The sequence below is a fragment of the Methylobacterium sp. Leaf113 genome (assembly GCF_001423325.1).
In the GTDB taxonomy this organism is placed as follows: Bacteria; Pseudomonadota; Alphaproteobacteria; order Rhizobiales; family Beijerinckiaceae; genus Methylobacterium.
Genome location: NZ_LMNJ01000005.1, coordinates 1 through 111,849, shown reverse-complemented (window position 1 = coordinate 111,849; position 111,849 = coordinate 1). Strand labels below are relative to the sequence as shown.

Sequence of the window (111,849 nt, the reverse complement as noted above, 5' to 3'; positions counted from 1 at the left end):
TTGCGGATCGATCTTGAGGAAGGCCTCGATTGTGTACCCGTTGGGGAACGTCATGGCGTTGATGGGCGCGTTGGTGGCCGTCTTGAAGTAGCTCAGGCTGCGCCCGTTATTCCCACCATCGAAGAAGCGGACGCTCCCGGGTGCAGAGGAGAGAAGGTGCCGATCGCTCGACCAGACCAGATCGGGCAACTGCGTTGCATCGTCGACTGCGGCACGAGACATCGGGTTTTTGCCCGCGACATCGGCCAGAAGGCCCGCAGCCGGAACGACGGTTCCGGTGGTCACAGGGTCGGTGACGCGCCAATGGGCGACCGTCTCAGCGACCTTCGGATAATCGTCGGCATCCTTGGGCAATGTATTGCTGGGCGGTGTCGGCTCCGCGTAATTCGCGAAGAGGTCTTGCTTGAGCCGTGGCAGGATTTGTATACCCGCTGTTGCAAGAGTCGGCGCGAAATTCAGGAAGCGCGCAAAGCGCGTCTTGAAGTTCATCGGGATGGAGAACTGTTGGTTGTCCTCGGTCAACCAAGCGCGATCGAAGTGATTTAGCTTATCTCTTGGTTTTTGGACAACCCAAGGCGAGAAAGAAACAACGTCGATCTTATTTGAAGTAAAATCGAATTCGTAGAGGCGCATCAAAGCGTTGCCACCCTGATAGGCCATCTGGTAATCGACCACCATCTCTTCGACCGGGTTTCCGAAATCATTGATTTTTTGAAGATGCGCGGCGCCATGATAGTGGCCGTTTAGGGTCATGAAGATCTGATCGTTGTCGTGGATCAGCTTGTTCCACAGCATCAATCCATAGGGAACTTCGAGCGGACTGACGCCATCCTTGTCGATGTTGAGAAGCTGGTGATTGACGAGGATCACCGGCAGGGTCGGATTCTGTTCGATCATCCAGCGCGCCCAGCCGATCGCGTCGTCGGAGACGCGCCACGACAGGGACAGAACCATGAAGCGGACACCGAAGACGGTAAAGGCATGAGCTTCGTGCCAGCCGCTCCAATGACGCCCGAGGAAGGTCGATTGACGTGCCGCGCGGCTGGTCGGAAACCATTTCAAGTATGGCTCATTCCAGTTCTGGCGCTGAGCGTCGGTGCCCCACCACTGGTCGTTCGGGCCGTTGAACTCGGAACTCGAAAGCACATCGTGATTGCCGGCGCAGAGCGAATACGGGATGCGCGCATTTTCGAGCCGCTGCATCGCCAGATCGGCGACGTACCATTGTTCCCACTTCGAAGATTGATCAACGATATCGCCAAGATGGATGACGAAGGGGATGTTGTATCGTGATGCATTGTCGACGATGAATTGGGTCTGTGCCGGATAGGGCGTACTGCCGTACATCTTCTGAAATTCGTTGCCCCCGGCATCGGTCGCATAACGCGAATAGAACTGAGTATCGGGTAGGACAGCCAGTGCAAAGCTCGTCTTTGCCGACGAAACACGACGCTCATACGCATCTGCAGGTGTGCCACCGAGAAGGCCAGCACCCAGGGAAAGTGCCGACATACCTGCTGCGTTCCGCAGGATGGATCGGCGCGTCAAGATCGCATTCGTCTCGGTGTTCGAAGGATCGGCTGACGGCGACTCCTCCAGATCCTCCGACGCCCCCGGTGCGGTTCCGTGATCTCTGGTCGACATAGTCTTCTCGCCTCGCGATGGGTCGGCACTTCCGGCTTCCCAGAGCAAGGGCGATAGTCTGCGAACATGTCATTTTCGATACAGTTCCAGATCGAGCCTATTAATATTCTATAAACGCCAATTATTCAATATATCCTGTTGGCGGCAAACTATATTGTCATATATATATCGAGTGTATACAATGGAGCTCCTCCCCGGGAACCCTACGTGAAGGCCGAGCTTTCGCCACCGCCATGGCCACCGTCCGGAACTTGAATCGGGCATCGGGTGCGATTCCTCTGTTGTCGAGAAGTTTGAGGCTAAGGATTTCGACCTTTCTATTGTCGTTATGCGGACCGACTGCGCTCGCGCCGAACTTCAATCCCCGGAGCCGTTCAGTTGAACCGCGACGTTACGGCCGGACGAAAGCCGAACATTTCAATCGCCACGGGAAGTCGCAGGCGTGCCGATCAGGGCGCGGGCGCGATCCATACCGACCAGAAGGCGGCCGCCAGAAAGGGCCCGAAGGGCAGGCGTCGTCTCCAGGCCTCTCCGCCCGAGCGACCTTGTCCCTGGATCAACGGCTGAAGGATGCCGAAGGCGGATCCACCAAGAGCCGCGAGCACGATCACATCAAGTAGGCGCTCGGGCGAGAGCCACGCCGCCAGCGCGACTACCAGCTTCACGTCGCCGAGCCCAAGCCCGTCCCGGCCGCAGAGGGCGCGACAGCCCCAGCGCAGGCCGAGGAAGATCCCTCCGGCCAGCACCATCGCGGTGACGGCGACATCGGCATCACCGCGCAACAGGGCCGCCATCAGGCCGATCGCACCGAGGGGAACCGTGAGTCGATCCGGCAGGCGAAACCAACGAAGATCAATCAAAGCCGCCAGCACCAGAATCAGGCCGAGCGTGCAATTGATCCCCAAGCCTTGGCGGTTCGCGGAGAGCGCAGCGGTGAACAGGGTGGCGCCCAATGCGATCAGGGCTGCATCTGCGTAGAGGCCGGGTGCCCGAACGGCGCCGCGATTGTGCCTGCGCCCGGGGGGCGGGCCGTCGATTCGCGGTCCAATCCTGCGCACTGCGACACGGCTCAACCAAGCCCAGATGGCCCGCACCAGACTTCGGCGCAGCCACAGCCGGACGGACCGGATCAGCGGGAGGACGAACCCGGAGGCCAGGAGGGTCATGGCGAGCGCGCAGGCGATCAACCACGCGCGCAACTCCTCGTCGGGTCGGAGCCATGCCGTCATCGGGCCATCTGTCATCCGAAGTCCTGTGCCTCAGAACGAGCCGTTGCTTGAGACGGCTTGCGCGTGTGACGCTCTGACGAACTCCGGGTCCGCTCCGATGAGCATCGCTCGGCTCTCGTTGCGCGATCGTCCCTCGGCACGATCCCGAACGGTCGATTGCCGTCCGGGATCGATGGAGGCTGCTGCACAGCGCAGGATCGAGCCTCCAATCACGGCCGCTCAATTCCCGCCCCGTTCCGGTCCACGCCGCTTCAGGGCGAGTTTCAGAACCCGGTCGTCCTGGACAAAGACGACCGTGTGCGCGCTGATTTCCTGGAGCGTCCACCCCTCCAGGGTCCCGCCCTCTTCGAGCGCGACATTCTTGCCGGTGGAGGTGAGTTTCAGCGTCGCCATCCTAATCGATGGCCCAAGGATGATGCCCGTCACCACCGCGCCCGGGGGTGGCCGGGCGACGATCGGTACGGTGATCGGTGGCGCCGCGCTGAGCTGGGTCGGCGGGCGCGGCGGATGACGTCCCGGTACGAAGAGAGGTCTGTCCCGGGTCGCGATCATCGCGTCGAGGTCGAGCGGTGCGGGAATGGGGGCCGGAAATCGATCCCGCGATGCGGGCTCCTCGACAGCCATCACCGGTGTGACGCCCAGGGCGAGCGCCAGCACGATGGATGAGGGCGCGCGGCGATGACCGTTGCCGAGGCGATCCATCGGAAAGAGAATGCAAGGCCGCGCCATCGTCAGTTCCGACAGAAGCCGAATAGCGCGAGCACGACATGCAGCACGGGGTCGTCCTCCGATGGGTTTCTAGCCCCAATCGGCCGAAGGGGTCGGATCTGCAGTTCGGCGACGAACAGCGCGGGAGATTGGGTTTCCAGTTGGAACAGGATCCTCTGGAGATCTGTGATTCGGGCGTCGAAAGTCACCTCCAGGTTAATTCGTCGGCCTGCTTCGGCTTCGGTCGATGCGTCGGGACCCCGTTCCGTCGGAGCGGACGGGTGAACGCGCGTCGACTGGATGACGGCGGCATTGGCTTCGAGAATCGCCAGGACGTGAGTCTGAAGCGCGGCCGCCGCAATCGTGTCGGTCTCCCCGGAGAGATAGAGCTTCGGCCGGGGAGAGGCGGCATCGGGTGAAGCGGCCTCCGGCAGAAGCCGCTCCGTCGATCGCTTCAGTCCTGCGTTGAGAACCTCCCGCTCGGCGATCTGCGCACGGGTCTCCTGAATTCCGGTCCAGAATGACCATTGCGCGATGCCGCCGCCGCCGAGGAGGGCGAGCAGAAGCAGGAGGTCGGAGATCCTGCGCCAGCCGGCGCCGATCCGGCTGCCGACGAACAACCCTGCCTTCATGGGGCTCCGGCCCCCGATGCCGGGAGATCGGCACGTGAACGGATGCGCATCTCGATGAAGAAGCGATCGCCATCCTGCCCCGGCAGCCGCGTGGTGGGAGCGAAGAAGGAGACTTCGGTGAAGCTCCCGGAGCGCTCGATCGTCGGGATAAGACCCGCCACGTCCCGCGAGATTCCAGCGATGCGGATATGGTCCGCCTCCTGATGCAGTTCGGTGAGATAAGCATGGTCCGGCAGGAGAGCGGACAGCGTCTCGATCCGCGCGACCACGGGTGTGCCGGCAGCCCTCAGCGCCTCCGGCCCGTTCGCGAACGTGCGGGTCAGTCCCCGGCGCGCTGAGACGGCATTGAGGAAGGCGCGCTGCTCGGCGATGATGCCGTCGAGCTCGTTGCGCTGCCCTTCGAGCGCGGACCGGTACCAGCTCGCGGCTCCCACGCCGGCGACGAGGGCGACGATGAGTATGCCGATGGTAACGCCCACCAAGGTCTCGATCCGGACGCGCCGCCGTTGCGCCCCACCTTTCGCTAGCGACACGTCGATCGACACGTCATTCTTCGTCGCTTCTCCATGCGTCACCAGTGTCAGGCGGCCCGGATGGCAGGCTTCGATGGCCGCGACGACCGTCTCCACCAAGTTCCGGGGAGTGACCGCGAGGGACACCGATATCCTCTCCGGATCACCGGCGACCGGATTCGCAAAAGCGGCGTGGTGGGTGTCGGCGGCGCGCCACGGCGTCACCCGTTCGATATGGTGCCGGACGAAGGCCTCGAGATAGGCCGCGGTCTGTTTCGGCACCGGATCGAGCGTCCGACGCAGAACCCAGTCCGAGGGAATTTCGATGCGGATCTCCGCGCCCTTCAGGACGCGGTGCATCGCCTCCAGCGCCACCGTATCGGTGACCGGCAATACGCCAACTGGGTCCATCGGCCCTTCGGAGTGGCGGTCGCCGGAATCGCTGGCCGACAGTATCCAGTCGCGGTCTGCATTTTGCCGGACGCCGAACCGCGCCGGGGGCCTCATCCGATCAATGGCGCGGATCAGTGTCTCCGCCAAGCCGGAGACCCAGGAGCGGGCGAAGCGATCAAACCATCCGAGCATGGCACCCTCCGGATCGGCTCGCCTGCGACCGGTGCGTACCCGGCGGCTGTGCACCAGCGGCAGGCGGCGAGGTCATCATCACCTCCTACAGCGCACGCCAGGAGCGCAGGTGGATCGTCCCGCCACTGCCACCCTCCGGACAGGCCGAGACGTCGTACCGACGCTCCAGAGGGCCAGCCCGCGCGACGATGCGGAGGCGCACCCCGCGGCCCGGATCGCTGTCGGGTGCGAGCATCGGTCGGATCGAATCCGGGAACGGCGCCAGGACATCCGCCCGCCGGCTCGCGTCGCCTCGCCGTCCCCCTTGGTACTGTCGCGGATCGCGATAGGATTGGGCCTTGTGTGCGTCGCCACCGAACAAGGCCCGCAGCATGGCTTCATCGGCGATGACGGGATCGATTTTCGCTTGGCCCGAGCAGACTGTGACGAGTGGCAACAATCCGGCAAGGATCTCGGGCGTCATATCGAGCACCTCGGCAATTTCGACCGTATCGGAGAAGGGACGTTGCGCCGGTACGGAGCGGCCGCGGTCGCGATACGCCTCATCGGGCGCCACATTCGAGCGCTTGCCGGCCTGCGGCTCGCGCCAATCGGCGATTTCGGAACCCAGGCGCTGCGCCGACTCGTGGTCGAGGCCGATTCCGATCAACAGCGCCGCCAGCACCTGCGGCGAAGCGCTGTTCACGTCGGCTCTGGCGGTTTCGGAGGTGAACTCGACGCTGATCGCGCCAGTCTCGAGAGTCACGGCAAAGCGTCCGCTGAGCCGGTCCTGCGGATCGAGGCGAGTCAAATTGGCGAGCGCGAGATCGATCCCGGAGCGTCCGAGTTCCTCGACCTGAACCTCGTTCCGAACGATCGCGGCGGCCCGAAGGGAGGCGGAGAAACCCCGCATGGCGGTGAGCGCCACGCTCGTCAGCAACGCCCCCATGACGAGCACAAGCAGAAGGGCCGACCCCCGCTGGCGATCGGCAGCGCCGGCTGGCCCGGGCGGACGAAGCTGCATCGCCCTAACGGAGCCCAACGCGCAAGACGCACCGGCTTGCGCCGACCGGCACAGGCAACGGTCGGGAAACGGGCCTGCTCACTTGCGCGGCCCACCCAATGTCCGGGGACTGACGCCCGGAAGCATCGCGGTCATCCGCGCGCGAAACTCCTCCGAAACTGCCTGGGCGTCGGCCTGATCTCGCATAATCTTCGGCTTGATGAAGATGATGAGTTCGCTGCGGCTAGCGTTCTTGTTCGTGTGGCCCACGAGCGAATCGAGCCACTTCCAAGTGGTGAGCCCCGGCAGGCCGTTATGAGCATGACCACTCTGCTCACTGATCATCCCGGCGAGCAGAACGGTTTGGCCGCTCGATACGACGATGGAGCTCTTGACCCGCCGCTGCGAGATGGTCGGCGTCAGTCCGTCGACGCCACCGCTGTTGTCGACGACGTTGGAGATCTCCTGCTCCACCTCGAGGTTGACGATACCGTTGGCATGAACGTGGGGCTGCACTCTCAGGATGATGCCGGTGTCCTTGTACATGATGCTGTTGATCACGGGTGCCAGGACATTCTCGGTCGATTGAGACGACTGCGTCTTGATGGCGACCTGATTGCCGACTTGGAGAACCGCGGGCTGGTTGTCGAGCACGACCATGGAGGGCGAGGACAGGACCTTCACGGCTGTCATGGCGTGCAGGGCGCTTAGAATGATGCGGGGCGAACTCGCCGGCCCGAGGATCAGGTTGCCTCCGGGAACTGCCGCGCGGATGGCGGCGGTGGCTACGGCCGAGGTCAGGCCGAGCGTGCCCTGGTCCTTCGCGGTGAGACCCACGTCATTGCTGTGCAGGAACGACTGGACGCCGAACTGGAGTTGATCCGTGAGCGTGACCTCGGCGATCGTCGCCTCGATGGCAACCTGTACGGGCGGCCGGTCGAGCTGAAGGAGGGCCGCCTCGACGATCTTGTAATCCGCTGGGCTGGCGATGATCAGCAGCGAATTGTTGATGACGTCCGCCGTGACGCGAACCTTCGACAAGGAGCCCTGGGCCGGACCTGAATTCGCATCGGCCTGCGAATCCGGCGAGCCGGTATTCCCCGAACTTCCGTCGCCGAAGCCGCTTGCCTTCGGTGGGCCGCCCATTGGCGAGCCGCCCGGCGCATTGCCGAAGGCTGATCCGTTGGGACCCCCAGGTCGCGGCGCCCCGGCGGAACTTTGGACGAAGGTCCCTGACGCGTTCGAGGAGGATGGCTGCAGGGCATCACGATCCTGCTGTCCGGCGCCGGCCTGTCGTCCCGAGAGAATGTCGTTCAGCATCGCCGCGACGGTCTTGGCCTTGGCGTATTTAAGCCGGTAGACCTTGACCCCGACGGCCCCGGGATCACTGTGATCCAGGCGTCGGACCCACTGCTTGACCTGAGCCAGCACGTCCGCGCGCCTGGCGACCACCAGGACCGCGTTCATGCGCGTCATCGGCTGGAACTTGACCAGGTTCTGGCTGACGCCGCCTTCGCCTGCGTCGAGCAGCTTGTTGAGTTCGGCGATCACGGGTTCCGGTGGTGCGTTAAGAAGCGGAAAGACGCCGACCGACTGGGACCGCATCACATCGGTATCGACCACATTCGCCGCATCCATGGCGGCATGGCGCTCCTGCGCCGTGCCCTGGATGAGAATCAGGTTGCTGGCGATATCCGCTTTGATCGCGCCCGGGCGAACGGCAAAATTCTCCATGATCCGGGCCACGGTTGCCACTGACATGTGCCTGGGAGAGATAACGGTGGTCCCGTAGCCGTCGGAGGCTGTGCCGAACTCTGTCGGACCGGCACCGATACCCTCGGCAGAGGGCGCCACGCGCAGGGTCGCGCCTTCCCGGATGATGACGACATTCACCGCCTTGAAGGCCGTCTCCAGAATCCGGATCAGGCTCGCCTTGGGGACCGGGCGCGCCGATGACAGGTTGACCTGACCCATCACGCGCGGATCGACTGTGTAGGTCTGCTGGAGGACATCGCCGAAGACGATCCGACAAATCGCGGCCACATCGGCGTTCTCGAAGTTCAGCTGGTAGCCGTCACCTGTCGGGACCAGCCCTGCCGCCGCCGGAACCGCGGATTCCGGGGCTGCCCCATCGTCTCCGCGGTAGATCCGGCTCCCGGAGCGCGCGGAACTCGCTGCGTTGCCGAAGGGCTCAGGGTCGCCGTTGCGGCGCGCGCCGAGATCTTTCCCGGCGAAGCTTGAGAAGAAGTCGGGCTGGACGCCGGCATCCGCTGTCGGCTGGTTCTCGGACACACAGCCTGCCAACAGGGCACCTATGGTCGTTGCGATCAGGATCCCGACGCGCCACTTGGGCAGGGAAAACGGACTGCGATGGCGATCGGCGGATCCGCAACGGATCGCCACGACACGGCCGGCAAGCCCGGTACGGCCGGCCTCACGAAGATCAGGCACGCGGGTCGTCACTCGTTCATCCTCAATCTCGGCGCGCCGAGAACGCAATTGAACAGAATCCACCATGATCATAGGACGATGGCAATTATTATGGTTTTGCGACAGCCCGATAGATTCGAAAATTGTCTTGTGCGAAGCACAGATAGGTACTTACGTGCTAACGAGATTGAGGTGCTGATTTAAAAAATTAATAATCAATTCGCAATAACATAATTTTGTAATATATATAGGCTATTATGGTTCCCAATGACTCTGAAGACGACGCGAAAATTGCGAATATCGAGTGAGATTGATGATAATAAATGCTCTTGAGAAAGGGCTATTGCTCGCGAGACTGAGGTCGGAAGGAGCGTTTCGCGAGCATGATAGGGCGGACGCACCCGATAAAGCGGCAGATTTCGCGGGCCGAACCTATCGTCAGATACTGGACGCCAGCGATATCGGTGCCGCGCGGTTTGCCGATATCGTCAGCGATCTCCACGGGTTGCCGCGTGCAAAGCTCGAAGATCTCATGGCGGGGGGCAGTCTGGCGGAGCGTTTTTCGCCGACCTTCCTCGCGGAGGCCGGCCTCTACCCCTATGCCGCCGAGGGCGGAATTCGTCTGGCCGTGGCGGACCCCTCGGCGGGAGACCTGATCCGAACGCTGATCCTCAGTCTGGGCGACACCGTCGCCCTCGAGGTCGCGTCGTTCGAGGACGTGGAGATCGCCCTGAACCGGACCGTCACGTCGGAGACGGTCGCGACCCCACCGGAGGGGGCGTCCGACGGGGACGATGTCGACGGGCTTAGGGACCTTGCCAGCGGCGCCCCCGTGGTCCGCGCCCTTGACGAGATCTTCGAGCGCGCCGTGGCGATGCGGGCAACCGACATCCACATCGAACCGGCGCGGGCCCAGTTCCAAGTCCGCGTCCGAGTCGATGGTGTCATGCAGGTCATTCCGCCACCGCCCGGAATCGCGACGCGCGCGCTGGTCTCCCGCATCAAGATCGTGTCCGGCCTCAACATCGCCGAGCGACGTCTGCCGCAGGACGGGCGGGCTCGCATCCGAGTGCGCTCGCGCGAATTCGACGTTCGCGTCGCCACCATGCCGACGACCCACGGGGAGGCCGCGATCCTCCGTCTGCTCGATCGCGCAGGCCGCCTGACGGAGTTCGATCAGCTCGGCCTCTCGCCGCGCGACACCGCCGTCCTGCGACGCAACCTCGCGATGCCCCACGGGCTGATCGTCGTCACGGGTCCGACCGGGAGCGGCAAGACGACGACCCTCGCCTCGGCCCTGACCATTCTCAACGATTCCAGCTCCAAGATCCTGACGATTGAGGATCCGGTGGAATACGAAGTTCCGGGTGTCAGCCAGAGTCAGGTCCGCGTTGCGGTCGGCCTCACCTTCGCGACCGCACTGCGCGCCTTTCTACGCCAGGATCCCGACGTGATCATGGTCGGCGAAATGCGCGACACGGAGACGGCGCGAATCTGTATTCAGGCGTCGCTGACCGGTCACCTCGTGCTGTCGACGCTGCATACCAATTCGGCCGCTTCCGCCATCATCCGCCTCGTCGATATGGGAGTCGAGCCGTTCCTGGTGGCATCGGCTCTGCGGACGATCGTGGCACAGCGCTTGGTTCGCGTGCTGTGTGGCGATTGCCGGCGGCAGGTCAGCCTCGCGCCGAGCGATCTGGAGCGCAATCCGCGCTACGCGGCGCTCGGCTTGGCGCCCGGCGCCCGGGTGTTCGAAGCCGGAGGATGCGATCGCTGCGGGGGGACCGGCTATCGCGGCCGCAGGGCGATCTTCGAGGTGATCGAGGTCACCGAACCCCTTCGCCGCCTCATCCTCGCCAACGCCTCGGATGCAGACATCGAGGCCTCCGCCTGCAGCTCAGGCATGACCAGTATGATCGAAGACGGTGTCGCCAAGGCGTTGGAGGGCCTGACCACCATCGACGAAGTCTTCCGTGTGGCGGCCCTGCGTTAGCGAGCCGCCGACATGACGCGCTTCCACTATCTCGCACTCACCTTCGACGGGCGCGAAACCTCCGGCGAAGCCGAATTTCGCTCCGCCGATGGTCTGGCGGCGGATCTGGGCGCGCGCGGGCTGATCCTGATCGAGGCCAAGCCCCTGCGATCCGGCGACGGGTGGCGGGGGTTGATCGCGCTCCCGATCAATCCGCGCGAGGTTACGAATTTTCTCTCTGAACTGTCCCTGATGCTGCAGAGTGGCCAAGCCGTGGACGAGGCTCTGGCTCTTCTCGGCGATGGCATGCCGGGGAGCTTGGGCCGGGTGGTCCGGGCAATCCGAACCGATCTGCTCCGGGGCAGGAGCTTCGTGGAAGCCCTGGCGCGGCATGGGGATGTCTTCCCGGCGGACGTAATCGCTCTGGCGCGGGTCTCGGAATCGACCGGACGTCTCGATCGGGCGATTGATGCCGCCACCCGGCAACGCGTCCGCACCCATGTTCTGACCGAGAAGCTGGCCGGGGCGCTGCATTACCCCGCCTTTCTGCTCGTCACGGCGAGCATCGTGCTGGTTTTCTTCCTGATCTACGTGATCCCTCAGTTCGCCGACGTCATCCGGGATTCCGGCAGCCAGATGGATGGGACGATCGCGGGCATCTTCGCAGCCTCGGATCTTCTGCGAGACCACCTCGATCTGTTCATCGCCGGATCAGCGGCCCTGCTCGTCGGCGCGCTGGCTGCTGCCCAATCCAGAGCCCTCCGGACCGCCGTGACGAAGCGCCTGTCGCGTCTCCCGATCATTCGCGGCACCGGCGAACTGCGCCGGTCGGCGCTGTTCTGCATGAATCTCGGCACCCTGCTGGGGGAAGGGGTTCCAGTGCCGGAAGCGCTGAAAGTGTTGGAAAACGTCATCGGCGGGGAGGCGGCGGAAACCCTCGCGCGAATCGGTGATTCCGTCCGGCGCGGCGGTAGCCTCGCCGAGGCGTTGGAAACCCATGCCTTCGTGCCCAAGATCGCACGCCGGATGCTCAGGATCGGCGAAGAATCAGGGGAACTGGCGGAAGTCTCGGCTCGGGCTGGAATCCTCTACGAAAAGAAACTCGAGCAACGTCTCAGTCAGATCGCCGCCTTCATCGGTCCAGCGGCGATCATGCTCATTTCGAGCCTGATCGGAGGGCTGATGCTGACCATCATGTCAGCGCTCTTCAGCATCAATCAACTCGTTCTCTGAGGAGGTCTTCGTGTGTTCCGGAAGCTCTGACAGGAATTCCGTGCTCGATCACCCTGCGGGGCGGGCGCCATCGACATGCCGTTCGATCCCCTGGCGAGGCCTTGATCGGCGGCTCGCCCGCTCGGGCGGAGCGAGCCACCGCACCACGGCGGAGGACGGTTTCACCCTGGTCGAGATGTTGGTGGTCCTCGTGATCATGGGTCTTCTGGTCGGCCTCGTCGGACCCAAGGTCTTCAATCAATTGTCCGATGCCAAGGCCAAGACGGCGAAGATCCAGATCAAGAGCTTCGCCAACGGCCTGGACTTGTTCTTCCTCGACAATGGCCGGAATCCGACGGCCGCCGAGGGATTGGCGGCGCTCTACGTGAAGCCGCCCGGCTCAACCAACTGGAACGGCCCGTACCTGCGCGGCAACGGCGTGCCCAAGGATCCATGGAACGCGGCCTACATCTATCGATCGCCGGGCCAGGGGCGTCCGTATGAGATCATCTCGCTTGGCTCAGATGGTCGCGAAGGAGGAACCGGCAGTGCCGCCGATATCGTCAGCTGGGAGCAATGATCGGGCCGACGCCACTGAGGGCTTCGTGCTGATCGACGTCCTGGCGACGCTCGTCATTGTGGGGCTGGCCCTGGGGTTGGCCTTCGCCGCCGTCCCGCGCGGCACCACGTCTCCGCGCCTGAGGGCGATCGCCGAGGAAATCGCGACTGCTCTGAGGACCGCGCGGACCGATGCGCTCGTCGGTGGCCGCGAGACCCTGACGATCGTCGACAGCGACCGCCGGATGATACGGGCGGGCGATCAGCGCCTCCAGTTGCCGCCTGATATCACCCTGTCGGTGCTGTACGCCGAGACCTGCCGCCGAGCCGGCGCGTCCGTGGGGGTGGTGTTCCGGCCGGACGGCAGCAGTTGCGGCGCGGTCATCCGGATTGCCCGAGGCAGCCGCGGATTTCGCGTTCGGGTCAACTGGTATACCGGGCATGTCGAAATCCTGGCCGCATGATGGGACGCGTGTTCGATCCGGCACGGAAGCGGAAGGGCTCCGAGGGCTTTACGCTTCTGGAAGCCCTGGTGGCGCTCGCGCTGGCGACCCTCTTCATCGCCGTCCTGATCCGCGCCTTCGGGTTTGGCTTGTTCCACGGCTCACTTCCCGGAGAACGGCTCGCCGCCACGACGCTGGCGCGAGCCCTGCTGGCCGATGTGCGCACGATGGCACTGGGACCCGACGTAACCCGCGACGGCATCACCGAGGGGTATCGTTGGCGCATCGAAACCCGGGCCGTGCCTCTCCCACCCCGGGCCTCCGGTGCCCGCAATCCCCCTCGGGCGACCGCTCCGGCCAAACCTCCCTCCGCCACGACGCCAGCAGTGGACCCACCCCGGAGCGGCGGAGAGACGACAGCCACCGCAGGACGAACCGATGCGCAACCCAACCTCACCCCTTCCCAGATCCTGGACCTTCTGCACGTCATGGTGGAGGTGGTCACGCCCTCAGGGCGGCGCGATCGCCTGGAAGGCCTCATCGCCCAAAGCGCCGTACCGGCGGCACTGGAGCGGTGAAGCAGGAACATCCCTGATCGAAGTCCTGGCGGCCCTGGTGATCACCGGTCTGTTGGTGGGCCTGTTCCTGCCCTTCGTCGCCCAGACATTGACCCGTTGGACGGCCGGCGTGGAGCGGAGCGAACGCAGCGATCAGGTGTTGCGGGCCGCGATCCGGTTGCAAGGCGATTTCTCTGCGGCCGCCTCCCTTGATGTGGCGCCGCGCGGAGCGCAGCAGGCATCTCTGGCGTTTGGCGGGAATTCGCAATCCTGCTGGTTCGTGCGCGCGGTTCCGGAGGGGCTCGGCGTCGTCCTGCAGAGCATCACCTTGAGCCTCGACGAGAGCGCGAAGGGGGCCGCCTTGATCCGGAGGTCCGCGCTCTTTGACCCTGACCGATTCGGTCGCGATCCGCGTGCCCTGGAAGCAGCCGTCGCCGTCATCTCCGGCGGCTACCGGATGCACTTCAACTATGTTTCGCGCGACGGAACCCGAACCGACATCTGGACAGAGGCGGCGGAGCTTCCGGCGCGCGTGGAGCTGTCCATCCGCTCGCTCGATGGTCGCGATCCGATCCCGGCGCCCCTCAGCTTGATCTTCTTCAATCCGCCGCAGCGCCGGCATCTTTGACGGGAACTTGCGGCCGTTTTGGACGGTGCCGGCGAACGCTTCCGTGGGGTCGTGTGCCTTGGCGCGGTGTAGCTCGCTGAGGGCCAGCACGATCGCAGGTTTTGGCCGGGAGGATCAGCCGGTCTTGTCTCACGTTAAAGGTCGCTTGGCGCATCAACAGCCTGGGCGTGATCGAGGCTCCGGCCGACGCGATGTGCCTCTACGGCATCCCTGAGCACATCCGCTGCGACAGCAAGCCGGAGATGATCTCAAAGCCGCTCCGCAATTGGCTCGCCGAGCCAGGTACTAAATTCCAGTAAGTAATATGATAAAATGAATAAACTAATGAGCGTACTTAGATTTTATATATTTAAATTGATAATATTTTTTTTGCTATATAATATTTTCTATTCGAAAGATGATGAAAAAACCCTGTTGCTGGGCTGGTCGTCGCCTAGGCTTGCATCATGCAAAAATATTAATAGTACAGATGGGAATATACAATTGCAATCTCAGGAGTTTCGGTTTAGAATATCACATTATGGCTGCGATGTAGTGGCATTTTAACTGAATCGGTCAAGACTATCGCTCAGGTCCAATGTTCGGCGCCATTTCAGGGCTGCCCGGGTGAACACCCTTGGGAGACACGATGCTCGACCGCCTTCGCCACCCCTCGTTGTCCCTTGGCGCGCGCGCCAGCCTGATCGGCACGGTCTTGATCGTGCTAGCCTGCGCCAGCGCCCTCGGGCTGACGGTGCTCGACTTGCGCTCGGACATGCTGAGCCGCGCCGGGACTGCTCTCGACCGCAACCTCAAGCTCCTGCGCACCACGCTCGCCGACGAGGGCGGCCACTCCACATTCAATCTCAAGGACGGACGCTTGACTGTTGGAACCCACGTCATCGACGAGGCCGAGCCAGCCGTCGACCGCGTCAAGGACATCCTGGGCGGCACCGCCACCGTCTTCCTTGGCGATACGCGCGTGGCCACCAACGTGATCAATGCCCAGGGGCAGCGCGCCGTCGGCACCAAGCTCGCCGCAGGACCGGTCCGCGATACCGTGCTGGTCCGGCGCGAGACCTATCGTGGCGAGGCCGACATCCTCGGGACCGCCTATTTGACGGCCTACGAACCCATCCTCGACGCCAAGGGCGAACCGCTCGGCATCCTCTTCGTCGGCGTGCGCAAGGCCGATTACCTCGCAAGTCTCGACGAGACCGCCCTGCGCGCGGCGGGTGTCGGCGGCCTGCTCTGCCTGATCGGCAGCGGCGTCCTGTGGTTCGCCCTCCGGCGCGCCACGGCGCCCCTGCGCGGCCTGGAGACCACGATGCGCCGGATGGCCGAGGGCGACACGGCGGCTGCGGTGCCCGGGATGGAGCGCCGCGACGAGGTCGGCGCCATGGCCCGTGCCGTCGACGTGTTCCGCGTCGGTCTCGCCCGCACCCGGGCGTTGGAAGCCGAGACCGCCCAGGTTCGAACCGACGGCGAGGTCCAGCGTCGGGCCGCCCTCCAGGCGATGGCGCGGGACTTCGAGAGCGCGGTCGGCGGAGTCATGGCTGGCGTCACCGTAGCCGCGACCCAGCTTCAGGTGACGTCACACGGCATGGCCGGGACCGCGACGGAGACGGCGACCCAGGCGACCAACGTTGCCGCAGCAGCCGAGCAGGCGGCCGTCAACGTCGCCATCGTCGCTGCGGCGGCCGAGGAGCTCGGGACCTCCGTGGAGGAGATCGGCCGGCAGGTCTTGGGTGCCGCCGGCCTAGCCCATGCCGCAGTCGGCGAGGCGGACGCGACGGGAGGGCACGTGCGGGCGCTCAACGAGGCGGCTGGCCGCATCGGCGACATGGTGCAGGTCATAGCCGGCATCGCTTCCCAGACCAACCTTCTTGCCCTTAACGCCACCATCGAAGCCGCGCGCGCCGGGGAAGCCGGAAAGGGCTTTGAGGTTGTAGCCGCCGAGGTCAAGACCCTGGCAGGCCAGACGGCGAAGGCAACGAGCGAGATCGGGCTGCAGATCGGCCAGATCCAGGCTGCGACGACGCAAGCCGTGGATGCGATCGGGGATATCGCCGGACGCATCGGTGAACTGGATTCCGTCTGCACCTCCATCGCTACCGCCGTGGAGAAGCAGGGTGCTGCGACCCGGGAAATCGTACGGAACGTTGCGCAGGCCGCCGTCGGCACCGGCGAGGTCACCTCCAACATCGCGGGCGTGGCGCAGGCATCGGATGAGACCGGGGCCGCCGCCAACCAGGTCCTGGCCTCATCCTCTAACCTCTCGGTCCAAGCCGAGCGCCTCGGCAGCGAGATGCAGCGGTTCCTGGCAACCGTCCGGGCCGCCTGAATGAGGGGCGCCAGCGTCGTAAACGGCGCCGGCCAGTTGCTCGCTCCATCCACTCAGAGAAGGCTCTGAGGCATTCGCCGCCGGTGCAGGCCCGATCGGCTGTTCTGAGACCAGGCGGCCGGATCGCTTTCGGTCGAGCTTGCGTTACCGTCGGTCGAGAAAGGCAAGCTGCACCTCCCAAAGGGTGCGGAGGCCGGAACCTGGGAAGAGAGAACTGTTCATGGGAACGATAGCGGGAACGCTGGCGACGATCGCTGCATCAACCTATTCCGATACCCTCGCCGGACTTCCCGCAGGCTTCGTGCCTCTCTCGGGCGCCGGACTCACGAACGGCACCTACGCCAATCAGAACGCCTACGGCGCAGCCGTGACGGGGACCTTCGGCAATCAGTCCGTCGTCGTCCTGAGCTTCCGCGGCAGTGACGACCGCCAGGATTGGCTCAACAATTTGCGCAACATCAACGCCGATTATGACAAGCTCACGCCGCTCGTTTCGGCCGTCGACAGTTACGCCGCGCAGAACGATGCAACGGTGATCGTTACGGGCCACAGCCTCGGCGGCGCCCTCACTCAGGTCTTCATGGCCAACCACCCGGACACCGGCGACGTCCTCTATCAGGCGGCCACGTTCGGGTCGCCGGGTGCGCTGATCTCTTCGGCTGTCGATAATCGCATCATCAACTACGAAATCGCCGACGACCCGGTGCCCTATCTGGGGATGTACAGGGCGCAGATCGGCCAGACCGCGAGTTCCGATCCGATCTACGCCGCCACGGTGTCTGTTGGGCTCTCCACCGCCATCGGAGACGGTGTCACGGCTCAGGATGTGGCAGCCTCCATCCCGAGCCTGACGGCCGACTACGTCAACCGTGGCGCGATCGACTATCTGCCCGGCCTTGATGGGACAGAAGCCACCCTGACGCCGTCCCAATTCCTCGATGCCGGAAGGTTTGTCGACACCTTCGTGCGGTACGGTGCTGAGCACGACGTGTCCGTCTATGCGGCTCGCGGAAGTAGTTCGACGGTTGCGGATCCTGTGATCCGGAGTTCCGGCGTGGACCAGCCGGATCCGGTGTTTCGCTTCTTCGACACCAAGACCGGCGATCACTTTTATACGACGAGTGCAGGGGAAAAGGCACAAATTCAGTCAACGATACCGAACTTTACCTATGAAGGCTCGCCCTGGTCGACACCGGACGAGAGCATCAACACCCATGATGTCTTCCGATTCTTCGATACGAAGACAGGCACGCACTTTTATACCGACAGCGTCAATGAGCGCGACGGCATCATCGCGAACCTCGCCAACTACAAGTTCGAAGGCGTTGCCTTCGAGGCGTACAACGAGGCGGCGGGCGTGGGGCATATTACGCTCGAGCGCTTCTTCAATACGCAGACGGGCCAGCACCATTTCGCCGCGAATGCCGAGGAAGCGGCCAGCATCAACATGGGCCAGCAGGGGGCCGGCTGGGTTGATGAGGGCAAGGCTTTCACAGTGCACGTATCGACCGATGGCCTATTGAACGCCTGAGGGGCGCGTGTTTTTAGTGCCCACCTGAGCCAATTTCTGGGGCCTGAAAGCCTGCTTCAGGCTTTCAGGCCCTCATCCGCATCTGCCTCGTCTATACATAGGAAGATGGCCGACCCTACGAGGGCGAATTCACCCCGTTCGACCTCGCGCCGAGTTCTGTCACGCACGAGCTGCGAACAAAGACCGGTTCCTTCACCGCGCAGGACCGGAAGCTTTCCTCTGGGTCTTCGACTTTCCGAGAGCGTGTTCTGGCCGAACAGTCCCCGATCTCCGGAATGCGATCGGGGTCCCGTTCTGGCGCTTCACGTCAGTCGAGTTCCGACGTTGCTTCGCTGTCGCTCGGTCAGGTTCCTTCGATCCGACCTGATCGGATGCCGCTTTAGAAATCCCGCTGGACTCGGGCCCTCACGTGAACCGTGTCCTCGCTGGTCTTCGTCCGGATCGCATTGACCGGATTGTTGACGAAGGCCGCGTTCTGGGACGGGAAACGGCTCAGGTCGAGGACGCGTCCGGACGTGACACCGTACTGGGTGTACATCGTCTCGATACCGATATCGAGGTCACGGATGGGCGACCAGATCAGGCTTCCGCCGACGACGAACCGGTAATTGTCCCGGAGCACCTGACTGACATTGAAGAATCGCGTGCCCGGAACGCCCGGCCCGGCCGCCGTGATGCCGTAATAGGCGCCCTGCCGCGCGCGTGAGCCGCTGGCGAAGTTCAACTCGCCGTAGGAACCGAACACGGCCGAGCGGACTTCGGGTGTCCAGTAATGCAGCAACGAGGCGACCGCCGTGAACGTCGTTGAGAGTTCGAGGCGGTTCGAGAACGGGTTCACAACGGCATCATTGAAGTATTGGTTGAAAGCCGATCCCTGGATCGAAGTGGTGTTGCCGGCATAGGACCCAGTATAGGACGAGAACCCGGTATACATCCCCGCACCCTCGCCGTAGGCGGCCTGGAGGTAGAGCATGTCGCCGGGCGCGATGAAGGGCATGTTGATCTTCACGCCGCCCTGCACGGCCCAGCCATAGGCCGTGGCGAGGCCGGGGCCTGCGACGCTGTTGGCCGCTGTCACGGCGCTGCCGAGGTTGGTCCCGGCGAAGGCCCCGGCGATCGGGTTGCCGTAGTTCAGTTCGTGGACGGCGGCCGAGAGCTGGGCCGAGCCCCAGGTCGAGTCGTAACGCAGGGCACCGACGAAGTCGGGCATGCGGTTGCGCTGGACGACATCGACGAAGCCGACCCCCGTCGGCGTGCCGTTGGCCGCAAAACCGATGAAGAGCGGGCTGCCGGCCAGGGTTGTGCCCGGCGCGTTCGCTGCCGTGAAGAGCGGGGTGCGCCGGAAGGACGGGTCTTCCATCGAAACGGTGGCGGAGAAGCCGGAACCGCCGAGCTTCGTGGTGTAAGCCGCGAGATTCGTCGAGCTGACGTCCGAACCCATCGTGGCTGCGATGAACTCAAAGTCATGGGCGTAGAAATCGTAGAAGGACGAGGCTCGGCCGGCCGTAAACCCGGCGAACTGGATGAAGGCCTTGTCGGTGTTCATGAATTGCTGGACGCGGCCCGCCTGGTCCTGCCCGGTGGCGCCGAATGCAAAGCCGATGCGCTCCACGGTGCCGGAGCGGATCGTGGGGGTGCCGGTGCGGCTTGCCGCCTCAAGGCGAAGGAAAGCCCGCAGGGTGCCGTAGCTGGTCTTCGTGCGCGCATCGACGTTGATGCGGGCGAGGCCGCGATACCCAGCGAGATCGCCGGAGGTCGAGGTGCCGCTCCCGCTTCTGCTGTAGGAGGTTTGGTACCCGGTCTCGAAGCGCGCCCGTCCGGAGAGCCGGATACAGGTGTCGGTACCGGGGATGTAGAAGAAGCCGTTGCCGTAGGCGTTGCAGACGCGAACGAACTCGATCGGTGCAGACGCCTTGGTCGGAAGGTCGGCTGCTGCCGCTGATGAGCAGACAACGAGAGTTGCTGCAGACGTCATCAGAATTCGATTGAGATTTTCCACGATTCTACCCCCAAAGACCAGAAATGCCGTTTCGGCATGAGCTCGCATTGCGTGCTGAGCTGACGGTCAGCACGGATGGGTATTTTTATTAAGCCGGCAAAGACTAACCCAAATTTATGTTTTGACTAGATTGATTATAGCCAAGCTTGCATTGCCTTTATCAATATAGACGGATGATAGTCCAGATCGATAAACTCCAAATTTCTATAATGTTCTAAAAATACAACAGTCAAGGGAGGCGTGTTGTACCCAGGTACGGTGCGCCCATCTGTATCGGCGGTGCCGGCGTGACCATCGAGGGGCAGGGCGGTCGCGCGCCGGCGTTTCCGGAGCCTCAGCGGGCAGTTGCAGAAGCTTCGGTGGGGAGATCCGGAAGACGATTTCCTTTGTCTCTGACAAGACCGAGGAAGATCGAGGCCGGCCGATGCGCGGGCGGGAGGAAGGGGGAAACCTGATCGGCTCCGTTCATCGCGAGGAACCGTGCCGGCCGGCCACCGGCTGCGGCCGATTCGGACGCTGATGGACGAGGGGGCTGGACAAGGTCGATATTTCCGCCCTCGTACGCGACACCGCCGCCGACTTCGTGAGCCTAGCGCTGAAGCGGGGCATCGAATTGTCCTTCGAGGCGCGAACCCAGCCGTTCCTTACCCTCGAACCGATTCTGCTCGCGGAGATCCTGCGAAACCTCATCGATAATGCTGTGCGCTACACCGAGCCCGGCGGTCAGGTGGCCGTCACCATCTCCACGGCGGGTGAGGGGCCCGGTGCCGACGTCCAGATCGCAGTCGTGGATAACGGCCCCGGTATTCCGGAGGCGGATCGCGAACGGGTGTTAGAGCGTTTCCACCGCCTTGATGCCGGACGCGATACGGAGGCCAGTGGGCTGGGCCTCGCCATCGTTCGCGCCTTCGCCAAGCAGCTTCGTGCCACGGTGACGCTCGCCAGCGGCGAGAACGGGCACGGCCCGCGGGCTGAGATCCACCTCCGTGCAGACCAGGACGATATCGTGGGAGCCTGAAGAGACTCGATCGAAATCGTGGTACGGAGCGGCGGCGCTGTTCCACTCCGTCTCGCCTTGGCGGGCGCTCTACCGCGAACAGGCCCTGGATAAAGCGAAATCAGCGATTGCGAGTTGGTTGGAGCGGGCGATCGGGATCGAACCGACGACATTCAGCTTGGGAAGCTGACGTTCTACCACTGAACTACGCCCGCGCGACGACGCCCGAGGGCGGCGGCGGTGGTCTGTGCGGCCACGAGCGGAACCTTACCAGACGCGCCGCGGATGTCCACGGGCTCCGCGCTGTCGGTTCGCGCGGGGGACCATGCGCGTTCACAAGCCCGGGGCTTTCGATTAGGGTCCCGGCCGTCCGTCCGGCGCAGGCCGCCTCGCGCGAATGCCGTTGACGCCCCGTGCGATCCGGCGTGCGCGACGGGGCGTCCGCCGGATCGGTTTTGCCCCCTGAAGGATGCCACCCCGCGCATGACGGCTCGTACGTGACGACCCCTGACGACATCCCCGCCGCGGGCCGGAGCGCCCGCCTCATCCTGGCCTCGGCCTCGCCCCGGCGTCTCGCCCTCCTGCAGCAGGTGGGCATTGAGCCGGACGCGCTGCTGCCGGCAGATATCGATGAGACGCCTCGCAAGTCGGAGACGCCGCGAGAGTTGGCCCGGCGCCTGGCGCGAGAGAAGCTCGCCGTGGCCGGCGCGGCCGCACGCCGGCGCGATGACATGCGGGAGGCTTACGTGATCGCCGCCGACACCGTGGTGGCGGTCGGGCGGCGCGTCCTGCCCAAGGCCGAGCTGCCCGACGAGGCGGCCGATTGCCTGCGGCTCCTGTCCGGTCGGCAGCATCGGGTTTACACGGCCGTGTGCCTCCTTTCGCCACGGGATGTGCGCCGGGAGCGGGTGGTCGAGACCCGGGTCCGCTTCAAGCGCCTGTCGTCGCGGGAGATCGAGGCCTACCTGGCGTCCGGCGAATGGCGCGGAAAGGCCGGTGGCTACGCCATTCAGGGGTTGGCCGGCGCTTTCGTGGTCAAGCTGGTGGGATCGCACAGCGCGGTCGTCGGGTTACCCCTCTATGAAACCCTCAGTTTACTCGACGGCGAGGGATTTCCGGTTCGCAGCACCTGGGGAGGGCTTGCATGAACGATCCGTCGTCCGGCCGGGCGCGCGCAAAACCGGCTCAACCCGATCCCTGCCCCATCTGCCGCAAGCCGTCCGAGCCCGCTTTCGTGCCGTTCTGCTCGGCCCGCTGCGCCGATGTCGACCTGGGGCGTTGGCTGACGGACCGCTACGCCATCCCCACTGCGGACGACGAGGACGAAGATGCGGAGGGCACCGGCGGCGTCTCGCGGCCTCGGGATTGAGGCCACCGGGCGCGCCGTGATTTTCTCTTTCGAACGAGGCTGGACAGTCCGCAATCGACCCCCTATACCCCCGCTCCAGCCGGTGCCGCTCACGCGAACCGGCGGAGGCCCAGGTAGCTCAGTTGGTAGAGCATGCGACTGAAAATCGCAGTGTCGGCGGTTCGATTCCGTCCCTGGGCACCATCTGTTTTCCGATCGATGATCGTGATCTGACGCTGTCCCTCGGCGCTTCTGCGAGAGGGCGGAGGAATGCTTGTCGGCGGGCCGGCGCCCGGTGTTTCACGATCCTGACGATCCGCCTCCTGCCCTGTACATCCTGAAACGCCTTCGGGTACATCGGAGCCATGGCGCCTTCACGCTCCCTCATGCCGAGCGCTGCGGTGCCCGACCTTGCCGCGCGCATGCGAACCTTCCGCAGCCTCGGCGGCAATTGCGAGTTCGGCTTCGTCCAGCGCTATTGCGGCGTCGAGCCATCCGGCCTTCTGCGCTTTGCCTACACGCCGATCGACGCTCTGGTGCGCGGCCTCGGATGCGCGTTCGAGGGGTTCGGTGTCCCCGGCGATCTGTGCATCGAAGAAACCGATACGGGCGCCTTCTATTGCCGCAGCGAGCGCTACAACATCTGGTGGAACACCATGCAGCTCGTCGGCTCCGTCGCACCGGAGGTGCTGCTGGAGCGGGAATATGGCCGGGCCGCCCATCTCCGGGCCAGCTTCCTGGCCGAGTTGGCGGCTGGGTCCCACATCCTGGTTCGGACGGAAAGCCAGGGCGAGACGGATGCGGATTTCGCGCGGCTGTCTGCGGCCCTGCACGCTCACGGGGCTGCCCCGCTGCTGCGGGTGAAGGCCGTCGGCGCAGCGTGGAAGCCGGAGCCCGTCCGCCAGGTGGGGCCCCATCGCTTCGAGGGCTCCGTCCGACGCTTCGCCATCGAGGAGGCTTGGGCTGTCGATTTCGAGCCCTGGGTTCACCTCTGCGATGCAGCCTATGCCGCGCGGCACGATTTGCCCGCTTCGGCCTTGGCGGCGGCGCCGGTTCCCAGCCCCATCACGTTCCGGACTCGGCTCCGGTACCATGTCGGGAAGTCTAGCGCCGGGGGTTCCACCCCCGGGCCGCCGACGCAGGACAGCCATACGTCCTTCATGAAGGCTGTCGATCCGGCAGCGTTCGAGCCGGCGCGGGTCTATGTCTTCAGCGCCTGGGTCTGGATTCCGGTCGATTGCACGGCCACCCGGATTTTTGCCGCCTGTGGGCTTCGCAGGCTGGCCTGGCGCGACGCGGATCTCACCGTCCGCGAGCGTTGGCAGAGAGTTTGGGCGGCGGGCCGCTTCGAGCCCGGGGAGGCACCCGGCGCCCCGGTCGGCCTCGGCATGATCGGAGGCCGGCAAGGGGGATTCTGGTCCTGCCGGTCTGTCTGTCACGAAGGCGCCCTGCCGCGCCCCGTCGAGCCACCGCGGATTCGTCCACAGCCTGCGCCGGCCCGCTGGATCACGCGCTGGTTCGATCGTGAGCAGACGCCGAGAACAGCCTCGTCGGCATCAGGGGACGTCGCCCAGCCTTAGGCGCTTCGGCCGGGAGACTCGCTGTCGGGGAATGTCCGCTGTCAGGGAAGGTCCGCCGTCAGGGGAGGCATCCGGTGCAGATACCCCCGGTAAGGGGTACGCCGCCATCCTTGCCCAGCCTCAGAAGGCTGCGCGCCTTCTGCGTCCGCGCCATGGCCCTGCGCATCCGGACCGCTTCCCGTTCAGGCGGCTCCGTACCCTTGAGAGACGGCTTGGGTTCGGGATCGCGGCGGCGGCGTTGTGCCCCTTGAACCTCGCGCAGAAGGGCCCGGGCCTCCTTGCCCGCATCGACGATCCTGCGATCGTCTGCGGACCCTGTCTCGGCGAAAGCCGCCGTATCCGGTCCGATCAGGATCAGCCACGTGCCGAGGAGGAGGCGCAGGCGGCCGTCGCGCCATCCTTCCGGCCGGCGGCGTTCCGCGAACGGCGTGTCACGCATGGGAACGTCTCATGACCCTGATCTCCGGATGACCCATTTGAAAACGCGCTCCGCCGTGAGACGTCCCATCCGTGTTGCAGTGAGGCACTGCCGCACGGACCGCAGGCGGTCGTGTCGCACCTGCCGGTCGGCGGACGGCATCGGCCGAAAAGTCGGGTCGGTGAAATGACACCACCGATCTTGTCCATCGCCAGCGATGTCCGTTGAAGAAAATGCGTAAATTTCTCGGAAAAAATTAGCGTATTCCGCAGGTTTTCGAAGGCATGCGGTTGGGGTCATGTCAACGTTGTCTTCTGAACGGGACCGGAATCGATGGTTTCGATCATGGAAATCTTGATTGAGGTGGCGCAAAGCCTCGGCAACGGTTCCGTTCCCTGCGGCGTTGATGAGGCTGGTCCTGACGGTTACGTGCATCATCGTCCATTGAGGGGCTTCCCGTGACGATCGACATTTGTAGTACGAAAGCTAGTCATTCGGAGCGTCGCGTGGGTGCTATCAGGCGGTGTCTCAAGCTCCTGACATCGTGGCCTGTGCTCCGCCGGATGCCCGGCTCGCTCCTGATCGGCCTCGGTCTGGGAGCAACCCTGGCCTGGACTGTCCTCTTGTGCTGGATTGCCTATACTTTCGCGAGCCTCTTGCTGGGATGACCGCTGCACTGCAGCATGTCTGCCGCGCAGCACAATTTTGCCTTGTATTTAAACTTGTAAACCACGACAACTTAGGTAGTCTCCGGGGTGATCACGACGGTGTCACCATGCTTTTGATGTGTTTTATGTCTCTCGGCGCCGCAGCCAGCCGCGCTGTCAAATTGCCGGGGTTGCTCCTCATCGTGTCGCTGCTCGCGATCGCTATCGGTCTCGAGGGCGCGATGAGTCATCGTACCGCGACGACTGTTCTGGTCGACGCCGTCCTGATGCTGTTCGTAGTTGAATCGGCCTATGTCGCCGCGTCCGTGCTGTGGTTCCGCGCCGCTCAAGTGGGCCAACACCGCAAACTCTGACACGAAGGCGCCCGCTTCCCCGTGAAAGGTCCGGGCGGCCGATCCGCTCGCCATCTCCCCGCATACGATCTTGGCTGTCCTGCGACGCATTCCGGTCGAACGGGATGCGCCGTGGTCGCGTTGACCGCGTGATGGACGAGGGAGAGCAAGATGGATGGCGGGCTTATCTGGTTGAGCATTATCGGGGGCGCGCTGCTGCTGAGCGCGGCGGGCTACCTGTTCGCCTCTTGGGCCAAGGCGAGGCGGGGCGGCTGAAGCCGTACCGGTCGATGGCCACAACTGCCGCGTCCCGCAGGGTCGTCTTCAGGACCCACAATCGCTGGCGGAGCCGCGGTCCTGCGGCGGCCGGAATCTTCTGAGAACCATCGGGACCGATGACGACCATTCTGTACGCCCGGGTCTCGACCAGCGACCAGTCGAGCGACCATCAGTACGCGCAGGCGGTGGCGGCCGGCTTCACAATCGACACGGTGGTGGCGGACGATGCGGTGTCCGGCCTCACGACGTGTCTCCGCGACCGGCCGCAAGGGCGCCGCCTGTTCGATCTCCTGCGCCGGGACGACACCCTCGTGGTGCGCTGGGTCGATCGCCTGGGGCGCAACTACGTCGACGTCTGCGACACCTTGCGCGAGATGATGCGGCGCGGCGTCGTCGTCCGCACGGTCATCCACCGACTGACCTTCGACGGGGCCACGCAGGACCCGATGCAGCAGGCCGTGCGCGATGCCCTGATCGGATTCATGGCGGCGACCGCGCAGGCACAGGCCGAGGTCACCCGCGAGGCGCAGAAGGCCGGCATCGCCCAGGCCCGCGCGCGCTGCGATGCCTATCGCGGACGCAAGCCGAGCTTCAGCCGGGCGCAGTTCGAGGCGGTTCGCAATGCGTTGAGCCAGGGGACCGGGATCTCGGTCATCGCCGCCGCCACCGGCCTGAGCCGGCAGACGGTCTATCGCATCCGGGACAAGGCCGGGGATGCTGAGGCCGCCCTCGCGCGCTGGGCGTAAGCGCCGCAGCCCAGGCTCCCTTGGGCCGCTGCTTCGTATCGTCGCCTCGCGCGGAGGAGCGCGTGCGCTACCCTGGCACCCTGACGCAGCAGGGTGACTATGGGCGCGATGTCTCTTCTCGGCCTCACCACATTGGCGTTTCTCGCGCCGCTTCCGCCGCAACGGTTCGAGCCGCCGGTTCCGCCGCCGCGCGGGGTCGGCTTGACGATCTGCGCTGTGGCAGCCCTTCTCCTGGTGGTCACGGTGGTGCCGCTCAGCCTCGCCTTGGCCGACAAGTGGGCCATGGACGCCGACGCTGAGGCTTGTCGCGCCGAGGGCGGGCGCTTCGTTCCGGTCGTCTCGGCTGGCGGCCGACACTACCGTTGCGAGCGTCCGCGATCGTAGGAAGCGCGCAGGCGCCCGCTTCAGAAATCCGCGTGGATGCGTGTCCCGAAGAAATTCGCCGGGCCGCGATCCCGGTTGTAGGCCGGGTTCTGAACATGCTGGTAATTTAGCGACAGGGTCAGGGTCCTGTTGAGGCTGAAAGCGTAATAGACCTCCACGGCGCGCTCGGGGGCGTAGTTGAGGCGTCCGTCGCCGATCAGCAGGCCAAGGCCGCCATTGGCGAAGAAGGCGCGATGGCTCGGCGAGATCCCGTTCATCGAAGTGCCGAGGCCCACGGTGTCGGCGGGGCGGCCCCAGGCGGTGCCCTTCAGCGAGACGCCGCCCGACACCGACCGGTCGATATCGGTGAAGGACAGGCTCTCGGTGCGGCCGTCATTGGCGCTGAACCGGGCGAACACCCCGAGGTCGGGTGTCACCGCCTGCTCCAAGTTGAGGTAGAAGCCGGTCTTGCGCCGGGCGGCGCGGGTGGCGGCCGCTGCGTCGTTGATGTCGCCGAACACGCCCGCCTGGGTCAGCGCCACCACATCGCGAAAGTCGGCGGTGTTACCCACGTTGGTGAAGAACCCGATCCGCAATTTGCCGGGCTGGTCGAGCCCCGGCAGCACGTGGCGTTCCTCGAACTCGATGGTGGTCCCGGAGCGCCGGAAGACACGCGGGTCGAGGACGTCGCTCGACGGTTCCTTCGGCACTTGCGTGTAGGCTGCGCGGATCGCGAATGCGGCGCGGTTGTACTCGACCATCACACCCTGCGTGAAACCCGGCAGGTTGGCGGGAAAGTCGTAGGCGCCCGAGGCCCAGATGCCCCAGTTCATGAAGTCCACCCGTGGATCGTGGGCGTAAACGTTGCCGTCGAAGTAATCCCCCAGGGCGAACTTGCCCGCCACCACGGTGATCCGCTCGATGTCGCGCCGGGTCGCCACCTGATTCGGACCGTCCGGCACGTCCTCGGTCTCGCCGCCGAGGCCGAAAGTCTGGCGCACGAAGTAGCGGTTGGAGCGCAGCTTCGGGAACGGTGCGCCGGCCTTCTGCGCCTCGCCGTTGACGAAGCCCGCCACCCCGAGGGTCCGGCTCAGGCCGAAGCCCTGCGAGAATTCCGGGTTGTAGTAGAGTTCCGTGCCCTCCAGGAGCTTGAGGCCCACAAAGGCGGTGGCGGTGGTGGTCGCCTGGACCTGATTCCCGATCAGGCTCGCCGGACCCGTATAGGGCGCCCGGAAGCCGGGTACGCCCTGCGCGACCAGCGTCGTCTGGCCGTGAAGCGAGAAGCGGTCGCCGGAGCCGTCGCCGGGATCGTGCGGGGCGACCTCATCGACCTCCGGCGGCAGCACGAAGCCGCCCGGATGCCAGGACAGGCGCGCCATCATCTGGTGCGCGGTGTTCGCCGCCACGGTGGAGACCGGGCCGCCGGCGAGGCCCGGAACGACGCCGAGATGGAAGCGGCCGCTGCTGCCGAGGTCGAGATAGCGGTAGTCGATGCCGAGGGCGAGGTGGTCGGTCACGGCGAACTGCACCCCGGCCCCGAGGGCGAAGCCGAGGCCGGAGCGGTCTGCCCGCGCCATCGGCGCGAGGCCGCCGTCGGGACCGGGATAGCTCGCCAGGACGCGGGTGCTCGCGCCGGCAAGGCCGAAGCTCGCATAGACCAGAGCGCGCTCGAAGGCGTAGCCGAGGCGGCCCCGCACGGTGCCGTAGAGATCGGTCTTTGCCCGGATCAGGCCGGCGGCGGGGTCGCCGTCCGCTGTGACGCCGAGGGCCGGCAGCAGGACGGAGCGTTTCAGGTTGGCGCCCGCAACGTCGGCCTCGACGCCGTGGACCCAGGGACCGGTCTGCCAATTGTAGCCGGCGAACACGCCGCCGACCACCGTGGTGGCGTTCCGGCCGAGGTCGGACCGTCCGGTGCTGTCGCCCGTCTTGAAGGCCGGAACTGGCCGCCCACCGATGGTCGTGCCGCGAAAATTGGTGGCGCCGTAGGAATTGCCGGCGCTGCCCTCGACCCCGAGATAGGGACCCGACCAGTCGACGAAGGCCGGATTGGCCGGCGCGGGGCGTGGCGCGCCGAGATCGGCCGCCAGGGCGCCGGATGCGACTGCCAGCGTGAGCAGCGCCAGGCCCACGGGCGCTCGCTGGTTCGGGCCTGCGCTGCCGAAGCGATTCGATCTCAGCATATCGCCCCCCAGCGTTCAGGTCCGCGACGGGTATAGGCGATGCTATAACTGTGACAATGATGTTTAACGGGCACGCTGCAGGATCGACCGCGCTGTTGCCGAAACGCCGCAAAACGGGTCGTATCACCCTCCGTTCGCTCGTTTCGACCCCTATAAAGACAATCGGAACCGACGCTCTAAGCGCCGCGTGCGAAGCCCGGATGACGCCACGCCCGCGTCGTCTGTCCGTGTCCAACTGCCGGACCCGCCCCCTGTGTGACGACGCGTACGGGCATTATCCCGAACCGACGCCCCTCCGGTTTCGGTCCCGTCGAGCGCCGCCCCCCATTTGGGGGATGCCGGCGACCGGAACCGCCTCTAGCCTGGACATCTCCAAGGCTCAGGACCGTCTCGACCCGCAGGGGTTTACCCCTGCGGGTCCTTTTCCCGGTCTCCGGCGGGTTCGGCCGCCGAGTCTCCCGTCCGTTGCCGACGACCGATGTCAGGCGTCGCCGCCGTCGATCCGTGCGATGAGGGCGGTCAATTCGCCGATGCGCAGGCGCAATCCCTCCCGCGTGCTCTCGTCGGTGTCGCGCAAGGCGTAGCCGTCGACGAACTGGCGCTTCTCCGTGTGTGCCTCCTGACCCATCGCCTCAAGTTCTGCGATCAGGCGTTCGCGCTCGGCCAGATACTGCGTCTTCCGGTCATCCATGGCAGGCATGATCATCCCTCCGGTGGCAGGCTTTCACGAGAAGAGGCGCCGCCTCGATCGCCTGGCCCGATCGCCGGCGGGCCTGGCACCTGAAACGCCAGACCTGACCCGCCGGTTCATGCGCCGGGCAGCCTCCATCGTGGCCCGTGCTGTGACGACATTGTGCAAAGCATCCGCCGGTACCGGAACCATAAAGCCTTCTGACTGTTTGTTCGACGACCCAAGCTCGAAGACCCTTTCCCCGCCCGGCTCACGCCGAGGCGGGTTTTTTTTCGGATCGACGAAGCCTGACCAACCACTTTTCGAATGACCCCGCCTCGAATTGCCGTGGCTGGAACCGCTTCCGAGGGCAGAATCGCTATCATTTGATAGAAATCACGTCTTCGTCAAACAGTCACACAAGGAGAAGCATTGTGCGATCTGAAGCAAATATAATGCATCTTCTTGGGTTACGGTAGAAATTCTAGGCAAAGGTAGGCTATTAACAGCCCCTTAAGTTCCGTCTAGCTACCGTCGTGCCGGTCAGAGTTCGGAGATCTCTCGTGGCATTGCTCGCGCGATTCAGCATCATCACCAAACTGATCGCCGTGGTGGGGCTGATCGGGCTCATTGTCAGCGGTTGCCTCTGGTACGCGACCACTCAGATGTCGGTCATCGACAGTGCCTACACCCGCTTCGTCGCCCAGGATACGAAGGCCATCGCCGATCTGAGGACTGTAAACCGACTGATCTTCACCTTGAGCTACTTCAACTTCCGCAACATCGCGGAGGTGAGCCCCGAGGAAATGCTCCGGACGGATAAGGGATTCGACGAGGCGACCGAGCGCCTGAACCGGGTGCTGGTCGAATTGCGCGACGAGGCACCGAGCTTCGCACCGAGAATCGATACCCTCAAACAGAAGATCAACCGCTTCGTCGCCGACAGCTCCGAGGCCAGGACCCTGGCGAGCAGCGGCCTGAAGACCGAGGCCGTCGCCCTGCTGCACCAAGCCGTCGACCCGACCTTCGACGCCATGGTGGCGGAGGGGGCGACCCTCGGGCGGGACATGCGAACCTTCGTCGATGACGGTGCGCGTGATCTCACGGCGATGACGGAGCAGACGCGGACGAACACCCTGTTGCTCGGCGGATTCGGGCTTCTCGCCGGCGTGCTGGCAGCCGGTTTCGTCGCCGTGTTCGGCATAACCCGGCCGATCCGCCGGCTGGTCGAGGCGTTGCGGCGGATGGCGGCCGGCGACAGCGAGGCCGTCATCCTTGGTCGCGATCGGCGTGACGAGGTCGGCGCCGTGGGCCGCGCGGTCGAAGACATCCGCGCCCTCGTCGCCCGAAAGGCCGCCGAGGAGACGGAGCGCCAGCAGATTGCCGATGCGGCGGCGGCGGCCGAGCGCCAGCGCACCATGCACGAATTGGCCGATGGCTTCGAGGCGGCCGTGGGCTCGATCATCGGGACGGTCTCGGCCTCGGCCGGCGCCCTGCAGGAGACCGCCGAGACGATGAGCGCGAACGCGGCCCGTACGACGGACCAGTCCGTGGCCGTGGCGGCCGCGGCCGAGGAAGCGGCCTCGAACGTCGGTACGGTGGCGGCGGCGGCCGAGGAACTCGGCTCCTCCGTTCAGGAGATCGGCCGTCAGGTCGACGGCTCCGCAAACCTGGCGCTGCGGGCCGTCGAGGAGGCGGCGCAGACCGCCGGTCTGGTCCAGGACCTCAGTACCGCCGCCGCCCGGATCGGTGACGTGGTGGCCCTTATCACCAGCATCGCGGGCCAGACCAATCTGCTGGCGCTCAACGCCACCATCGAGGCGGCCCGTGCCGGGGAGGCCGGGCGCGGCTTCGCCGTGGTCGCCGCAGAGGTCAAGGAGTTGGCCAACCAGACCACCCGCGCCACCCACGAGATCGAGGAGCAGATCGGCCGCATCCAGTCCTCGACCGAGCACGCGGTCGGGGCGATTCGCACCATTTCGGGGCGGATCGGGGAGATCAGCCACATGACGACGACGATCGCGGCGGCGGTGGAGGAGCAGGGCTCGGCGACACAGGAGATCGTCCGCAACGTCGCTCAGGCGGCCGCCGGCACCGGCGAGGTCACCGAGAACATCGCGGGCGTCGCTCACGCGGCCGATCAGACCGGGGTCGCGGCGCGGCGCGTTCTGCATTCGGCCTCCGACCTGACCGTCCAGTCGGAGCAACTCTCGCGGCAGGTCAGTCGCTTCCTGGAGACGGTCCGGGCGGCGTGAGGTCGCTATTGGATTCTACGGGCGCCCGGGGCGTCGCGAAGCGCGAGGGCGGACGGCTGACGAAACGGGAGCCGGCGAACAGGAAGCGCCACGGCGTTTCCACCGCGCGGGAGATTCCGATCCGGCGATCGGCGATCCAGTCCGGTACCCCGTGCGCGGCGGAGAGCCGAAAGGGCGGCTCTTCGAGGGACAGGCCGTCGAGAGCGGGGGTGACGCCGAGCGCCTGACACAGGCGCCCCGGCCCGGCACAGAGCAGGCGCGGCGGGGTGAGTCCGCGCCGTTCGGCCATGGCGGCGAGCCCATGGCGCGGCTCCAGTGCGCGGATCAACACGGCACTGCCCGGTTCGCAGACCAGGTTGAGGCACCAGTGCATGCCGTAGGAACGGTAGACGTAGGCGTGCCCCGCCGGCCCGAACATGCTCGCGTTGCGCCGGGTCGGGCCGTTGACGCTGTGCGAGGCCGGGTCGCTGGAATCATAGGCCTCGGTCTCGACGATGGTTCCGCCGATGCCGTCCACCTGCAGGTCGCAGCCGATCAGGGCGGCGGCCACCTGCGGCGCCGGTCGCGCGAAGAAGCCGGCCGGGAGGGGCCGTCCCAGGGTGTCATCCGCCAGCATCACGCGCCGGGTCCGGCACCCTTGGCCGGACCCAGGCTCGCGCGGGTCCGCTCCAGTCCCTCCGGGCCGAGGTCGAGGGCCAGGCGCACCGCCCGCTCCACATAGGCCTGCGGCGTCAGTCCGGAGGCCTTCGCCGCGCGGGAGACTTCCAGGCCGAGGCCGAGATCGAGGGGAATCGCGCTGGTTCGCGACGGGGGCGCCTCGGACGCAGCGACGGGAGCCATGGGCGCCTTTGCCAGGGCGGCCGGGGAAGCGGCGGCCCGCAGGGCGGCGGTGCCGGTGAGGAGCGGTGCCGCTGGGCTTTCCGAACGCGCCGATGGCAGGCCGAGCGCCTCGCGCCGGCCCTGCGCCGCCAGCCGGTCGGCGCGCTCGTTGCCGACCTCGCCAGTATGGCCCCGGACCCAGGTCCAGCGGACGTCGCGCCGCGCCGCGAGGGCATCGAGTTCCTGCATCAGCTCGACGTTCTTCACCGGCCCCGTCGCCGTGCGCCAGCCCTTGGCCTTCCAGCCCCGCATCCATTCGGTCACCGATTTGATGACGTACTGGCTGTCGCAGCGCATCTCGATCTGCGCGCCCTCGGGAAAGTAGCGCAGGGCATTGATCGCCGCCGTCAACTCCATGCGGTTGTTGGTGGTGGCGCGGTCGCCGCCGCAGAGCTCGACCCGTCCGGTCTCAGCTTCGATCACCACGCCCCAGCCGCCGGGGCCGGGATTGGGATCGCATCCGCCGTCCGCATAGGCGATGGTTCGCATGGGTTCGCTTCGACCTGTTCACGATGGGCCCGCCCTGGGATCGGGCGGCGCCGGGGCTTCCGGGCGCCGCCCATAACACGGGGACGTGCTCCGACGGCAGCCGTTTCAGGTGCGGGCGGGGTCGATGCGGTAGCGGATCGGCTTGAAGCTGTTGTTGTTGGATTGTAGCGCCGAGCAGGCGGTGAGACCGATGACGAGGTCGCATTCCGCCTCGAAGGTCACGTGATCACCGGCCCGGCTCAAGGGAGGCTCGACCTTCAGTTCGCCGGTGCTGCCGTCGACGGTGACGTTCATGAACACGTTGAAGGCGACCGGAATCCGGTCCGGCACGATGCCGTAGGGAGCGAGCGCCGCCGCGAGGTTGCCGAAACAGCCGCGATGCGGGTGGGCATCGCCATAGATGATCCGGAAGGTGTCGGCCGAGCACGGCGTGAGCAGGAAATCGTGCCGCCCCACCGTATCCTCGACGATGCGCAGGAGCACGTTCGAGCGGTTCGAGTAGATTGGATCGCCGGAGGTCAGATAGATCCGGCTGGCATAGTCGAGCGTCCGGCCCGACGAGATGACCTCGTCGAGGTCGCCGCGCACGAAGGCCAGAAGGTCGGCCACCTGTTCGCCCTGCGGGTCGATCACCGTCAGACGCTCGCCCTTGTCGAGGGTGAAGGCCACGCCGGAGCGCGGTGCGATCTCGTGGGTTTGCGCCTCAGGCGGCATCGCGGCTCTCCCGGGGTCCGTCCTGCTTCGTTCCGCCCGGAGCCGTGCCCGATGCCTTGCGACCCTGAAAGGGGCAGACCCAGTCGGCTCCGACGACCCGGCCGCTGTACTGGCGCGCTTCCGAGGCGTCGCCGTGGCGCACCAGCATCGGGTTGATCGATCCGGCGAGTGCCTCGTCGCGGGACAGGATGGCAGCCCGCAGTTTCTCGTAACGGCCTTCGGCCCGCAACTGCTCGAATTGAGCCCGCAGGTTGAACACGAGCACCGGGTGCGTGAAGCGCCGGGCCGGCCGGCTCGCGCCCGGATGCATGCCGACCACGAAGAAGGCTTCGCCCCCGAACGAGAGCGAGAAGTGCGGATCGTCCGGGTCGGCCTCCACGCGGCTGTCGTAGCGCTGTCCCAGGAAGGCGTCCTTGTCCGAGAGCGACTGGACCCTGTCCCAGAGATGCCGCTCGAACGCTTCCTCGTCGATCGCGTTCGGTCCCTCGAACACCACGGCGAAGCTCTGGAACAGGTCCGGCTTGTCGCGATAGCGGCAGATGAAGGCAAGCAGCGCCGGATAGAGACGCGGATCGTCCCAGCCCGAAGCGATGTTGCGGGCCACCACGATCTTCATCTGGCCCTTCGACAGGGCGGACTTGGCACCGACACAGGGGAACGGCTGGCTTCGGATGAAGTCCTGGAACGCAACGGCCAGGGGATGGTCATTGTCGTCGGAGGGAAGCTCCAGGGGCAGGCGAATGGCCGGCAGCTGACCGAAGGGAAGAGGATCGGCGAAGGCGTGGTCCATCGGGGGCAGATGCATAAGAACTCGACGCTCGAGAAACGCGGACAATCCACCCGCAGCGGCCGATCCCGGATCGAAAAATCCGGGTCGATCCCTGTGGGGGGTGCTGGCGTGAACCGGAGGCGGGGAGGGGAGTTCCGCGAACGCGACCGGATGGCACGCGGTGTCCACAGGGTCGGTGTCGCGGCATCAGCCCACCGCTGAGGCAACAAACCGCCCTTGAGACAAGAAACCACGGACGATGCCGAAAACCGGGGGTCGAGAGGTGTGCGGGCAAACGAACCTTCTCCGGCATCAGGCATTGAACCCGCGATGCTGCCAGGCGGGCCCTGAACCCAGTGATATCGTACCGATGAACACCCCGTCCGGAACCCGCGTCCCAGATCCTTCGGAACAGGGGCCTTCCGAACAAGGTCTCCCCGAAAAAAAGCCTTCGGCGAAAGGTCGGCTGGCGAAAGGCACCCTGCGGGCGCTGCGCCTGCTGGCCAAACCCGTTCGCCGGTCCCAGGGCAAGGCCGGGACTGTGATCGAGACCTATCGGGGCTACGGCTCACGCGAACAGGTCTTCCTGATCGGCCGTGTGTTTCGCCAGTCGCAGCGCGCCGGCGACGCCCCGAATGTGGGCTGGGCCGCCGAACTGCGTGACATCCGGCGCCGGATCACACGCCGGAAGGTCGCCGGCGCGGTCCTGACGGCACGGTTCTTCGGCTGCGAGGAGCAGGTGGTTACCGATCGCGACGGCTATTTCCGCATCCATCTGCATCCGCGCCTGCCGGCTCCGCCAGAGGCATCCTGGCACCCGATGGACCTCGATCTTGCCGGCCCGGTCCCGGTGCGCGCGAAAGGCCAGATCTTCATCCCGTCCGCCGAGTGCCGGCGGGTGGTGATCAGCGATATCGACGACACGATCATGCGAACCGGCGTCGCCAACAAGGCCAAGATGCTGTGGCGCCTGTTCGTCGAGGATGCTGAGAACCGGGTCGCCTTCCCGGGCGCCGCCGCCCTCTATCGCGCGCTGTATACAGGACCGTCGGGCGCCGAGGGCAATCCGATGCTGTACGTTTCGAGGGCGCCCTGGGGCATCTACGACATGCTCAGCGAGTTCTTCGCCATGCACCGGATTCCCGTCGGACCAGTGCTGTTCCTGCGCGAATGGGGGCTGTCCTGGACGAGCCCGCTGCCGCGCCGGGCGGAGGACCACAAGCGCGATCTGATCGAGCGCATGCTGGCGCTCTACCATGACCTGCCCTTCGTGCTGATCGGCGATAGCGGCCAGCACGATCCCGAGGTCTACGCCCAGATCGTGGCGGCTCATCCCGGCCGGGTGGCGGCGGTCTATATCCGCAACGTCTCGCGGGATGCCGGGCGCCTTGAGGAAATCGCCCGGCTGGCCGAGGTGGTCGAGGCGGCCGGCAGCAGCCTTGTGCTAGCCGCCGACAGCTTCGCAATGGCCGAGCACGCCGCCGAGCGCGGGCTGATCGGCCGAGACGCCGTCGATGAAGTCCTGCGCGAATGGAGCGCCGACGGGACGGTCCCGCAGACGCGCCGACATGCCGGCCGCCTGCGCGCCCGCGCGCTCCGAAAGATTCTCGGCGGGGCCGGAGCGACGCCCCCGAACCTCGTCGTCGAGCCCGGCCGGTCCGATCCGCCGAACTGAGAGCGGGGCGTTCTCGGCCATTGTGCAGAGGTTCCAAGCGGGACCATCATCACCGCCCCGGACCACCGCTCTCGACGTTCTCGATCATCCGGTAGGAACGGTCGGCGCCATGTCGCTCGATCGCCATCCAGCACATTCACGCCTCGGCGGCGGATCACGGCATAACGATCAACCCGTTCATTGCCATGTCGGTGATCTCCGACAGGAGTGAGCCCAAAACCGAAAGCCGCCGGATGACCCCGCCCGCGCCCATCGTCACGCTCTCAGCCAACCTTCTGGCCGACCTGCCCGATGCTCGGTCGGGCGAGGTCTTCACCGAATTCCTCGCGCGTCCCGGATTCCGGATCGAGCGGATCGTCTCCCACGGCCAGGTCACGCCGCAGGATCAGCCCTATCGGCAGGACCATGACGAGTGGGTGCTGCTCCTGGCGGGCGCGGCACGGGTGGCCATCGGGGACGCGGAGATCGTACTGGTGCCCGGCGATCCCCTGTTCATCCCGGCCGGTACCACCCATCGTGTTACCTTCACCGATCCGGACCGGCCCACCATCTGGCTCGCGATCCATCTCGGCGAAACGGGGATGCCGACCGGGACCTGAGCCGGGCCGGCCGAGGTCTCAGATCGCCGCCGCCGGATCGCCGCCGAGGGGATTGCCGGCATCCTCGTTGCGCGTATCCCCGTCACGCATATCCGCGGCGTGCCGATCCCGGCGCGTGCGGCTGCCGCGATCGAGCAGCGAGCGGCCCAGTGCCCGGAAGGGCGCGGTAAGGCGGCGCGCATCGTCGGCTCGCTCCATGAAACGCTCGCCGTTGCGGATTTCCTTGTCGAGGCGCGCCATGGTGCGGGCCAGCGCCGGATCCTCGTCGTCGAGCCAGACCTCCACCGTGCGGGCGAAGGCGATGACCACGCCCTGGAGCTTGAGGCGGCCGAGTGGCCCCTCGGTGTTGATGCCCGCGGCGGCCAGCATGAAGCGGTGCGAGTTCAGCGCGACCCCGTTCAGGGCCAGCATGGAGAGCGGGTCGCCACGCAGGGCGTAGGAGATTCGGCGCAGGGCCTCCTTGTAGGGCGTCATCGCGTCGAGACGGCGCATCAGCACATCGAACAGGCGCTCGCGGGTCGGTTCGTCGGCGAGATCGCTCGTGTCGCCCTCGAGCACCTTGCGGTCGATGATGCGGGACAGGCCCCCGAGTACCGCGCCCTTGGAGGGGAACAGATCGCGGAACTCGGCCAAGCTCAGGCCAGCCTCCCGGGCGATGTCGCCGACCTCGATGTCGTTCCAGGGCTGCTCGGCCGCGAGCTGCATCAGCGCCTCGACGGCGGCCTCGCGCGGTGGACGTTTCGGCTCGGCTGGCGCCGCCGCGTCGGTGGACCGGGTCTCGGTCTCGGGTATCTCGGTCTCGGGCATCTCGGTATCGGGCTTGGGAGAGCCGGGGCGTTTAGCCATGGTCGTACGATCCTCGTCCAATCAGACCCTGATGTAGGGTGGCGGAGCCGGATCGTCAGGTCCGCCTCAGCCAGCGAGGGCACCGGCGCGGCGCCGCGCCGCGTCCACCGCCTCGCGCATCAGGTCCGGCAGGCCACCGGGACGCATCAGCACGGCCAACGCCTCGGCGGTGGTCCCGCCCGGCGAGGTCACGTCCTGGCGCAGGGCGCCGGCCTCGCGGGGATTGGACTCGAGCAGAGCCCCGGCCCCCGAGACGGTGGACCTGGCGAGCCGCGCGGCCATGTCGGCCGGCAGGCCGGCGGCCACGCCCGCCTGCGCCATGACCTCGGCCAGGAGGAAGACGTAGGCAGGTCCTGAGCCCGACACGGCTGTCAACGCGTCGATGAGGGCCTCGTCGTCGAGCCATTCCACCAGGCCGACGCTGGCGAGAAGTGCCTGCGCCTGCGCCCGCTGCTGCGCGCTGACGGCGGTGCTGGCCACGGCGCCGGTCGCGCCTCGGCCGATGCTGGCCGGCAGGTTCGGCATCGCCCGTACAATGGCGCGGGCGCCGGGCAGGCGGTCGCGCAGGTTGGTAAGGGTCTTACCCGCCAGGATCGACACCACCAGGGTGTCCGGCCCGATCAGCGGCGCGAGACCGGCGGCTGCGCCCTCCAGGCCCTGCGGCTTCATGGCGAGCACCAGCGCCTCGGAGACCGGCGGCTCGGCCGGATTCAGACTCAGCCCCCGCGCGGCGCAGAGCACTCGAATCTCCGGCGGGGCCTGCGGATCGATGATCGTGGTTCGACGCGGGTCGAGGCCGCCCGCGAGCCAGCCGGCCAGCATGGCGCCCCCCATCTTCCCGGCCCCCACGAGGGTGAGCGACCGGGGCAGTGCGGCGTCAGGCGCAGCGGTGTCGGGACGGGAATTTGCGCTCACGCCTCGCCTTCGGTCTCGAACAGCACCGCATCGAGGGCCTCGCGGGCCGACTTGCCGGCCCAGAGCACGAACTGGAAGGCTTGGTAGTAGCGCTCACAGGCGTCGACAGCGGATTTCAGCATCATGGTGCACTGACCCTGCGTGGGGGCGGCGCCCCCGGTGAGGAGCAGCGAGTGGCGGAACATCACCACGTTGTCCGTCGACCACAGGTCGAAATGCCCGACCCACAATTGCTCGTTGACCAGGGAGACCAGGGTCAGGATCTCGGTGCGGCGGCGCTCCGGGACCTTCAGGTCGAAGGCGGAGGCGACGTGCAGCGCCTCCACGTCTTCGATCCAGGTGAACGCCACATGGTAGTCGGCCCAGCGCCCGGCGACGGAAACAGACATCTCGTCGGTCTCGGCCCGGTCGAAGATCCAGTCGCGCAGCGACGCGAGGCGCTCGACGATGTCGAGGGGATGCTCGTGCCGATCGTGATCTTCGATGTGGAGTTGGGTCATGGCGGTCCAATATGTCGATCTGGGCGAAGATCGGCGAAGTCGTTGTGAAACTCACGCCAGAGGCCGGCACCGCCCGGATCCCGATTTGCACCTGACACACCCGGTCGGGGTGCGGCAGGCGCGGATTCTGTTCGGTTCAGGGTGGTTCGAGTCGGGAGCGAATCAGGTCATGACCCACTATAGACCGGGCTGGACTCGCGTTTCAAAGCGGCCCGGGAAGCCGGTGAACAGGAAAGCGACCGTCCACCGTTCCTTCCTGTGTACAAGCGTGACGGCGACCGAAGGGGCGCGAATCAACCTGGAATCAGATGGCCTCGCTGGCTCCGGCCACCGGCGCGGCGCCGACCTTTGCCTCCAGGGCGGTGATCCGGGCGGCCAGGGCGTCGTTCTGGCTGCGCAGTGCCGAGACGAGGTCGCGCAGGACGTCGAGTTCCTCTCGCGACGCGATGTCCATGTCGCGGATCAGGCGCTCGACCTGGGCCTTGAACACCGTCTCCGCCTCGCGGCGCACGCCCTGGGCGGCTCCGGCGGCGTCGGTCATCAGGCGGGCGAAATCGTCGAACAGCCGGTTCGAGCCTTGCATCGTCGTCTCCCGAAGCTTTGAGGTCACCATCCGTCCGTGACGGCCACGAGACCGGCGCCTGTGGGCACCGACATAAGAATCGGCGGGTCTCCCGGCAATGAGTTTCCCGGCACTGCCGGTTCGGGCCCTGACGAGTCCTGACGCCCGGTTTGGGCGGACGGGCGCTCCGAAACAGCCATTTACAAATCCCCACCGCGCCGGGCCTTCGGGGACGGTGCGCGGCGGTGCATACTCTCGAGCCGACAAATCCGCCCGGGTGCGGAGACAGCCGCGACGCTCGGGACCCTGACGCCGATGACCACGACCCAGCCGCATATCCTCCTCGTGGAGGATGACCGCGAGATCAGCGCCCTGGTGGCGCGCTACCTGCGGGCCAACGAGTGCCGGGTCAGTCTCGCGGGCGACGGGGCCGCCATGGACAAGGTGCTGGCCGATGCTCGCGTCGACCTCGTCGTGCTCGACCTGATGCTCCCCGGCGAGGACGGCCTGAGCCTGTGCCGCCGCCTGCGGGCCGCCTCCGGCATTCCGATTCTGATGCTCACCGCCAAGGCCGAGGAGATCGATCGGATCATCGGGCTCGAGATCGGCGCCGACGACTATCTCGGCAAGCCGTTCAATCCGCGCGAACTCCTGGCGCGCATCCGCGCCATCCTGCGGCGCGGCTCCGCGGCGGAGGCGGAAACCGAGGAGGGCGTGCGGCGCCTGCACTTCCTCGGCTGGACCCTCGACATCTCCCTGCGCCAACTCCTCAGCCCCGAGGAGGCCCGCATCGCCATCACGGGCGCGGAGTTCGACCTGCTTCACGCCCTCTGTCTGCGCCCCGGCCGGGTGCTGTCCCGCGACCAGCTTCTCGACCTGACGCAGGGTCGCGCGGCCGGCCCCTTCGAGCGCAGCATCGACGTCCTGATCAGCCGCATCCGTCAGAAGATCGAGCCGGATCCGCGCAACCCGGAGATCATCCGCACCATCCGCTCCGGCGGCTACCTCTTCACGCCCGAGGTGACGCGCACATGAGGGCGCCCTGGACCCGCCTGCGCACTTTGGTGCCGTCGAGCGTCGCCGGACAGATCGCCCTGCTCATCGTCGCCGCCGTGGTTCTGGCGCACGCGATGGCGACGCTGGCGTTCTTCACCCTGCGCGAGCCCTGGCGGCCCGACGATCATCCCGGCGTGGCCGCAACCCGCCTCGCGACGGTCGCCCGTCTCCTCGACGGCGCCGCCCCTGCCGACCGCCCGGCGCTGCTGGCCAACGCGGCCCGGATGTTGCCGACCCTCCGTATCGAGCCCTGGGATGGCACCGGCCCGGAGACCGGTCGTTCCGAAGCGACGGGCGGCGACCGTCTTGGTGACCGTCTTGGTGACCGGCCTGGCGACCGGCTCGGCGACCATTCCATGGTCCAGCGCCTGCGCGACGGCTTCGGCCGCCCCCTCGGCATCACCGACCTGTGGGCGGATCGGCGTCCGGCCGATACGCCGGCGGGCGTCCGCGTCGGCCTCGTCACGCCCGCCGGTGCCCGCCTCTCCGCCCTGGTGCCGGACGACGACCGGCCGCCGATGCGGCAGGGGGCCATCATCTTCACCTTCGTGTTCCTGGCCGTCGCCGTCTCGCTGATCTCGCTGTGGGCGACGCGGGCACTCACGGCTCCCCTGGCCCGCCTCGCCGAGGCGGCGGACGCTTTCGGCACCCGCATGAACTTTGTGGACCTGCCCGAGAACGGCCCGCGCGAGGTCGTCACGCTGTCCCGTGCCCTCGATCGGATGCGGGCGCGCGTGCGCCGCCTCGTCGACGACCGGACCCAGATGCTCGCCGCCATCAGCCACGATCTCCGCACGCCGATCACCCGCCTGCGCCTGCGTGCCGAGTTCATCGAGGACGACCACGCCCGGAGCATGACCCTGCGCGACCTCGACCAGATGAACGGGCTGGTGGAGGCGGCCCTCTCCTTCGTGCGCGACGGACAGAGCCCCGGCGGAGGCGCGCGCATCCTGGTCGACCTCGCCTCCATCGTGCAGACCGTCGCCGACGAGTTCGCGGATATCGGCGCCGATGTCCGGGTCGACGAGACCCGTCACGTGCTGGTCCAGGGGCGCCCGGACGAGCTTCAGCGCGCGATCGTGAACCTCGTGGACAACGCCGTGAAGTATGGCGGCGCGGCGCGGCTCACGGTGACGCAGACCGAGCGGGGCATTGCCGTCGACATCAGCGACGACGGTCCGGGCATCCCGGAATCCGAGCGGGACGCCATGCTCCAGCCCTTCGTCCGCGGCGACCGGGCCCGCAACCTCGACACCGCCAGCGGCTTCGGCCTCGGGCTGTCGATCGTTCTCGCCATCGTGGATTCGCACGAAGGGCGCTTCACCCTGCGCAACCGGACCCCGCGCGGCCTGACCGCCCGGATCGAGCTGCCGCGCGCCGCCGCGGCCTCCCCGTCGAACTCCCCGGCAGAGGCCACCCACCGCGCCGCCGCCGAATGAGTACCGCCCGCCGGCCGTGAGGGCGCGAAAAAGGCCCGAACCACGCGGGCCGGGCCTTCGAATAGGATTCTTCGGAACGTCGGGCGCTCGCGCGCTCGATCATGCCAAGTCGTCAGGCAATCAGCAGCGCGGGCCGCCGGAGGTCTGGCCGTATTGCTGGACCGGGAAGTTCTGCTGGTTGGCGTTGCCTTCGGCGGCCGAGCTCTCGGCGCAGCGGCCGGTCGCCGGGACATTGTAGGAGCGGATGGAGCCCGTCGTGATGTCGTCGTAGCGCGACGCGGGCACCTCGCCATAGGCCGGGGCGGCGCGGTCGAACGCGAAGCTTCCGGTCGCCGGAGCCGCGATGGCAAGAACCGAAGCGACAACGAGGGCGGAAAGACGGGTTTTCATCTGGCTAGATAACTCCTGCGTGAGGCGAAGACTTTAGTTGTTTTCGTCTCGACTGAGACGGGAGTGATATAGGGGTCGTCTTGGCAGGTTGACGTGTCGCTTCGCACGTGGCGCCCGCGGGGGTCGCACGGTCCATCTCGGCGCGCGAGCGGGTTCGTGCAGGCGCCCTCAGAACTCCATGTCGAGTTCCTCGATCTCGTCGGGCTCGCGCGCCGCCGCCTCGGCCCATTCCTCCATCAGGAGCCAAGCGAGGATGGTGTCGCGATAGGCGGCGGTCCGGCCCGAGAGGGGGACGTCGTAAGTGCGGAAGCGCGTGCAGACGGGGGCGAACATCGCGTCGGCGAGGCTGGGGGTCGCCCCGAACAGGAACGGGCCCTCGTAGCGGTCGAGGCACTCGTCCACGATGGTGATGACGCGCTCGATATCGCCCCGGGCGCCATTGAAGATCCTGAAGTTGGGATGGCGGCCCTTCAGGTTCATCGGAAGCGCCGAGCGCAGGTTGATGAAGCCGCCATGCATCTCGCCCGAGATCGAGCGGCAATGGGCCCGCGCCACGTCGTTCCTTGGCAGGAACCCGGCCTCGGGCCGGATCTCGTTGAGATACTGCGCGATCGCGAGGGTATCCCAGACGATGATTTCGCCATGGACGAGGCGGGGAACCAGGAAGGAGGGCGACAGGTGCAGAAGCTCGGCGCGGGTCGAGGCGTCGTTTCCGGAAAGCAACTCCGTCTCGAAGTCGATCCCGGCCATCCGGCAGACCAGCCAGCCGCGCAGCGACCACGACGAATAATTCCGGCTCGAAATGGTCAGCGTGGCCGCAGGCATCGTCGTGTCCCCCCTGATGTTTCCTCGCCGACACGTGATCCAAGACTCGTGCCGCCGCGATCCACCGACAGGCACGATGGTTCCGGTCGTGCCGCGGTGTCGCTGGCCGTCAGCGGAGCCTTTTCCCAACGTGTAGGTTGTCCTTTCACAGTCACGGCCGGCGGCGACCTCATGTTCACCTGTTATTCCGAAGCGACGCGCGACACTTCTCCGGTGATGCATACGCACAACAACCGCAGGATATCACACGTTAAGGCCGTTGCGTCCGGGGCCGGGGTGCCGCAGCCTAGCGCCCCATCGTCGGCGGCTCTGCCGCCGCGCCCGCTTGCCGCGGACGTTCTGCGATTCGACCGTTCGCGTAGGAGTTCGGGCTGCATGCTGTATCGTGCCTTTGATGCCCAGTCGGATCTGGCTGAGCAGACGCGCGCCTGGGGACGTCTTGTCCACGACGCCGTCTCGCCCTGGACCGCCGCCGGCTACAAGGAGCCGCTGACCTGGTGGTCGGCCGGTGCCCGGATGATGATGCGGGCCGGCCTCACCTTCGCGCGACCCGCCTACGGGATTGACAGCGTGACAGTAGGCAACCGTGAGGTGCCGGTGACCGAAGAGGTCGCGTTCGCCACCCCGTTCGGAACCCTGCTGCGCTTCAAGAAGGACGTGGAAACCGAGCAGCCGCGCGTGCTCGTGGTGGCGCCCCTGTCCGGGCATTTCGCGACGCTGCTGCGCGGGACGGTCCGCACCCTGCTGCCCGATCACGACGTCTACATCACCGACTGGCACAACGCCCGCGACGTGCCGCTCTCCGCCGGTGCCTTCGGGTTCGACGATTACGTCGACCATCTGGTGCAGTTCCTCGGGGCGATCGGTGAGGGGGCCCACCTCGTCGCCGTGTGCCAGCCGGCGGTGCAGGCGCTGGCCGCCGCTGCGGTGATGGCCCACACGAAGGACGTGGCGCAGCCGCGCAGCATGACGCTGATGGCCGGCCCAGTCGATTGTCGGATCTCGCCGACCTCGGTGAACCACCTCGCGACCTCGAAGCCGATCGCGTGGTTCGAGAAGAACCTGATCGCCACGGTTCCCGATCGGCACAAGGGCGCCGGACGGCGGGTCTATCCCGGCTTCATGCAGGTCTCGGCCTTCGTGTCGATGAACGCCAAGCGCCACATGCAGGGGCACGCGGACCTGTTCTGGCACCTCGCCAACGGGGAAACCGAAAAGGCGCGCCAGATCGAGGGCTTCTACGACGAATATTTCGCCGTGCTCGATCTCGCGGCCGAGTTCTACATCGAGACGGTCAAGACCGTGTTCCAGGATTACACCCTGGCCAAGAACGAGCTGACCTATCGGGGTAATCCGATCGACATGGGCGCCATCCGCAGAACCGCGCTGATGACGGTCGAGGGCGAGCGCGACGACATCTGCGCAGTGGGCCAGACCATGGCGGCGCACGACCTGTGCACCAGCCTGCCGCACCACATGAAGAGCCACCATCTCCAGGCCGGCGTCGGACATTACGGTGTCTTCTCGGGCCGCAAGTGGGAGAGCCAGACCTACCCGCTGGTGCGCAACTTCATCCAGTCGCACAACTAACTGAGACCCGACCATCCCGGATCGCGCCGGGATCTATCCGGCAGACGTGCTGGTTCGCGGTCTCCAGCATGCGCGCCGGACCGCAGCCGTAGCGCGCGGGATGAGCCGATCGACCGACCTGTCCCGGGGCGTTTCATCGATTCTTCTCCGTGATCGGAGGTTAGTGCCGGCACATCGCCCGAACACAATGTATCGGAAGACGATGGCAAGTTTCCTCCCTTATCAGCGGAGTTCTGGTCGTCGCATCGGTGGGACCGGTTTCCGGATGAGACGCGCCCATGCTGACTCGAATGTTGACGTTTGCTCTGCTGGCCTCGTTCACCCTGCCGGCAGAGGCCAAGACTTACGCGCTTCCTGCCAAAAGCCCGGCCATAACGCTGACGATTCCTGATAATTGGAACGTCACTGCAGAGCAAAACGAGATCAATTCTGTCGCCTCGGACGGCTACTTGGTCTTCAACGTGGCTTATGGCGACCGATCGGATCTTGAAAACCTGATCAAGGAAACCAGGGCCTACCTGAAGAAGGGCAAGGTCGACGTGAGCGTCAAGCCGGTTGCGGTCACCCTGGATATCGGCGGCACCCCGGCCCAGGTCCAGCGCTACACCACCACCGCCGGTTCCGAGAAAACCATCGTGGATTTCGTCACTGTCGATGCGAGCCGCGACCGCGTCGTGCTGATCACCATCTGGGGCACGAAGGACGAGCGGACGGCGAATGAGGCCACTCTGTCGGCGGTCATGAACAGCATCAAGCTCCCGGCCGATTCCGGTTCAGCCCCATCGAGCTTCTGGTCGGGCGGCGCCGCGCCGGTGGCCGAGGCCCCGAGGACGGTCGACCATTCAACGAATACTGCGAGTGAGGTTTTGTGCGTCGCGCCGAAGGCCCCGACACCCCTGCGCGTGCCCCGGAACCTGTTCGTCACCGAGACTGCGCCGGGCTTCGGATCGTACACCTCTCGGACCTCGAACACGTTCCGGAAGGACGAGCGGATCTTCACCTATCTCGAGGCCACCGGCGCGACGTTGGTACCCGTCGAGGGGGACAAGCGGCGCTTCGGCTACATCGTCGACGTCGATGTCCGGAACCCGGAGGGCGATATCCTCTGGGGCAAGAAGGGCGCTATCGACAAGGATCTGGTGGTCGACGCGCGTGACCTCCTCAACGGCCAACCGAAGTTCTTCATCAACTACGATCTGGCGATCTCGGGTCTTCCGCCGGGCGCCTACATCCTCGGCTTCAGCGCCCGGGACAAGCGTTCCGACCGTTCCGTGTCCACCGAGCAGAGTTTCGTCGTGGCACCTTAAGCCGGCCGAACGGGGAAGCCGGCGGTGGGCGATCCCGTTCAGGCAAGAGCGAGCACTTGGCGGCTCGCCGGAGGGTCAGGCGGCGGCCAGCGCCATGGACATCGATTCCTTCTTCATCAGCTCGCGGTAGAACCCGTCGAGATGAGTCAGCTTGTCCGGCGAGCCGTCCTGGATGATGCGGCCACCCTCGAGCACCACGATCCGGTCGAAGTCCTTCAGGGTCGAGAGCCGGTGCGCGATGGCGATCACGGTGCGGCCGTGCATCAGGTTGGCGAGGGCGTGGCGGATCGCTTCCTCGGACTCGGCGTCGAGGGCCGAAGTCGCCTCGTCGAGGAGCAGGATCGGCGAGTCCTTGAGGATGGCGCGCGCGATGGCGATGCGCTGGCGCTGGCCGCCGGAGAGCTTCACGCCGCGGTCGCCCACGATGGTGTCGAACCCTTCGGGCAGGGCCTCGATGAAGTCGGTGCAATGGGCCGCGGCAGCGGCCTTCCACACATCCTCGTCGGAGGCGTCAGGCCGGCCGTAGCGGATGTTCTCGCGCAGGGTCCGGTGGAACATCGACACGTCCTGCGGCACCACCGTGATGGCCTCGCGCAGGGATTCCTGGGTCACCCGCTGGATGTCCTGGCCGTTGATCAGGATGCGACCGCCCTGCGCGTCGTAGAAGCGCTGCAGGAGGGAGAACAGGGTCGACTTGCCGCCGCCGGACTTGCCCACCAGGCCGACCCGCTGACCGGGTTGGATGATGAGGTCGAAGTCGGTGAAGACGCCGCGGCCGTCCGGATAGGAGAAGGCGACGTGGTCGAACGTGATCTCGGCCCCATGGGTGCCGGAGAGCGGCTCCGCCTCCGGATGGTCGATCAGGTCGTGCGGCTGCAGCAGCGTGTGGAGCGCCTCCGACAGGCGCGCGGTGTGCTGGGTCGCGTCCACCAGGGCCACCGCGAGATCGCGGGTGGCGGCCAGGATGCGGATGCCCAGGGTGCAGACGAGGACGACCTGACCGTTGGTGGCCTGGCCGGCTTCCCACATGTTGATGGCCCAGTAGAGCAGGCCGAGCACCGCCAGCACCGTGAGGATCGCGTGCACGATCCGCAGCTTCTCCAGGTAGAGCAGCGAGGAGCGGCGCGAACGCATCTCCTGCCCGATGGTGCCGTCGAAGCGGGTGTATTCGCGCTTAAAGGCCGAGAAGGCCCGCACCAGAGGCATGTTGCCGACGAGATCGACCATCTCGCCGTCGACCGAGGCTGCCTTCGCGGCGAAGTCGTGGTGGAGCGGCTTGCCGGCTGCCGCCATCTTGAACATCAGCACCACCACGGCGGCGAAGATGCCGGCGAGCACCAGGGCCATCGTGAGGTTGACGGTGCCGATATAGAGGATCGAGCCGAAGGCCGCGACGCAGGGCGGCATCACGTTGAACACGAACATGTTCTCGACCGTGAAGATCGCGTTCGAGGTCGCGGTGATGCGCGAGGCCAGCGTCCCGGGCTGGCGATCGGCGAAGAAGGACGGCGAGTGCCCGGTCATGTGCCGGAAGAGGTCGCGGCGGATGTCGCCCGTCACGCCCACGAAGGTGAACGAGCCGACGAGGCTGGCCACGCGCCACAGCATGTTGTCGGCGGCGATGAAGGCGATGAGGACGCCCAGCGCGCCCCAGATCAGGCCGGAGGAGGGGCCTTTGCTCAGCGCGTCGACCACGCCCTTCAGCGCATAATCCGTGCTCACCGAGAAACCCACGGCGCCGAGGACGGCGCACAGGATCACGATATGCGGCAGGGCGCGTCGGCGCAGATAGCGACCGACGAAGGCGAAGGGCCGATCGGCATAAACGCAGAGGTCTTCCATCAGGGTGACCATCCCGGTGTCGAAGGTTCACCCGGCAGTGGCGTGAACCTGTTTCTATGAAGGCGTCCTTACGGACCCTGGTTTCCCGCGCATGTCGCACACGGGATCTTGAGTCCCCCTGGGTCGCAACGCAAAGCGAACCCAAGCGTTGCGGTGTCGGGCGTAGGTTCGCGCGTTATAGCGCGCGAACCTGAATGTTGCTTGAGCGGCAAGCGAAATCCCGATCAAGCAAATTCCCATGCGCGGATTTTCTGGCAAGCGAATTCGATGCCGTCCGCTTCGAGGAACGCGGCTTTCGGGCGTTTCCCTCAGGGTTCGGGCGCGTGTCTGGTCTCCGGCATGATCAGGGCGACGAGCGCGAAAGCGGCGAATCCCACGATCGCCAGCCCCAGGAAGGCCGTATGGCTGCCGAGCCGGTCCGCCATGATGCCGGCCAGTGAGGTCGACAAGGCCGCTCCGATCCCCATCGCCGTCCCGACCGCCCCGAGGGCGAGGTTGAAGTGGCCGGTCTTCCGGGTCGCGTCCGAGACCACCAGCGGTACCATCACGCCGAACACGGCGGCCGAGACGCCGTCGAAGACCTGGATCGCCACCAGCAGTTCGGGACTGTCGACGTAGGCGAAGAGCAGGCCCCGGATCGGCAGCGCTGCGAAGCCGATGAGCAGCAGGGGGCGACGGCCCCAGCGCTCCGCCGCGCGCCCGACGGCCGGGGCCGACAGGGCGAGAACCACCTGGGGCACGACGATGCAGGCCGCGATCAGCGCGGTGGCGGTCTCGCTGGCCCGCAGGGTCAACATGCTGCCCACCAGCGGCAGCATCGCCGCGTTGGCCAGGAAGAACAGGGTCATGCAGGCGCCGAAGCACAGCAGAGCGCGGTTGGTGAGCAGGGCGCGCAGGCCCGCGTCGCGCCGGGGCGCCGGGATGCTCTCGGTCGCCCTCGTGCGCGCCGGCGGCTCGATCTCGTCGGCGCGAATCCGCGAGAGCGCGATCAGGGTCGGCACCATCAGGGCGGCGGTCAGATAGAAGACCGCGTCATTCGAGAAATAGTAGCCGCAGGCGCCCATGCCGGCGGCCGCCACCGCATTGCCGAGGGCCGAGAAGCTGGCATTCCGCCCCAGCCGCTCGCCCGCGCGGGCATGGCCGACAAGGCCGATGCTGATGGCCGCGATGGCCGGGGTGAGGATGCAGCTTGCGGCCGAATGAGCCGCCATCGCCAGCAGCACCACGAGGAAGTTCGGCCACATGGCGAGCGCGAAAGCGCTCAGCGCGATGGCAACCACCGAGAAGCCGGCGGCGAAACGGCGGGAGCGCACGGCGTCGACGAAGGCCCCGCCCGGCACCTGGCCGAGGAGGCTGACAAGGCTGCCGACCGTGAGGGCGAAGCCGATATCCGACTGGGTCCATTTCGCCTGGGTGAAGTACACCGCCAGGAACGGTCCGAAGCCGGTCTGCAGGTTCGCTACGAAGAACGCGAACCCGTCGAGGCCACGCGTGCTCGTGCGCGAGATCACCTTCATGTCGGCCGGGGCCTCCGCTGCCGTCGACGTCGGACCGTCGTCCGTAAGGGCGTCGCGACGGGGGAGGGGGCGCGGCCGGAAGTCCGGACGCGACACTTCACGCGGCTTGAGCGCCCGGCGATCCTTCGGAAGCGGTACCGTCATCGATCCGGTGACTTCTCGGCCGGCTTATCCGGCGCCTTCTCGGGCGCGGGGGTCGGGACAGGTACGGGCACTGGCGCCACGACGGGTGGCGAAGCCGCTGGCGCCGCGACAGGTGCCGCAGCAGCGGGCGGCGTGGGCGGACCCTGAACGGCGTTGGCTGCGGGTTCACCCTCCGGCGGGGTGGCGGGGCTGGCCGGGCCGAGCACGACGATCGGCTCGCCGGGCTTGTATTCGGGCGAGACGCGCACCTGGTTGCGGCTCAGTTGAAGCACCGGCCGGCTGGCCTTGCCGTCGGCGGTAAAGCGCATCGCGCGCCAGTCCACCGCGATCTTGCGGGAGCCGACCCCGAGGAAGCCGCCGAAATCGATGATCGCCGCGCGGGGACGTCCATCCTTGTCGAGGATGATGTCGATGATCCGGCCCATATCCTCGCCGGTGGAACTGCGCACGGCCTTCCCGAGAATGCCCTCGTAATCCTGGGTGTCGAGCACGGTCGCAGGCGTGCCGGTGACCGGCGGAGTCGGTCCCGTCGTGGCCGCGGGCGGCGACGCGGGCGTTGGTACGACGGCGGGTGGTGCCGCGACGGGGGGCGACGCGGGCGGGGGAGAGGAGGCGGGCGGCGTTGCTACGGGCGCTGCGGCCGGCGGTGGTGCCGGCGCGACGGGCGCTGGTGATCCGGTCGTGCCGGTCGTCCCGTCGCCGGAATTCGACACGGGCTCCTTGACCGGCGGTGGCGCCGGGGTTTCGGCGGCCGCGGAGGCGGCCAACAGGGTGATCGTCGCGGTGGCGATCATCCGGACAGTTCTGAACACGCGCGTTCCCCGGTTTGTGCGTCTCGCCGGCCTGACACAATGGCAGCTTGAGCGGCGGGTTCCGCCCGATGGCGGCTCCGGTCTCATTGCGCGTGGACCAAGGCGAAGTTGTGGATGGACGTTTGGCATGGATGGGTGGGCGGGAGCGGCCCTCGATCGCTCGTCGCCAACCGGGATTGGCTGCGGGCAGTCGGGAGGGTAGGGCGCAAGAACTGGACCGGTCCGTGGCGACCCCGCTCCTGCAAGCGCACTCTCGCACCGGGGGAAGCGTGGCCGCAATGCCCCGGGCGACATCCCGCCCGCCCGTGTCTTTCAAGTTGGCCTCCCGCAGGTTCCCGTCTCAGAAATTCGCACCTCTCACATTCGCGTCGTGCAGGATTCGCGTCGCGCAAAATTCGCGTCTTGCAAAATCCGCGTCTTGCAAAATTCGCGTCTTGCAAGATCAGCCCGCGGGCACGAGCGGTTGTCCCGGCGTCACCCGGCGGCGCCGTCTGGTTTTCGACAAGACCGCGTCGTAGAGAGGCCATCAGCTCAAGTGGGTGGCCCGAGGTGGTCGCCGGTGTTTCGAGGACCTGCAGCCGATGTCCCTTCCGTCCAAAGCCTGCGCCGTCGCGCTCGTTGCCGCCGCGCTCGCCGGGTGCCAAGCCCTCGGCGGAGGCGGCGGGGTGATGCCCGAGACGGAGGTCGGGCCGCCCCCCTCCATGCGCGGCACCGTGCCCGGTCCTCAGCGTGGCCGCGCCGCCCAGATCGACCCGGACGACGCCGCGCCCCAGACCTCGCCGACGCGCCGCCTCAACATCCCGAACGCCTCCGGCGCCCAGACCCGTTCGGCGGCGAACGAGGAGCGTCGCGTCCGCCGGGAGGACATCGAAGGCGAGACCAACAGCCGGTCGAGCTCGGGTGGCCTGGCGCCGCAACTGAGCCAGGGCGGCGGCGTCGGCCTCGGCGGCAAGTTCTGACCGGGCGGCTCGTCCGCCAGAAGGGGCTCGCCGGCGCCGCCCGTGACGGACGGGGGCTGCCGGTGTCCCCGAGATGCAGGGCTCCCGTGTCGGGTCGGGCGGTTCCACCGGGCCGCGTGCGGCGCTAGATCGTCGGGACGGTGGAGGTCGCGTCCACCGGGAGCCTTCCCGCGTGTCCCCGAATTCCACCTCCCCTGCCGATCCCGCCACCGCTGCCGGACCACGCCGGCGGATGCGGGCGGTCGCGTTCCTGCGGGGACGCGGAACGCTGACCAATCCGGGGCTCGACCTCACGCGCCTGCCCATCGGCCTCGATCCCCGCGGCCTGAGCCTTCTCGACGGGATCCGGGCGGCCCTGGCCTTCGGCCTCGTCATCCTGCTGCACGAGTGGGTGGCGTGGCCGCCGCTGCTGACCGTGGCACTCGCCGCCAACCTCGCCTGCTTCGCCGATGCGGGCGGTCCGATGCGCTCCCGCCTCCTCGTGCTCACGTTGTTCTCGCTGCTCGGTGGAGTGATCTGGGGGCTGTTCGGCCTGATGCAGCCGTTGGGGCCGGGGCCGGTGGTGCCGCTCGCCGGCATCGTCATCTTTGCCTGCACCTATGCGCGGGTCTGGGGCGTGCAGGCGCAGTCCGCCGGCAACGTCCTGGTCCTGGTGCTGTGCTTCGCCCTCGATCGGCCTCTCAGCCCGGACCAAGCCCTGGTGGCGGGACTCGTCTTCAGCGCCGGCGGCCTGTGGGCGACGCTCCTGGCGCTCCTCCTGTGGCGGCTCCATCCCTACCGCCCGACCCACCGCGCCGTGGCCGAGGTCTGGCGCCGTCTGACCCGCCTCTGCGACGACCTGGAGGACCTTGCCTCGCCAGCCAGCCCCGAAACGCCCGGCACGCGGGCGATGCCGCAGGACGGCCATCGCCAGACGTCCAACATCAAAACTTCCGACATCAAGACCTCCGACATCCAGACTTCCGATATTCAAACTTCCGATCCCCACGCCTCGGACCTCCAGATCTACGACCCCCAGATCATCGATCACCAGGCTTTTGACCGGCATGCGCGCGCCCATCGCCGGGGCGTACGCGAGGCCATCGAGCAGGCCCGCACGGTGATCGTCGATCTTGCCCGTAGTCGAGAGCGAATTTCGGATCGGACGGCCCAGGCCCTGATCCGCCTCGAAGCGGCCGAGCAGATCTTCGCGGCCCTGATCGCCGTGTCCGACCTCATCGAGAGCGAGCCCGATCCGCGCCGGCGGCGCATGGTGCGCCGGTTCCTGCGCCGCCTGCGCCCCCTCCTGGGCGTCATCGCCCGCGCCATCCGCGACGACAGCGTGGTCGATCTCGCCCGCCTGGAGCGCGCGATGGATCGCAGTACGCGGCGCCTCGCGCATGATCGCAGCCTGCACGAACTGGCCACGCGCATCCTTGATCGTGTCCGGATCGGAGCCAAGCTCTCGACGCCGGACGGCTATCGCCCCGGCGGCGCCCTGCTGGGCCGTGCCAGCCTGCCCCTGGGGACCCGCTTGCGCGAGCCCCTCGCCACCAACTTCACGCTGGCCTCGGCCAACCTGCGGCACGCCGTGCGGGCCACCGTGGTGGCGGCGCCGGCCCTGTGGGCCACGCTGGTCTGGTCGGGACCGTTCGCGCACTGGCTCACCATCACGGTGGTGCTGACCATGCAGCCCTTCTACGCCGCAACCTGGCAGCGTGCGCTGGAGCGCATCGGCGGCACCGTGCTCGGCGGCCTGATCGGCGCCGCCCTCGCGGGTGTCGCCACCACGCCGCTGGCGCTCGCCGCCCTGGTATTTCCTTTGAGCATCGTCGGCTTTGCCGCGCGCCAAGTGAGCTACGGCGTGTTCATCGCCTGTCTGACGCCGCTGGTGGTTCTCCTCGTCGAAGTGATCGAGCCGGGGCACGGCTCGTGGGAGGTGGTCGGCATGCGCGCCCTGCTCACCCTGCTCGGCGGTGCCATAGCGGTGGCGAGCGCCCTGGTGCTGTGGCCGATCTGGGAACCCGACCAAGTTCGCCTCGAATTGCGAAAGGCGGTTCGGGCCCACGCCGCCTTCGCCCGCGCGGTACTCTGCGCGGGCCCAGAGGCGGAAGCGTCCGGCCTGCGCGCCCAGGCCTCCCGTGGCGCGGGCCTCGCTCTCAACGATCTGGAGGCGGCCCTGGCGCGCGCCCTGCAGCAGCCCCGGGCGGGACGCCACCCGCAGGTGGAATCCGCCATGGTCGCCGACGCCACCCTGCGGCGGATCTCGGCTCGCCTGACCGCCCTGCGCTATGCCGTCGAAACGGCGGAGCCCGAAGCCCTGGCCGCCTGGAGCGGCTGGGTCACCGTCGCCCTGTCGAGCCTCGGTGGAGACGGGGCGATGCCACCGATGCCGACGGCTCCGCGCAGCGATGGACTGAGCCGACTCGTCGCCCAGGTCGAACTCCTGGCCGAAACCCTGAACCCCTCCACCAGGCGGGGGGCCGAGACTCCAACTCCGCAGATCCTACCGGGACATTGACGCGGCGCTCGCTCGATCCCGGGAAGTTGTCGGGTCGGCCGTGGCGACCCGGACCCGAGCGGTACCCGGAACCGCATGTCGGCACCGGCTGAGCCGGGCTCGGCCTCTGTGGCTCGGCCTCATCGGCGCTGCGATTCGCAGCCGGACCTCCGGCCGTGCGGATCCCTGATAGGACTGTCACCGATCGGGCACAGTCGACGCGCCGGAGAGCGATACTGGGTCCGCCGTACCGGTAAAAATGAACCGGGATCACAGGACGCCGGCACACTTAATGCAAAATTAACCATTTCCTTAAAGAAACATTGTTAACGCAAAACGGCGGGCGGCAGCGAATAGATCCCACTAGAGGATCTGCTGCGAAAGTATCATCAAGCAAAACCAGGATGCCGAGAGCGAACAACGAAGTCGCTCCGCATCCAAGGTGATCGTCCGCCGGATTTGCCCAACAATTCGTTTTCGGCGGGGCGCTGAAATGTATATCGTTGTGGATGAGAGACAGGCCGTTGCCGCCGAGTACGTGGCAGGTTTCGGTGCGCAGGCGGTTCCGGCCCGTAGCAGCAACGCCGACGAGTTTCTCGTCTGGCTTGCGGGCAATCCGACCGACAGCCTGAAGGGGATCGTGCTCGGCGAATGCTCCGATCGGGCCAGCCGGACCGCCGCGATCCGCAGCCTCTCCCAGGCGCCCATCATCGCCCTCAACGAGACCCGCTCCCTGGAGCAGACCCTCGATCTCTTCACCGCCGGCATCGACGACGTCGTGCGCCGCCCGGTCCATGTCCGCGAAATCCTAGCCCGGGTCGAGGCGATCCGCCGGCGCGGCATCCGGGGCGAGATCCAGGCCCCCCCTGCCCAGGACCGCAGCGGCCGCCTCAAGGTGTTCGCCGACGGACGTGATCCTGAGATCGACGGCGCCAGCCTGATCCTGCCGCGCCGCGAGCGCCACATCCTGGAATATTTCGCCAGCCATCGCGGCCGCCAACTCAGCCGGACGCAGATTTTCAACGCCGTCTATGCCGACCACGGCAGTGACGTCGAGGAGAGCGTGGTCGAGGGCCACATCAGCAAGCTGCGCAAGAAGCTGCGGATGCGCCTCGGCTACGATCCGATCGAGGCCAAGCGGCTCGCCGGGTACACCTTCATCGGCTGATCCGGACGGCCGGTCCGAGGCCGACGCCGGAGACGCCGTTCTGAAACCAGAAAGGCCACGCCCCCTCGCGGAGGCGTGGCCTTTCTGCGTTGGAGCGCCCCCGGAACCTCCCCGGGGGGGCTGTCGGGTTTTAGCGGAAGAGCGAGAGGATGCCCTGGCTGGAGGAGTTGGCGATGCTCAGGGACTGTACCGCCAGCTGCTGCTGGGTCTGCAGGGCCTTGAGCTTGGTCGACTCCTCCTCGATGTCGGCATCGACCAGGATACCGATGGTGCGGTCGTTGGCCTTCATCAGGGTGTCGACGAAGGTCTTCTGGCCGTCGATCTGGGTCTTGTTGGCGCCGAGCTTGGTGCCCGAATCCGTGACCTTGGCGATGGCCTTGTCGATCTGCGTGATGATCGCGCTGAGGGCGGTATCGCCCGAGGTGCCGACCATCTGCGAGATGTCGACGTTGGCGACCGACACGCTGGTGGCGTTGTCGATCGAGTCGAGGATGCCGCGCGCCACCGTGGTGCCGGCATCGGTGCCGTAGCCGACCCGCACGAGGGAGGCCGAGACCAGATCCGTACCCGTGGTCGCGCCCGCGGTGAGGCCGAAGCCCGTCACGTCGGCGCCGCCCAACGTGATGGTATTGGCGGTGCCGGCGCTGTTGAGGCTTCCCTTTTCGGGGGTCGCGACCGTGAACTTGGTCGCGGCGAACGTCACGGTGGCCTTGCTGCCCTGATCGGCCAGTTGCTTGTTGATCATCGCGGCAACGTCGGCGCCGTTGACGGCGGTGTTGGCGCCCGAGGTCGCCGCAGCGCCGAGAGCGGTGAAGCTCGCGGCGTTCAGGGTAACGGTCTTGGCCCCGTAGCCGTCATTGATGGTGAGCACCTTCGTGTTCGTGCCGCTCAGGTCGAAAGCGGTGTAGGCGCCGCCGGTCACGCTGGGAGCCGCGAGGTCCGTCGCGGCCGCGAGACCGTAGCCGACGTCCACCAGAGCCTTGCCGCCGGTGACGGTGCCGGCCTCGATGGTCATCTTCGTGGCACCGCCGGTCGCAGTCGAGGTGAAGGTCAGGCGGCCCTGCGTATCGAGGTCAGCCTTGACCTTGCCGGCGAGGTTAGCCGAAGCGGCGATCTGGTTATTGAGCGCGCTGAGGAATTCCTCCGTGGTGACTTTCGTCAGGTCCGCCGCTGCCGAAGCGAGGGTCTCCTTGTTGAGCTTGATCGTATCGTTCACGCCGCCGATCGTGATCTTGATCGCGGACTCGGCGGTGCCGCTGAAGTCGGCGGTCCCGCCCCGCACGAAGGCCGCGGTACCGGTCAGCGAGTTCGCCGCGGACACGACGGCCTTCGTCGCCGTGGTGGTCACGCTGGTGCTGTTGGCGTCGAACAGCTTGATGTTGTTGACGTCGACGTTGACCTTCGAGAAGTTGATCGCGCCGCTCGGATCGCGCGAGAAGCCCGCGACGACGTTCTGGATCGGCTGATAGGCGGTGTTCGAGGTGGCCGAGTTGACCGAGAGCCAGTTCTGGCCGCTCGAGTTCGACGAGTCGGCCGTGGCCTTCATCTTGTTCTGGATCGCGGTGATCTCGGTTTGGACCTTGGAGCGGTCGACGCCGGGCTGCAGCGCGGTCTGCAGCTTGGCGCGCATGTTCTGCAGGTCGGTGATGATGCTGTTGAGGCCGTTATAGGCGGTGTCGACGGCCGACGAGCCGAGGCCGAGCGAGTCCTTCACGGCGGAGAGCGAGGCGTTGTCGGTGCGCACCGTGGTGGCGATCGACCAGTAGGCGGCGTTGTCGGAGGCGTTCGAGACCCGCTGGCCGGTCGAGACCCGGTTGCTCGTCATATCGAGCTGGGTGTTGATGCTCTTGAGGGTCGTCAGCGCCGTCATTGCGGCGTTGTTGGTCAGCAGGCTGGTCATTGCGAGGATGTCCGGTTGACAGGAATTGCAAGGAATTCGTGTGTGTGGCCGCGCAGCAGGCCGCCAGGGCGGATAGGCTTCATCGAGTAAAGCCAGGCTACTGCTGTCTACATCCCGGATTCTCACCGGAGCGGTGGGGCGACATCATGTCTATAGGTCCACGAAACCTATCCACCGCGTTCGCATCGAGGAAGCTTTGTTCCCTCTTGGGACAGTCGCTTGCCGATAAAGCGAATATGCCCGCTCCGGATTAGCAGGAGCTTAAGGCGACCGGTCCCGGCCTGTGCCCGGATGCGCCGGGCCGGTATGCCTGGGGACAACCCGGCGCCTAACCCTCGGCCAGGAAAGTCACGCCGGCGAAATCCGCCCGCTGCCAGCGCAACTGGACGGTGACGGTGCGCAGCGCGTCGCCCGCGATCACCAGGTCGAACCGCTCGGGCAGGGAGGTCGGGCGCGGCAGGCGCAGACAGGCACCGGTCGGCGACAGGTCGCGGATGATGCAGGCCAGGAGCCGCTCCGGCCCCAGGACGATGCGCCCCTGCTGCAGGACGCGGTGGCGCTTCGGCGATGGCCCACGCGCGGGCCTGTCCCCGCGAGAGACCGCCTCCTGCCAATCCGCCATCGAGGGTCCGCTCCCTTTATCAAGTGTCGTCGGGCATAGCCTCAGGCATCCGGTCTGTCGATGTCGGGGCATTAACCGGATCGTAACTATGATTTGAGAGTGTTTTGTCTCAATCGCCGGTCTTCTCATGCGGTGGTCATGACTGCGTCACTCACACGTCGTTCGGCATCCCCGCTTCCCCAGCGTCCGGGCTATCGCCGCCCATCCGCCGGAGCGGAGATCCGGCGCCGGTCCCGCGCCGCCGCGATCGAGCGGGCCGCGGTCGCCGTCTGCCTCGGGCTGGCCGTCGTCTCGGGAAGCTTCGCGGCCTATGCCATCACCGGCGCCTCGAACAACTACTCGGTGCAGCCGTTCCTCCCGGCGGGCGGTGGCGGCTTCCTCTTCAAGCGGGGCGCCGCCCCGGTGCGCGAGGCCGCCCTCGACCTCGATCCGACCACCACGGGTGCGTTGCCCGATCCCGTCCCGCTGCCCTCGGCACCGGAGCGGGCGGAATCATCGCCGAGCGCGCGCGGCGGATACGTCCTGCGCCGGGTCGCCGACGGGGCCGCTCTGGTCGAGGGTCCCGAGGGCCTGCGGCAGGTGGTGCCCGGGGCGGTCCTGCCGGGCGCCGGCCGCATCCTGTCCATCCGCGCCACCGGCGCCGGCTGGGTCGTGATCACCTCGGAGACGATCATCGGGCCGACACCGCTGTGAGGCTCCGCCGATCCGGATTTCGTCGCCGCGTCGTGGAGGCACCAGCCTGCCGCAAGGAACCCGGTCCAGAGCGATCCGGCCCACAGCGGGGAGAGTCCGCCCGGATCTCCCTCGGCCCAGACACCGCCGGCCCCACCAGCGATCGCGCCCCGTCATGACCAGCACCTTCACCAGCTATTCGCTGCTCGCGCGTGACCTCGACGCGACCCTGGCGCGCAAGGCCAAGCAGCCCGACGTCGCCCGGGAGACGGCCTACTACAAGGCCAAGATCGCCGACGTGAAATCCATCGACGACTTTCTCGGCGACCGGCGCCTCTATGCCTACGCGATGAAGGCCTACGGCCTCGAAGACATGACCTACGCGAAGGCCTTCATGCGCAAGGTCCTGACCGAGGGCGTCACCGATCGCACGGCCTTCGCCAATCGCCTCGCCGACGACCGCTACGTCGCCTTCGCCAAGGCTTTCGACTTCAAGACCTACGGCGCCTTCACGACGACGCTCGCCGCCGCGACCACGGACACCACCGCCGCCTATCTGCGCCAGAGCCTCGAAACCGACGCGGGCAGCGAGGACGCCGGCGTCCGCCTCGCGCTCTACTTCGCCCGCATCGCCCCGACGGTGTCTTCGGGCTACGGCGTGCTCGGCGATCCGGCCCTGTCGCAGGTGGTCAAGACGGTGCTGGGCCTGCCGGACGCATCGTCGTCCGAAGCCATCGCCCGGCAGGCCGCGATCATTGAGAAGCGGGTCGACCTCACCAGCTTCAAGGACCCGGTCACGCTGCAGCGCTTCGTGCAGCGCTTCACCGCGATCTGGGATGCGCAGAACAACGCCACCTCGGCCCCGATCCTCAATCTGTTCGCCGATTCGAGCGCGCAAGGCCTCGACGCGAGCCTGCTCCTCAGCCTGCAACGCATCCGCCTCGGGAGCTGACGCGCCATGCAGAACGCACTCTACGTGGCGCTCTCGGCCCAGGTCGCCCTGGACAAGCGCCTGAACGCCGTCGCCAACAACGTCGCCAACCTCTCCACCAGCGGCTACCGGGCGGAGGACACCAAGTTCACCGCCCTCCTGGCCCAGGCGAGCAAGGGCGCGGTGGCCTTCGCGTCGTCGGGCGACACCTATATCTCCCAGCGCGCCGGGCCGACGATCAAGACCGACAGTCCCCTCGACGTCGCGGTGCAGGGCGAGGCCTGGTTCGCGGTGCGCGGCGCCAACGGCCCCGTCTACACCCGCGACGGCCGCATGACGATGGACCCGCTGGGCCAGCTGCGCAGCCTCACCGGGCAGCCGATGCTCGATCCGGGCGGTGCCCCGATCCTGCTCGATCCCCAGGCCGGCCCGCCCACGATCGGGCGCGACGGCAGCGTGTCCCAGGGCATCAATCAGGTCGGCGCCCTCGGGCTCTTCACCCTCGACCCGAAGGGCACCCTCACCCGCGCCGAGCCGAACGGCGTCACCTCCAACCTGCCGGCCCGTCCGGTCCAGGATTTCACCCGGATCGGCATGGTGCAGGGCTACGTCGAGGGCGCCAATGTCAATCCGGTCCTGGAGATGACGAAGCTCATCACCATCCAGCGCGCCTTCGAGAGCGCCGCGAACCTGTCGAGCGAGACCGAGACCACCTTTTCGGGGGCGATCCGCTCCTTGAGCCCGCAGGGCTGAGCCGATGACCGATGTCCTCGACCGCCTCGGCGCGGCCCTGGCGACAGGCCGCGAGGCCCTGCCGCTCGTGCGCGTCGGCGGCCCGATCCAGGAGGTCACCGCCAGCGCCGCCCGCGTCGCCGGCGTCGCGCCGTTCATGACCCTCGGCGACCGCATGGGCTTCTTGGCCAACGGACGCGAACAGATCGGCGAGGTCGTGCGCGTCGATGCGGCCGGGGTCACCGTGAAGCCGTTCGACAGCCGGATCGAGGCCGGGATCGGCACCTTGGCCTATCGCCTCGGCGACCCGACCCTGCGGCCCGATCCGGGCTGGAAGGGGCGGGTGATCGACGCCCTCGGGCGCCCCATCGACGGGCTCGGCGATCTCGTGCCGGGCGCCCGCGCCGTGCCGCTGGAGGCTGCCCCGCCACCCGCCATGGAACGGGCGCGGGTCACGACACCCCTGCGCACCGGCGTCCGCGCCATCGACCTGTTCACCCCCCTCTGCCTCGGCCAGCGCATCGGCATCTTCGCGGGCTCCGGCGTCGGCAAATCGACCCTGCTGGCGATGCTGGCCGGCGCCACGGGCTTCGACAGCGTCGTCGTCGCCCTGGTGGGCGAACGCGGTCGCGAGGTGCGGGAGTTCCTGGAGGGCGCGATGGCACCGAACCGGGCCCGGGCCGTCATCGTGGTCTCCACCGGCGACGAGAGCCCGATGATGCGGCGTCAGGCGCCCAAGATGGCCATGGCCATCGCCGAATCCTTCCGTGATGCCGGCGAATCCGTCCTGCTCATCGTCGATTCGGTCACCCGCTACGCCCATGCGGCCCGCGACGTGGCGCTGGCGGCCGGCGAGCCGGCGGTGGCGCGCGGCTATCCGCCGAGCGTGTTCTCCGACCTGCCGCGTCTCTTGGAGCGCGCCGGTCCCGGCCTCGACGGTGCCGGCAGCATCACCGGCGTGTTCTCGGTCCTGGTCGACGGCGACGACCACAACGATCCGGTCGCCGATTCCATCCGCGGCACCCTCGACGGTCACGTGGTCCTGGACCGGGCCATCGCCGAGCAGGGCCGCTACCCGGCGATGCATCTCCTCGGCTCGATCTCACGCCTCGCATCCGAGGTCTGGACGCCCGAGCAGCGCGAACTGGTGCGCCGCCTCAAGGCCATGATGGCGCGGTTCGAAGAGACCCGCGACCTGCGCCTGATGGGTGGCTACCGCGCCGGCGAGGATGCCGAGCTCGACCAGGCCATCCTCCTGGTCCCTCGCATCTACGAAGCGTTGCGCCAGGAGCCCGGCATGGCGGCGAGTGAGGACGCGTTCCTGGAACTCGCCCAATCCCTGCGGACGTGAGGCGGATCATGATTTCCGGTCCGAATTCGACCCCGCGCGCGCCCGGCGCCGCAGGGTCCAGCCCCGCGCAAGCCTGTCTTCCTTTAGTGCCCGCCAGCCGTCGCGCCGTGCCGCGATCCCCATCCTTGAGGTGACGTCATGAGTCTCATCAGCGTTTTGCGCACCGGCGTCTCCGGCATGAACGCCCAGTCGAACCGCATTTCCACGGTCGCCGAGAACGTCCAGAATTCGAGCACCACCGGCTACAAGCGCTCGGCCGCCGAGTTCTCGTCCCTGCTGATCGAGGGCGCCTCGACGGCGAACTACACCTCCGGCGCGGTCGAGACCACGATCCGCCGCTCGATCGGCGCCGAAGGCCCGATCACCTTCACGAGTTCGAAGACCGACCTCGCCATCGGGGGCAAGGGTTTCTTCGTGGTCCAGGACGAGAGCCAGTCGCCCTACCTGACCCGGGCCGGCAACTTCGTGGTCGACGGTCCGAGCGGCAACCTCGTCAATTCGGGCGGCTTCACCCTGCTGGGCTATCCCATCGTCGAGGGCAAGGAACTGAGCCCGGCCCTCAACAGCACCGATGGCCTGGTCCCGGTCAACATGGCGAGCCTCGGCCTGCGGGCGGCGCCCTCCGACGGGGCCGCCATCACCGGCAATCTCTCGGCCGATACGCCGGACAAGACCGGGGTCGTGTCGAAGGACAACTATTCCAAGAAGACGTCGCTCGTCACCTACGACAACCTCGGCAAGAGCGTGACCCTCGACGTTTACCTCAAGAAGTCGCCTGCGAGCGCGGCGGTTGCCGCTGACCCGACCGCCGTGCCGCCGGTCGCCGCTGCGCCGGCCGTTCCCGCCGACACCTGGACTGCCGTCGTCTACGGGCCGGACAACCTCCCCCTCGTCCCGCCGGCCGCCTTCACCTTTGGACCCAACGGCAAGCTGAGCAGCCCTGTCGAGCTCGATGTGCCGGTCCCGGGCGGCAAGACCGTCACCCTCGACCTGAGCAGCACGACGCAGCTCGCCGGAGCCTACGACCTCAAGGGTACCGCCAACGGCCGGGCGCCCTCCGCCGTGACCGGGACCGAGTTCGGCTCGGACGGTGTCGTCTACGCGACCTATGCCGACGGCACCCGGGTCGGGGCCTTCAAGATCCCGCTCGCCGATGTGAAGAGCCCCGACAACCTGAATCCCCGCGCCGGCAACGTCTTCCAGACCACCCTCGAATCCGGCGACATCCAGATCGGCTTCGCCGGTCTCGGCGGCCTCGGCACCGTCAAGGCGAGCGCACTGGAGCAATCCAACGTCGACGTCAGCACCGAGCTGACCACGATGATCGAGTCGCAGACGGTCTACACCGCCAATTCCAAGGTGTTCATGACCGGCAACGAGCTGCTCGAGACCCTGATGAACCTCAAGCGCTGACGGAATGCCGCGCCGCGCCGGCGCGGTTGCTCACGTCTGCACCGCCGCGCCCCTCCGGTGCGGCGGCCGATACCCTCCACGACCCGCCCGCTTGCCAGGAAACACCCGATGGGCCTCGCCCTCGCCCTCAATTCAGCTCGAACCTCGCTGGTCGCGACCTCGACGCAGATCGCGGTCGCCGCGCGCAACACCGCGGGGGCGAGCGACCCGTTCTACACCCGCAAGATCGCCAATCTGGTGGCGGCCGGCGGGGGCAGCGCAGTCTCCATCCAGCGCGCCACCGATTCCGCCCTGTTCGATCGCAAGCTCGCCGGAACCTCTTCGGTTGCGGCGAGCGAGGCGGTCCTCGACGGTTTGACCACCCTGCAGAGTTCCGTCGGCGACACCGAGGACGGTCTCTCGCCCGCCGCGCGCCTCGGCGCGCTCAACGCGGCACTTCAGGCCGCCGCCAACAAGCCGGACGATGCGGCGCTCGCCCGCAACGCGGTCGACCGGGCGCGCGATCTCGCCACGAGCCTCAACACCGGTTCCGCTGCCGTCCAGACCGTGCAGGGGCAAGCCGATGCGGGGATGGCCGACTCGGTCTCGCGCATCAACGATCTGCTGACCCAGTTCGAGGCGGCCAACCGCATCGTCACCCGGGGGACGGCCAACGGGACCGACGTCACCGACGCCCTCGACGACCGTGACCGCATCCTGGCCGGCCTGTCGCAGGAGATCGGGATCTCCACCGTCGTGCGGGCGGGCAACGACGTCGCGATCTACACCGACAGCGGCGTTCCCCTGTTCGAGCGCAGTGCCCGCCGCGTCTCGTTCGTGCCCACCGCCCCCTTCTCGGCCGGCTCCACGGGCTCCCCCGTCATGGTCGACGGCGTGCCGGTGACGGGCGCCAATTCGCCGATGCCGTTGCGTTCGGGCCGCCTCGCCGGGCTCGCCGAACTGCGTGATGGCGTCGCCACCCGCTACCAGACCCAGCTCGACGGCATCGCCGACGCTCTGGTCGACGCCTTCGCCGAGACCGGGACCTTCGCGGTCGGACAGTCGACTGGTCAGGTCAGCGGCACCGGCGCGCTCGCCGACACGGGCGCGTTCCGGCCCGGTGCGGCGCCGGGACTTGCCGGCACGGCCGATTTCAGCGGCGCCAACGAGGTCGCGTTCGCGCTCCGCCTCGCCGATGGCTCCGCGGCGAACATCGTGATCAACAAGGCCTCGATCGGCTCCGCCGCGGCGGACCCGGCGCGCGTGACCCCGGCCGAATTTCTCGCCGCGATCAACGGCCAGATCGCGGCCGACACCGCGAACACGCCGCTCGCCGGCAAGGTCAGCGCCTCCCTCGATGGCTTCGGACGCCTGACCTTCATCACCACGGCGACCTCGGGCGCCGCCGCGCAGCTCACCGTCGCGAATATCGACGCGAGCCCTGGCCGGTCACTGGTCGATGTCGGCTTCGGCATCGTCGCGGGTGCGCCGCCGCGGGAAGCGGGCCTGTTCACCGGCGGGGCCGGTCCAGGCCAGCCGGGCGGCGCCGCCAGCATCCGGATCAACGCCGCCGTCGACCCGCAGCAGGGTGGCGACGTCACCCGTTTGCGGGATGGCGGCATCGCCGGCGCGGCGTACCGGTCGAGCCCGGCGCCCGCCACCGATACGGCCTATCCCGACCGCCTGCGCGCCCTGGCCGCCCTCGTCGGGGCCGACCGCACGTTCGATCCGGCCACCGACCTGAACAGCCGCGCCAGCCTGCAGGACTTCGCCAATGCCTCGGTTGGCTGGCTTGCGAGCCAGCGCCAGGCCGCGACCTCCGAATCGAACTACCAGTCGACCCTGCTGGCCCGGGCCTCGGATGCCTACTCGAACGCCACCGGCGTCAATGCCGACGACGAGACGGCGATGACCCTCGACCTCGAACGGTCCTACACGGCCTCGGCCAAGTTGCTGACGCTGGTGAACGACCTCCTGAAAACCCTGATGGATGCGGTGCGATAGACCCGATGCGGACCAACGCCCTCTCCACCCTGAGCTTCTGGAACACGCCGCGCATCGGGGTCGCCCGCATGCAGGCCGACATGGCGAAGGCCAACCAGGAAATGGTCACGGGCCGCTTCGCCGATGTCGGCCTCGCCCTCGGCAGCCGGACCGGCCTCGCCGTCGGCCTGCGCCAGACCTCGGCCGAACTCACCGCCCTGCGCGAGGGCAACGACGCCGCGACCCTGCGCCTGGGGACGACCCAGGCCGTTCTGAAGCAGATGCAGGGCGGCGCCGACGCCACCCTGACGGCGCTGATCGGCACGCCCCAGGTCCAGCGCGTCTCGGTGCTGAAGGACATGGCGGCCAACCAGCTCGTCTCCCTGACGGCGCTCCTCAACACCGCCGCGGGCGGCCAGTTCGTCTTCGGCGGTACGCGGGCCGGCGAAGCACCGGTGACGGCCTATGCCACCACGCCGGCTTCCCCGGCGAAATCCGCCGTCGATGCCGCCTTCCGGGCGGCGTTCGGCATCGGCCAGGACGACCCGAGCGCCGCCGCGATCACCCCGACCGCCATGGCGAGCTTCCTCGACGGGCCGGTCTTCCGCGACCTGTTCGACGCCGCGGGCTGGAGCGCCACCTGGTCCAAGGCGGGCACCGCGCCCCTGACCAGCCGGATCTCCCTCAGCGAGACCACGCAGACCTCGGTCAGCGCCAATGCGCCGGCTCTGCGCAAGCTCGCGATGGCCTACGTCATGGCCTCCAGTCTCGGCGCTGAGAATCTCTCGGCGGAGGCACGGGGCGTCCTGACCGAGCGGGTCGCGGGGCTCCTCGGCGAGGCCAGCCGGGGGCTCGTCACCCTGCAGGCCGATCTCGGCCGGTCGCAGGGGGCGATCACCGAGGCCAACACCCGCCTCGACGCCCAGAAAACCCTGCTGCAGTCCCAGATCGGGCAGATGGAGGGGGTCGACCAGGCCGAGGCCAAGACCCGGGTCGATCGCCTCTCGACCCAGGTGCAGATCTCCTACGCCCTGACCGCGCAGCTGCGGCAGCTCAACCTCGTCAACTATCTCTGAACGCCTCGACGCTAGGGCGACAGTCCGGCGGGGGGAGCGCCCTCCGCCCGGGTTGTCCCACCCCACACGATGCACCGGCCCGGACCAGCGCCACGGCGCGGCGGGCCGCGGACCCACGGGACAGGATCGACATGTACCAGTTTTCCTATGCCGAGATCATGGAGGAAGCCCCCGCGATCGCCCGCGAGCGGGAGCGCGCCGCCTTCGATCGGGCGATCGACCTCCTGCGCATCGCCGACCGGCCCGACGCGCAGCAGACCGACCGCGCCTCGGCCGCCGGCTTCCTACAGAGCCTGTGGGGCGTGCTGATCGAGGACTTGTCCAGCGAAGATAACGGCCTGGCGCCGGACCTGCGCGCCGATCTCGTCTCGATCGGCCTGTGGAGCATGCATGAGGCCAACGCGGTGATCGCCGCGCCCGAGCGGACCCTGTCGTCGCTGATCGCGGTCAACACCGCGATCCGGGACGGCCTGCGGTGAGCCGGGCCATGCGCCTGTCCCTGCGCGCCGGCGAGCGCGTCTACGTGAACGGTGCAGTGCTGCGCGTCGACCGGAAGGTCTCCCTGGAGCTTCTGAACGACGCCACCTTCCTGCTCGAGACCCACGTGCTCCAGGCCGAGGCCGCCACCACGCCCCTGCGCCAGCTCTACTTCGCGGTCCAGACGATCCTGATGGAGCCGGCCAACGCGGATGACGCCCGCACCCTGTGCCGCAGCCTGCAGGCCGGCATTCTCGCCACCGTCACCGATCCGGATATCGCGGAGGGCGTCGTCGGCGCCGGCCAGCTGGTCGAGACCGGCCGGTTGATCGAGGCGCTGAAGCTGATCCGCGGCCTCTACCCGGCGGAGGCCGCCCTGATGGCGCCAGCGCCGCAGGCGGGCGCGGTCATCCCGGAGCTGACGATCTCGTCCGTCGAATCCCCCGTCCATCCGGCCTGATCCGGCCATCACACCAGGAGGCCCGCCGATGAGCGTCGCCAGCGTCACCAGCCCGGCCACATCTCAGACGGCCACCACCGCCGCCGCCGCCAAGTCGGCGACGGGCATCGCCGCCTCGATGAACGCCGACACCTTCCTCACCCTGCTGATGACGCAGCTGAAGAACCAGGACCCGACCAAGCCGATGGATTCCACGGCCTATGTCAGCGAGCTGGCCACCTTCTCGCAGGTAGAGCAGGCGACGAAGACCAACACCAAGCTCGACTCGCTGCTTTCCTCAAGCTTCCTGTCGCAGGCCGACCAGATCATCGGCCGCACCATCACCTCCGCCGACGGAAGCGCCAGCGGCGAAGTCCAGTCGGTGAAGATCACCAGCGAGGGCGCGCTCGCCCGCCTCACCAACGGCCAGGACGTGCTGCTCACCGAAGGCATCTCGCTGTCGCGCTGACGGCGTTCGGGTTAGACACGGCCCGACGTAGCAACTCTCAGGACAAGGCCGCTCACCGGATGAACGAGGTCGACGCCCTCGAACTCGTGCGCGCCGCGATCTGGACCGTGATCGTCGCGGCCGGCCCGGCGATCGGCGCCGCGATGCTGATCGGCATCCTGGTGGCGCTGCTGCAGGCACTGACGCAGATCCAGGAGGTGACGCTCACCTTCGTGCCCAAGATCGTGGTGATCCTGCTGGTGCTTCTCGTCACCAGCTCGTTCATCGGCGCGCAGATCTACACCTTCGCCGAAGCCACCTACGGGCGCATCGTCACGGGGTTCTAGGCGAAGGCCGCGAGCCCGATCCCGGCCTCGTCCAGGCGAGCCCGGACCGCCCGCGCCATCGTCACCGCATGCGGGCTGTCGCCGTGGACGCAGACGGAGTCGATCCGCGTCGGCAGCAGCGTGCCGTCGGCCGTGAGGAGGCCGCCCGCCTGGACCATCGCCAGCACCCGCTCGGCCGCCACGGCCGCCTCCGCGATCAGGGCGCCGGGCCGGTCGCGCGGGATCAGCTGGCCGTCCTCGGTATAGCCGCGATCGGCGAAGATTTCGGCATGCACCGAGAGGCCCGCCGCCTCGCCGGCCGCGACCTGGGCGGTGCGGGCGATGGCCAGGAGCCCGAGGGCGGGATCGACGGCCCGGACCGCGCGCGCGATGGCGTCGGCCACATCGCGCTCCGCCGCCGCCCGGTTGGCCAGCGCTCCGTGCGCCTTGACGTAGGTCAGGCGATGCCCGGCCAGGGCCGCCAGCGCCTGGGCGGCGCCGATCTGGTAGGCCACCTGCCGCTCGATCTCGGACGCGCTGAACGGCATCGGCCGCCGCCCGAAGCCGGCGAGATCGGGAAAGCCCGGATGTGCGCCCACGGCGACGCCGCGCGCCCGCGCCCCGGCGAAGGTCTCGGCCATGATCCCGGGGTCGCCCGCGTGGAACCCGCAGGCGACATTGGCCGAGGTGACGAGGTCGAGCATGGCCGCGTCGTCGCCGCAGCGATAGGCTCCAAAACCCTCTCCGAGATCGGCGTTCAAATCGATGGTCGGCATCCGGCGTCTCCTCGGCGGGGGCGATCCTAGCCCACCACGCCATCAATGAGGTTGGTGCCGAGCAGAAATTCCGAGGGGAACTCGGTGCGCACCAGGGGCGTGCGCACGATGGCCGGCTCCAGCGCCGTGCGCTCGGCCCGCCGCGCCGCCACCGCCTCGGATACGCCGACGGCGGCAAAGCGCAGGCGCGTGCCCGCCTGCGCCTGGGCGAGGCGGCCGAGATCGGCGCCGATCACCGTGGCGATCTTCGGATAGCCCCCCGTGGGCTGGCGGTCGGCCATCAGCACCAGCGGCGCGCCCGAGCCCGGCACCTGGATGGCCCCCATGGCGATCCCGTCGGAGACGATGTCGTGGGTCCGGGCCGGAAGGGCGGGGCCTTCGAGAAAGCACGCCATGCGGTCGCCGCGCGGGCCGATCCGCCAGGGCCCGGCCAGGAAGGCCGCGAGGGTGGCGGCCTCGAAATGGTCGTCCTGCGGCCCAAGGATGACGCGGATCACCTTAGGGGGCCGGTCCAGCCAGGGGACCGCGAGAAGTGCCGGCTCGCCGATCCCCGCACGCGGATGCGTCACCCCCAAGGTGTCGCCGGCCTGGAGCGCTCGGCCGTGCAGGCCGCCGAGGCCCGACCGGGTGTGGGTCGCGGTCGAGCCCAGAACCGGCGCCACGGCGATGTCGCCCGCGACCGCGAGGCTGCACCAGGCCCCGGCTCGCCCCGCCCGCAGGGTCAGGCGCGCCTCCGGCCGCAGGGTCAGGGCGACGGAACCGGGGAGGGGGCGTCCGTCGAGGTCGATGCGCAGGTCGCCCCCCGCCAGGGCGATGTCGACCGGACTTCCCGCGACCGTGAGCGAGAGCCCGCCCAGCGAGACCTCGATGGCGGTGGCGCCGAGGGGATTGTCGAGGGCGCGGTTGGCCGTGGCGTGGGCGAGCGGGTCCATCGGTCCGGCCGGCGTGATGCCGTAGCGCAGGGCGCCGTGGCGTCCGGCATCCTGGAGCGTGACCCCCGCGCCCGCGCCGAGGATGCACAGCCTGGCTTCCGCCATCATCCGTCCGCCCGCGCGATGATCTCGCCCCGGGCCGCCCGCGCGTCGAGGGCCGCGAAGGTGGCGACGTCGATCGCCTCGAAGCGCAGGGTGTCGCCGGGCTCGACCAGGAAGCTCCGTGGGCGGGCCTCGGAGAAGAGACGTTCGGGGGTGCGGCCGAGGACGTACCAGCCCGTAGGCATCGGGAGGGTCGCCACCGCCGCGAGGCCGCCGCCGATCAGGATCGCGCTGGCGGGATGGGGTGGACGCGGATGGCTTCGGCGCGGGATCGCCAGGGCCTCCGGAAGGCCGCCGAGATAGGCGAAGCCGGGCGCGAAGCCGTACATGTAAACCCGGTACGTGCCCCCCGTGTGCAGGTTGGCCACCTCATCCACCGGCCGCCCGACCCAGTCCGCGACCGCCTCGATATCCTCCGCGAGGGCCGGATCGTAGCAGCAGGGCAGCGTCCAGTCGCGGCCGATGCGCGGCGCCGCGCCGGTCCGGTCGAGCAACGCCGTCACCCGCGCCAGGAGGGTGTCGCGGTCGAGCACCAACGGATCGTAGTGGATCATCAGCGAGCGATAGGTCGGCACCGTCTCGCGCAGTCCGGGGATCGAATCCGCGTTCCGGGCCGCCTCCAGCGCCGCGTCCAGGGCGAGCACCCGGGCATTCAGCTCCGGGTCGACCCGCGCTCCGAACTCGACCACCAGGGCCGTCTCGCCGGCATCGCGGAACCGGACGGGGTCTGCTCCTGCTTCGGCCTGCGACACGGCGTGATCCCGATCCGCTTCAGGGGAGAATCCTGGTGTCTACGCCGGGTTTCAACGGCCCGATTTCTTCTGGCGCTGATAGGTCCGGATCGCCTGGGCGCAATCCGGCGAGAGCTTGCGGATGTTCTCTCGGAAACAGGCCTCGACCTCCGGTCCGCCGGGCGGATGCATACTGCAATGCTCGAGGTAGTCTCCCGTGCAGGAGAGCTTCAGCAACTCACGGATCGGCGTCGCTTGGGCCAGGGCGCCGCTCGGCAAGAGGACGGCGCTGCTCGGCAAGAGGACGGCGCCGAGCAGAAGGAGCGTGGAGCTGATCTTGGGCATGGGTCGATGGAAACTTTCGAAGACGCGACGCGGATGTTGCTGGCCCGGGTTGAAGTCCCGAGCCTCAGCAACGCCCGCGCCGTCTTTAGCACGAGGTTGTCTTCGGAACGGAATCGTCGGCCTTCACGCTGTCCTCGACCACATGCGTCTCCCTGTCGGGACCATGCGGTCGATCGATGGGTCGGACGCTTGCACGGAGGGGTGTCCAATCCGCCCTCGCCCCGTCCTTTCTGAGGGAAGCCGCAGATCCCGTTCCTGACGGTGGCAGCCCTGATGCGATCCTCGCGCAAGCTTGCGCAGCGACAAGCCCGTATCGGTTCACGGGGGTTGAGTATCCGCCATGGCGGCAAGCGCCACGATTGCAGGAGAGCGCCGGTCCCAGCGGGACATCGGCTTCGCGGCGGGCATCGTCGCCATCCTGGCGATCCTGTTCCTGCCGGTGCCGGCGATCCTGCTCGATGTCGGGCTCGCCTTCTCGATCGCCCTGTCGGTGCTGATCCTGATGGTGGCGCTGTGGATCAAGAAGCCGCTCGAGTTCTCGGCCTTTCCGACCGTCCTTCTCATTGCCACCCTGCTGCGGCTGGCGCTCGGCATCGCCACCACCCGGCTGATCCTGGCCAACGGCCAGCACGGCGTGGCGGCGGCCGGTCACGTCATCCAGGGCTTCTCACAGTTCGTGATGAGCGGCGATTTCGTCATCGGCATCGTGGTCTTCCTGATCCTGATCACGGTGAACTTCCTCGTCATCACCAAGGGCGCGACCCGCATCGCGGAAGTCGGCGCGCGCTTCACGCTCGACGCGATCCCCGGCAAGCAGATGGCGATCGACGCCGATCTCAATGCCGGGCTCATCGACGACAAGGAAGCCCAGCACCGCCGCCGCGAACTGGAGGAGGAGAGCGCCTTCTTCGGCTCCATGGACGGCGCCTCGAAGTTCGTGCGCGGCGAGGCCATCGCCTCCCTCATCACCATCGCCGTCAACGTCTTCGGCGGCATCATCATCGGCACCACCCGCCACGGCATGCCGCTGGGCCAGGCGGCCGACGTCTTCACCAAGCTCTCGGTCGGCGACGGCCTCGTCTCGCAGATCCCGGCCCTGATCGTTTCGCTGGCCGCCGGCCTGCTGGTCTCCAAGGGCGGCACGCGCGGCACGGCCGAGCAGGCGGTGCTCGGCCAGCTCGGCGCCTATCCCCGCGCCCTGTGGGTCGCTTCGGCGCTGATGTCGATGTTCGCCCTGGTGCCGGGCCTGCCGTTCCTGCCCTTCATGGTCCTGTCCGGGCTGATGGCCTTCACCGCCTACGCCATTCCGCGCCGGCTCGCCGCCCAGCAGGCTCTGGTCGATGCCAAGACCGCCGATGAAGAGGAGAAGAAGCAGATCGCGGTCCGCGAATCCGTCAAGGAATCGCTGAAGACCCCGGAGATCGAGCTGTGCCTCGGACGCCAGATCTCGGCTCAGATCCAGGGCGGGCAATCCGAACTGTCGCACCGGGTCGCCAAGATGCGCCGCAAGTTCGCGCGCCAGTACGGCTTCGTGGTGCCGGACATCAAGCTGACCGACAGCCTCGCTGTGCCGCCGAAATCCTACCAGATCCTGATCCACGGCACCGTGGTGGCGACCCAGGAGCTGCGGCCCGGTGAACTGCTCGTGGTGGTGGGCGACGGGCCGGTGCCGGACGTGCCGAGCGACGAGGTGCGGGAACCCGCCTTCGGTATGAAGGCGCGCTGGGTGCTCGACGCCTATGCGGGCGAGGTCCGGCGCGGCGGATTCGAACCCATCGACGGTTCGTCCGTGCTGCTGACCCATCTGTCCGAAGTCATCCGCAACAACCTGCCGACGCTGCTGTCCTACAAGGACATGCGCAACCTGCTCGACCGCCTCGACCCCGAGTACAAGCGCCTGCTCGACGAGATCTGCCCGTCGCAGATCTCCTATTCGGGCCTGCAGGCGGTGCTCAAGTTGCTGCTCTCCGAGCGGGTGTCGATCCGCAACCTGCACCTCATCCTGGAGGCGGTGGCCGAGATCACGCCCCATGCCCGCCGGGCCGAGCAGATCGCCGAGCATGTCCGCATGCGTATCGCCCAGCAGATCTGCGGCGACCTGGCCGAGAACGGCGTTCTGGCGGTGCTGCGCCTGGGGAGCGCCTGGGACCTTTCCTTCCACCAGAGCCTGAAGCGCGACGGCAAGGGCGAGGTCATCGAGTTCGACATCGACCCGCGCTTGGTGGAGCAGTTCGGCACCGAGGCCTCCGAAGCCATCCGCAAGCAGATGCGCGAGACCCGCAACTTCGCTCTCGTCACCGCGCCGGACGCCCGCCCCTACGTGCGCATGATCATCGAGCGGCTCTATCCGACGCTGGCCGTGCTCTCGCACCTGGAGATCGCCCGCGGCGTCGAGATCCGCTCCCTCGGGACGATCTCGTGACGGTGCTGTCGGCCGCGAGTCTGTTCGCGCCCGAGAGTTTCCTGGGTGTGTTCCTGATCTTCTGCCGCGTCGGCGCCTGCCTCCTGGTCGTCCCGGGCTTCTCCAGCCCCCGCGTTCCGGCGCAGGTCCGCCTCCTGATCTCGCTCGCGGTCTCGCTCGCCCTGACTCCGCTGCTGCTGCCGCTGTTCCAGGGCAAGCTCTCCGCGCAGGATCCCGGCGCGACCTTCGGCTGGATCGTCACCGAGAGCCTGACCGGCCTCGTCCTCGGCTTCCTCGGTCGGATCTACTACGTGGTCCTCGAGACCGTGGTGAACGCCGCCGCCACCATGGTGGGCTTCGGCGGCATGCCGGGCTCCGTCGCCGAGGGCATGGACCCGGTGCCGGCCGTCGAGGCGATGATCATGATGGCGGCCGCCGCCCTGCTGTTCGCCGCCGACCTGCATTGGGAGCTGTTTCGCGGCCTGATCGATTCCTACGGCCGAATCCCGCCCGGCGAGGGTATCGGCTCGCAGGTCGCCCTGGTGCGCATCGTCGATCAGGTGACCACGGCCTTCGTCCTCGGCCTGCGCATCACCGCGCCGTTCCTCGTCTACGCGGTGGCGGTGAATCTCGCGGCCGGATTCATCAACAAGCTCGTGCCGCAGATCCCGGTCTACTTCATCGCCACGCCGTTCATCATGGCAGGGGGGCTGATGCTGCTGTACCTGATCAGCAACGAATTCCTAATGCAGTTCGTGATGGGCTACTTCGACTACCTGCGCCGGGGCTGAGACCATGACCACCCGCCTTCGCCTCGTCCGCGCCCAGCGCCTACTCAAGGTCCAGGAGCAGATGCGGAGCCTCGCCGAGCGCGATCTCGCCGACGCCCGCGCGAAGGCCGCCAGGATCGAGGCCGACCGGGCCGCCCTGCTGACGACACTCGCCGGCGAGACCATGCAGGGCCTGTTCCTGGACGCCGCGTCCCGTCGCCTGCGCGGTCTCGCCAGCGAGGCGACCGAAATCGCCGCGACCTCGACGCGACTGTCTGAAATACTGCGCGCCCGGGGCCTCGCCGAAAAGCGCACCGCGCGGCAGGCCGAAAGCCTCGCGAAGCTCCGCACCCACGAGCGCGAGCAGCACGCTCTGCAGGAGCAACTCGACCTCATGGTCGCCCGCGCCGGCCACGCCCCGGACTGATCGCCGCCACGACGCAAGCCTGCCGAAAGCCACGGCGTCTAAGCCCCTGAACAATCGGCCCCTCGAACCCGACCGGCGCCCGCCATGAGCATCTCTCCACCGACCGACATCGTCCTGGACGTGGCCCGCGCCGCCGATCCGGGCCGCGTGCAGGAGGCAGCCGCCAAGCTGTCGGCTCCGGGAGCCGATCCTGCGGCCTTCGGTGATGCTTACCGCATGGCCGGCGTCTCGGTGCACATGCCCCTCGATGCACGCGGGACGCTGACCGCCCTGCAGACCGACAACGCGGTCTCGGGAGCCGGCAAGGCGGGCGATCCCTACAAGCAGTTCGAAGCGTTCGTTCTGCGCCAGTTCGTCGAGACCATGATGCCGTCGAAGTCCAACGCCGTTTTCGGCAAGGGCAATGCCGGCGGGATCTGGAAATCGATGCTGGCGGATCAGGTCGGTACGCAGGTGGCCAAGGCCGGCGGCCTCGGTATCGCGAAGATGCTTGAGGCGGCCCGTCCGCTGCACCCGGCGGCCCCCTCCAATGCTTTGTCCAACAAGACCTCCGAGATCTGAACGACCATGCTGCTCGCATCCCTGAAGCGCCTCGAAGCGACCGTCGCGGCCGAGACCGAAGCGCTCCTGGCGCATCGCCCGATCGATCAGGAGGCGGTGAACCGGCGCAAGAGCCAGAGCCTGCTCGAACTTACACGCCTGACGCGCGGCCTTGATCCTGCCGAGCTCGAGCCGCCGCTGTTGGATCAGCTCCTGCGCCTGCGCGGGGTCCTGGAGCGCAACCAGGACGTCGTGGGACTGCATCTGCGTGCCGTCGAGGAGATCTCCGGCATCGTCGCGGACACCCTCCGCGATGCCGAATCCGATGGCACCTATTCCGGCCACGTCCGACGCTGAGGCCTGCACCCCGTCATGCGCATCCTCGTCACCGGCCTGTGGATCTGCGGCCTCACCATCCTGTCCTGCTACGGCGCCGTGACCTGGGGTGCCGGGCTGTTCGCCAAGAAGGCCGAGCCGTATCTTGAAGGACTTCAGTATCAAAAACTAGCACCCATCAATGTTCCGATGGTGGTCGACGGTAAGGTGCAGGGATACATCATTGCCGTCTTGGTGTTCACGGCCGATGCGCGCCTGATGCATACGCTTTCGGTGCCACCAAATGCCTTCGTGATCGATGAAACATTCCGGCAAATCTACACAGACCCGGCGATCGATTTCAAACGGCTGTCCCGTTACAACGTCACCCAGCGCCTTGCCGAGATCCGTAAACAGGTCAATCTCCGTCTCGGATCGGATGTGGTGAAGGACGTGCTGGTGGAGGAGTTCAACTTCGTCGCCAAGCGCGAGGTCCGCTCGTAGGGGCGGCCGCTCAGTCCTCCGACAGCAGGCGGCCGAAGGCGGCCTCCTCCAGCAACGCCGTGAGCCGCTGGTCGGCGTCGGCATCGGCCGCCAGGGCGAGGCCACCGCAGACCGCGCCGGCGCCCGCAAAGGCATAGCCGAGCACGCTCGTCGGCTGGAGCCCGCCGGACGCGGCCGTGACGAAGCCCCTGAGGGCGCCGGGATGGGCGTTGCAGCCGTTGCGGAGGGTGAGGCCGGCGCTTCGCCCGGTGATCGCCACCGGAGACAGGGAGAGGCGATGCCGGCCGGACTGCGCCATCGCGCGGCGCGGACCCGCCAGGGCCACCAGGATTCCGGGCGACAGGTGGGCCGCGGCCTCGAAGGCGAGGGGACCGCCGGGGCCGGTGAAACGGTCCAGCACCACGAGTCCGGAGAGGTCGTCGAGCACCAGGAAGACCCGGCGATGGGCGATGTCCGGCCCGTGCCCCTGGGTGGCGAGGCGGTGGACGGTGGCGCCGATCAGGCGCTCGGCCCCGAGGTAAAGCGTTGATCCGGCTGTGGTTTCGCGGTGCTGAAGGGTCGCCGTATTGTGCCCGGCGGCCGAGAGCAGGTGGTGGCGGGCGGCCCCGGTCTCGACCTGGGACGAGCCGCCGGCCTCCACGATCCAGCGCACGCCCTCGCAGGCATAGGTGAAGGAACCGGCGTCGCGATGGCCCGGGCCGGGCCCCTGGCCCTGGCTGGCGAAGGTGCAGGCGAAGTGGCCCCAGCCCCGGCCGGGGGCGTCGTGGCGCTGCGCGATCAGGCCCGCGATCGGGTCGATCCGGCCCGTCGCGGGCTCGGAAACGACGCGCGGTATACCAGGACGGTCACGTCGAGGTCGCGGGGGTTCCGACCAGCGTTCGGCGACGAGTGCGCGTCCGGCTTCCGCGCCGAGGCGACCGATCCAGCCGGCCGCATCCTCGCCGTGCGGCGCGTCCCCGAACGGCGGCAGCCGACCGCTCGGATCGAGCAATCCGGCGAGGCTCGGCAGGCCGGCCGCCACGGCCCGGTCGAGGCGGTCCTTCAGGGCCGATTCGGCGGCGTCGTCGGAGTCGAGGGCGAGGCCGAGGGCGCGCAGGAGGGTCAGGAGTTCGAGGCGCTGGTGCAGCGACGGGTCGGAGAACCGGCCCGATGCATCGAGGAGCGGGGCGAGGCCGGTGTCGAGGGCGGCGCGGGCCAGGGACAGCCAGTGGCCAGCGAGGGGCAGCAGCGGCAGGGCGCGGGCGACGAGCCATAGCGTCGCCGCCGCCTGGATCTGGTGGATCGAGCGACCGAAGGTGTTCTGCCCGGTGATCTCCGCCAGCGCGAAGCCGTGGCGCACCACCTCGCCGGTGAGCGTGAGGGCGGCCGGGCCGCCGGGCTTGCCGGCCCGCGCCAGCAGGCGCACGAAGGTCTCGGTCCGCGCAGCCAGCGCCGCCGGATGCAGGGCGAGGCCGTCGGTGGGCGCGCCCCAGGGGTTGGCCCGCGACCAGGACAGGGCGAGCGCCAGGGCGGCACCGCCGCCGCCGGGCGCCTCGGCGAGGGCGCCGAGCCAGGCCAGCGACTGGTACTCGAGGCGCCAGGGCACCGAGCGGAACGGGTCCTCGCGCCAGTCCGGCGCCTCCGGCACGGTCCAGGCCGGATGGCCGGCGAGGCGCAGCGCCCGGTCGAGGCCGAGGGCGCGATGGCCCTCGCCGCGCTGGATCGCGCGGGCGCGGGCGAGCACCGGGGGCAGGGCCGCCACCGCCTCGGGCTGCGGGCACCAGCCCGCGAAGGCGGCGCCGGGCAGCGACAGGCGCTCGGCCAGACGGGCGAGAAAGTCGGTCGGGCCGAGAAGGTCGTCGGCGCCCAGGCTCTCCAGCCGCAGGCGATCCTCCAGCGCCACCTCCGGCGGGGCGAGGAGTTCCACCGCCGGCCCGTCCGCCTCCCAGGTGGCGAAGCCGACCGAGACCCGCGCCGCCCCGGCGGGGGGCTGCAGCTCCAGGGTGAAGCGCCGGGCCTGCTGGTGGGCGGAGAGGTCGATCAGCGCCCCGAGCCCCGGCACCGAGATCGTTCCGGGATAGGGCGGCGCCAGATCCGCGCCCTGGCGGTCGCGGTAGACGATGCGCGCCAGGGCGGCGTGGGCGCCGGGATGCGGCGTGTAGAGCTGGCCGCGCAAAACGAGGCCGCCGCCCGGCACCAGGGCGTGGTCGATCCAGGCCGGCTCCGGCCCGAGCCGGTGCCGCACCCGGGGGATCAGGGCCGGCGAGGGCGCCAGCTGCGGCCCCTGGGCGAGGCTGGCCTCCGAGACCGTGAAGGGCGCGCTGTTGCGCCAGGAGCGGAGGGTGACGGTGAGGCGGGTGGCCGGGGCCGGGACCCGGAAGGCGAGGTGGATGCGCCCGGCCCGCGCGCCCTGCATCTCCGGCGGCAGGGTGGCGGGGCCGGCGATCCAGGTGCCGTGCGGATCGAGCAGCGTCCGGTCGAGCCCGGGCACGTGGTCGAAATCGAGGCTCGACCCGTCCTCGGCCAGGAAATCGATCCCCACCAGGGCGAAGTCGAGGGCCGAGCCGGCGGTCTCCTCCGGCGCCCAGCCGAGCTGGAAGCCGAGATGGCACCACGCCTCCGGCACCAGCCCCCCGAAGGGCAGCACCACCCGCGACCAGCGGTTCTTGGCCGGAACCCAGTGCGCGTTCTCCTCCGGCCCGACGCTCGCCCCGCCGGCATAGCGGGCCGCGTCGGGCAGCAGGACCCGAAGGCCGGGCACGCGCGCCTCGCTCACGGGGCGGACCGGACGGAGACGGGGGGAGGGGACATCGGCACAGTGGGGCGTGGGGTGCGGAACAGAGGGGGCCGATTTGTTGTTCTGTGGCGCCCCGGTGACGGTGCGATAGGGCCACTGAGGGGGTGGGGCCACGCTGTGTCAAGCAGGGTGACCTGCAAGAGAGATCGCCGTCCCCATCGGGTCAGATTTTCAGCGCAAGCGATTGTCCGACGCCGTGACGCTGTGCGGTGTTTCGGGCGGGATGATGCGATGGGATCAAGGCAAGCACCTGCCCTGAGGTGAAGTGAGGGGTTTAGCGGGCCACAACTCATCAAAGCTGCGAGGCTGTACGATCACAAGGCAGGCGTAATCCGGTGCGTATCCGCCCGCTGTGGCATTGAATGAATCAGCATCTGGTAGGCGGAACAAACGGTCGTTTTCTCTACTCGTCTGGGCCTTGCGTCTCCCACATGGCCTCGGCTTCGATGATCGCCATCGGGTCTGTTGTCCTAGCCGGATGTTTGCCGCGGCGAAGAGCGAGCCACTACGCCTTGAACCGCTTGCGCAGGGCGTCGTTCGCGCGGGTCTGCCAACCCGGCCCACTCGCCCGCATCGCCTCGACCAAATCTCCGTCCAGGCGCAATGTGACCTGTCGCTTAGGGCTGTCGGAAGGCGGCCGGCCGCGACCCCGCTTGAGCAACTCGACGCCGTCGCCGGGCACGGCCCGGCTCATCATCTCGTCAGTCAGCTCCGGAATCTCATCGTACTCTTCGGCGGTGATCTCGTGAGAGTCCACCCTGGCGAGGTCGGTTGCCCCAATCCCCCTAACGGAGGAGCGAAGCGTACTTCTTTTGCTCGCGATCATTGGCCTTCCTCATCGAAAAAACATGGCGATCCTCGCCGCGCGGCGTCCAGCACACCACCACCATCCGGCCGATCAGCAGGCCGACCGTGACGAGGCGTTCCTCGCCGTATTCCTGTCGGTCGTCGAGGACGGTGACGAGGGAGCTGGCAAACACCTCGGATGCCAGCGCGAAATCGCGGCCGCGCTCGGTCAACGCCTTATCTCTTTTCGCGGGGTGGAAGGTCTCCACCATTGCTTATGTGTAACCACATAAATTCTCGCGTCAACGATTATTTGGAGTTACGCAAATATTCCCGCTCGTTGGCTACGACGCCAAGGGTCGCTTGCTGCCCCGGCGTGAACCGAGCTGCCCTAGCGGGCGGCGGATGAGCGATTGCGTGCACCCGTCGGGAATACGTTTGGGTTCGATCAAACGACCGTAAACCTGACGCTCAAACCCGTTAGGAAAAGCTGATTGGAAATCATAAGTTTGGTTCTGAACGCAACACGGTCGGGCCGGTACGGGGCTGTCCGCAAAGACTAGCTCGCTCTCGCTAGCGTGGCTCTCCATGCCGACCTGCACAAGCGTGACGGCAGCGAGATATCTGCCGTCACGCTCGCGGGACGTTTATTCGACTGATTGGTGTCGTGCCGAGTTTAAACTACAAATGTACCTGCATGTTCCGGAGCGTAGAAAGCAATACCTTCAAATTTGTAGTCATGATTGGTAGCGATCACTTGATCGCGCTCGCCTTCAGAGGCGGTGAAGAAGTGTCCACCAGTCTTCGTGTTGAAAAAGCGGTACACTTCCTCCGTTGCAGCGCCTTGATCGACCGCAAAGTCGTAGAAGCCCACGCCTTCCAGTTTGTAGTCACGGTTGGTGGCGATCACTTCGTCACGCTCGCCCTCCGAAGTCGTGAAGAAGTGACCACCGGTTTTGGTGTTGAAAAAGCGGTATACCTCCTCCGTCGCCGCACCTTGGTCCGTGGCAAATCCACCAAAGCCAATTCCTTCGGGCCGCAGATCAGGACGGGTAGCTAGCACCTGTGCATCTTCCGCGTCAGAGATCGTGAAGAAATGCCCGCCGGTCTTCGTGTTGAAGAAGCGGTGCACACCCTCAGACGTATACGTACCGACTTCGGTGTTGCCCGCATGCCCATTGACGTTGAACGCTGCTGTATCGAACGTCTTATAAAGACCTGTGCTTCCGAAAGACGGCGCACCATTCGTATACGAAGCGCTTGAGCCGCTCACGGTATTACCATTAAAGCTAAAACTATCGACATATAGGTTCCGGTCAGCACCCATACCGTTAGAAATATCATTCAGAAATGTAACCGAAACCTGTTGGGCATTACTGAAGTCGCCCGTAAAACTAAAGTCCTGGTATAATCCTGCTGTATGCGATGATGTAGAAGTAAGCGTATCGCTATATGCCACTCCGTTTATCTTTACAACGAACTCAGCGTCAGCTTTATACTCGAACCGGTCTTCCGAAATGCGGAACGTAAACGTGTCTGCCATGGGGATGCGATCCTTAGTGTTGCTAGGCCGAAGAACCTATCGCTACGGCTCATCGATCCGAAATTTTTACGAGCTTATCAAAGATCCACGGGGGTAAACCGAGTAAAAAATACTTAGGATCGATGTTATCAAATCAAAAATCTTCTTCTAGGCGAGGATTTGCCTGCTCTTTTGTAACAACTTGTTGATCGTCAAGCGCGGGCGCGGAGTATGGGCAATCGGTTTCATTCGGTTATTTGTCGAGAAAGGTGTGTCCCTCGCGCAGCTCTAGCAATGTCTCTCATCGTTGTGCGTAGGCTTGTCCGTCTTGAGCAAGCACGACGTCGTTAATACAAGAATGTTTTCTTATTGCTTCCGGATCAAACCGATTTAGACGGTCCGCGGGTTAATGTCAGAAAACCGACCGTTTTCCCAACGGCTCGCAGGTTTGAGACCGTGCGCGCAACACAGCAGCTCGATTCTGTCGGGAAAGTGTGTCGCGAAATTGATTGCTGAGAAAACGGGTTTTGCAATGCTTTCACTGGCTCCGCAGCAACAGCCGGATCTCCGGTAGGGCGGTCGGTCCTTGGGAGGGATCGTATGCCCTCCCGGCGAACAGGTTCTGCGTCTCTCAGACGTCGACGGCGGGAAAGCGTTTTCTTCGCTCCGTGTTGCGCCGCGATCGTGGATCAATGCCGCTTGGCTGAAAGGGAAATAGCCGCGCAACGCAGCCGCCTCCGAGAGGGTGGTCGATTCCGTGTCGAAGCTTGGTTGCTGTCGCCCGCGAGGCCTCTCTTCCGAAGCTACCGCAGGCTCTTAGAGTCTGACGGCCGGGTGGCCCGAGCCGAGGCTTTGAGCCTTGAGAAAATCGCCCGTCCACCCCCGCCAGCCTCGGACAAGATAGCCGCCCTAATGCTCCGGTCATGAACGATCGGGACCGGAGCCAGCCGTGACGGGCGTCTATCTTTTCGATTTGGCCTCGCAGCAGGCGCGTTACCTCGGGGTGCGGCAGGCGACCATCGCCAGCAACGTCGCCAACGCCAACACGCCCGACTACAAGGCGCGGGACGTGGTGCCGTTCTCCGAGGTGATGGCGCGCACCGCCGCGTCCGGCATGGCCATGACGCAGAGCGCCCACGTCACCACGGGCGAGGGCCGCATCCCGACGAAGCCGGTCGCGGCCGCCGAGGCCTGGGACGCCCTGTCGACGGGCAGCTCCGTCAGCCTGGAGCAGGAGATGCTCAAGGCCGGCGAGGTCAGCGGCCAGCACAACCTCAACATGGGCATCGTGAAGGCCTTCGACCGGATGCTCAAGGCGGCGGTCCGGGGCAGCTGATGATCGACCCGCTCGCCGCCTCCACCCGTCTCGCCACCGCCGGCATGGAGGCGCAGTCCCTGCGCCTGCGCATCGCCGCCGAGAACGTGGCCAACGCCCAGTCCACGGGCGACGCCCCGGGATCAGACCCCTATGCGCGCAAGACCGTGACCTTCCGCTCCGCCCTGGACCGGGCGGCCGGCGGCCCCACCGTCGCCCTGCGCAGGATCGGCACCGACGACGCGCCCTTCCGGATCGAGCGCGACCCCGGCAACCCGGCCGCCGATGCCGAGGGCAACGTCAAGATGCCCAACGTCAACGTCCTGATGGAGATGGCCGACATCCGCGAGGCCAACCGCTCCTTCGAAGCCAACGTGCAGGTGATCAAGCAGGCTCGCGCCATGGTCGCCAGCGTCATCGACCTCCTGAGGACCTGAACCCAAGCGATGATCGAAGCCCTCACCTCGCTCGCCGCCTTCGACCGGGCCGCCGGCCTCACCCGCACCGAGGCTGCGCTGCCCCTGGCGCGGACCAGCTTCCCGGTGATGCCGGCGGCCACCCCGGCCGCCCCCGGCACCGATTTCGCCGACGTCATGGCCCAGCTCGCCGGGGGCCTGCGCACCTCGCTGCGCACCGGCGAGGCCACCGCCATCTCGGGCATCCAGGGCAAGGCCTCGACGCAGCAGGTGGTCGAGGCGGTGATGTCGGCCGAGCAGAGCCTGCAGACCGCCATCGCGGTCCGGGACAAGGTGGTCGCCGCCTATCTCGAACTCAGCCGCATGCCCATCTGATTTTTTCAAACCCCTGCCGCACCGACCCGACGGAACCGTGAACCCATGAGAGCGCTCGCCATCGCGGCCACGGGCATGAATGCCCAGCAGATGAACCTCGAGGTCATCGCCAACAACATCGCCAACCTGAACACCACCGGGTTCAAGGGCGCGCGGGCCGAGTTCACCGACCTGCTCTACCAGGCCGAGCGCCAGCAGGGCGTGCCCAACCAGGCCGGCCAGGAGCCGGTGCCGGAGGGCGCCATGCTGGGCCTCGGCGTACGCACCGCCGCCATCCGCAACCTGCACCGGCAGGGGCCGCTCGCCAACACCGCCAACCAGCTCGACCTCGCGGTCAACGGCCGGGGCTACTTCCAGATCACCAACCCCAACGGCGAGATCAACTACACCCGCGCCGGCGCGTTCAACCGCAACAATGCCGGCCAGATCGTGACCCTGGAGGGCTATGCCCTCGACCCGGCGATCCTCATCCCCAACGGGGCGGTCGACGTGGTGATCAACCTGTCGGGCCAGGTCTTCGCCAAGGTCGACGGGCAGGTGCAGCCGCAGAACCTCGGCCAGATCACGCTCGCCAACTTCGCCAACGATGCCGGCCTGGAGCCCCTGGGCAACGGCCTCTACCGCGAGACCGGCGCCTCCGGCGCGCCGGTCACCGGCGTGCCCGGCGATCCGAGCTTCGGCAAGCTGCAGCAGGGCTACCTCGAAAGCTCGAACGTCGATCCCGTCAAGGAGATCACCAACATGATCACGGCCCAGCGCGCCTTCGAGATGAACTCGAAGGTGATCCAGGCCGCCGACGAGATGGCCGGCACGGTCTCCAAGGGCATCCGCTAGGCGCCCTCCGGCGCCTGCACCACCGACCTTCACACCGACGCCGCGGCGTCGGGGGGCTCCGGCCTCCCGGCGCGGCCGGCGGCCGCTCCACCGGGCCAGCTTTCAAGGGCGCGACCACGTCATGGGTTTTCTCAAGCGCACCGGGCGCCGCGCGGCCCTCGCCGCCGGGCTGGGTCTCCTCGCCGGCTCGGCTTCGGCCGCGGACCTGATGCTGCCGGTCCCCACGGTGACGATCTATCCCGGCGACACCATCAAGGAGACGATGCTGCGGATGCAGGCCTACCCCGAGAACTTCCGGGCCCGCACCGCCGTGGTCGACGCGCCGCTGGCGATCACCGGCCGCATCGCCAAGCGGATGCTGCTGCCCGGCGAGCCGGTGCCGGTCAACGCCGTCGACGACCCGCGCCTCGTAAGCCGGGGCACGCCGACCCAGATCGTGTTCGAGGAGCACGGCCTGCTCATCACCGCCGTCGGCGCGCCGCTCCAGAACGGCGGCCTCGGCGACGTCATCCGGGTGCGCAACACCGACACCAACCGCATCGTGCTCGGCACCGTGATGGCCGACGGCCGAATCCGGACCGGGGACCGCTGATGCGCCGCGTTCTGGCGCTGATCGCGGCGATGCTCCTGTGCCTGCCCGCGCCCGCCACCGCGGCGGGGACCCGGATCAAGGACATCGCCACCCTGAAGGGCGTGCGCGACAACCAGCTCGTGGGCTACGGCCTCGTCACCGGCCTGCAGGGCACCGGCGACACCCTGCGCAACGCCCAGTTCACCGAGCAGTCGCTGCAATCGATGCTCGACCGCATGGGCATCAACGTGCGCGACGCCCGCCTGCGCACCCGCAACGTCGCCGCCGTGATGGTGACCGCCGACCTGCCGCCCTACACCGGCACCGGCTCGCGCATCGACGTCACCGTGACCTCGCTCGGCGACGCCACCTCGCTCAAGGGCGGCACCCTGTTGATGACGCCCCTGATGGGCGGCGACAGCCTGACCTACGCCGCCGCGCAGGGGCCGCTGGCGGTCTCGGGCTTCAGCGTCGGCGGTCAGGCCGAGACGGTGACGCAGGGCGTGCCGACCGCCGGCCGCATCCCCAACGGCGCCCTGATCGAGCGCGAGGTGCCGGGCACCTTTCGCGATCTGCCCGAACTGGTGTTCGAGCTGAAGAACCCCGATTTCAAGACCGCCACCATGGTGGCCGACGCCATCAACGCCTACGCGCTCGCCCGCTTCCACCGCCGGGTGGCCGCGCCGCGCGACCAGCGCGCCATCGCCCTGCAGCGCCCGAGCAACATCGCCCAGACCCGCTTCGTGGCCGAGATCGGCGACCTCACCGTCAATCCCGACACCCCGGCCCGCGTCGTCGTCGACCAGCGCACCGGCACGGTGGTGATCGGCCGCAACGTTCAGATCTCCACGGTGGCGGTGACCCACGGCAACCTCACCGTGCGGGTCACCGAGGCGCCCGAGGTCTCGCAGCCCGCCCCCTTCTCAAACGGACAGACCGCCGTGGTGCCGCGCACCGAGGTGGCGGTCAACGAGCAGCCGGGCCGGATGGCGATCATCGGCGGCTCGGATCTCCAGACCCTGGTGCGCGGGCTCAACAATGTCGGGCTCAAGCCCAGCGACATCATCTCGATCCTCCAGGCGGTGAAGACCTCCGGAGCCCTCCAGGCGGAGCTGGTGGTGCAATGAGCGCCGGCAACGCCCTGTCGCCGGCGGGCGAGCCGGCCCGGACCCCGATGGGACCACCCGGCGGATTGGTCCCGATGGCCCTGCGCCTGCTCGTGTGCCTCGGCGCCCTGGCGGTCGCCTCGTTCGGGCTCGGCCCGGCCCGGGCGCTGGAGGGCGCCAAGCCCGCCATCTCGGGCCTGAACCCCGGCCCGTTCAAGCCGGCGCAGCCGAAGCCTTCTGTCGCGATCAAGCCGGTCGAGGCCCGGATCGTCGACACCCGGATCATCGAGACGACCGGGGCGATCGACCCGAAGGCCGAGGGCGCCAAACCCGCCGAGCCGTCGAAGCCCATCGAGTCCGCCCAGGTCGCCGAGGTCCGGGCGCCCGAGGCCGCGCCGGAGCCGGTACGGCCCGCACCCAAGCCGCCGGCCTATTGCGCCAGCATCGCGGATGCCGCCGCCGATGCCCGCTTCGCCTGGCAGAAGGAGCAGCTCGCGGTGCTCGAGAAGCAGGTCGAGGAGCGCATCGCCCAGCTCGAGGCCAAGCGCGCCGAGTACGAGGCCTGGCTCACCCGGCGCAACGCCTTCCTGGCCAAGGCCGACGAGGGCGTGGTGGCGATCTACACCAAGATGCGGGCGGATGCCGCCGCGCTCCAGCTCGCCAACATGCCGGACGAGTCGGCCGCCGCGATCCTGACCAAGCTCAACGCCCGCACCGCCAGCGCCATCCTGAGCGAGATGGAGGCGGCCCGCGCCGCGCAGCTGGCCCGCATGATGACCGAGATGGGCAAGAAGGCCCGCGAGAGCGAGAAATCCTGATGTCCCGCAACACCCTTCGGGCCGGTCTGGCCCTGGCGCTCCTGGCGCCGGCTCTCGGCGCCTGCAACACGCCGATGGACCGGATGGGACAGCCGCCGCTGCTGACCCCGATCGGCACCGGCCTGCAGCCGCCGCGCGAGGCGCTGCCCACCACCTACGGCTCCCTCGGGCGGCGCACCTACCACTCGACCTGGGCGCCGGGCAGCGCCGAGATGTTCCAGGATCCCCGCGCCCGCAATGTCGGCGACGTCATCACGGTCTCGATCCTCATCGACGACAAGGCGCAGTTCGGCAATTCGAGCGACCGCTCGCGCAGTCAGAAGTCCGGCCTCGGCTTCGATTTCGGCTACGGCGTCTCGGCCCTCAAGGACACGGCCACCGCCGATACCGGCATCCGCTCCTCGACCGAGACCAAGGGCGCGGGCAACATCGACCGCTCCGAGGTGCTGCGCCTGCAGGTCGCCGCCGTGGTCACCGAGCAGATGCCCAACGGCAACGTGGTCATCAGCGGCTCGCAGGAGGTGCGGGTCAACAACGAGGTCCGCGTGCTCACCGTGGCGGGCATCGTCCGGCCGCGTGACATCTCGCGCAAGAACACCATCGAGTACGACAAGATCGCCGAGGCGCGCATCTCCTACGGTGGCCGCGGCCGCATCACCGACGTGCAGGCGCCGACCTTCGGCCAGCAGGTCTTCGAGACCCTGGCGCCGTTCTGAGGCGCCGTTCGACGAACCGGAAGGCGGGACCCGAGCCATGGCGGCCAAGGCGGACGACAAGACCGACGCGAAGGCGGGCGGCGGCAAGGGCTGGATCGCGGCCCTCGCGCTCACCAGCCTCGTCGCCATCGGCACCGGCGGCGGTCTCGGCATGTACCTCCTCTCCACCGTCGAGAAGGCGGTGGACGTGAAGAAGAAGGACGAGGAGGACAAGGCGGTCAAGGTGTTGAAATACACCGGCGACGTGGCGCTGCGCAGCGTCGGTTCGGTGGTGACGAGCCTCGCCGACACCACCGAGGCCTGGATCCGGCTCGAATCCTCGGTGGTGTTCAAGACCGGCGCCGTGCCGAACCCCGACCTCGCCCTGGCGGAGATCCGCTCCGATATCGTCGCCTATCTGCGCACCGTCACGACCAAGCAGATCGAGGGCCCCAGCGGCCTCCTGCACCTGCGCGAGGACCTCAACGAGCGCGTGGCGCTTCGCACCAAGGGACAGGTGCGCGAACTGATCGTCGAGACGCTGGTGGTGCAGTAGGGCGCGCCATGGCTGCGATATCCTCCATCCCCGGCCGGTGGTCTCTCCCCAGCCGCCACGGCCTTCCCGGAACGCGCGGGTTGCGCGGGTCCCTCTTCTTTCAGGAGAGGAGGTCCCGTGGTGCCTCACGCCCATCCGCGGCTGCCCGCCATCATCCGATTTCCGATCGCGGTTCGCTTCTTCGGAGGTGCGGGAATTCAGTCGCCCCCGCCCTGCCGGACGCGCCGAGGCGCAATCCGCGACGCGACCGGTCGGAAGCCCCAAGACTTTTGTCCTCATGAAACCGGTCCTCATGAAACCGCTCATCACGGCAGGCCTCGTCCTCGCTTCCGGCCTCGTCCTGGCCGAGCCGGCACTCGCCCAGTCCGCCACGGGGCTGCCGGCGCTCGATGCGCTGCTGCCGGCCGGCAACGGCGCGGCGAGCGGGCGCATCCTGCAGCTCGTGGCCCTGCTCACCGTGCTGTCGCTGGCCCCGGGCCTCCTCGTGATGGTGACGAGCTTCACGCGCTTCGCCATCGCGTTCTCGTTCCTGCGCTCGGGCCTCGGCCTCCAGAGCACGCCGGCCAACATCTTCCTGGTCAGCCTGTCGCTGTTCATGACGTTCTACGTGATGGCGCCGACCTTCGACCGGGCCTGGAACGAGGGCCTGAAGCCGCTCACCGAGAACCGCATCTCCGAGGAGGAGGCGATCCCGAAGCTGGTCGAGCCGTTCCGCGAGTTCATGACCCAGCATGTCCGGCCGAAGGATCTGCAGACCTTCACCGATCTGGCCAGCCGCAACATCCCCCGCGCCGAGGGCGGCGAGAAGGTCGACCTGCGCATCCTGATCCCGGCCTTCATGATCTCGGAACTGCGCCGCGGCTTCGAGATCGGCTTCCTGATCGCGCTGCCGTTCCTCGTCATCGACATGATCGTGTCGACCATCATCATGTCGATGGGCATGATGATGCTGCCGCCGACCGTGATCTCGCTGCCGTTCAAGGTGCTGTTCTTCATCCTGATCGACGGCTGGAACATGCTGGTCGGAGGCCTGGTCCGGTCGTTCTTCTAGGATCTGTCCGGTTCATTCCGAACCAGCCGGACTCTGGTGTCTTTCGTCGTTTGTCGGGTCGGGACATCCGGTTTCCACGAATCCCTGACAAATTCGAGGGCGTGGCTCGCAGCCCCTCGGCCCCGTGGCGGAGGTGGTATCGACCGGCCCTGCCGGCGGCCTCAGAGGATTACGGCAGCCGACGCGCCGCCTTCATCGATGAAGCGTTGACACAGCACCGCCAGAAGCCAGACCGCGTGTTTCAGGTCTCGGATTCCGGCTCGTAGCGCCTTTGCCGGCGCAAGGCGCGTGCGACGGACCTGCTGGGCCAGCCACTGGGTGTGCACCAGGCGGATCTGCACCGGCATGCGCCGCAGGCCCAGGCGCTGCGCGATGGCGGTTCGATGGTGCCCTCCGACGATGCGGACGAGTTCGCCATCGGCCGCGATGGCGACGCTGACCTCGCGTTCCTTCAGCTCGGCCCGGCCGCTCCGGACGCTGGTGCTGGCGAAGGCGCCGGCGATCTCACGCGACACGTGCTGGCGTGGCAGAAATCCGTGATGCTCGATGCTCTGTCGCAGAGTCCGGTAATGTTGGAAATAATCCCGGATCAGTTCCGGCGTCGCGAGACGGACGCCATTGTGGATCTGGGGGCGCCCGAGCGCCGCGACCGCGAGAAGCTGCTGGTACGCGACCGTCTGATGCAGGCGGTCTTCCGGCTGAAAGATCGCGTCCATCTCCAGGTGGACTTCGGAGGGTTCCAGAGGCACGAGGGCCGAGGTCCACTCGGCTCCGTCGAGGAACCAGTGCGACAGGCGAACGTGGTCGCGACCGTCCGAGACGACGTCGATCAGGCGACGCTTGAGCCGGGCCGGATCGATCTCGGCGATCAGATCCTCGCCGAAGCCGCGCTCGATGTACTCGAAGCGGGCCGCCCGGACGCTTCGCCGTTCCGAGACGCGGCGGAATACGGTGTCAAACCAGCGATCCGCCAGCAGACCGGGTCGGATCAGCGGGGAAACCAGCTGCGCGGCCTGACGGGCCGGGGGCATCGCCGGCGTGGCCGCCGCCTGCGCGTGACTGGGGGCGCCGACATAGACGGCAGGTGCTGGACGAGGTCTCGATCTGCCAGGGATCGTTTCTGTCTCGACACATCCGAGATCGCGCAGAGCCGGCTTGATCATCTTGCCTATACCTGACGAAAGCGGCGGGCGCCGAATATCGATGGCGCACATCCCGCTGAACGTCGGCTGTATTCAGACCATATTGTGAGAAAATCTCAGCCTATGATTTGGTTTATGCCGACCAATGATATGCAAAGCCCCCTCTTTGCACATGAAATCATGCGTTTTCGAATCGTATTCCAGTCGTCAAAGTTCGGTTCTGATCGCCACATAACCTTGCGATTTGTGTCGGCGATGCAGAGGTTAGCCGGGCATGGAGTCGGATGTCTATGACAAAGATATCGATGACCTGACGGGGATGAAGCGCAGCGCCGTCGATGTGCGTGAGCGCACCGCATTCCGGACCGATGGCCGGTCCGGGTCGGGTTCGGACGGCCCCGATGGCGCTGCGACGCGATCTCCGCGACGCAATCTCCGCGCAAGGCTGGCGGGCGACAGGACGCTATCGGATCGCGGATCCGAAGCGGAGCAGCCCACCGAATGTCCGGTCTTCAGCACGCCGAACGGCTCTGGAACAACATCCTCGCGCTCGGCGGACGGCGCATCGCCGCCCTGTCGCTGATCGGCGTGGTGGTGTTCCTCGCCGTCGGCCTCGGCGCCTATTACCTGAGCCGCCCGGCCCAGGAGCCGCTCTATACGGGCCTCAGCCGCGAGGATGTCGGCCGCATCGGCAGCGTCCTGAAAGACGCCAACATTCCGTTCGACGTCAGCGCCGACGGCGCCGCGGTGCTCGTCGCCTACGGGCACACCGCCCAGGCCCGCATGCTGCTGGCCGAGAAGGGCCTGCCGCAGAGCGCCAAATCCGGCTACGAGCTGTTCAACGATCTCGGCTCCCTCGGCATGACCTCGTTCATGCAGGAGGTGACCCGGGTGCGCGCCCTCGAGGGCGAGATCGCCCGCACCATCCAGGGCATGAAGGGCGTGAAGGCCGCCCGCGTCCACATCGTGCTGCCCGACCGGGGCTCGTTCCGCCGCGACCAGCAGCCCCCCTCGGCCTCCGTCGTGGTGCGCACCGAACCGGCCGACGACGTCAGCGGCGCCCAGTCGATCCGCCACCTCGTCGCCTCCGCGGTGCCCGGCATGAAGCCCGACCGCGTCACCGTGATCGGCTCGGACGGATCGCTGCTGCTCTCGGGCGACGACGCCAACGCCGTCCCCACCGGCAAGATGGCGACCCTGGAGAAGACCATCGGTCACGAGGTGCAGGACAATATCCGCCGGACGCTGACCCCCTATCTCGGTGTCGGTAACTTCGAGGTCAGCGTCGCGGCGCGCCTGAACACCGACAAGACGGTACAGAACGAGACTATCTTCAACCCCGACCAGCGCGTCGAGCGCTCCACCCGCGCCGTGCGCGAGACCGAGAACTCGCAGAACCGCAACGCCGCGCAGCGCCCGACCACCGCGCAGGCGAACCTGCCGGACCAGCGCGCCCGCTCGGACGGCAACGACTCGGCCAGCAACGAGACCCAGAAGCGCGAGGACCTCACCAACTACGAGATCTCCTCGAAGACGATCCAGACGGTGAGCGACGGCTACAACATCAAGCACATCTCGGTGGCGGTGCTGGTCAACCGCGCCCGCCTCACGGCACTGGCCGGGCCGGATGCCAGCAAGGCCGCCATCGACGCCCAGGTCGCCGAGATCGAGCAGCTCGTCGGCTCGGCCGCCGGCTTCAACAAGGAGCGCGGCGACAACGTGAAGGTCGCGGCCGTCGGCTTCGTCAATGACGGGCAGCCTCTGGAGCCGGTGGCGCCCCTGAGCCTCACCGACGTGCTGATGCGCCAGTCGGCGACCCTGATCAACGCCGGCACCATCCTGCTCGTGGCCGGCCTGCTGATCTGGTTCGGGCTGCGCCCGGCCATGCGGGCGATCCTGGAGATCCCCGCCGCACAGCAGGAGGAGGCGCGGGCGCTCGCCGCCGCCGCCGAGATCCAGGCCCTGGCGGATGCCGCGCCGAACGCCGCGCTGGCGGGACCCGGCGCCCAGCCGGCCGCGGGTTCGGCCGCCGTGGCGAGCCTCGCGGCCCCCGCCTCGAACCCGGTCGGCGCCATGATCGAAGACCTCGCCGACAAGCTGAACCGCTCGCCGCAGAAGAGACTCGAGCAGATGATCGAAGCCGACGAGGCCCAGGCCGCCGAGATCCTGAAGCGCTGGCTCCTGCGTGAGGCCGCGTGATGGCCGGCGCGATCGCCCGCTTCCTGCCCGACTTCTCCGACGCCGTGGCGCCGGCGCGCACCGCCCCGGCGGCCCGGCCGCCCGCCGCCCCGGCACCCCGGCCCGTCGACGGCCTCGCGGCTCTGCTGCGCAAGCCCGCGGCCCCGCCCGAGGACCGCGAGACGCTGCTGCGCGACGCCGAGGCCAGGGGCCTGGCGCGCGGGCGCGACCTCGGCCGGGCCGAGGCGGCGGCCGAGACCGCCTCGGTCCTCGCCTGCCTGCAGGCCGATTACGACGCCCGCCTCGTCGAGATGCGCCAGGCTTGGTGCGCCGACGAGGGCGACCGCCTCGCGGCCGGCTTCGCCGAGGCGCTCCAGGCGCTCGGGGCCGGTCTGACCGACCGCATCGGCCATCTGCTGGTGCCGGTGCTGACCGAGGCGCTGCGGCGCCAGGCCGTCGACGAACTCGCCCGGAGCCTCGCCCGCATCCTCGGCGACGTGCGCGCGCCCGTCCGGGTGAGCGGCCCGGCCGACCTCCTCGAGGCGGTGGCGGGCAAGCTCGGCCCCTTCGAGGCCTCCGTCGCCTTCGTGCCGTCGGATGCCGCCGACGTGTCGGTCCAGGCCGACCAGACCGTGATCGAGACCCAGCTCGGCGCCTGGGGCCGCCTCATGACCGCCGCGGTCGGGGGAGCCTGACGCCATGGCGGACGACAAGCTCCAGGAGATCATCATCATCCGGCGCCGGGGCGGCGAGGAAGAGGGCCATCACGGCGGCGCCTGGAAGATCGCGCTGGCCGACTTCATGACCGCCATGATGGCGCTGTTCCTGGTGCTCTGGCTGATCGGCTCCACCACCAAGGAGACGAAATCCGCCATCGCCGAATACTTCAACCCGGTGAAGCTCGCCGATTCCAGCTTCGACCGCCGCGGCCTGCGCGATCCCCAGAACAAGCCCGGAGAGCCGACCCCCGAGGAGGGCAAGCCGGACGGAGGCACGGGCGAGGGCAGCACGGAGGGCAAGACCGGGGGCAAAAGTGATGGGAAGAGCGACGGCAAGGGCGCTTCCGCCGCGCCGGGCACCCGGGCGCGCGAGGCGGCCCTGTTCCAGGACCCCTACGCGGTGCTGGCCAAGCTCGCCGCCGAGATCGAGCCCGGCCCCGAGACCGCCTCCGCCGACGCGGTCGCCACCGAGACCGGCGAGCCCGGGATCAAGGGCGGCGAGGCCGCGCGCGATCCGTTCGACCCGCTCTACTGGCAGGTCGCGCCGCTGGCCAAGACCCGGACCGAGCAGGCCGGCTCGACCGCGACGGTGACGCCCCTGCGCCAGGACAGTCTGCCCGATGCCCGCGGGGCGGCCCCCGGCCCGAAGCCGGCGCCGATCCGTGTCGCGTCGGCCCTGCCCGGCGAGACGGATTCCAAGGTCCTGGCGATGCTGGGCAAACCCGATCCGGTCGCGGGTCCGAAGGACGGCAAGGCCGTGCCGGATTCCAAGCCCTCGTCGGAGTCCAAAGCCTCCGAAGTGAAGACGTCCGAGGTGAAGACGTCCGAGGTGAAGACGTCCGAAGCGAAGGCGCCCGAAGCGAAGGCGTCCGAAGCGAAGGCGTCCGAAGCGAAGGTGGCTGCGGAAGCGGCGGAGAAGATTCTTCGGGATGCCAAGCAGGCGGCCGACGCGGCCGAGACCGCCGCGATGGCCGAGATCAAGGCGGAGATCGCCAAGGTCCTGCCGTCGCAAGGGGGCGCTCCGGCACCCCGGACCGAGGTTCGGCGGACCGGCGAGGGCATCCTCATCAGCCTCACCGACGAGGTCAATTTCAGCATGTTCAGCGTCGGGTCGGCCGAGCCGCAGGCCAAGGTGGTGCGCGCCCTGGAGCAGGTCGCCCGCATCCTCAAGGACCGTCCCGGGCGGATCATCGTGCGCGGCCACACCGATGCCCGGCCGTTCCGCTCGGAGGTCTACGACAACTGGCGCCTGTCCTCGGCCCGCGCCCAGATGGCCTCCTACATGCTGGTGCGCGGCGGCGTCGCCGATGCCCGCCTCGAGCGCATCGAGGGCTATGCCGACCGGCAGCCGCGCAACGGCGCCGACCCGAAGGCCGCCGAGAACCGGCGCATCGAGATCCTGCTGCGGGCGCGCCCCGAATGAGGGGGGGCACCGGATTGCGCCGGGCGTGGCTCGCCGGCGGCCTCTTCGTCGCCGGTGCGATGCTCGCCGCACCGGCCGGAGCGGCCGATGCTCATGGAAGTTCCCCGGCGGGCGGCCACGGCAGTTCCCCTGCGGGGGGAGCGACAAACGCCCCGGCAAGCTCTCCGACCGGCGATCACGGAAGTGGCGCCGCCGCGGCCGCGCCGATCGAGCCGCTGCCGGTCAAGCCGCGTTCGGTCCCGGTCGAACTCGTTCGGACCCTGCAATTGCTGCAGGACCGCATCGCCCAGGGCTCGGCCCAGGCGCATCAGGGCCAGCGCGCCCTTCTGGCGCTGGCGGAATCGCGCATGCTCGCCCTCGAACCCGAGGTCTGGACCGACTCCGCCGCCCTGAATGCGGCCGTCAGCTTCGCTCTGGGCGGCGGTGGGCCGACGGTGCTGCGCCACCTCGTCGCCTCGGGCAAGCTGCCGGAGGCCGAAACGCCCCTGGTCCTCGGGGCGCTCGCCTATCTGGAGGGGCGCGAGAAGGAGGCCCGGGCCCTGCTGGTCAAGATCGACCCGCAATCGGTGCCGGTCAGCCTCGGCGGCCAGCTCGCCCTGGCCCAATCCGCGCTCGTCGTGCGCGATGATCCGACCCAATCGGTCCGCCTGCTCGACCTGGCGCGTCTGCTGGCGCCCGGTACGCTGGTGGAGGAGGGGGCCCTGCGCCGCGAGATCTTCGTCCTCGCCCAGGCCAACGACCTGTCCAAGTTCGAGACCCTGGCGATCCAGTACCTGCGCCGCTTCCGCCACTCGGTCTATGCCGGCAATTTCCGCCAGCGCTTCGCCGCCGCGCTCACCCGGCTCGACTTCACCGGGGACGACACCCGGTTCGGGCGCCTCCAGGCCATGCTCGACGAGATCGAGGTCGAAGGACGGCGCGAACTCTACCTCCTCGTCGCCCGGGCGGCCCTCGACCAGGGCAAGGGCGGGACGGCGGTCTTCGCCGCCGAGCGCGGCGTCACCCTGACCGAGCCCGGCTCGGTCGATGCCATGCGGGCGCGCCTCTACCGGGCGGCGGCCCTCGTCGTGGTGGACGGGCGCTTCGAGGAATCGATCGAGACTCTGCGGATGACCGATCGCACCCTGCTGGAGCCCGCCGACCGCGACCTGCTCGATGCGGCCCTGTCGACCGCGCGCGGAATCCGGGCGAATGTCGTTGCCCCGGCCCTTGCCCCGGCCCCGGCCCCAGCGCCGGCCCCGGCGCCGATTCCGGCCGCAGCGGAGCCGACGGGCGCCCGGGTTCTGCCCGTCGCCCCGGCCATCGCGCGGGCGCAGGGCGCGCTCGGGCGCGTCGACGAGATCATGCGGAGGAGTGAGCGATGAACGCGCTCGGTGCCACTTATCCCGGTTCCCGATCCCTTACCGATCCGGCGGGGTCCCGCTCGACCGGATACGAGACGCCGGAGCCCGGCGCCGACGCCTTCGGGACCGTGCTCGGAGCCCTGCACGGGGCGCGAGCCCCGGGCGACACCGTTCCGCCGAAGGCCGAGCGCGGGAAGCGCGGAGAGGACGCCGCCGGCATCGACGACAAGACAGCGTCGCGAGACGGCGAGACGGCATCGCGGGAGGACAAGACGGCGGAGGCGGAGGGCCATCCGGCGTCCGCCGACGCACAGGCGCCGTCACCCGGCGAGGGCTCCGGCCCGATGGCCCTCCTCGCCCTCCTGATGCCGTCCGGCGGGACGCCGGCACCGAGACCGCACGACCTGCCTCAAGAAACGCTGGAAACGCTGGTGGCCCGCGCCCTGCCGGGCCAGGGCGTTGCCTCGGTGGCCTTGCAGGTTGACGGCGTGGCTCTGGCGGCCGGGTCGGAAGCCAGCCTCGCCCCTCTGGCGCCGGGGATGGAGGCCGCGGCCGGAACGGCCGAGGCGCGCACCCGCGTCACGGTACTCCAGCGCGAAACCCACTTCGCCCCGGTTCGCCCGAATCTTCTGCCCGGCACCTCTCCATCGGGAGCCGAGACGGGCAGCCAGGCGATCATCGCCGGAACCCCGGCCTTCGGCCCGCCCGATGCGGCATCTCTGGCGCATGAGGCCGCCGGTCTGCTCGATGCCGCGGCGATGCCCGCATCCCCGTCCGTGTCACCTCCGGGCGGTGCGCCGGTCGCGGCTGCGGCTCATTCGGGCTCGGCAAGCCCGGTTCAGGACCCGGACCGAGCGATGGCCGCAGCCCTGGCCGATCCGGCGCGGCTGGCGGCGGCGCGCGCGCAGAGTGCCGGCGCGAACGGGTCTCCGCTCCCGGGCGCGCCCTGCGGCCCCCCGGCCGGGCTCGGGGCCGCATCCCCGGATGCCGAGGCGCGGGCGGATGCCCGATCCGGCCTCGGCGAAACTCGGGGAGCCGGCGCGGCCGCGCGGACGCCGGATCTCGGCGTCGCCTCCGCGCTGCGCGGTCCGCTGCCGTCCAGTGGTGGATCGGTCCAGTCCGCCGGCCTCGCCCGGACGATGGCGGATGCCGGGTGGCGGATCGCGCCGGCGGTCGCCTCCGGGGCTGGCGAGGCCGCCATCCCGTCCGCGCCGAGCCCGGCTCCGTCCCTGCCGGGCATCGCCGATCCCGGCCTTGTAACCGGGGCGTTGCCCGGCCCCGCGGCCGCCCCCGCGCAGCAGGTCGCTGCCGCCGTCGTGGCGGCGCTTCCACCCGGCCCGCCTGTGCTTCCCGGCGCAGCCCAGGGGGAGGGGCCTTTGAGGCTCCTGACGCTGCAACTGCACCCGGCGGATCTCGGCACCGTCCTGGTGCGGATGCGCCTGCGCGACGGTCAGCTCGCGCTGAGCCTGCAGGCTGGTCGTGAGGACACGGCGCGTCTCCTGCGCGAGGGCGGTGCGGTCCTGAACGACCTCCTGCGTCAGGCCGGATATCGTTCCGAGGCCGTGACGGTCACCATCCTGCCGGCCAGCCCGCAGGGCGACGGGTCGGCCAATCCAGGCTCGCAACAGGGACAGGGCGCACAAGGCTTCCCGGCGCAGGGCGAGTCCGGCGCGAACCACGGCCGTGCGACGCCCGACCAGTCGGGCCGGCGTGCCCCGGACGAGTCCGGTGCGGCCTCCCACGATTCCCGAGAGCGGATGCATGAGAGCGTTTCGAGCAGCCCTGATCGCAGCGGCGTTTACCTCTAGCCTTCCGGGCGCGGCGGTCGCCAACAGCGCGCCGCCGGCGCCGGCCAAGGCCGCCGCGCTGCCCGCCTCGGCCAATATCTGCGAGCGCGAGATGGCGGGCGCCTCGGCCCGGCACGGGGTACCGCTCGGCGTGCTCTACGCGGTGGGCCTGACCGAGAGCGGCAGGCGCGGCTCGCTACAGCCCTACGCCATGAACATCCAGGGGCGGGCCTATTTCGGGACCAGCGCCGCCGACGTGATGAGCCAGCTCGCCCAGGCCCGGGCCGGCGGGATCAAGCTCGTCGATCTCGGCTGCATGCAGATCAACCATCACTACCACCGCGAAAAATTCGCGAGCCTGGAGGCGATGATCGATCCGCGCCAGAACGTCGAGTACGCCACCCTGTTCCTGAAGCAGTTGAAGGCGCGCGAGGGCAGCTGGACCCTGGCGGTGGCGCGCTACCATGCCGGGCCGAACAACAACCCGGCGCAGAAGCAGTATGTCTGCCGGGTCATCACCAACATGGTCGCCACCGGCTTCGGAGCCTGGACCCCGGGGGCGCGCAGCTTCTGCCAGTGAGGGAGATCAGCCGACGAAGGTGTAGCCCATGAAGCGCTTGGCTTCGATCGGATCGTAGCCGAGGCGCTGGCTGAGCTTCTTGCGCAGCTTGCTGACGTGGCCCTCGATGACGCTTTCCTCGACGCCGTTGCTGTAGACGCCGTAGACGATGTTGTAGATCTGCGCCTTCGTCATGCGGCGGCCGCGATGGCGCACCAGGCATTCGAGGATGTGCCGTTCCCGGCGCGGCAGGGGCAGCACCGCGCCGTCGACCTCGGGGTCGCGGCCATCGAAATGCACCTTCAGGCGCGCGGCCTCGGGCGTCGTTTCCCGGACCGGCTGGGTCTCGGCGTTGACGCGGCGCCAGATCGCCTCCGAACGCGCCAGGATCTCGCGGATGTGGACGGGCTTCGGCAGCACGTCGTCGATGCCGGCCTCGAACAGCAGGAGGGTCTGATCGAGCGAGCGCACATCGCTCAGCGCGATGATCGGGGCGCGCGACATCTTCCGGATCAGACCCGCGCAGCGCGCCCGGCCCTCGAAATCCCCGAGCAGGAAGCCCTGGATCGCCTCCCGGTCGACCGGCGAGGAGGATTGGAACCAGTGCGTGAATTCCTGCGGATCGAGTCCCAGGGAGGAGATGCCTTCGCGATCGAAGCTGGCCTTGTATCCGGAATTTACTGATGGCCGCTCATCGACCAGGACGTACATCGACAGTCTCCGGGTCACCGTGCGCGTCAATCACAGGCGAACGCGTCAACGCGCATAGGCAAGACAACTGAAAGTTCCGCCGGCGCTTAGTCAATGTAGGCGGAGACAAAGCAGGGCGGTTCGATTCGGCTATCATTTAGCAATGTCGAGCATCGGCCGCGCCGTCAATGGCTTAATGAGCACACGCGAACGTGATCGAACCGCTTTGGCATACCAAATTGCCGCGCCCGAGATCGTGCCGCATCACGCCGCCGCGCGCACCAGCCTGGCATCCTCCAGGGCCGCCTTGAATTCGGCGAGGCAGAAGCCGGGTTCCTTTTTGGCGCGGATGTCCTGATTGGTGCGGATGTCCTGGTCGGCGCGGATATCCCGGTCCGCGAGGATGCGCTGGATGGCGACGCCGACATAGACCCCGTCGAGGATCAGCTTGAAGAAGACCGTCACGGGTTCGGTGACGAATTCCATGTCGAGCACGACGGTGAGGGAGCGGCCCCAATCGAACTGCACGTCGGCGCCGTCCGCATAGGCGATCGTCGCTTCCTTGAAGAACGGTTCGGCCGAGGAGGCGACGAGGTCGGCGATGTTGCCGTGTCGCGCAGCCTGCACCCATCCGATCAGGATGCCGCCGTCGAGCAGGCAGAGTTCGGCGATGAAGTCGCGGATCGCGGTGGCGAAGACGCGCTCGGCATCGGCGAGCACGTCCGGCTCGTGCCAGGGCGAGGCTTCGGCGGAAAACGACGTTTCGGTCATCAGCGCGCCTTCGAGAACAGGAAGAACAGGATCTGAGCCACTGCGCTGTAGAACTCCGCGGGAATCATCTGGTCCACCTCGACACTGTCGTACAGGGACCTTGCGAGAGGCTTGTCTTCCACCACCGCGATGCCGTTCGCCTCGGCGATTTCTCGGATGCGCAGGGCGACGAGGTCCTTGCCCTTGGCCAGCACGAGGGGCGCGGGCTGCTCGTCGCGGGCATAGCGCAGCGCGATGGCGTAGTGCGTCGGGTTGGCGATCACCACGGTGGCCTGTTTGACGTTGGCGAGCATGCGCTTGCGCGAGCGATCCTGCGCCAGCGAGCGCAGCCGGCTCTTCACCAGCGGATCGCCCTCCGTCTGCTTGTGCTCGTCCTTCAGATCCTGCTTCGACATCCGGAGCGAGCGCTGCCAGCGCATCCGCGACCAGACCAGGTCGGCGGCCACGATGACGATCGTGGCGATGCACACGACCGAAATGAGCCGGATCGACACGGTCAGGATGAGATCCGGGATCTGGCTCGGGTCGGCGAACATGGCACTCACGACTTTGCCGCCCTCCGAGCGCAGGAGCAGCAGGGCAATGAGACTGACACTTAAAAATTTAAGGACCGATTTCAGGAATTCGGCCTGACCCGCCTTTCCGAAGATCCGTCCCCAGCCGGCCATCGGCGACACCCTGGACCATTGCGGGCGGATGCGTTCGAGGACGAGGCTCGGCACGTTCTGGATCAGCGCCGAGACGAGGCCGCAGCCGCCGATGACCAGTACGATCGGCACCAGGAAGCGCGCCGTCGCCAGGGCGGTGGCCTCGAGGAGGCGCGCCACGTCCTGGTTGTTCTCGAGGGCGAAGTCGCGGGGGTGGTCGAGGAACGGCGCCAGCGCCTGGATCAGGGGCGTGAGGGACTCGCGGAGGCCGAAGCTGAGGGCGATGAGCAGCCCGAGAATCGAGGCGAAGATCGGCGCCTCGCGCGAGAACGGGACGTTGCCCTTCTCGACCGCCTCGCGGATCTTGCGCTCGGTCGCCGCCTCGGTCTTGCTCTCCTTGTCGTCGTCGGACATCGCACGACCGGGCCGGGACCGCTCGCCCTAGCGGACGAGGGTCTCGACCTCGCCCTCGGCGTTGATTTCGAGTTCGCCGCGCCCGGCCATCTCCAGGGCGAGATCGGTGATGCTGCGGCGCGCCTCGGTCACGTCCTTCTGGGCCGCCGGCTCGCCGCCGTTCAATTCGTGCTCGACCATGCGGCGGACGCGGGCGGAGAGCGCACTCAGGATGACGCCGCGGAACTCGGCATCGGTGCCCTTCAGGGCCAGGACGAGGCGATCGTTGGGCACCGCGTCGAACAGGGTGGTGCGGGCGCGCGGCGCCAGCTTGACGATGTCGTCGAAGGTGAACAGCAGGCCCTTGAGGATCTCGACGGATTTCGGCCGCGATTCGGACAGGCTGGACAGCACCTCGTCGATCTGGGTGCGCTCCATCTTGTTGATGATGTCGGCCATCTTGGCGTGGGTGTCCGCCCCCGCATTGCGGGCCCCGTTGGCGAGCAGGTCCTCGTTCAGGGCGCGCTCGATGGTGGCGATCACCTCGTCGCAGACCGGCTTGAAGCTCAGCATCCGCCGCATCACCGTGTTGCGGGTGGGCTGGGGCAGATGTGCCATCACCTTCGCGGCCGCCGCGGGCTTGAGGCGCGACAGGATGAGGGCCGCCGTCTGCGGATGCTCCTTGACGAGGTAGCTCGCGATGACGCCCTCGGAGACCGCCGCCATGCGTTCCCAGACCGAGCGGTCGGCATCGCCCCGGACATCGGCCAGGATGGCGGCCACCTGATCGGCGGGCATCAGGCCGGTGAGCAGCTTCTCCACCTCGGACGCGGTCCCGATCAGACGGCCGTCGGCGGAAAACTCGTGCGAGAACATCTCGACGATGTCGTCGAGCTGATGCGCGCTGACCGTGCCGAGCTGCGTCGCCGAGCGGGTGATGCGGCGGATCTCGTCCGGCTCGAAATATTTCAGCAGGCGCCCGGCCGCGGGCTTGCCCATGGCCAGGAGCAGGGCCGCGACCTCGTCCACCGGGTTGAGGGGCCGATGGGCGCCCGGGGCCCGTTGGGGGATCGGCACGCTCGCCACGGTCTTCGTCCTCAGCCGTTCTGGCCGGCGTCGGCCGGGCCGACGATCTCGGTCAGGGAGACGCCGAAGCGGGAATTGTCCTCCTCGACCACGACGATCTCGCCGCGCGCCACGACTCGACCGTTGACGGTGACGTCGACGGGTTCGCCGACCCGGTGGTCGAGGGGCACGATGGCGCCGCGCCCGAGCTTCATCAGGTTGGCCACCGGCATGGTGGCGGAGCCCAGCACGACCTGGATCAGCACGGGGATGCGCAAGATCGAATCGAGGTTGCGGCCGTCGCCGATCCGCGCGTCGTTCCCGTCCGGCACGTCGACCGACACGCTGGGGAACACCGGGGCGGTGCCGGCGGCGGCGATGTCCGCATCGTCGAAGGGGCTGTTGCTCATCATCCGCTCGTCTGGGGCTGCAATCGAAGGCCGGACAGGAGGTCCGGCCGGGTGCGGAAGGGATAAGGATCGGGGAAAGTCGGTCCGCACGCAAGCGGATCGGCGTCAGGCGGTCAGTTGGTGCCGACCTGTGGCCGCCACATCGCGGCCCGGTCCTTCGCGGCCCGGTCCTTCACGGCCCGGTCCTTCACGGCCCGGTCCTTCGCGATCCGGTCCTTCGCCACTTGGTCCTTCGCGACCCGCGATCTCGCGACGGCTGGCCTCCAGCTCGGCCAGGGTCTGGCGCGCTTCGCCGATGCGCTGGTCGAGTGCTTCGAGGATCTCGCGACCCTCGGTGCTGAAGTTGCGCACCGCCTCGCCCGCCTGGGCCAGGGCCTGACCGGACTGCGTCAGGATGCGGCCGTATTCGGCCTGCGTCCGGTCGAGGCGCTTCAGCTTGAGGTACATCGGCACCACGCAGGCGCTCGTCGCCATGAGGGCGAGGAGCAGAATGGTATCAACCCACGGGGTCATGGGGCACGCCCTCCTGGTCCTGCGTGATGGCTTCGTCGACGCGCAGCACGTAGGAGCCCTGCGCCTGGCCCATGTGGCACCAGAACAGCGCCCGGTCGTTGCCCTCGAGCTTCACCCGCGTCGACGGCGTCGCGTCGAGGCCGATGACCTGGCCGACCTTGAGGTCCGCGATCTCGCCGAGCGTGAGCGTGCGCTCCTCGAGCACCGCCCGCAGGGTGACCTCCGCCTTCTGCACCTCGGCGGCGATCTGCTGCGTCCATTTCGGGTCGCGGGCGGCCGAGTCGCCGGTCAGCACCTTGGCGAGGGCCGGCCGCATCGGGTTGATCACCGACTGGGGCAGGATCAGGAACATCTCGCCGCCGCGATTGAGCGCCTGGACCGAGAACTTGGCCTCGACGGCCTTGTTGTTGCGCCCGCCGATCACCGCGAACTCCATCCGGGTCTCGGTGCGCTCCAACCGGAACGGCGTCATCGAGACGAGGGCGAACGACGATTCGAGGGCCTTGCCGACCTGCTCCAGGATGGTCTGGGCGAGGCGGATCTCGAGGCTGGAGAACGGGCGCTCGTCCTCCACCGGCGGCTCGGCCCCATCCGCACCGAACAGAGCCTCCACCAGGGTGAAGAGGAAGTCGCGGTCGAGGCCGACCAGGATGTGGCTGTCCCATTCGGGGGCGTGGAAGATGCCCGCGATCGCGTTGTTCTCGTAGGCGTCGAGCATCTCGCCGAAGCGGCCGCTGGTGACGCCGCTGAAGGAGAAGTAGACCGGCGATGAGACGAGGGGCTTGAGGTTGTCCGAGCAGCCCGAGGTGAGCCGGTCGAACACCACGTGCAGCATCGGCATGCGGTCGAGGGAGAGCCCGCCCGCTTCGATCAGGCGGGCACGGACCTCGGCGGCGTTCCCGGTGGGGACGTTCATGCTCAGGCGGCCTCCCTCTGCGCGCCGCCGTTGACGGTGGCGTTCTCGACCTCGTCGATGGTGGGCCGGTCGCTCAGGGCGATGCCCTTGCGGCCATGCTCGACGGCGATCTGCGGCACGGCCCCGCTCATGTAGGCGATCAGGCTCTGCTTGACGATGACGTAGACGTGGTTCTGCTTCTCGCGGATGATCTTGATCTTGATGGCGAAGGGGCCGAGCACGCCGTAGGACATGAACACGCCGAAGAAGGTGCCCACCAGCGCCGCGCCGATGAGGCCGCCGAGGATCTGGGGCGACTGATCGAGGGCGCCCATCGCCTTCACGATGCCGAGCACCGCCGCCACGATGCCCAGCGCCGGCATCGCCTCGGCCACGGTGGTGACCGCGCCGTAGGGCTTGAGGCGATCCTTGCGGTAGCCGCTGATCTCCTCCTCCATCAGCGCCTCGATCTCGTGCGCGCGGGCGTTGCCGATCAGGATGAGACGGGCATAGTCGCAGATGAACAGCACGAGGTCGGCGTTCTTGGCGATGTCCGGGTAGGCCTTGAAGATCTCGGAATTGGCCGGGTCGTCGAGGTGGGGCTCGACCTCGTTGCGGGGCTTGGCCTTCAGCTCGCGCATCAGAGCGTGCAGGAGGCCCAGCAGCGCGAGGTAATCCTTGCGCTTCGGCACCTTGCCGGTCAGCGCATCGAGGCTGGCCTTGCCCGAGTCGACTACCGTCTTCATCGGGTTGGCCATCACGAAGGTGCCGGCCCCCATCCCGCCGATGATGACGAATTCCCAGGGCTGCCAGAGCACGACCAGATGGCCGCCCATGGCGACGAAGCCGCCGAGCATGCAGCCGATTGCGATGACGAGGCCGATCAGAACGCCCAAGGCTCGACGCCTCCGCTGGGGATGGAAAAATCCGATGGAGCGGACCTAACCAGGATGGCTTGCGTGGGGCTGGATCGTTTCTCCCCCGAAACGCCGGGTTCGGGTGGGACCGCGCGCGGCGCCGCGCGTTGACGCTGCGCAGAGCAACCGAAGCGAGACCGCCCGATGAGCAGCACGGCCACGCCCGACAACGACCACGAGCCCGCCACCGTTAACGTCTCGGAGCCCTGGACCCTGGCCTACTGGGCCCGCCGCTTCGAGGTGCCGCGCGAGGAGGTCGAGGCGGCCGTCGCGGCGGTGGGGCACGATCCCCAGGCCGTCGCCGCGCGGCTCGGCCGGCCCTGGCCGTTCGAGGGCAGCGGCATCGTGTAAGGGCGAAGCGGCGTCCCTCAGCGGCGCCCGCTCGAGCCGAAGCCGCCGGTGCCGCGGGGGCCGGACTCGGTGATGCGCGGAGCCGCACCGGGCCCGTCATGCCCGGTCTCGTCCCGAATCGCGAAGGTCGGCCGCGTCACGCGGGTGAAGACGAGCTGGGCGATGCGGTCGCCCGGCTCGATCCGGATGCCGGCGGCATCCGGGCCGGGCGGATTGCGGTTCCAGGCCGAGATCATCAGCGGCCCCTCGTAGTCCGCGTCGATCACGCCCGTGCCGTTGCCGAGGACCAGGCCCTCGCGGTGGCCGAGGCCGGAGCGCGCGAAGAGGAGGCCGCACCAGCGCGGATCGCGGATCGCCAGGGAAAACCCGGCCGGGATCAGGGCCGGCGGACCCTGCGGCGCCAGGATCAGGGGCGCGTCGAGGCAGGCGTGGAGATCGAGGCCGGCGGCCTGGGCTGAGCCCCAGCGCGGAAATCCCCAGCCGGCGAGGCGGGAATCGAGCAGGCGCACGTCGACGGCGAGGTCGATGACGATGGAGAGGTCGACGGCGAGGCCCTCGGCACCGTCGGGTCCGGCGGTCACGCGGTCCGCGCCGCGATGGCGTCGGCCAGCGCGACCGTCCGGGTCGCCTCCGCGGCATGCAGGCGCTCCACCATCTTGCCGTCGAGGCCGATGACGCCGCGGTCGCGATTCTCCGGCTCGGCGAAGGCCGCCAGGATGCGTCGGGCCCAGGCGATGTCCGCCTCGCTCGGGCCGAAGGCGGCGTTGGCGGGCGCGATCTGGTCCGGGTGGATCAGCATCTTGCCGTCGAAGCCGCAATCGCGCCCCTGCGCGCATTCGGACGCGAAGCCCGCCGCATCGCGAAACTCGTTGTAGATCCCGTCGATCACGTCGATCTCGTAGGCGCGGGCGGCGGCGATCACGCTCATCAGCCACGGCATCAGGGCCGGCCGGCCCGGCACGCCGAGGCGCAGGCGGCTGGCCTTGGCCAGATCGTTCGGCCCGACCATCAGGCAGGCGAGGCGGGTGTCGACGTCGCGGGCCGAACTCGCGATGTCGGCGAGATGCAGGATCGCCATCGGGCTCTCGATCATCGCCCAGGTGCGGGTCCGGTCCGGTGCGCCGAGGCGGCGCAGGCGCGAGCCCACGGCCACCAGGGCATCGGCGCCCGTCACCTTCGGTACCACGATCGCGTCGGGGCCGGCGGGCGCGATGGCGGCGAGGTCGGCCTCGCCATAGGGCGTGTCGAGGGCGTTGATCCGCACCACGACCTCGCGCCGGCCGAAGCCCCGCTCCGCCACCGCGCGGGCGACGGCCTCGCGCGTCGCCGCCCGCGTCTCCGGCGCGACCCCGTCCTCCAGGTCGATCATCACCACGTCGGTCGGGAGCGTGCGGGCCTTCTCCAGCAGACGGGGATTCGAGCCCGGCATCGCGAGGACGCTGCGGCGAGGGCGGATCTCGGTCATGGCGCATCCCTTCGACGATGGTGCGGGGTCGGGCGCGACGTCACCGGACCCGGCGGCGATGCCGGCCTGTCACGAAGCCCCCTCGGCACCGACTCACCCTGGGAGCCGGCGATACCGGTCCCGCGACAGGGTTTCAAGGCATCGACCCCATGCGCGGCCCGGCACCGCTCCGGGCCGGCCTCGACCAGTCAATCCCGCAGATTGTAATGCGCCACACCACCGCCGAGGCGTGTGTCATGAGACTGTCGCGCAATCGTCATACCGCCTTGGCCCAACGCACCGTATGGCGCGGTGCACACCGGACGACGCGCTGCGGCCTGTGATCCGGTGCGCACTCCTCCAGGAGATCCTTCGATGAAGTTCACTACCCTTGCCACCCTCGTGGGACTTGGCCTTGCCTCCCTCGCACCGGCCCAGGCCGCCGAGATCACGGGAGCGGGCGCGACCTTCCCGTTCCCGATCTATTCGAAGTGGGCCGAAGCCTACCGCAAGGAGAGCGGTCTCGGCCTCAACTACCAGTCGATCGGCTCCGGCGGCGGCATCAAGCAGATCCAGGCCAAGACCGTCGATTTCGGCGCTTCCGACGCGCCGCTGAAGGGCCCCGCCCTGGAGAAGGACGGCCTCGTCCAGTTCCCGACCGTCATGGGCGGCGTCGTCACCGTGGTGAACATCCCGGGCGTCGAGCCGGGCAAGCTCAAGCTCACCGGCGACGTCATCGCCGACATCTATGCCGGCAAGATCGCCAAGTGGTCGGATGCCCGCATCGCCAAGCTGAATGAGGGCCTGAAGCTGCCCGATTCCAACATCACCCCGGTCTACCGCTCGGATGCCTCCGGCACGACCAACATCTTCACCACCTACCTGTCCCAGGTCTCCGAGCCCTGGAAGAAGGATTACGGTTCGGCCACCACCATCAGCTGGCCCGTGGGCCAGGGCGGCAAGGGCAACGAGGGCGTCACCGCCACCGTCAAGCAGGTCCCGAACGCCATCGGCTACGTCGAGTCGGCCTACGCCAAGCAGAACAAGCTCAGCTACGCTCTGATCCAGAACAAGGCCGGCAAGTTCCCGCAGCCCGACGACAAGGCCTTCCAGGCCGCCGCCGCCAGCGCCGATTGGAAAGCCGCCCCCGGCTTCGGCATCTCGCTGACCAACGAGCCCGGCGACGATGCCTGGCCGATCACCGCCGCCACCTTCATCCTCGTCCACAAGGATCCGGCCGACCCGGCCCGCACGGCCGAAGTCCTGAAGTTCTTCGACTGGGCGTACAAGAACGGCGACAAGCTCGCGGTCGATCTCGACTACGTGCCGCTGCCCGACGCCGTCGTGAGCCAGATCCACGATGCGTGGAAGGAGATCAAGGGCAAGGACGGCAAGCCCGTCTTCAACATGTGAGCCGAAACCCTCGCGGGCTCCGGCCCGCGAGCCCCGCGGGGGCGAGCCACACCGCGCGGCCAGCGAGCCCCGCGGGGCGAGCCACCTCGCGCAAGCGTGCCAGACCGGCCCGGCGTCACGACGCCGGGTTCGGCCGGCGCACCCCCCCTGGCAACGATCCGGTGATCCCCTCTCGCGCCGACGCCCGGCGCAGGGTAGGACGCCGCCCGGTGAAGAGAAGACACTCGGATGGCCGCCTTGACTGACCAGATCGCCCTGACGCGGGACCGCGCCTCGGTCCGCAAGAAGCCCGGCGGCCTCGGCGACAGCCTGTTCCGGACGGCCTCCTACGGCTCGGCCCTCCTGGTGCTCCTCTTCCTGGCCGGCATCCTGGGCTCCATCGCCTACGGCGCCTGGCCGGCCTTCAACGAGTTCGGCTTCGGCTTCATCACCTCCAGCACCTGGAATATCGGGCAGGAGCAGTACGGCGCCCTGGTGGCCATCGTGGGCACCCTGGCCTCGGCGGTCCTCGCCCTGCTGATCGGCGTGCCGCTGTCGCTCGGCATCGCGGTCTACCTGACCCAGCTTTGCCCCGGCTGGGCCCGCAAGCCGGTCTCGATGACCATCGAGCTTCTCGCCTCGGTGCCGAGCATCATCTACGGCATGTGGGGCCTGTTCGTGTTCGCCCCCCTGTTCGCCCGCTTCGTGCAGGTGCCGGTCTCGAACCTCGTCGAGGGCATGCCGATCGTCGGCACCCTGTTCTACGCCCGCGTGCCCTCCGGCGTCGGCATCCTCACCGCCGGCATCATCCTCGCCATCATGATCGTGCCCTTCGTGGCCTCGATCACCCGCGACATGCTCGACCAGATCCCGACCGTGCTGCGCGAGAGCGCCTACGGCATCGGCTGCACCACCTGGGAGGTGGTGCGCCACGTGCTGGTGCCGCAGGCCTCGGTCTCGATCATCGGCGCGATCATGCTCGGCCTGGGCCGGGCGCTCGGCGAGACCATGGCGGTGACCTTCGTCATCGGCAACGCCAACCGGCTCTCGGGTTCGGTCTTCGATCCGGGCTCCACCATCGCGTCGCGCATCGCCAACGAGTTCAACGAGGCCGACGGCCTGCAGCTGAACTCCCTGATGGCGCTCGGCTGCATCCTCTTCGTGATCACCTTCTTCGTCCTGATCATCGCCCGCATCCTCACCCGCCGCGCCAAGGTCGCCTGAAGCCGGATCGCCCCAAGGCCCGCGACCCCGCGCTTCGAGACGTCAGGAACCCCATCATGGACGCCGCCAACCCCCTCACCGCAACCCCGGCCCGGATCAGCCGGGTCCGCTCGGGCCGCCGGATCGCCGACCGGACCCTGATCCTGGCCAGCACGATCGCCACGCTGGTCGGCATCGTCGTGCTCGGCTCGATCCTGTTCATGCTGGTGGTCGAGGGCATCAAGGGCTTCTCGCCGATGCTCTTCACCGAGCCGACGCCGGGACCCGGCTCCGAGGGCGGCGGCATCGCCAACGCCATCCTGGGCAGCCTCGTGATGACCGTCCTGGCCATCCTGGTGGCGACCCCGGTCGGCGTGATGGCCGGCACCTTCCTGGCCGAGTACGGCCGCAACTCGAAGCTCGCCGATGTCATCCGCTTCCTGAACGACATCCTTCTGTCGGCGCCCTCGATCCTCATCGGCCTGTTCGTCTACACCCTGATGGTGCGCCCGATGGGCTCCTATTCGGGCTGGGCCGGCGCCGTGGCGCTCGCCATCATCGCCACCCCGGTCATCGTGCGCACCACCGAGGACATGCTGCGCCTCGTGCCCTCGACCCTGCGCGAAGCCGGCGCGGCGCTCGGCGCGCCGCCCTCCATCGTGATCAAGAGCATCACCTGGCGCGGGGCCAGCGCCGGCATCGTCACCGGCATCATCCTGGCGCTCGCCCGCATCGCCGGCGAGACGGCGCCGCTCCTGTTCACGGCGCTCAACAACAACAGCTGGTTCTCCCCCAACTTGATGGGCGGCGTCCCGAACCTTCCGGTGATGATCTACCAGTTCGCGCTCTCGCCCTACCAGAACTGGCAGCAGCTCGCCTGGGCCGGCGCCCTCCTGATCACGGTCACGATCCTCGCCCTGTCGATCGTGGCCCGGTTCGTCATCAAGACCGAGCGGTCGCGCTGACCTCCAGCGTGCCGCCTCCCGCTTCCTCCCCTTCGCTCGACAGGATGCTGAACCGATGAACGCCGCCCCCGGGATCACCTCCGCGCAGCTCACCGGACGCCACAAGGCCGACGAGACCTCGCCGATCCGCATCGCCGTCAAGGACCTGAACTTCTATTACGGCAGCTTCCACGGCCTGAAGTCGGTCAACCTCAACTTCCACGACCGCCAGGTGACGGCGCTGATCGGCCCGTCCGGCTGCGGGAAGTCCACCCTGCTGCGCACCTTCAACCGCATCTACAGCCTGTATCCGGACCAGCGGGCGGAGGGCGAAATCCTCCTCGACGGCCAGAACGTGCTGGATTCCAACGTCGACCTGAACGAGCTGCGCTCGCGCATCGGCATGGTGTTCCAGAAGCCGACGCCCTTCCCGATGTCGATCTACGACAACGTCGCCTTCGGCCTGCGCCTCTACGAGAAGCTGCCCAAGGCCGACCTCGACGTGCGCGTCGAGGAATCGCTCCGCAAGGCCGCCCTCTGGGACGAGGTCAAGGACAAGCTCAAGCAATCCGGCATGGGCCTCTCCGGCGGTCAGCAGCAGCGCCTCTGCATCGCCCGCACCGTGGCCCAGCGCCCGGAGGTGATCCTGTTCGACGAGCCGACCTCGGCCCTCGACCCGATCTCGACCGGTCGCATCGAGGAGCTGATCGAGCAGCTGCGCTCGGAATTCACCATCGTCATCGTGACCCACAACATGCAGCAGGCGGCGCGCATCTCGCAGTTCACCGCCTTCATGTATCTCGGCGAACTGGTGGAGTTCGGACCCACCACGCGCATCTTCATGAATCCGGAGAAGCGCCAGACCCAGGACTACATCACCGGCCGCTTCGGCTGATCCGGTCCACGCCAGACCCCATGCCAGAACCCACGCCAGACCCCATGCCATGGCGGGCACCGGACAGGCGGGCCCGACCGAGGAGTGCGACCCATGCCCGACCACATCGTCAAATCCTACGACACGGATCTTGAGAACCTGCGCCGCTCGATCTCCGAGATGGGCGGCATCGCCGAGAAGATGATGACCGAGGCCGGCGAGGCCCTGGTGCGCCGCGACTCTCCCCTGGCTCAGGCCGTCATCGCGGCCGATACCCGCCTCGACACCCTTCAGCGCGAGATCGAGGAGCGGGCGATCCTGCTGATCGCCCGGCGCCAGCCGCTGGCCATCGACCTGCGCGAGACGGTGACGGCGATCCGCGTCTCGAACGATATCGAGCGCATCGGCGATCTCGCCAAGAACGTCGCCAAGCGCGTCGTGGCCATCGCCGACCAGATCCAGCCGCAGAAGATCGTCATCGGCGTCCAGCACATGAGCGACCTCGTGCAGGAGCAGCTCAAGGACGTGCTCGACGCCTATGCCAGCCGCGACATCAAGGCGGCGCTCGACGTGTGGGAGCGCGACGACGCCATCGACGCGCTCTACAACTCGCTGTTCCGCGAACTCCTGACCTACATGATGGAGGACCCGCGCAACATCTCGTTCTGTACCCACCTGCTGTTCGTGGCCAAGAACATCGAGCGCATCGGCGATCACACCACCAACATCGCCGAGACGATCCACTACCTGGTCACCGGCGAGAACCTGCTGGCGGAGCGGGAGCGACCCAAGAACGACGCGTCCAACTACGCCACGGTGGACATGCCTGGCGCGGCCTGACTCCGCCTGATCGAAAGCGCACGATGAGTACGCGTATCCTGATCGTCGAGGACGAGGAGGCCCTGACCCTCCTCCTCCGCTACAACCTCGAGGCCGAGGGCTTCATCGTCGATTCCGCCGCGCGCGGCGACGAGGCGGACCTTCGCCTGCAGGAGCAGGTCCCCGACCTCGTCCTGCTCGACTGGATGCTGCCGGCCCTGTCGGGCATCGAGCTGTGCCGCCGCATCCGGGCCCGGCGCGAGACCGAGCGCCTGCCGGTGATCATGCTCACGGCGCGCGGCGAGGAGGGCGACCGCATCCGCGGTCTCGGCACGGGCGCCGACGACTACATCGTCAAGCCGTTCTCGGTTCCGGAACTGCTGGCGCGGGTGCGCGCGCTGCTGCGTCGGGCCAAGCCCGCCCACGTGGCCAACCTGCTGGTGGCCGGCGACATCGAGCTCGACCGGGTCAGCCACCGCATCCGCCGGGAGGGCCGCGAGATCCATCTCGGGCCGACCGAGTTCAAGCTGCTCGAATTCCTGATGCAGAGCCCCGGCCGGGTGTTTTCCCGCGAGCAGCTCCTCGACGGGGTCTGGGGCCACGACGTCTACATCGACGAGCGCACCGTCGACGTCCATGTCGGCCGCCTGCGCAAGGCCCTGAACCGTCCGCGCCAGAGCGACCCGATCCGCACCGTGCGCGGCTCGGGCTATTCCTTCGACGAGATGTTCGAGGCAGAGGGCGAGTAGGGCGGCCGTTACCACGCAGTCAGGCGAACAGCATGCCGTCGCTGGGCGCGTGCACGGTGAAGCCCTTGCCCTCGTCGATCCAGCCCGCACCGGCAGCGCCCTGGTTGATGCCGGCGGCCTCCTCGGCATTGCCGGCGAAGTGATGCTGGCCGGTCTTGGTGTTGAAGAACCGCTCCAGCGTCACGGTGCCGGGCGCGCCCGCATCSGCRTAGGCCTCGAACGCGACGCCCTCGTATTTGTAGGACGGGTTGGTCTTGATGATCTGGTCGCGCTCGCCGACGCTGGTCGTGAAGAAATGCGCGGTCGTGCCGGTGTCGAAGAACCGGAACACGTCGATGGTGTCGGCCCCCG

At 67.8% G+C, this 111,849-nt stretch carries 110 protein-coding genes, 2 tRNA genes and 3 pseudogenes (1 of these 115 only partly in view); 67 read left to right on the top strand and 48 right to left on the bottom strand.

What is annotated here, in order from left to right; all coding sequences use genetic code 11:
• The 7 genes from ASF60_RS05525 to gspD form a co-directional block, all read right to left on the bottom strand.
• On the bottom strand, positions 1-1,644 hold the 5' portion of the coding sequence (locus tag ASF60_RS05525) for a LamG-like jellyroll fold domain-containing protein (protein ID WP_082507767.1). The gene continues 459 nt to the left of window position 1, outside the view; only the first 1,644 of its 2,103 coding nucleotides appear in the window; its start codon is at positions 1,642-1,644; the stop codon falls past the left edge of the window.
• A 449-nt stretch (positions 1,645-2,093) separates the two neighbouring features.
• Positions 2,094-2,873 carry a prepilin peptidase gene (locus ASF60_RS05520; protein ID WP_056181626.1) on the bottom strand — a complete coding sequence of 260 codons (780 nt, stop codon included), beginning with the start codon at positions 2,871-2,873 and terminating at the stop codon, positions 2,094-2,096.
• 219 nt (positions 2,874-3,092) lie between these two features.
• Complete coding sequence (locus ASF60_RS05515; RefSeq protein WP_162241293.1) at positions 3,093-3,530, bottom strand: hypothetical protein; 438 nt, start codon at positions 3,528-3,530, stop codon at positions 3,093-3,095.
• 74 nt (positions 3,531-3,604) lie between these two features.
• Positions 3,605-4,213 (bottom strand): type II secretion system protein GspM, encoded by a 609-nt coding sequence (gspM, locus tag ASF60_RS05510; protein ID WP_056181618.1) that lies wholly within the window; start codon positions 4,211-4,213, stop codon positions 3,605-3,607.
• On the bottom strand, positions 4,210-5,310 hold the full coding sequence (locus ASF60_RS05505; protein ID WP_056181615.1) for a PilN domain-containing protein: 1,101 nt from the start codon (positions 5,308-5,310) through the stop codon (positions 4,210-4,212). The genes gspM and ASF60_RS05505 overlap by 4 nt, the downstream gene beginning before the upstream one ends.
• Before the next feature lie 85 nt (positions 5,311-5,395).
• A complete protein-coding gene (locus ASF60_RS05500) occupies positions 5,396-6,238 on the bottom strand; it encodes a general secretion pathway protein GspK (protein WP_162241292.1) in 843 nt (280 codons plus the stop codon).
• Between the two features lie 153 nt (positions 6,239-6,391).
• Positions 6,392-8,815 carry a type II secretion system secretin GspD gene (gene gspD / locus ASF60_RS05495; protein ID WP_082507764.1) on the bottom strand — a complete coding sequence of 808 codons (2,424 nt, stop codon included), beginning with the start codon at positions 8,813-8,815 and terminating at the stop codon, positions 6,392-6,394.
• A gap of 220 nt (positions 8,816-9,035) precedes the next feature.
• Here gspD and ASF60_RS05490 point away from each other — a divergent pair, with 220 nt between their 5' ends.
• Complete coding sequence (locus ASF60_RS05490; protein WP_056181604.1) at positions 9,036-10,715, top strand: GspE/PulE family protein; 1,680 nt, start codon at positions 9,036-9,038, stop codon at positions 10,713-10,715.
• On the opposite strand, the gene ASF60_RS25505 is transcribed toward ASF60_RS05490, so the two are convergent.
• Positions 10,620-11,087, bottom strand: coding sequence for a hypothetical protein (locus ASF60_RS25505; protein ID WP_244478339.1), 468 nt, complete (start codon positions 11,085-11,087; stop codon positions 10,620-10,622). The genes ASF60_RS05490 and ASF60_RS25505 overlap by 96 nt on opposite strands.
• Between ASF60_RS25505 and ASF60_RS05485 the strand changes: the two genes are divergently transcribed.
• The 8 genes and pseudogenes from ASF60_RS05485 (at position 10,968) to ASF60_RS05450 (ending at position 17,946) form a co-directional block, all read left to right on the top strand.
• Positions 10,968-11,927, top strand: coding sequence for a type II secretion system F family protein (locus tag ASF60_RS05485; protein WP_244478336.1), 960 nt, complete (start codon positions 10,968-10,970; stop codon positions 11,925-11,927). The two genes, ASF60_RS25505 and ASF60_RS05485, sit on opposite strands and share 120 nt — an antisense overlap.
• A gap of 85 nt (positions 11,928-12,012) precedes the next feature.
• Positions 12,013-12,486 (top strand): type II secretion system major pseudopilin GspG, encoded by a 474-nt coding sequence (gene gspG / locus ASF60_RS05480; protein WP_056181961.1) that lies wholly within the window; start codon positions 12,013-12,015, stop codon positions 12,484-12,486.
• A gap of 25 nt (positions 12,487-12,511) precedes the next feature.
• A complete protein-coding gene (locus tag ASF60_RS05475; RefSeq protein WP_056181598.1) occupies positions 12,512-12,928 on the top strand; it encodes a GspH/FimT family pseudopilin in 417 nt (138 codons plus the stop codon).
• Entirely contained in the window at positions 12,925-13,485 is a 561-nt protein-coding gene (locus ASF60_RS05470; RefSeq protein WP_156633882.1) for a prepilin-type N-terminal cleavage/methylation domain-containing protein, read from the top strand. The genes ASF60_RS05475 and ASF60_RS05470 overlap by 4 nt, the downstream gene beginning before the upstream one ends.
• Positions 13,486-13,522: 37 nt before the next feature.
• On the top strand, positions 13,523-14,092 hold the full coding sequence (locus ASF60_RS05465; RefSeq protein WP_056181592.1) for a hypothetical protein: 570 nt from the start codon (positions 13,523-13,525) through the stop codon (positions 14,090-14,092).
• A gap of 116 nt (positions 14,093-14,208) precedes the next feature.
• Positions 14,209-14,388, top strand: a pseudogene (locus ASF60_RS05460) (IS3 family transposase); the annotation flags it as partial.
• A 332-nt stretch (positions 14,389-14,720) separates the two neighbouring features.
• Positions 14,721-16,415 (top strand): methyl-accepting chemotaxis protein, encoded by a 1,695-nt coding sequence (locus ASF60_RS05455; RefSeq protein WP_056181584.1) that lies wholly within the window; start codon positions 14,721-14,723, stop codon positions 16,413-16,415.
• A 220-nt stretch (positions 16,416-16,635) separates the two neighbouring features.
• Positions 16,636-17,946: a lipase family protein gene (locus ASF60_RS05450; RefSeq protein ID WP_056181580.1), complete on the top strand. Its 1,311-nt coding sequence runs from the start codon at positions 16,636-16,638 to the stop codon at positions 17,944-17,946.
• Between the two features lie 379 nt (positions 17,947-18,325).
• Here the strand turns inward: ASF60_RS05450 and ASF60_RS05445 are convergent, their stop codons facing one another.
• On the bottom strand, positions 18,326-19,921 hold the full coding sequence (locus ASF60_RS05445; protein WP_156633880.1) for a porin: 1,596 nt from the start codon (positions 19,919-19,921) through the stop codon (positions 18,326-18,328).
• A 607-nt stretch (positions 19,922-20,528) separates the two neighbouring features.
• On the opposite strand from ASF60_RS05445, the gene ASF60_RS05440 reads away from it, so the two are divergent.
• Entirely contained in the window at positions 20,529-20,963 is a 435-nt protein-coding gene (locus tag ASF60_RS05440; RefSeq protein WP_056181574.1) for a sensor histidine kinase, read from the top strand.
• Between the two features lie 119 nt (positions 20,964-21,082).
• On the opposite strand, the gene ASF60_RS05435 is transcribed toward ASF60_RS05440, so the two are convergent.
• Positions 21,083-21,157: transfer RNA gene (locus ASF60_RS05435), tRNA-Gly, on the bottom strand.
• Between the two features lie 282 nt (positions 21,158-21,439).
• Here ASF60_RS05435 and ASF60_RS05430 point away from each other — a divergent pair.
• The 4 genes from ASF60_RS05430 to ASF60_RS05415 all read left to right on the top strand — a co-directional run bounded on the left by ASF60_RS05430 (position 21,440) and on the right by ASF60_RS05415 (position 23,870).
• Positions 21,440-22,090: a Maf-like protein gene (locus tag ASF60_RS05430; RefSeq protein WP_056181570.1), complete on the top strand. Its 651-nt coding sequence runs from the start codon at positions 21,440-21,442 to the stop codon at positions 22,088-22,090.
• Positions 22,087-22,311 carry a DNA gyrase inhibitor YacG gene (yacG, locus tag ASF60_RS05425; RefSeq protein WP_056181567.1) on the top strand — a complete coding sequence of 75 codons (225 nt, stop codon included), beginning with the start codon at positions 22,087-22,089 and terminating at the stop codon, positions 22,309-22,311. The genes ASF60_RS05430 and yacG overlap by 4 nt, the downstream gene beginning before the upstream one ends.
• A 107-nt stretch (positions 22,312-22,418) precedes the next feature.
• Positions 22,419-22,494 (top strand) — tRNA-Phe (locus tag ASF60_RS05420).
• Between the two features lie 197 nt (positions 22,495-22,691).
• The gene (locus ASF60_RS05415; protein WP_156633878.1) at positions 22,692-23,870 is read left to right on the top strand and encodes a hypothetical protein; all 1,179 of its coding nucleotides are present in this window, start codon (positions 22,692-22,694) and stop codon (positions 23,868-23,870) included.
• Positions 23,871-23,928: 58 nt separating this feature from the next.
• Here the strand turns inward: ASF60_RS05415 and ASF60_RS05410 are convergent, their stop codons facing one another.
• Positions 23,929-24,309: a hypothetical protein gene (locus ASF60_RS05410; protein ID WP_056181561.1), complete on the bottom strand. Its 381-nt coding sequence runs from the start codon at positions 24,307-24,309 to the stop codon at positions 23,929-23,931.
• A gap of 643 nt (positions 24,310-24,952) precedes the next feature.
• Here ASF60_RS05410 and ASF60_RS05405 point away from each other — a divergent pair.
• From ASF60_RS05405 to ASF60_RS24275, 3 genes are all read left to right on the top strand, one after another.
• The gene (locus ASF60_RS05405; RefSeq protein WP_156633876.1) at positions 24,953-25,309 is read left to right on the top strand and encodes a hypothetical protein; all 357 of its coding nucleotides are present in this window, start codon (positions 24,953-24,955) and stop codon (positions 25,307-25,309) included.
• A gap of 374 nt (positions 25,310-25,683) precedes the next feature.
• Positions 25,684-26,313 (top strand): recombinase family protein, encoded by a 630-nt coding sequence (locus ASF60_RS05400; protein ID WP_056181554.1) that lies wholly within the window; start codon positions 25,684-25,686, stop codon positions 26,311-26,313.
• A gap of 216 nt (positions 26,314-26,529) precedes the next feature.
• Positions 26,530-26,697, top strand: coding sequence for a hypothetical protein (locus ASF60_RS24275; protein WP_156376175.1), 168 nt, complete (start codon positions 26,530-26,532; stop codon positions 26,695-26,697).
• 20 nt (positions 26,698-26,717) lie between these two features.
• Here ASF60_RS24275 and ASF60_RS05390 read toward each other — a convergent pair whose 3' ends face one another.
• Positions 26,718-28,856 (bottom strand): carbohydrate porin, encoded by a 2,139-nt coding sequence (locus ASF60_RS05390; RefSeq protein WP_056181549.1) that lies wholly within the window; start codon positions 28,854-28,856, stop codon positions 26,718-26,720.
• A 481-nt stretch (positions 28,857-29,337) separates the two neighbouring features.
• Complete coding sequence (locus ASF60_RS05385; RefSeq protein WP_156633874.1) at positions 29,338-29,556, bottom strand: hypothetical protein; 219 nt, start codon at positions 29,554-29,556, stop codon at positions 29,338-29,340.
• Between the two features lie 533 nt (positions 29,557-30,089).
• On the opposite strand from ASF60_RS05385, the gene ASF60_RS05380 reads away from it, so the two are divergent.
• Positions 30,090-31,781, top strand: coding sequence for a methyl-accepting chemotaxis protein (locus ASF60_RS05380; RefSeq protein ID WP_082507760.1), 1,692 nt, complete (start codon positions 30,090-30,092; stop codon positions 31,779-31,781).
• On the opposite strand, the gene ASF60_RS05375 is transcribed toward ASF60_RS05380, so the two are convergent.
• The 4 genes from ASF60_RS05375 to gntA all read right to left on the bottom strand — a co-directional run bounded on the left by ASF60_RS05375 (position 31,747) and on the right by gntA (position 34,593).
• A complete protein-coding gene (locus tag ASF60_RS05375) occupies positions 31,747-32,397 on the bottom strand; it encodes a DNA-3-methyladenine glycosylase (protein WP_056181539.1) in 651 nt (216 codons plus the stop codon). The two genes, ASF60_RS05380 and ASF60_RS05375, sit on opposite strands and share 35 nt — an antisense overlap.
• A complete protein-coding gene (gene rnhA, locus ASF60_RS05370; protein WP_056181536.1) occupies positions 32,397-33,149 on the bottom strand; it encodes a ribonuclease HI in 753 nt (250 codons plus the stop codon). Before rnhA ends, ASF60_RS05375 begins: the two co-directional genes overlap by 1 nt.
• 105 nt (positions 33,150-33,254) lie before the next feature.
• A complete protein-coding gene (locus ASF60_RS05365; protein WP_056181534.1) occupies positions 33,255-33,863 on the bottom strand; it encodes a DUF1989 domain-containing protein in 609 nt (202 codons plus the stop codon).
• A complete protein-coding gene (gene gntA, locus ASF60_RS05360; RefSeq protein WP_056181958.1) occupies positions 33,853-34,593 on the bottom strand; it encodes a guanitoxin biosynthesis heme-dependent pre-guanitoxin N-hydroxylase GntA in 741 nt (246 codons plus the stop codon). The genes ASF60_RS05365 and gntA overlap by 11 nt, the downstream gene beginning before the upstream one ends.
• Before the next feature lie 298 nt (positions 34,594-34,891).
• Between gntA and ASF60_RS05355 the strand changes: the two genes are divergently transcribed.
• Both ASF60_RS05355 and ASF60_RS05350 read left to right on the top strand, forming a co-directional pair.
• Entirely contained in the window at positions 34,892-36,307 is a 1,416-nt protein-coding gene (locus tag ASF60_RS05355) for an App1 family protein (RefSeq protein WP_443136732.1), read from the top strand.
• A 233-nt stretch (positions 36,308-36,540) separates the two neighbouring features.
• Complete coding sequence (locus ASF60_RS05350) at positions 36,541-36,906, top strand: cupin domain-containing protein (protein WP_056181531.1); 366 nt, start codon at positions 36,541-36,543, stop codon at positions 36,904-36,906.
• Between the two features lie 18 nt (positions 36,907-36,924).
• Here the strand turns inward: ASF60_RS05350 and ASF60_RS05345 are convergent, their stop codons facing one another.
• The 4 genes from ASF60_RS05345 to ASF60_RS05330 all read right to left on the bottom strand — a co-directional run bounded on the left by ASF60_RS05345 (position 36,925) and on the right by ASF60_RS05330 (position 39,750).
• A complete protein-coding gene (locus ASF60_RS05345) occupies positions 36,925-37,713 on the bottom strand; it encodes a hypothetical protein (RefSeq protein WP_056181528.1) in 789 nt (262 codons plus the stop codon).
• A 105-nt stretch (positions 37,714-37,818) separates the two neighbouring features.
• Positions 37,819-38,667 carry a pyrroline-5-carboxylate reductase gene (proC, locus tag ASF60_RS05340; RefSeq protein WP_056181524.1) on the bottom strand — a complete coding sequence of 283 codons (849 nt, stop codon included), beginning with the start codon at positions 38,665-38,667 and terminating at the stop codon, positions 37,819-37,821.
• Positions 38,664-39,167 carry a YbjN domain-containing protein gene (locus ASF60_RS05335; RefSeq protein WP_055957499.1) on the bottom strand — a complete coding sequence of 168 codons (504 nt, stop codon included), beginning with the start codon at positions 39,165-39,167 and terminating at the stop codon, positions 38,664-38,666. Before ASF60_RS05335 ends, proC begins: the two co-directional genes overlap by 4 nt.
• A 304-nt stretch (positions 39,168-39,471) precedes the next feature.
• Entirely contained in the window at positions 39,472-39,750 is a 279-nt protein-coding gene (locus ASF60_RS05330) for an accessory factor UbiK family protein (RefSeq protein ID WP_056181519.1), read from the bottom strand.
• 294 nt (positions 39,751-40,044) lie between these two features.
• On the opposite strand from ASF60_RS05330, the gene ASF60_RS05325 reads away from it, so the two are divergent.
• Both ASF60_RS05325 and ASF60_RS05320 read left to right on the top strand, forming a co-directional pair.
• The gene (locus ASF60_RS05325; RefSeq protein ID WP_056181516.1) at positions 40,045-40,764 is read left to right on the top strand and encodes a response regulator; all 720 of its coding nucleotides are present in this window, start codon (positions 40,045-40,047) and stop codon (positions 40,762-40,764) included.
• Positions 40,761-42,224 carry an ATP-binding protein gene (locus ASF60_RS05320; protein ID WP_056181513.1) on the top strand — a complete coding sequence of 488 codons (1,464 nt, stop codon included), beginning with the start codon at positions 40,761-40,763 and terminating at the stop codon, positions 42,222-42,224. Before ASF60_RS05325 ends, ASF60_RS05320 begins: the two co-directional genes overlap by 4 nt.
• A gap of 120 nt (positions 42,225-42,344) precedes the next feature.
• On the opposite strand, the gene ASF60_RS05315 is transcribed toward ASF60_RS05320, so the two are convergent.
• Complete coding sequence (locus tag ASF60_RS05315) at positions 42,345-42,614, bottom strand: hypothetical protein (RefSeq protein WP_056181510.1); 270 nt, start codon at positions 42,612-42,614, stop codon at positions 42,345-42,347.
• Positions 42,615-42,782: 168 nt separating this feature from the next.
• Positions 42,783-43,439 (bottom strand): glutathione S-transferase family protein, encoded by a 657-nt coding sequence (locus ASF60_RS05310; RefSeq protein ID WP_056181507.1) that lies wholly within the window; start codon positions 43,437-43,439, stop codon positions 42,783-42,785.
• Positions 43,440-43,814: 375 nt separating this feature from the next.
• Here ASF60_RS05310 and ASF60_RS05305 point away from each other — a divergent pair, with 375 nt between their 5' ends.
• Positions 43,815-45,029 (top strand): polyhydroxyalkanoate depolymerase, encoded by a 1,215-nt coding sequence (locus ASF60_RS05305; protein WP_056181504.1) that lies wholly within the window; start codon positions 43,815-43,817, stop codon positions 45,027-45,029.
• Between the two features lie 278 nt (positions 45,030-45,307).
• On the top strand, positions 45,308-46,336 hold the full coding sequence (locus tag ASF60_RS05300; protein WP_156633873.1) for a hypothetical protein: 1,029 nt from the start codon (positions 45,308-45,310) through the stop codon (positions 46,334-46,336).
• Between the two features lie 75 nt (positions 46,337-46,411).
• Here the strand turns inward: ASF60_RS05300 and ASF60_RS05295 are convergent, their stop codons facing one another.
• The 3 genes from ASF60_RS05295 to ASF60_RS05285 all read right to left on the bottom strand — a co-directional run bounded on the left by ASF60_RS05295 (position 46,412) and on the right by ASF60_RS05285 (position 50,651).
• Positions 46,412-48,178 carry an ABC transporter ATP-binding protein gene (locus ASF60_RS05295; protein WP_056181951.1) on the bottom strand — a complete coding sequence of 589 codons (1,767 nt, stop codon included), beginning with the start codon at positions 48,176-48,178 and terminating at the stop codon, positions 46,412-46,414.
• Positions 48,179-48,486: 308 nt separating this feature from the next.
• Positions 48,487-49,839: an MFS transporter gene (locus ASF60_RS05290; protein ID WP_056181498.1), complete on the bottom strand. Its 1,353-nt coding sequence runs from the start codon at positions 49,837-49,839 to the stop codon at positions 48,487-48,489.
• The gene (locus ASF60_RS05285; protein ID WP_244478332.1) at positions 49,836-50,651 is read right to left on the bottom strand and encodes a PRC-barrel domain-containing protein; all 816 of its coding nucleotides are present in this window, start codon (positions 50,649-50,651) and stop codon (positions 49,836-49,838) included. The genes ASF60_RS05290 and ASF60_RS05285 overlap by 4 nt, the downstream gene beginning before the upstream one ends.
• 581 nt (positions 50,652-51,232) lie before the next feature.
• Here ASF60_RS05285 and ASF60_RS05280 point away from each other — a divergent pair.
• The 3 genes from ASF60_RS05280 (at position 51,233) to ASF60_RS05270 (ending at position 55,257) form a co-directional block, all read left to right on the top strand.
• Positions 51,233-51,610 carry a hypothetical protein gene (locus ASF60_RS05280; protein ID WP_056181490.1) on the top strand — a complete coding sequence of 126 codons (378 nt, stop codon included), beginning with the start codon at positions 51,233-51,235 and terminating at the stop codon, positions 51,608-51,610.
• A gap of 232 nt (positions 51,611-51,842) precedes the next feature.
• On the top strand, positions 51,843-54,110 hold the full coding sequence (locus tag ASF60_RS05275; protein WP_056181487.1) for an FUSC family protein: 2,268 nt from the start codon (positions 51,843-51,845) through the stop codon (positions 54,108-54,110).
• A 472-nt stretch (positions 54,111-54,582) separates the two neighbouring features.
• A complete protein-coding gene (locus ASF60_RS05270; protein WP_056181484.1) occupies positions 54,583-55,257 on the top strand; it encodes a response regulator transcription factor in 675 nt (224 codons plus the stop codon).
• A 130-nt stretch (positions 55,258-55,387) separates the two neighbouring features.
• Here ASF60_RS05270 and ASF60_RS25975 read toward each other — a convergent pair whose 3' ends face one another.
• Positions 55,388-57,157 (bottom strand): flagellin N-terminal helical domain-containing protein, encoded by a 1,770-nt coding sequence (locus tag ASF60_RS25975; RefSeq protein WP_056181480.1) that lies wholly within the window; start codon positions 57,155-57,157, stop codon positions 55,388-55,390.
• 328 nt (positions 57,158-57,485) lie between these two features.
• Positions 57,486-57,779: a PilZ domain-containing protein gene (locus ASF60_RS05260; protein WP_056181477.1), complete on the bottom strand. Its 294-nt coding sequence runs from the start codon at positions 57,777-57,779 to the stop codon at positions 57,486-57,488.
• A gap of 138 nt (positions 57,780-57,917) precedes the next feature.
• On the opposite strand from ASF60_RS05260, the gene ASF60_RS05255 reads away from it, so the two are divergent.
• The 11 genes from ASF60_RS05255 (at position 57,918) to ASF60_RS05205 (ending at position 67,627) form a co-directional block, all read left to right on the top strand.
• A complete protein-coding gene (locus ASF60_RS05255) occupies positions 57,918-58,472 on the top strand; it encodes a hypothetical protein (protein WP_082507781.1) in 555 nt (184 codons plus the stop codon).
• Positions 58,473-58,626: 154 nt separating this feature from the next.
• Entirely contained in the window at positions 58,627-59,403 is a 777-nt protein-coding gene (locus ASF60_RS05250) for a DUF1217 domain-containing protein (protein ID WP_056181469.1), read from the top strand.
• A gap of 6 nt (positions 59,404-59,409) precedes the next feature.
• The gene (flgF, locus tag ASF60_RS05245) at positions 59,410-60,135 is read left to right on the top strand and encodes a flagellar basal-body rod protein FlgF (protein WP_056181467.1); all 726 of its coding nucleotides are present in this window, start codon (positions 59,410-59,412) and stop codon (positions 60,133-60,135) included.
• A gap of 4 nt (positions 60,136-60,139) precedes the next feature.
• Positions 60,140-61,465: a flagellar protein export ATPase FliI gene (gene fliI, locus ASF60_RS05240; protein ID WP_056181464.1), complete on the top strand. Its 1,326-nt coding sequence runs from the start codon at positions 60,140-60,142 to the stop codon at positions 61,463-61,465.
• 138 nt (positions 61,466-61,603) lie between these two features.
• Positions 61,604-62,878: a flagellar hook protein FlgE gene (locus tag ASF60_RS05235; RefSeq protein WP_056181461.1), complete on the top strand. Its 1,275-nt coding sequence runs from the start codon at positions 61,604-61,606 to the stop codon at positions 62,876-62,878.
• A 108-nt stretch (positions 62,879-62,986) separates the two neighbouring features.
• Complete coding sequence (flgK, locus tag ASF60_RS05230) at positions 62,987-64,861, top strand: flagellar hook-associated protein FlgK (protein WP_056181459.1); 1,875 nt, start codon at positions 62,987-62,989, stop codon at positions 64,859-64,861.
• A gap of 5 nt (positions 64,862-64,866) precedes the next feature.
• Positions 64,867-65,916 carry a flagellar hook-associated family protein gene (locus ASF60_RS05225; RefSeq protein ID WP_056181456.1) on the top strand — a complete coding sequence of 350 codons (1,050 nt, stop codon included), beginning with the start codon at positions 64,867-64,869 and terminating at the stop codon, positions 65,914-65,916.
• 131 nt (positions 65,917-66,047) lie between these two features.
• Entirely contained in the window at positions 66,048-66,395 is a 348-nt protein-coding gene (gene flaF, locus ASF60_RS05220) for a flagellar biosynthesis regulator FlaF (RefSeq protein WP_056181452.1), read from the top strand.
• Between the two features lie 8 nt (positions 66,396-66,403).
• Positions 66,404-66,853 carry a flagellar biosynthesis repressor FlbT gene (gene flbT, locus ASF60_RS05215; RefSeq protein WP_056181449.1) on the top strand — a complete coding sequence of 150 codons (450 nt, stop codon included), beginning with the start codon at positions 66,404-66,406 and terminating at the stop codon, positions 66,851-66,853.
• Positions 66,854-66,881: 28 nt separating this feature from the next.
• A complete protein-coding gene (gene flgD, locus ASF60_RS05210) occupies positions 66,882-67,301 on the top strand; it encodes a flagellar hook assembly protein FlgD (RefSeq protein WP_056181446.1) in 420 nt (139 codons plus the stop codon).
• 59 nt (positions 67,302-67,360) lie between these two features.
• Complete coding sequence (locus tag ASF60_RS05205; RefSeq protein WP_056181443.1) at positions 67,361-67,627, top strand: flagellar biosynthetic protein FliQ; 267 nt, start codon at positions 67,361-67,363, stop codon at positions 67,625-67,627.
• Here ASF60_RS05205 and ASF60_RS05200 read toward each other — a convergent pair.
• The 4 genes from ASF60_RS05200 to ASF60_RS05185 are packed head-to-tail and all read right to left on the bottom strand — an operon-like array spanning position 67,624 to position 70,492.
• A complete protein-coding gene (locus tag ASF60_RS05200) occupies positions 67,624-68,382 on the bottom strand; it encodes a LamB/YcsF family protein (protein WP_056181440.1) in 759 nt (252 codons plus the stop codon). The genes ASF60_RS05205 and ASF60_RS05200 overlap by 4 nt on opposite strands.
• Positions 68,383-68,408: 26 nt before the next feature.
• Positions 68,409-69,419, bottom strand: a complete 1,011-nt coding sequence (locus tag ASF60_RS05195) for a biotin-dependent carboxyltransferase family protein (RefSeq protein WP_056181437.1) — start codon at positions 69,417-69,419, stop codon at positions 68,409-68,411.
• Positions 69,419-70,168: a 5-oxoprolinase subunit B family protein gene (locus tag ASF60_RS05190; RefSeq protein WP_056181434.1), complete on the bottom strand. Its 750-nt coding sequence runs from the start codon at positions 70,166-70,168 to the stop codon at positions 69,419-69,421. Before ASF60_RS05190 ends, ASF60_RS05195 begins: the two co-directional genes overlap by 1 nt.
• Positions 70,169-70,219: 51 nt before the next feature.
• Entirely contained in the window at positions 70,220-70,492 is a 273-nt protein-coding gene (locus ASF60_RS05185; protein WP_244478331.1) for a hypothetical protein, read from the bottom strand.
• Between the two features lie 340 nt (positions 70,493-70,832).
• Here ASF60_RS05185 and flhA point away from each other — a divergent pair, with 340 nt between their 5' ends.
• From flhA to ASF60_RS05155, 6 genes are all read left to right on the top strand, one after another.
• The gene (gene flhA / locus ASF60_RS05180; protein WP_056181430.1) at positions 70,833-72,914 is read left to right on the top strand and encodes a flagellar biosynthesis protein FlhA; all 2,082 of its coding nucleotides are present in this window, start codon (positions 70,833-70,835) and stop codon (positions 72,912-72,914) included.
• Positions 72,911-73,684, top strand: a complete 774-nt coding sequence (gene fliR / locus ASF60_RS05175; protein WP_244476965.1) for a flagellar biosynthesis protein FliR — start codon at positions 72,911-72,913, stop codon at positions 73,682-73,684. Before flhA ends, fliR begins: the two co-directional genes overlap by 4 nt.
• A 4-nt stretch (positions 73,685-73,688) precedes the next feature.
• Positions 73,689-74,090: a hypothetical protein gene (locus ASF60_RS05170; protein ID WP_056181424.1), complete on the top strand. Its 402-nt coding sequence runs from the start codon at positions 73,689-73,691 to the stop codon at positions 74,088-74,090.
• Between the two features lie 84 nt (positions 74,091-74,174).
• Positions 74,175-74,651, top strand: a complete 477-nt coding sequence (locus ASF60_RS05165; RefSeq protein ID WP_056181421.1) for a rod-binding protein — start codon at positions 74,175-74,177, stop codon at positions 74,649-74,651.
• A gap of 6 nt (positions 74,652-74,657) precedes the next feature.
• Entirely contained in the window at positions 74,658-74,987 is a 330-nt protein-coding gene (locus ASF60_RS05160; RefSeq protein WP_056181418.1) for a hypothetical protein, read from the top strand.
• A gap of 15 nt (positions 74,988-75,002) precedes the next feature.
• Entirely contained in the window at positions 75,003-75,449 is a 447-nt protein-coding gene (locus ASF60_RS05155) for a hypothetical protein (protein WP_056181417.1), read from the top strand.
• A gap of 10 nt (positions 75,450-75,459) precedes the next feature.
• Here the strand turns inward: ASF60_RS05155 and ASF60_RS05150 are convergent, their stop codons facing one another.
• From ASF60_RS05150 to ASF60_RS23450, 4 genes are all read right to left on the bottom strand, one after another.
• Positions 75,460-78,204, bottom strand: coding sequence for a heparinase II/III domain-containing protein (locus ASF60_RS05150; protein WP_156633871.1), 2,745 nt, complete (start codon positions 78,202-78,204; stop codon positions 75,460-75,462).
• A gap of 526 nt (positions 78,205-78,730) precedes the next feature.
• Entirely contained in the window at positions 78,731-78,982 is a 252-nt protein-coding gene (locus ASF60_RS05145) for a BrnA antitoxin family protein (protein ID WP_056181414.1), read from the bottom strand.
• Positions 78,983-79,010: 28 nt separating this feature from the next.
• A complete protein-coding gene (locus ASF60_RS05140; protein WP_056181408.1) occupies positions 79,011-79,283 on the bottom strand; it encodes a BrnT family toxin in 273 nt (90 codons plus the stop codon).
• A gap of 404 nt (positions 79,284-79,687) precedes the next feature.
• Positions 79,688-80,554, bottom strand: a complete 867-nt coding sequence (locus ASF60_RS23450; RefSeq protein ID WP_082507756.1) for a carbohydrate-binding domain-containing protein — start codon at positions 80,552-80,554, stop codon at positions 79,688-79,690.
• A 928-nt stretch (positions 80,555-81,482) separates the two neighbouring features.
• On the opposite strand from ASF60_RS23450, the gene flgB reads away from it, so the two are divergent.
• From flgB to fliP, 10 genes and pseudogenes are all read left to right on the top strand, one after another.
• Complete coding sequence (gene flgB / locus ASF60_RS05130; protein ID WP_056181401.1) at positions 81,483-81,869, top strand: flagellar basal body rod protein FlgB; 387 nt, start codon at positions 81,483-81,485, stop codon at positions 81,867-81,869.
• The gene (gene flgC / locus ASF60_RS05125) at positions 81,869-82,285 is read left to right on the top strand and encodes a flagellar basal body rod protein FlgC (protein WP_056181398.1); all 417 of its coding nucleotides are present in this window, start codon (positions 81,869-81,871) and stop codon (positions 82,283-82,285) included. The genes flgB and flgC overlap by 1 nt, the downstream gene beginning before the upstream one ends.
• Before the next feature lie 9 nt (positions 82,286-82,294).
• Entirely contained in the window at positions 82,295-82,639 is a 345-nt protein-coding gene (locus ASF60_RS05120; protein WP_056181396.1) for a flagellar hook-basal body complex protein FliE, read from the top strand.
• Between the two features lie 45 nt (positions 82,640-82,684).
• The gene (gene flgG, locus ASF60_RS05115) at positions 82,685-83,473 is read left to right on the top strand and encodes a flagellar basal-body rod protein FlgG (protein ID WP_056181393.1); all 789 of its coding nucleotides are present in this window, start codon (positions 82,685-82,687) and stop codon (positions 83,471-83,473) included.
• Positions 83,474-83,594: 121 nt separating this feature from the next.
• On the top strand, positions 83,595-84,065 hold the full coding sequence (gene flgA / locus ASF60_RS05110) for a flagellar basal body P-ring formation chaperone FlgA (RefSeq protein WP_056181390.1): 471 nt from the start codon (positions 83,595-83,597) through the stop codon (positions 84,063-84,065).
• Entirely contained in the window at positions 84,065-85,171 is a 1,107-nt protein-coding gene (gene flgI / locus ASF60_RS05105) for a flagellar basal body P-ring protein FlgI (protein ID WP_056181387.1), read from the top strand. Before flgA ends, flgI begins: the two co-directional genes overlap by 1 nt.
• A gap of 404 nt (positions 85,172-85,575) precedes the next feature.
• A pseudogene (locus ASF60_RS26070) lies at positions 85,576-85,968 on the top strand (MotE family protein); the annotation flags it as partial.
• Positions 85,968-86,684, top strand: coding sequence for a flagellar basal body L-ring protein FlgH (gene flgH, locus ASF60_RS05095; protein ID WP_056181384.1), 717 nt, complete (start codon positions 85,968-85,970; stop codon positions 86,682-86,684). The pseudogene ASF60_RS26070 and the gene flgH, both read left to right, overlap by 1 nt.
• Positions 86,685-86,721: 37 nt before the next feature.
• A complete protein-coding gene (locus ASF60_RS05090; RefSeq protein ID WP_056181381.1) occupies positions 86,722-87,219 on the top strand; it encodes a flagellar basal body-associated FliL family protein in 498 nt (165 codons plus the stop codon).
• A gap of 292 nt (positions 87,220-87,511) precedes the next feature.
• On the top strand, positions 87,512-88,270 hold the full coding sequence (fliP, locus tag ASF60_RS05085; protein WP_443136731.1) for a flagellar type III secretion system pore protein FliP: 759 nt from the start codon (positions 87,512-87,514) through the stop codon (positions 88,268-88,270).
• A 161-nt stretch (positions 88,271-88,431) separates the two neighbouring features.
• Here fliP and ASF60_RS05080 read toward each other — a convergent pair whose 3' ends face one another.
• Positions 88,432-89,301 carry a hypothetical protein gene (locus ASF60_RS05080; protein WP_056181375.1) on the bottom strand — a complete coding sequence of 290 codons (870 nt, stop codon included), beginning with the start codon at positions 89,299-89,301 and terminating at the stop codon, positions 88,432-88,434.
• 612 nt (positions 89,302-89,913) lie between these two features.
• Here ASF60_RS05080 and fliF point away from each other — a divergent pair.
• From fliF to ASF60_RS05050, 6 genes are read left to right on the top strand one after another with little or no spacing between them, the layout of a single operon-like run.
• Positions 89,914-91,611 carry a flagellar basal-body MS-ring/collar protein FliF gene (gene fliF, locus ASF60_RS05075; protein WP_056181372.1) on the top strand — a complete coding sequence of 566 codons (1,698 nt, stop codon included), beginning with the start codon at positions 89,914-89,916 and terminating at the stop codon, positions 91,609-91,611.
• Positions 91,611-92,285, top strand: a complete 675-nt coding sequence (locus tag ASF60_RS05070; RefSeq protein ID WP_056181369.1) for a hypothetical protein — start codon at positions 91,611-91,613, stop codon at positions 92,283-92,285. The genes fliF and ASF60_RS05070 overlap by 1 nt, the downstream gene beginning before the upstream one ends.
• A gap of 4 nt (positions 92,286-92,289) precedes the next feature.
• Complete coding sequence (locus tag ASF60_RS05065) at positions 92,290-93,732, top strand: MotB family protein (RefSeq protein ID WP_056181365.1); 1,443 nt, start codon at positions 92,290-92,292, stop codon at positions 93,730-93,732.
• A complete protein-coding gene (locus ASF60_RS05060) occupies positions 93,729-95,096 on the top strand; it encodes a chemotaxis protein MotC (protein WP_056181362.1) in 1,368 nt (455 codons plus the stop codon). Before ASF60_RS05065 ends, ASF60_RS05060 begins: the two co-directional genes overlap by 4 nt.
• Entirely contained in the window at positions 95,093-96,883 is a 1,791-nt protein-coding gene (locus ASF60_RS05055; RefSeq protein ID WP_056181359.1) for a flagellar hook-length control protein FliK, read from the top strand. Before ASF60_RS05060 ends, ASF60_RS05055 begins: the two co-directional genes overlap by 4 nt.
• Complete coding sequence (locus tag ASF60_RS05050) at positions 96,837-97,442, top strand: transglycosylase SLT domain-containing protein (RefSeq protein WP_082507755.1); 606 nt, start codon at positions 96,837-96,839, stop codon at positions 97,440-97,442. Before ASF60_RS05055 ends, ASF60_RS05050 begins: the two co-directional genes overlap by 47 nt.
• Positions 97,443-97,448: 6 nt before the next feature.
• Here the strand turns inward: ASF60_RS05050 and ASF60_RS05045 are convergent, their stop codons facing one another.
• From ASF60_RS05045 to motA, 8 genes are all read right to left on the bottom strand, one after another.
• A complete protein-coding gene (locus tag ASF60_RS05045; RefSeq protein ID WP_056181356.1) occupies positions 97,449-98,132 on the bottom strand; it encodes a response regulator transcription factor in 684 nt (227 codons plus the stop codon).
• A gap of 243 nt (positions 98,133-98,375) precedes the next feature.
• Entirely contained in the window at positions 98,376-98,882 is a 507-nt protein-coding gene (locus ASF60_RS05040) for a hypothetical protein (protein ID WP_244478329.1), read from the bottom strand.
• Positions 98,882-99,943, bottom strand: coding sequence for a flagellar biosynthesis protein FlhB (gene flhB / locus ASF60_RS05035; RefSeq protein ID WP_056181353.1), 1,062 nt, complete (start codon positions 99,941-99,943; stop codon positions 98,882-98,884). The genes ASF60_RS05040 and flhB overlap by 1 nt, the downstream gene beginning before the upstream one ends.
• Positions 99,944-99,970: 27 nt before the next feature.
• Positions 99,971-101,008, bottom strand: coding sequence for a flagellar motor switch protein FliG (locus tag ASF60_RS05030; RefSeq protein ID WP_056181348.1), 1,038 nt, complete (start codon positions 101,006-101,008; stop codon positions 99,971-99,973).
• A gap of 11 nt (positions 101,009-101,019) precedes the next feature.
• A complete protein-coding gene (gene fliN / locus ASF60_RS05025) occupies positions 101,020-101,397 on the bottom strand; it encodes a flagellar motor switch protein FliN (RefSeq protein WP_056181936.1) in 378 nt (125 codons plus the stop codon).
• A 105-nt stretch (positions 101,398-101,502) separates the two neighbouring features.
• Positions 101,503-101,910 carry a hypothetical protein gene (locus ASF60_RS25485; protein ID WP_244478328.1) on the bottom strand — a complete coding sequence of 136 codons (408 nt, stop codon included), beginning with the start codon at positions 101,908-101,910 and terminating at the stop codon, positions 101,503-101,505.
• Positions 101,894-102,826: a flagellar motor switch protein FliM gene (locus ASF60_RS05015; RefSeq protein WP_056181346.1), complete on the bottom strand. Its 933-nt coding sequence runs from the start codon at positions 102,824-102,826 to the stop codon at positions 101,894-101,896. Before ASF60_RS05015 ends, ASF60_RS25485 begins: the two co-directional genes overlap by 17 nt.
• Before the next feature lie 2 nt (positions 102,827-102,828).
• Positions 102,829-103,701: a flagellar motor stator protein MotA gene (gene motA, locus ASF60_RS05010; RefSeq protein ID WP_056181344.1), complete on the bottom strand. Its 873-nt coding sequence runs from the start codon at positions 103,699-103,701 to the stop codon at positions 102,829-102,831.
• A 165-nt stretch (positions 103,702-103,866) separates the two neighbouring features.
• Here motA and ASF60_RS05005 point away from each other — a divergent pair, with 165 nt between their 5' ends.
• A complete protein-coding gene (locus tag ASF60_RS05005) occupies positions 103,867-104,073 on the top strand; it encodes a DUF3606 domain-containing protein (RefSeq protein WP_056181341.1) in 207 nt (68 codons plus the stop codon).
• Between the two features lie 17 nt (positions 104,074-104,090).
• On the opposite strand, the gene dut is transcribed toward ASF60_RS05005, so the two are convergent.
• Both dut and ASF60_RS04995 read right to left on the bottom strand, forming a co-directional pair.
• Positions 104,091-104,606: a dUTP diphosphatase gene (gene dut, locus ASF60_RS25070; RefSeq protein WP_056181932.1), complete on the bottom strand. Its 516-nt coding sequence runs from the start codon at positions 104,604-104,606 to the stop codon at positions 104,091-104,093.
• 44 nt (positions 104,607-104,650) lie between these two features.
• The gene (locus ASF60_RS04995) at positions 104,651-105,538 is read right to left on the bottom strand and encodes an HpcH/HpaI aldolase/citrate lyase family protein (protein WP_056181337.1); all 888 of its coding nucleotides are present in this window, start codon (positions 105,536-105,538) and stop codon (positions 104,651-104,653) included.
• Positions 105,539-105,892: 354 nt separating this feature from the next.
• Here ASF60_RS04995 and pstS point away from each other — a divergent pair, with 354 nt between their 5' ends.
• The 6 genes from pstS to phoB all read left to right on the top strand — a co-directional run bounded on the left by pstS (position 105,893) and on the right by phoB (position 111,498).
• Positions 105,893-106,930 carry a phosphate ABC transporter substrate-binding protein PstS gene (gene pstS / locus ASF60_RS04990; RefSeq protein ID WP_056181333.1) on the top strand — a complete coding sequence of 346 codons (1,038 nt, stop codon included), beginning with the start codon at positions 105,893-105,895 and terminating at the stop codon, positions 106,928-106,930.
• A gap of 228 nt (positions 106,931-107,158) precedes the next feature.
• The gene (gene pstC, locus ASF60_RS04985; protein WP_056181330.1) at positions 107,159-108,133 is read left to right on the top strand and encodes a phosphate ABC transporter permease subunit PstC; all 975 of its coding nucleotides are present in this window, start codon (positions 107,159-107,161) and stop codon (positions 108,131-108,133) included.
• A gap of 56 nt (positions 108,134-108,189) precedes the next feature.
• Positions 108,190-109,077 carry a phosphate ABC transporter permease PstA gene (gene pstA / locus ASF60_RS04980; RefSeq protein ID WP_056181326.1) on the top strand — a complete coding sequence of 296 codons (888 nt, stop codon included), beginning with the start codon at positions 108,190-108,192 and terminating at the stop codon, positions 109,075-109,077.
• A 55-nt stretch (positions 109,078-109,132) separates the two neighbouring features.
• Positions 109,133-109,951 carry a phosphate ABC transporter ATP-binding protein PstB gene (pstB, locus tag ASF60_RS04975; protein WP_056181324.1) on the top strand — a complete coding sequence of 273 codons (819 nt, stop codon included), beginning with the start codon at positions 109,133-109,135 and terminating at the stop codon, positions 109,949-109,951.
• A gap of 93 nt (positions 109,952-110,044) precedes the next feature.
• Entirely contained in the window at positions 110,045-110,770 is a 726-nt protein-coding gene (gene phoU, locus ASF60_RS04970; protein WP_056181321.1) for a phosphate signaling complex protein PhoU, read from the top strand.
• A gap of 23 nt (positions 110,771-110,793) precedes the next feature.
• A complete protein-coding gene (gene phoB, locus ASF60_RS04965; RefSeq protein ID WP_056181319.1) occupies positions 110,794-111,498 on the top strand; it encodes a phosphate regulon transcriptional regulator PhoB in 705 nt (234 codons plus the stop codon).
• Between the two features lie 19 nt (positions 111,499-111,517).
• On the opposite strand, the pseudogene ASF60_RS24905 reads toward phoB, so the two are convergent.
• Positions 111,518-111,849: pseudogene (locus ASF60_RS24905) on the bottom strand (family 16 glycosylhydrolase); the annotation flags it as partial.

What these genes read in the sequence shown, in the direction of transcription:
- ASF60_RS05520 (WP_056181626.1), bottom strand. Translation starts at nt 2,873, where the DNA reads ATGACGGCATGGCTCCGACCCGACGAGGAGTTGCGCGCGTGGTTGATC.
- gspM (WP_056181618.1), bottom strand. Translation starts at nt 4,213, where the DNA reads ATGAAGGCAGGGTTGTTCGTCGGCAGCCGGATCGGCGCCGGCTGGCGC.
- ASF60_RS05505 (WP_056181615.1), bottom strand. Translation starts at nt 5,310, where the DNA reads ATGCTCGGATGGTTTGATCGCTTCGCCCGCTCCTGGGTCTCCGGCTTG.
- ASF60_RS05500 (WP_162241292.1), bottom strand. Translation starts at nt 6,238, where the DNA reads ATGGGGGCGTTGCTGACGAGCGTGGCGCTCACCGCCATGCGGGGTTTC.
- gspD (WP_082507764.1), bottom strand. Translation starts at nt 8,815, where the DNA reads ATGATCATGGTGGATTCTGTTCAATTGCGTTCTCGGCGCGCCGAGATT.
- ASF60_RS05490 (WP_056181604.1), top strand. Translation starts at nt 9,036, where the DNA reads ATGATAATAAATGCTCTTGAGAAAGGGCTATTGCTCGCGAGACTGAGG.
- ASF60_RS25505 (WP_244478339.1), bottom strand. Translation starts at nt 11,087, where the DNA reads ATGCCGCGCCAGGGCTTCCACGAAGCTCCTGCCCCGGAGCAGATCGGT.
- ASF60_RS05470 (WP_156633882.1), top strand. Translation starts at nt 12,925, where the DNA reads ATGATGGGACGCGTGTTCGATCCGGCACGGAAGCGGAAGGGCTCCGAG.
- ASF60_RS05455 (WP_056181584.1), top strand. Translation starts at nt 14,721, where the DNA reads ATGCTCGACCGCCTTCGCCACCCCTCGTTGTCCCTTGGCGCGCGCGCC.
- ASF60_RS05450 (WP_056181580.1), top strand. Translation starts at nt 16,636, where the DNA reads ATGGGAACGATAGCGGGAACGCTGGCGACGATCGCTGCATCAACCTAT.
- ASF60_RS05445 (WP_156633880.1), bottom strand. Translation starts at nt 19,921, where the DNA reads ATGACGTCTGCAGCAACTCTCGTTGTCTGCTCATCAGCGGCAGCAGCC.
- yacG (WP_056181567.1), top strand. Translation starts at nt 22,087, where the DNA reads ATGAACGATCCGTCGTCCGGCCGGGCGCGCGCAAAACCGGCTCAACCC.
- ASF60_RS05410 (WP_056181561.1), bottom strand. Translation starts at nt 24,309, where the DNA reads ATGCGTGACACGCCGTTCGCGGAACGCCGCCGGCCGGAAGGATGGCGC.
- ASF60_RS05405 (WP_156633876.1), top strand. Translation starts at nt 24,953, where the DNA reads ATGACCGCTGCACTGCAGCATGTCTGCCGCGCAGCACAATTTTGCCTT.
- ASF60_RS05400 (WP_056181554.1), top strand. Translation starts at nt 25,684, where the DNA reads ATGACGACCATTCTGTACGCCCGGGTCTCGACCAGCGACCAGTCGAGC.
- ASF60_RS05390 (WP_056181549.1), bottom strand. Translation starts at nt 28,856, where the DNA reads ATGCTGAGATCGAATCGCTTCGGCAGCGCAGGCCCGAACCAGCGAGCG.
- ASF60_RS05385 (WP_156633874.1), bottom strand. Translation starts at nt 29,556, where the DNA reads ATGCCTGCCATGGATGACCGGAAGACGCAGTATCTGGCCGAGCGCGAA.
- ASF60_RS05375 (WP_056181539.1), bottom strand. Translation starts at nt 32,397, where the DNA reads ATGCTGGCGGATGACACCCTGGGACGGCCCCTCCCGGCCGGCTTCTTC.
- rnhA (WP_056181536.1), bottom strand. Translation starts at nt 33,149, where the DNA reads ATGCGAACCATCGCCTATGCGGACGGCGGATGCGATCCCAATCCCGGC.
- ASF60_RS05365 (WP_056181534.1), bottom strand. Translation starts at nt 33,863, where the DNA reads ATGCCGCCTGAGGCGCAAACCCACGAGATCGCACCGCGCTCCGGCGTG.
- ASF60_RS05355 (WP_443136732.1), top strand. Translation starts at nt 34,892, where the DNA reads ATGCCGAAAACCGGGGGTCGAGAGGTGTGCGGGCAAACGAACCTTCTC.
- ASF60_RS05350 (WP_056181531.1), top strand. Translation starts at nt 36,541, where the DNA reads ATGACCCCGCCCGCGCCCATCGTCACGCTCTCAGCCAACCTTCTGGCC.
- ASF60_RS05345 (WP_056181528.1), bottom strand. Translation starts at nt 37,713, where the DNA reads ATGCCCGAGACCGAGATACCCGAGACCGAGACCCGGTCCACCGACGCG.
- ASF60_RS05335 (WP_055957499.1), bottom strand. Translation starts at nt 39,167, where the DNA reads ATGACCCAACTCCACATCGAAGATCACGATCGGCACGAGCATCCCCTC.
- ASF60_RS05330 (WP_056181519.1), bottom strand. Translation starts at nt 39,750, where the DNA reads ATGCAAGGCTCGAACCGGCTGTTCGACGATTTCGCCCGCCTGATGACC.
- ASF60_RS05325 (WP_056181516.1), top strand. Translation starts at nt 40,045, where the DNA reads ATGACCACGACCCAGCCGCATATCCTCCTCGTGGAGGATGACCGCGAG.
- ASF60_RS05320 (WP_056181513.1), top strand. Translation starts at nt 40,761, where the DNA reads ATGAGGGCGCCCTGGACCCGCCTGCGCACTTTGGTGCCGTCGAGCGTC.
- ASF60_RS05315 (WP_056181510.1), bottom strand. Translation starts at nt 42,614, where the DNA reads ATGAAAACCCGTCTTTCCGCCCTCGTTGTCGCTTCGGTTCTTGCCATC.
- ASF60_RS05310 (WP_056181507.1), bottom strand. Translation starts at nt 43,439, where the DNA reads ATGCCTGCGGCCACGCTGACCATTTCGAGCCGGAATTATTCGTCGTGG.
- ASF60_RS05305 (WP_056181504.1), top strand. Translation starts at nt 43,815, where the DNA reads ATGCTGTATCGTGCCTTTGATGCCCAGTCGGATCTGGCTGAGCAGACG.
- ASF60_RS05300 (WP_156633873.1), top strand. Translation starts at nt 45,308, where the DNA reads ATGCTGACTCGAATGTTGACGTTTGCTCTGCTGGCCTCGTTCACCCTG.
- ASF60_RS05295 (WP_056181951.1), bottom strand. Translation starts at nt 48,178, where the DNA reads ATGGAAGACCTCTGCGTTTATGCCGATCGGCCCTTCGCCTTCGTCGGT.
- ASF60_RS05290 (WP_056181498.1), bottom strand. Translation starts at nt 49,839, where the DNA reads ATGACGGTACCGCTTCCGAAGGATCGCCGGGCGCTCAAGCCGCGTGAA.
- ASF60_RS05280 (WP_056181490.1), top strand. Translation starts at nt 51,233, where the DNA reads ATGTCCCTTCCGTCCAAAGCCTGCGCCGTCGCGCTCGTTGCCGCCGCG.
- ASF60_RS05275 (WP_056181487.1), top strand. Translation starts at nt 51,843, where the DNA reads ATGCGGGCGGTCGCGTTCCTGCGGGGACGCGGAACGCTGACCAATCCG.
- ASF60_RS05270 (WP_056181484.1), top strand. Translation starts at nt 54,583, where the DNA reads ATGTATATCGTTGTGGATGAGAGACAGGCCGTTGCCGCCGAGTACGTG.
- ASF60_RS25975 (WP_056181480.1), bottom strand. Translation starts at nt 57,157, where the DNA reads ATGACCAGCCTGCTGACCAACAACGCCGCAATGACGGCGCTGACGACC.
- ASF60_RS05260 (WP_056181477.1), bottom strand. Translation starts at nt 57,779, where the DNA reads ATGGCGGATTGGCAGGAGGCGGTCTCTCGCGGGGACAGGCCCGCGCGT.
- ASF60_RS05255 (WP_082507781.1), top strand. Translation starts at nt 57,918, where the DNA reads ATGACTGCGTCACTCACACGTCGTTCGGCATCCCCGCTTCCCCAGCGT.
- ASF60_RS05250 (WP_056181469.1), top strand. Translation starts at nt 58,627, where the DNA reads ATGACCAGCACCTTCACCAGCTATTCGCTGCTCGCGCGTGACCTCGAC.
- flgF (WP_056181467.1), top strand. Translation starts at nt 59,410, where the DNA reads ATGCAGAACGCACTCTACGTGGCGCTCTCGGCCCAGGTCGCCCTGGAC.
- fliI (WP_056181464.1), top strand. Translation starts at nt 60,140, where the DNA reads ATGACCGATGTCCTCGACCGCCTCGGCGCGGCCCTGGCGACAGGCCGC.
- ASF60_RS05235 (WP_056181461.1), top strand. Translation starts at nt 61,604, where the DNA reads ATGAGTCTCATCAGCGTTTTGCGCACCGGCGTCTCCGGCATGAACGCC.
- flgK (WP_056181459.1), top strand. Translation starts at nt 62,987, where the DNA reads ATGGGCCTCGCCCTCGCCCTCAATTCAGCTCGAACCTCGCTGGTCGCG.
- ASF60_RS05225 (WP_056181456.1), top strand. Translation starts at nt 64,867, where the DNA reads ATGCGGACCAACGCCCTCTCCACCCTGAGCTTCTGGAACACGCCGCGC.
- flaF (WP_056181452.1), top strand. Translation starts at nt 66,048, where the DNA reads ATGTACCAGTTTTCCTATGCCGAGATCATGGAGGAAGCCCCCGCGATC.
- flbT (WP_056181449.1), top strand. Translation starts at nt 66,404, where the DNA reads ATGCGCCTGTCCCTGCGCGCCGGCGAGCGCGTCTACGTGAACGGTGCA.
- flgD (WP_056181446.1), top strand. Translation starts at nt 66,882, where the DNA reads ATGAGCGTCGCCAGCGTCACCAGCCCGGCCACATCTCAGACGGCCACC.
- ASF60_RS05205 (WP_056181443.1), top strand. Translation starts at nt 67,361, where the DNA reads ATGAACGAGGTCGACGCCCTCGAACTCGTGCGCGCCGCGATCTGGACC.
- ASF60_RS05200 (WP_056181440.1), bottom strand. Translation starts at nt 68,382, where the DNA reads ATGCCGACCATCGATTTGAACGCCGATCTCGGAGAGGGTTTTGGAGCC.
- ASF60_RS05195 (WP_056181437.1), bottom strand. Translation starts at nt 69,419, where the DNA reads ATGGCGGAAGCCAGGCTGTGCATCCTCGGCGCGGGCGCGGGGGTCACG.
- ASF60_RS05185 (WP_244478331.1), bottom strand. Translation starts at nt 70,492, where the DNA reads ATGCCCAAGATCAGCTCCACGCTCCTTCTGCTCGGCGCCGTCCTCTTG.
- flhA (WP_056181430.1), top strand. Translation starts at nt 70,833, where the DNA reads ATGGCGGCAAGCGCCACGATTGCAGGAGAGCGCCGGTCCCAGCGGGAC.
- ASF60_RS05170 (WP_056181424.1), top strand. Translation starts at nt 73,689, where the DNA reads ATGACCACCCGCCTTCGCCTCGTCCGCGCCCAGCGCCTACTCAAGGTC.
- ASF60_RS05165 (WP_056181421.1), top strand. Translation starts at nt 74,175, where the DNA reads ATGAGCATCTCTCCACCGACCGACATCGTCCTGGACGTGGCCCGCGCC.
- ASF60_RS05160 (WP_056181418.1), top strand. Translation starts at nt 74,658, where the DNA reads ATGCTGCTCGCATCCCTGAAGCGCCTCGAAGCGACCGTCGCGGCCGAG.
- ASF60_RS05155 (WP_056181417.1), top strand. Translation starts at nt 75,003, where the DNA reads ATGCGCATCCTCGTCACCGGCCTGTGGATCTGCGGCCTCACCATCCTG.
- ASF60_RS05140 (WP_056181408.1), bottom strand. Translation starts at nt 79,283, where the DNA reads ATGGTGGAGACCTTCCACCCCGCGAAAAGAGATAAGGCGTTGACCGAG.
- ASF60_RS23450 (WP_082507756.1), bottom strand. Translation starts at nt 80,554, where the DNA reads ATGGCAGACACGTTTACGTTCCGCATTTCGGAAGACCGGTTCGAGTAT.
- flgC (WP_056181398.1), top strand. Translation starts at nt 81,869, where the DNA reads ATGATCGACCCGCTCGCCGCCTCCACCCGTCTCGCCACCGCCGGCATG.
- ASF60_RS05120 (WP_056181396.1), top strand. Translation starts at nt 82,295, where the DNA reads ATGATCGAAGCCCTCACCTCGCTCGCCGCCTTCGACCGGGCCGCCGGC.
- flgG (WP_056181393.1), top strand. Translation starts at nt 82,685, where the DNA reads ATGAGAGCGCTCGCCATCGCGGCCACGGGCATGAATGCCCAGCAGATG.
- flgA (WP_056181390.1), top strand. Translation starts at nt 83,595, where the DNA reads ATGGGTTTTCTCAAGCGCACCGGGCGCCGCGCGGCCCTCGCCGCCGGG.
- flgI (WP_056181387.1), top strand. Translation starts at nt 84,065, where the DNA reads ATGCGCCGCGTTCTGGCGCTGATCGCGGCGATGCTCCTGTGCCTGCCC.
- flgH (WP_056181384.1), top strand. Translation starts at nt 85,968, where the DNA reads ATGTCCCGCAACACCCTTCGGGCCGGTCTGGCCCTGGCGCTCCTGGCG.
- ASF60_RS05090 (WP_056181381.1), top strand. Translation starts at nt 86,722, where the DNA reads ATGGCGGCCAAGGCGGACGACAAGACCGACGCGAAGGCGGGCGGCGGC.
- fliP (WP_443136731.1), top strand. Translation starts at nt 87,512, where the DNA reads ATGAAACCGCTCATCACGGCAGGCCTCGTCCTCGCTTCCGGCCTCGTC.
- ASF60_RS05080 (WP_056181375.1), bottom strand. Translation starts at nt 89,301, where the DNA reads ATGCCCCCGGCCCGTCAGGCCGCGCAGCTGGTTTCCCCGCTGATCCGA.
- fliF (WP_056181372.1), top strand. Translation starts at nt 89,914, where the DNA reads ATGTCCGGTCTTCAGCACGCCGAACGGCTCTGGAACAACATCCTCGCG.
- ASF60_RS05070 (WP_056181369.1), top strand. Translation starts at nt 91,611, where the DNA reads ATGGCCGGCGCGATCGCCCGCTTCCTGCCCGACTTCTCCGACGCCGTG.
- ASF60_RS05065 (WP_056181365.1), top strand. Translation starts at nt 92,290, where the DNA reads ATGGCGGACGACAAGCTCCAGGAGATCATCATCATCCGGCGCCGGGGC.
- ASF60_RS05060 (WP_056181362.1), top strand. Translation starts at nt 93,729, where the DNA reads ATGAGGGGGGGCACCGGATTGCGCCGGGCGTGGCTCGCCGGCGGCCTC.
- ASF60_RS05055 (WP_056181359.1), top strand. Translation starts at nt 95,093, where the DNA reads ATGAACGCGCTCGGTGCCACTTATCCCGGTTCCCGATCCCTTACCGAT.
- ASF60_RS05050 (WP_082507755.1), top strand. Translation starts at nt 96,837, where the DNA reads ATGAGAGCGTTTCGAGCAGCCCTGATCGCAGCGGCGTTTACCTCTAGC.
- ASF60_RS05045 (WP_056181356.1), bottom strand. Translation starts at nt 98,132, where the DNA reads ATGTACGTCCTGGTCGATGAGCGGCCATCAGTAAATTCCGGATACAAG.
- ASF60_RS05040 (WP_244478329.1), bottom strand. Translation starts at nt 98,882, where the DNA reads ATGACCGAAACGTCGTTTTCCGCCGAAGCCTCGCCCTGGCACGAGCCG.
- flhB (WP_056181353.1), bottom strand. Translation starts at nt 99,943, where the DNA reads ATGTCCGACGACGACAAGGAGAGCAAGACCGAGGCGGCGACCGAGCGC.
- fliN (WP_056181936.1), bottom strand. Translation starts at nt 101,397, where the DNA reads ATGAGCAACAGCCCCTTCGACGATGCGGACATCGCCGCCGCCGGCACC.
- ASF60_RS25485 (WP_244478328.1), bottom strand. Translation starts at nt 101,910, where the DNA reads ATGACCCCGTGGGTTGATACCATTCTGCTCCTCGCCCTCATGGCGACG.
- ASF60_RS05015 (WP_056181346.1), bottom strand. Translation starts at nt 102,826, where the DNA reads ATGAACGTCCCCACCGGGAACGCCGCCGAGGTCCGTGCCCGCCTGATC.
- ASF60_RS05005 (WP_056181341.1), top strand. Translation starts at nt 103,867, where the DNA reads ATGAGCAGCACGGCCACGCCCGACAACGACCACGAGCCCGCCACCGTT.
- ASF60_RS04995 (WP_056181337.1), bottom strand. Translation starts at nt 105,538, where the DNA reads ATGACCGAGATCCGCCCTCGCCGCAGCGTCCTCGCGATGCCGGGCTCG.
- pstS (WP_056181333.1), top strand. Translation starts at nt 105,893, where the DNA reads ATGAAGTTCACTACCCTTGCCACCCTCGTGGGACTTGGCCTTGCCTCC.
- pstC (WP_056181330.1), top strand. Translation starts at nt 107,159, where the DNA reads ATGGCCGCCTTGACTGACCAGATCGCCCTGACGCGGGACCGCGCCTCG.
- pstA (WP_056181326.1), top strand. Translation starts at nt 108,190, where the DNA reads ATGGACGCCGCCAACCCCCTCACCGCAACCCCGGCCCGGATCAGCCGG.
- pstB (WP_056181324.1), top strand. Translation starts at nt 109,133, where the DNA reads ATGAACGCCGCCCCCGGGATCACCTCCGCGCAGCTCACCGGACGCCAC.
- phoU (WP_056181321.1), top strand. Translation starts at nt 110,045, where the DNA reads ATGCCCGACCACATCGTCAAATCCTACGACACGGATCTTGAGAACCTG.
- phoB (WP_056181319.1), top strand. Translation starts at nt 110,794, where the DNA reads ATGAGTACGCGTATCCTGATCGTCGAGGACGAGGAGGCCCTGACCCTC.